At 74.0% G+C, this 108,810-nt stretch carries 85 protein-coding genes and 1 pseudogene; 27 read left to right on the top strand and 59 right to left on the bottom strand.

Features of this window, described 5'->3' with window-relative positions; genetic code table 11:
* Positions 1–285 precede the first annotated feature (285 nt).
* From DE149_RS08155 to DE149_RS08140, 4 genes and pseudogenes are all read right to left on the bottom strand, one after another.
* Positions 286–1,048: pseudogene (locus DE149_RS08155) on the bottom strand (transposase); the annotation flags it as partial.
* 183 nt (positions 1,049–1,231) lie between these two features.
* Complete coding sequence (gene acnA / locus DE149_RS08150) at positions 1,232–3,934, bottom strand: aconitate hydratase AcnA (RefSeq protein ID WP_020625084.1); 2,703 nt, start codon at positions 3,932–3,934, stop codon at positions 1,232–1,234.
* 201 nt (positions 3,935–4,135) lie between these two features.
* Entirely contained in the window at positions 4,136–5,608 is a 1,473-nt protein-coding gene (locus tag DE149_RS08145; RefSeq protein WP_020625083.1) for a class I SAM-dependent RNA methyltransferase, read from the bottom strand.
* Between the two features lie 159 nt (positions 5,609–5,767).
* Positions 5,768–7,720: an APC family permease gene (locus DE149_RS08140; RefSeq protein ID WP_036382845.1), complete on the bottom strand. Its 1,953-nt coding sequence runs from the start codon at positions 7,718–7,720 to the stop codon at positions 5,768–5,770.
* Positions 7,721–7,854: 134 nt separating this feature from the next.
* Here DE149_RS08140 and DE149_RS08135 point away from each other — a divergent pair, with 134 nt between their 5' ends.
* Complete coding sequence (locus DE149_RS08135; protein WP_020625081.1) at positions 7,855–8,556, top strand: TrkA family potassium uptake protein; 702 nt, start codon at positions 7,855–7,857, stop codon at positions 8,554–8,556.
* Positions 8,553–9,266: a TrkA family potassium uptake protein gene (locus DE149_RS08130; protein WP_020625080.1), complete on the top strand. Its 714-nt coding sequence runs from the start codon at positions 8,553–8,555 to the stop codon at positions 9,264–9,266. The genes DE149_RS08135 and DE149_RS08130 overlap by 4 nt, the downstream gene beginning before the upstream one ends.
* Here the strand turns inward: DE149_RS08130 and DE149_RS08125 are convergent.
* From DE149_RS08125 to dut, 4 genes are read right to left on the bottom strand one after another with little or no spacing between them, the layout of a single operon-like run.
* Entirely contained in the window at positions 9,218–9,922 is a 705-nt protein-coding gene (locus DE149_RS08125) for a DUF3159 domain-containing protein (protein WP_020625079.1), read from the bottom strand. The genes DE149_RS08130 and DE149_RS08125 overlap by 49 nt on opposite strands.
* A gap of 23 nt (positions 9,923–9,945) precedes the next feature.
* Entirely contained in the window at positions 9,946–10,263 is a 318-nt protein-coding gene (locus tag DE149_RS08120) for an OB-fold nucleic acid binding domain-containing protein (RefSeq protein ID WP_020625078.1), read from the bottom strand.
* Positions 10,260–11,036, bottom strand: coding sequence for a DUF3710 domain-containing protein (locus tag DE149_RS08115; RefSeq protein ID WP_113914310.1), 777 nt, complete (start codon positions 11,034–11,036; stop codon positions 10,260–10,262). The genes DE149_RS08120 and DE149_RS08115 overlap by 4 nt, the downstream gene beginning before the upstream one ends.
* On the bottom strand, positions 11,033–11,515 hold the full coding sequence (gene dut / locus DE149_RS08110; protein WP_020625076.1) for a dUTP diphosphatase: 483 nt from the start codon (positions 11,513–11,515) through the stop codon (positions 11,033–11,035). The genes DE149_RS08115 and dut overlap by 4 nt, the downstream gene beginning before the upstream one ends.
* A 117-nt stretch (positions 11,516–11,632) precedes the next feature.
* On the opposite strand from dut, the gene DE149_RS08105 reads away from it, so the two are divergent.
* Positions 11,633–12,175, top strand: coding sequence for a DUF3093 domain-containing protein (locus tag DE149_RS08105; protein WP_020625075.1), 543 nt, complete (start codon positions 11,633–11,635; stop codon positions 12,173–12,175).
* A 19-nt stretch (positions 12,176–12,194) separates the two neighbouring features.
* Here the strand turns inward: DE149_RS08105 and DE149_RS08100 are convergent, their stop codons facing one another.
* Complete coding sequence (locus tag DE149_RS08100) at positions 12,195–12,494, bottom strand: DUF4193 domain-containing protein (RefSeq protein WP_002858157.1); 300 nt, start codon at positions 12,492–12,494, stop codon at positions 12,195–12,197.
* 291 nt (positions 12,495–12,785) lie between these two features.
* On the opposite strand from DE149_RS08100, the gene sepH reads away from it, so the two are divergent.
* Complete coding sequence (gene sepH, locus DE149_RS08095) at positions 12,786–14,210, top strand: septation protein SepH (RefSeq protein ID WP_020625074.1); 1,425 nt, start codon at positions 12,786–12,788, stop codon at positions 14,208–14,210.
* Positions 14,211–14,240: 30 nt separating this feature from the next.
* On the opposite strand, the gene DE149_RS08090 is transcribed toward sepH, so the two are convergent.
* From DE149_RS08090 to DE149_RS08080, 3 genes are read right to left on the bottom strand one after another with little or no spacing between them, the layout of a single operon-like run.
* The gene (locus DE149_RS08090; RefSeq protein ID WP_043279609.1) at positions 14,241–15,422 is read right to left on the bottom strand and encodes an alkaline phosphatase family protein; all 1,182 of its coding nucleotides are present in this window, start codon (positions 15,420–15,422) and stop codon (positions 14,241–14,243) included.
* Positions 15,419–16,087 (bottom strand): DUF5998 family protein, encoded by a 669-nt coding sequence (locus tag DE149_RS08085; protein ID WP_036382843.1) that lies wholly within the window; start codon positions 16,085–16,087, stop codon positions 15,419–15,421. Before DE149_RS08085 ends, DE149_RS08090 begins: the two co-directional genes overlap by 4 nt.
* 57 nt (positions 16,088–16,144) lie before the next feature.
* The gene (locus DE149_RS08080; RefSeq protein ID WP_036382814.1) at positions 16,145–18,874 is read right to left on the bottom strand and encodes a GNAT family N-acetyltransferase; all 2,730 of its coding nucleotides are present in this window, start codon (positions 18,872–18,874) and stop codon (positions 16,145–16,147) included.
* Between the two features lie 48 nt (positions 18,875–18,922).
* Here DE149_RS08080 and DE149_RS08075 point away from each other — a divergent pair, with 48 nt between their 5' ends.
* Positions 18,923–21,529, top strand: coding sequence for a DNA topoisomerase (ATP-hydrolyzing) subunit A (locus DE149_RS08075; protein WP_036336994.1), 2,607 nt, complete (start codon positions 18,923–18,925; stop codon positions 21,527–21,529).
* Between the two features lie 10 nt (positions 21,530–21,539).
* On the opposite strand, the gene cydC is transcribed toward DE149_RS08075, so the two are convergent.
* Genes cydC through DE149_RS08060 form a run of 3 tightly spaced genes read right to left on the bottom strand, consistent with a single transcriptional unit; the run spans position 21,540 to position 27,676 of the window.
* The gene (gene cydC / locus DE149_RS11915) at positions 21,540–25,055 is read right to left on the bottom strand and encodes a thiol reductant ABC exporter subunit CydC (RefSeq protein ID WP_113914309.1); all 3,516 of its coding nucleotides are present in this window, start codon (positions 25,053–25,055) and stop codon (positions 21,540–21,542) included.
* A complete protein-coding gene (gene cydB, locus DE149_RS08065) occupies positions 25,052–26,074 on the bottom strand; it encodes a cytochrome d ubiquinol oxidase subunit II (RefSeq protein WP_036314110.1) in 1,023 nt (340 codons plus the stop codon). The genes cydC and cydB overlap by 4 nt, the downstream gene beginning before the upstream one ends.
* Positions 26,075–26,101: 27 nt before the next feature.
* Positions 26,102–27,676 carry a cytochrome ubiquinol oxidase subunit I gene (locus DE149_RS08060; RefSeq protein WP_036314107.1) on the bottom strand — a complete coding sequence of 525 codons (1,575 nt, stop codon included), beginning with the start codon at positions 27,674–27,676 and terminating at the stop codon, positions 26,102–26,104.
* Positions 27,677–27,946: 270 nt separating this feature from the next.
* Here DE149_RS08060 and DE149_RS08055 point away from each other — a divergent pair, with 270 nt between their 5' ends.
* From DE149_RS08055 to DE149_RS08045, 3 genes are read left to right on the top strand one after another with little or no spacing between them, the layout of a single operon-like run.
* The gene (locus DE149_RS08055) at positions 27,947–28,978 is read left to right on the top strand and encodes a 3-oxoacyl-ACP synthase III (protein ID WP_113914308.1); all 1,032 of its coding nucleotides are present in this window, start codon (positions 27,947–27,949) and stop codon (positions 28,976–28,978) included.
* 18 nt (positions 28,979–28,996) lie between these two features.
* Entirely contained in the window at positions 28,997–31,933 is a 2,937-nt protein-coding gene (locus DE149_RS08050; RefSeq protein WP_113914307.1) for an alpha/beta fold hydrolase, read from the top strand.
* Positions 31,930–33,003, top strand: a complete 1,074-nt coding sequence (locus DE149_RS08045; protein ID WP_036336986.1) for an NAD(P)-dependent oxidoreductase — start codon at positions 31,930–31,932, stop codon at positions 33,001–33,003. The genes DE149_RS08050 and DE149_RS08045 overlap by 4 nt, the downstream gene beginning before the upstream one ends.
* A 152-nt stretch (positions 33,004–33,155) precedes the next feature.
* On the opposite strand, the gene DE149_RS08040 is transcribed toward DE149_RS08045, so the two are convergent.
* Positions 33,156–35,261, bottom strand: coding sequence for a type IIA DNA topoisomerase subunit B (locus tag DE149_RS08040; RefSeq protein WP_113914306.1), 2,106 nt, complete (start codon positions 35,259–35,261; stop codon positions 33,156–33,158).
* Positions 35,262–35,512: 251 nt separating this feature from the next.
* Between DE149_RS08040 and DE149_RS08035 the strand changes: the two genes are divergently transcribed.
* On the top strand, positions 35,513–35,722 hold the full coding sequence (locus DE149_RS08035) for a hypothetical protein (protein ID WP_113914305.1): 210 nt from the start codon (positions 35,513–35,515) through the stop codon (positions 35,720–35,722).
* A 65-nt stretch (positions 35,723–35,787) separates the two neighbouring features.
* Here DE149_RS08035 and DE149_RS08030 read toward each other — a convergent pair whose 3' ends face one another.
* The 3 genes from DE149_RS08030 to DE149_RS08020 all read right to left on the bottom strand — a co-directional run bounded on the left by DE149_RS08030 (position 35,788) and on the right by DE149_RS08020 (position 39,565).
* Positions 35,788–37,353, bottom strand: a complete 1,566-nt coding sequence (locus DE149_RS08030; protein ID WP_205805457.1) for an RNA polymerase sigma factor — start codon at positions 37,351–37,353, stop codon at positions 35,788–35,790.
* Positions 37,354–37,513: 160 nt separating this feature from the next.
* Positions 37,514–38,572, bottom strand: coding sequence for a DUF4192 family protein (locus DE149_RS08025; protein WP_113914304.1), 1,059 nt, complete (start codon positions 38,570–38,572; stop codon positions 37,514–37,516).
* A 36-nt stretch (positions 38,573–38,608) separates the two neighbouring features.
* Positions 38,609–39,565 (bottom strand): PAC2 family protein, encoded by a 957-nt coding sequence (locus tag DE149_RS08020; RefSeq protein ID WP_036336980.1) that lies wholly within the window; start codon positions 39,563–39,565, stop codon positions 38,609–38,611.
* Between the two features lie 233 nt (positions 39,566–39,798).
* Here DE149_RS08020 and DE149_RS08015 point away from each other — a divergent pair, with 233 nt between their 5' ends.
* The 4 genes from DE149_RS08015 to DE149_RS08000 all read left to right on the top strand — a co-directional run bounded on the left by DE149_RS08015 (position 39,799) and on the right by DE149_RS08000 (position 45,153).
* On the top strand, positions 39,799–41,331 hold the full coding sequence (locus DE149_RS08015) for a leucyl aminopeptidase (RefSeq protein ID WP_113914303.1): 1,533 nt from the start codon (positions 39,799–39,801) through the stop codon (positions 41,329–41,331).
* Between the two features lie 115 nt (positions 41,332–41,446).
* Positions 41,447–42,826 (top strand): dihydrolipoyl dehydrogenase, encoded by a 1,380-nt coding sequence (gene lpdA, locus DE149_RS08010; RefSeq protein ID WP_036336938.1) that lies wholly within the window; start codon positions 41,447–41,449, stop codon positions 42,824–42,826.
* A 98-nt stretch (positions 42,827–42,924) separates the two neighbouring features.
* On the top strand, positions 42,925–44,790 hold the full coding sequence (gene sucB, locus DE149_RS08005; protein ID WP_036336936.1) for a 2-oxoglutarate dehydrogenase, E2 component, dihydrolipoamide succinyltransferase: 1,866 nt from the start codon (positions 42,925–42,927) through the stop codon (positions 44,788–44,790).
* An 18-nt stretch (positions 44,791–44,808) separates the two neighbouring features.
* Complete coding sequence (locus DE149_RS08000; protein WP_010078527.1) at positions 44,809–45,153, top strand: hypothetical protein; 345 nt, start codon at positions 44,809–44,811, stop codon at positions 45,151–45,153.
* Positions 45,154–45,269: 116 nt separating this feature from the next.
* Here the strand turns inward: DE149_RS08000 and DE149_RS07995 are convergent, their stop codons facing one another.
* The gene (locus tag DE149_RS07995; protein ID WP_113914302.1) at positions 45,270–46,943 is read right to left on the bottom strand and encodes a serine/threonine-protein kinase; all 1,674 of its coding nucleotides are present in this window, start codon (positions 46,941–46,943) and stop codon (positions 45,270–45,272) included.
* A gap of 108 nt (positions 46,944–47,051) precedes the next feature.
* Between DE149_RS07995 and lipB the strand changes: the two genes are divergently transcribed.
* The 3 genes from lipB to DE149_RS07980 are packed head-to-tail and all read left to right on the top strand — an operon-like array spanning position 47,052 to position 49,596.
* Positions 47,052–47,753 carry a lipoyl(octanoyl) transferase LipB gene (lipB, locus tag DE149_RS07990; RefSeq protein WP_113914313.1) on the top strand — a complete coding sequence of 234 codons (702 nt, stop codon included), beginning with the start codon at positions 47,052–47,054 and terminating at the stop codon, positions 47,751–47,753.
* Entirely contained in the window at positions 47,750–48,757 is a 1,008-nt protein-coding gene (lipA, locus tag DE149_RS07985) for a lipoyl synthase (RefSeq protein ID WP_113914301.1), read from the top strand. Before lipB ends, lipA begins: the two co-directional genes overlap by 4 nt.
* Before the next feature lie 26 nt (positions 48,758–48,783).
* On the top strand, positions 48,784–49,596 hold the full coding sequence (locus tag DE149_RS07980; RefSeq protein ID WP_036314203.1) for a DUF4191 domain-containing protein: 813 nt from the start codon (positions 48,784–48,786) through the stop codon (positions 49,594–49,596).
* Positions 49,597–49,667: 71 nt separating this feature from the next.
* Here the strand turns inward: DE149_RS07980 and DE149_RS07975 are convergent, their stop codons facing one another.
* Positions 49,668–50,168: an RDD family protein gene (locus tag DE149_RS07975; protein WP_113914300.1), complete on the bottom strand. Its 501-nt coding sequence runs from the start codon at positions 50,166–50,168 to the stop codon at positions 49,668–49,670.
* A gap of 151 nt (positions 50,169–50,319) precedes the next feature.
* On the opposite strand from DE149_RS07975, the gene glnA (DE149_RS07970) reads away from it, so the two are divergent.
* The gene (gene glnA / locus DE149_RS07970; RefSeq protein WP_010078521.1) at positions 50,320–51,744 is read left to right on the top strand and encodes a type I glutamate--ammonia ligase; all 1,425 of its coding nucleotides are present in this window, start codon (positions 50,320–50,322) and stop codon (positions 51,742–51,744) included.
* 153 nt (positions 51,745–51,897) lie between these two features.
* Positions 51,898–52,902 carry an LLM class flavin-dependent oxidoreductase gene (locus DE149_RS07965; RefSeq protein ID WP_113914299.1) on the top strand — a complete coding sequence of 335 codons (1,005 nt, stop codon included), beginning with the start codon at positions 51,898–51,900 and terminating at the stop codon, positions 52,900–52,902.
* A gap of 66 nt (positions 52,903–52,968) precedes the next feature.
* On the opposite strand, the gene DE149_RS07960 is transcribed toward DE149_RS07965, so the two are convergent.
* Together DE149_RS07960 and glnA (DE149_RS07955) are read right to left on the bottom strand one after the other, a co-directional pair.
* Positions 52,969–56,091 (bottom strand): bifunctional [glutamine synthetase] adenylyltransferase/[glutamine synthetase]-adenylyl-L-tyrosine phosphorylase, encoded by a 3,123-nt coding sequence (locus DE149_RS07960; protein ID WP_113914298.1) that lies wholly within the window; start codon positions 56,089–56,091, stop codon positions 52,969–52,971.
* Between the two features lie 10 nt (positions 56,092–56,101).
* On the bottom strand, positions 56,102–57,442 hold the full coding sequence (gene glnA / locus DE149_RS07955) for a type I glutamate--ammonia ligase (protein ID WP_095694676.1): 1,341 nt from the start codon (positions 57,440–57,442) through the stop codon (positions 56,102–56,104).
* 36 nt (positions 57,443–57,478) lie between these two features.
* Here glnA (DE149_RS07955) and panB point away from each other — a divergent pair, with 36 nt between their 5' ends.
* Complete coding sequence (gene panB / locus DE149_RS07950) at positions 57,479–58,342, top strand: 3-methyl-2-oxobutanoate hydroxymethyltransferase (RefSeq protein WP_036383056.1); 864 nt, start codon at positions 57,479–57,481, stop codon at positions 58,340–58,342.
* 67 nt (positions 58,343–58,409) lie between these two features.
* Here panB and DE149_RS07945 read toward each other — a convergent pair whose 3' ends face one another.
* Entirely contained in the window at positions 58,410–58,622 is a 213-nt protein-coding gene (locus tag DE149_RS07945) for an SPOR domain-containing protein (RefSeq protein ID WP_036314191.1), read from the bottom strand.
* A 36-nt stretch (positions 58,623–58,658) separates the two neighbouring features.
* On the opposite strand from DE149_RS07945, the gene map reads away from it, so the two are divergent.
* Together map and ppgK are read left to right on the top strand one after the other, a co-directional pair.
* Complete coding sequence (gene map / locus DE149_RS07940) at positions 58,659–59,603, top strand: type I methionyl aminopeptidase (RefSeq protein ID WP_113914297.1); 945 nt, start codon at positions 58,659–58,661, stop codon at positions 59,601–59,603.
* A gap of 21 nt (positions 59,604–59,624) precedes the next feature.
* A complete protein-coding gene (gene ppgK / locus DE149_RS07935) occupies positions 59,625–60,449 on the top strand; it encodes a polyphosphate--glucose phosphotransferase (protein ID WP_113914296.1) in 825 nt (274 codons plus the stop codon).
* Positions 60,450–60,607: 158 nt separating this feature from the next.
* Here the strand turns inward: ppgK and nrdR are convergent, their stop codons facing one another.
* From nrdR to dinB, 24 genes are all read right to left on the bottom strand, one after another.
* Positions 60,608–61,102, bottom strand: a complete 495-nt coding sequence (nrdR, locus tag DE149_RS07930) for a transcriptional regulator NrdR (RefSeq protein WP_002855838.1) — start codon at positions 61,100–61,102, stop codon at positions 60,608–60,610.
* Between the two features lie 43 nt (positions 61,103–61,145).
* The gene (dnaE, locus tag DE149_RS07925) at positions 61,146–64,742 is read right to left on the bottom strand and encodes a DNA polymerase III subunit alpha (protein WP_036314184.1); all 3,597 of its coding nucleotides are present in this window, start codon (positions 64,740–64,742) and stop codon (positions 61,146–61,148) included.
* Between the two features lie 107 nt (positions 64,743–64,849).
* Positions 64,850–65,812 carry an RluA family pseudouridine synthase gene (locus DE149_RS07920; RefSeq protein WP_080772536.1) on the bottom strand — a complete coding sequence of 321 codons (963 nt, stop codon included), beginning with the start codon at positions 65,810–65,812 and terminating at the stop codon, positions 64,850–64,852.
* A 4-nt stretch (positions 65,813–65,816) separates the two neighbouring features.
* A complete protein-coding gene (gene lspA, locus DE149_RS07915) occupies positions 65,817–66,287 on the bottom strand; it encodes a signal peptidase II (protein ID WP_036314214.1) in 471 nt (156 codons plus the stop codon).
* 56 nt (positions 66,288–66,343) lie between these two features.
* Positions 66,344–66,931 (bottom strand): DivIVA domain-containing protein, encoded by a 588-nt coding sequence (locus tag DE149_RS07910; RefSeq protein WP_113914295.1) that lies wholly within the window; start codon positions 66,929–66,931, stop codon positions 66,344–66,346.
* Positions 66,932–67,070: 139 nt separating this feature from the next.
* Entirely contained in the window at positions 67,071–67,367 is a 297-nt protein-coding gene (locus DE149_RS07905; RefSeq protein ID WP_113914294.1) for a YggT family protein, read from the bottom strand.
* A gap of 7 nt (positions 67,368–67,374) precedes the next feature.
* Positions 67,375–68,007 carry a cell division protein SepF gene (gene sepF / locus DE149_RS07900; protein ID WP_113914293.1) on the bottom strand — a complete coding sequence of 211 codons (633 nt, stop codon included), beginning with the start codon at positions 68,005–68,007 and terminating at the stop codon, positions 67,375–67,377.
* Positions 68,008–68,118: 111 nt separating this feature from the next.
* The gene (locus tag DE149_RS07895) at positions 68,119–68,907 is read right to left on the bottom strand and encodes a YggS family pyridoxal phosphate-dependent enzyme (protein ID WP_113914292.1); all 789 of its coding nucleotides are present in this window, start codon (positions 68,905–68,907) and stop codon (positions 68,119–68,121) included.
* On the bottom strand, positions 68,904–69,725 hold the full coding sequence (locus DE149_RS07890) for a polyphenol oxidase family protein (RefSeq protein WP_113914291.1): 822 nt from the start codon (positions 69,723–69,725) through the stop codon (positions 68,904–68,906). The genes DE149_RS07895 and DE149_RS07890 overlap by 4 nt, the downstream gene beginning before the upstream one ends.
* The gene (gene ftsZ, locus DE149_RS07885; RefSeq protein WP_036314171.1) at positions 69,722–70,939 is read right to left on the bottom strand and encodes a cell division protein FtsZ; all 1,218 of its coding nucleotides are present in this window, start codon (positions 70,937–70,939) and stop codon (positions 69,722–69,724) included. The genes DE149_RS07890 and ftsZ overlap by 4 nt, the downstream gene beginning before the upstream one ends.
* Positions 70,940–71,256: 317 nt before the next feature.
* Positions 71,257–71,985 (bottom strand): cell division protein FtsQ/DivIB, encoded by a 729-nt coding sequence (locus DE149_RS07880; RefSeq protein WP_199489698.1) that lies wholly within the window; start codon positions 71,983–71,985, stop codon positions 71,257–71,259.
* 53 nt (positions 71,986–72,038) lie between these two features.
* Entirely contained in the window at positions 72,039–73,526 is a 1,488-nt protein-coding gene (gene murC / locus DE149_RS07875) for a UDP-N-acetylmuramate--L-alanine ligase (RefSeq protein ID WP_036314167.1), read from the bottom strand.
* A complete protein-coding gene (gene murG / locus DE149_RS07870; protein WP_113914290.1) occupies positions 73,523–74,653 on the bottom strand; it encodes an undecaprenyldiphospho-muramoylpentapeptide beta-N-acetylglucosaminyltransferase in 1,131 nt (376 codons plus the stop codon). The genes murC and murG overlap by 4 nt, the downstream gene beginning before the upstream one ends.
* Positions 74,650–75,942, bottom strand: coding sequence for a putative lipid II flippase FtsW (ftsW, locus tag DE149_RS07865; RefSeq protein ID WP_113914289.1), 1,293 nt, complete (start codon positions 75,940–75,942; stop codon positions 74,650–74,652). Before ftsW ends, murG begins: the two co-directional genes overlap by 4 nt.
* A gap of 44 nt (positions 75,943–75,986) precedes the next feature.
* The gene (murD, locus tag DE149_RS07860; protein ID WP_199489697.1) at positions 75,987–77,582 is read right to left on the bottom strand and encodes a UDP-N-acetylmuramoyl-L-alanine--D-glutamate ligase; all 1,596 of its coding nucleotides are present in this window, start codon (positions 77,580–77,582) and stop codon (positions 75,987–75,989) included.
* Positions 77,579–78,706, bottom strand: coding sequence for a phospho-N-acetylmuramoyl-pentapeptide-transferase (mraY, locus tag DE149_RS07855; protein WP_036314159.1), 1,128 nt, complete (start codon positions 78,704–78,706; stop codon positions 77,579–77,581). The genes murD and mraY overlap by 4 nt, the downstream gene beginning before the upstream one ends.
* Positions 78,703–80,217, bottom strand: a complete 1,515-nt coding sequence (gene murF / locus DE149_RS07850; RefSeq protein WP_113914288.1) for a UDP-N-acetylmuramoyl-tripeptide--D-alanyl-D-alanine ligase — start codon at positions 80,215–80,217, stop codon at positions 78,703–78,705. The genes mraY and murF overlap by 4 nt, the downstream gene beginning before the upstream one ends.
* Complete coding sequence (locus tag DE149_RS07845) at positions 80,214–81,971, bottom strand: Mur ligase family protein (RefSeq protein ID WP_113914287.1); 1,758 nt, start codon at positions 81,969–81,971, stop codon at positions 80,214–80,216. The genes murF and DE149_RS07845 overlap by 4 nt, the downstream gene beginning before the upstream one ends.
* Before the next feature lie 38 nt (positions 81,972–82,009).
* Positions 82,010–83,764 (bottom strand): penicillin-binding protein 2, encoded by a 1,755-nt coding sequence (locus tag DE149_RS07840; RefSeq protein WP_233490727.1) that lies wholly within the window; start codon positions 83,762–83,764, stop codon positions 82,010–82,012.
* Between the two features lie 68 nt (positions 83,765–83,832).
* The gene (locus tag DE149_RS07835; protein ID WP_230297511.1) at positions 83,833–84,402 is read right to left on the bottom strand and encodes a hypothetical protein; all 570 of its coding nucleotides are present in this window, start codon (positions 84,400–84,402) and stop codon (positions 83,833–83,835) included.
* Between the two features lie 20 nt (positions 84,403–84,422).
* Entirely contained in the window at positions 84,423–85,418 is a 996-nt protein-coding gene (gene rsmH, locus DE149_RS07830; RefSeq protein WP_113914285.1) for a 16S rRNA (cytosine(1402)-N(4))-methyltransferase RsmH, read from the bottom strand.
* Between the two features lie 142 nt (positions 85,419–85,560).
* Positions 85,561–85,992 carry a division/cell wall cluster transcriptional repressor MraZ gene (mraZ, locus tag DE149_RS07825; RefSeq protein WP_002854575.1) on the bottom strand — a complete coding sequence of 144 codons (432 nt, stop codon included), beginning with the start codon at positions 85,990–85,992 and terminating at the stop codon, positions 85,561–85,563.
* Positions 85,993–86,314: 322 nt separating this feature from the next.
* Positions 86,315–86,701 (bottom strand): DUF3040 domain-containing protein, encoded by a 387-nt coding sequence (locus DE149_RS07820; RefSeq protein WP_012750919.1) that lies wholly within the window; start codon positions 86,699–86,701, stop codon positions 86,315–86,317.
* 133 nt (positions 86,702–86,834) lie between these two features.
* Entirely contained in the window at positions 86,835–88,130 is a 1,296-nt protein-coding gene (gene dinB, locus DE149_RS07815; RefSeq protein ID WP_113914284.1) for a DNA polymerase IV, read from the bottom strand.
* Positions 88,131–88,186: 56 nt separating this feature from the next.
* Between dinB and DE149_RS07810 the strand changes: the two genes are divergently transcribed.
* Positions 88,187–89,302, top strand: coding sequence for a polyprenyl synthetase family protein (locus DE149_RS07810; protein WP_113914283.1), 1,116 nt, complete (start codon positions 88,187–88,189; stop codon positions 89,300–89,302).
* A 42-nt stretch (positions 89,303–89,344) separates the two neighbouring features.
* Here the strand turns inward: DE149_RS07810 and DE149_RS07805 are convergent, their stop codons facing one another.
* Positions 89,345–89,743, bottom strand: a complete 399-nt coding sequence (locus DE149_RS07805; RefSeq protein WP_113914282.1) for an Rv2175c family DNA-binding protein — start codon at positions 89,741–89,743, stop codon at positions 89,345–89,347.
* A gap of 210 nt (positions 89,744–89,953) precedes the next feature.
* Here DE149_RS07805 and DE149_RS07800 point away from each other — a divergent pair, with 210 nt between their 5' ends.
* Complete coding sequence (locus tag DE149_RS07800) at positions 89,954–91,126, top strand: LysM peptidoglycan-binding domain-containing protein (protein WP_113914281.1); 1,173 nt, start codon at positions 89,954–89,956, stop codon at positions 91,124–91,126.
* Positions 91,127–91,180: 54 nt separating this feature from the next.
* Positions 91,181–93,118 carry a Stk1 family PASTA domain-containing Ser/Thr kinase gene (pknB, locus tag DE149_RS07795; RefSeq protein ID WP_233490726.1) on the top strand — a complete coding sequence of 646 codons (1,938 nt, stop codon included), beginning with the start codon at positions 91,181–91,183 and terminating at the stop codon, positions 93,116–93,118.
* Between the two features lie 24 nt (positions 93,119–93,142).
* Here the strand turns inward: pknB and DE149_RS07790 are convergent, their stop codons facing one another.
* Positions 93,143–94,555 (bottom strand): class II 3-deoxy-7-phosphoheptulonate synthase, encoded by a 1,413-nt coding sequence (locus DE149_RS07790; RefSeq protein WP_002854593.1) that lies wholly within the window; start codon positions 94,553–94,555, stop codon positions 93,143–93,145.
* Positions 94,556–94,626: 71 nt separating this feature from the next.
* Positions 94,627–95,334, bottom strand: a complete 708-nt coding sequence (locus tag DE149_RS07785; protein ID WP_036316678.1) for a 1-acyl-sn-glycerol-3-phosphate acyltransferase — start codon at positions 95,332–95,334, stop codon at positions 94,627–94,629.
* Between the two features lie 68 nt (positions 95,335–95,402).
* Between DE149_RS07785 and DE149_RS07780 the strand changes: the two genes are divergently transcribed.
* Complete coding sequence (locus DE149_RS07780; RefSeq protein ID WP_036316677.1) at positions 95,403–96,173, top strand: carboxylesterase; 771 nt, start codon at positions 95,403–95,405, stop codon at positions 96,171–96,173.
* 114 nt (positions 96,174–96,287) lie between these two features.
* On the top strand, positions 96,288–98,126 hold the full coding sequence (locus tag DE149_RS07775) for a long-chain fatty acid--CoA ligase (RefSeq protein WP_036340491.1): 1,839 nt from the start codon (positions 96,288–96,290) through the stop codon (positions 98,124–98,126).
* 61 nt (positions 98,127–98,187) lie between these two features.
* Here the strand turns inward: DE149_RS07775 and DE149_RS07770 are convergent, their stop codons facing one another.
* The 8 genes from DE149_RS07770 to DE149_RS07735 form a co-directional block, all read right to left on the bottom strand.
* Positions 98,188–99,651 (bottom strand): mycothione reductase, encoded by a 1,464-nt coding sequence (locus DE149_RS07770; protein ID WP_113914279.1) that lies wholly within the window; start codon positions 99,649–99,651, stop codon positions 98,188–98,190.
* Positions 99,652–99,733: 82 nt separating this feature from the next.
* Entirely contained in the window at positions 99,734–103,252 is a 3,519-nt protein-coding gene (locus DE149_RS07765; RefSeq protein WP_113914278.1) for a pyruvate carboxylase, read from the bottom strand.
* Between the two features lie 158 nt (positions 103,253–103,410).
* The gene (locus DE149_RS07760; RefSeq protein ID WP_113914277.1) at positions 103,411–103,974 is read right to left on the bottom strand and encodes a MerR family transcriptional regulator; all 564 of its coding nucleotides are present in this window, start codon (positions 103,972–103,974) and stop codon (positions 103,411–103,413) included.
* Between the two features lie 212 nt (positions 103,975–104,186).
* Positions 104,187–104,702 (bottom strand): bifunctional nuclease family protein, encoded by a 516-nt coding sequence (locus DE149_RS07755; RefSeq protein ID WP_052007123.1) that lies wholly within the window; start codon positions 104,700–104,702, stop codon positions 104,187–104,189.
* A complete protein-coding gene (locus DE149_RS07750; protein WP_051995300.1) occupies positions 104,695–105,438 on the bottom strand; it encodes a MerR family transcriptional regulator in 744 nt (247 codons plus the stop codon). The genes DE149_RS07755 and DE149_RS07750 overlap by 8 nt, the downstream gene beginning before the upstream one ends.
* Positions 105,439–105,450: 12 nt before the next feature.
* Positions 105,451–105,876 (bottom strand): FHA domain-containing protein, encoded by a 426-nt coding sequence (locus DE149_RS07745; protein ID WP_002854606.1) that lies wholly within the window; start codon positions 105,874–105,876, stop codon positions 105,451–105,453.
* A 101-nt stretch (positions 105,877–105,977) separates the two neighbouring features.
* Complete coding sequence (gene gcvH, locus DE149_RS07740; protein WP_002854607.1) at positions 105,978–106,364, bottom strand: glycine cleavage system protein GcvH; 387 nt, start codon at positions 106,362–106,364, stop codon at positions 105,978–105,980.
* Positions 106,365–106,449: 85 nt separating this feature from the next.
* On the bottom strand, positions 106,450–107,985 hold the full coding sequence (locus tag DE149_RS07735; protein ID WP_036316670.1) for a peptide MFS transporter: 1,536 nt from the start codon (positions 107,983–107,985) through the stop codon (positions 106,450–106,452).
* Positions 107,986–108,085: 100 nt separating this feature from the next.
* Between DE149_RS07735 and DE149_RS07730 the strand changes: the two genes are divergently transcribed.
* Positions 108,086–108,607, top strand: a complete 522-nt coding sequence (locus tag DE149_RS07730) for an adenine phosphoribosyltransferase (RefSeq protein WP_043278777.1) — start codon at positions 108,086–108,088, stop codon at positions 108,605–108,607.
* Positions 108,608–108,810 lie beyond the last annotated feature (203 nt).

Genomic DNA, 108,810 nt, shown 5'->3' with positions numbered 1-108,810 from the left:
TCCCATCCTTGGACTCCCACAGGGTCTCGGCGTCCCGATGTGAGGATTCGCCCGAGAGCCGGCTTCAGAGTCATCGCAGGGCATCACCAGAAAGGGCTGAAGCCTCGTCGACCAATATCAACCAGTGCCAACTGAAGAGCACTACATCGCTCACTCTGTTTCACGATGTGCATTTCGGGGGATCCTCTCTGTCCAGGTCCTCACGCTCATACCTGCCGGTGCTGAGCCTCGCCGAGCTTCTCGAGCACTTGACCTGGATCGTCGATCAGTTCGAACACGCCACTCGGGCGTGTCCGACAATGCCGTCGACCACGCGAGCACAGCATTCAGGACCACGGCAGCCCAGTACACGATCGCGTACTCGTCGTACCTGCTCGCCAGGCCCGGCCATTGCTTCAGGTGCGCGTCCTGGCGCTCGATCACGTTCCGGCCCGTGTAAGCCTCCGAGTCCAGGCCCACGGGTCGGCCGCCGGCCGAGCCGCGGCGTCTGCGGTGGCCCTGCTGGTCAGCCGGTTGGGGAGGACGGCCTTGATGCCACCGGCGCGCAGATGGGTGCCGATCGCCCGCGATGAGTACGCCCTCTCGCCCAGCACCGTCGACCAGCTGATGGGTCTTCGTGCTCAGCCCGCTCCGTGAGCGCCCGAGGCCGTGATCGGCGGGCTCTTCACGCGGATTCCTTGTCGTTCGATCCAGCCCCTCTGAGCCGGGTGGTGTTCCTCGCGTGCTGATGGGCGCGGGCGATCGTGGAGTCGACCGAGACCGACCAATCGATCAGGATTTCGGCATCCGCTGCAGGTGGTCCGTGTTGCCAGCACCGTGTCCCAGGTGCCCTCTTCGGCCATGCGGCCGTGCCAGGTCCACACTACTCAGCCAGGGCCCGGAGACCTCGGGCAGGTCCCGCCACGGGATCGAAGCACCTGTCCCGGTGGATGATGGCTTCGACCCTCGTGCGGTCATCGGCGAACGGCCGCCCCTGCCGGCCCGTGCAGGCGGGGAGCATCTGGAACCGGGACGTGTCTTCGAGGGCGCCAGCCGACCCTGGATTCATTGTCAGACACGCCCTAGGCCCGTCTGGCCCGAGGGTGAGCCGGACTCTGAACTGGGGGATGAAGAGCGGTCGTGCACCGGGGTCGGCCCCAGCGGCCACGACGACGGCGGCCCGCCGCCCTCCGTGCGGAGGGCGGCGGGCCGCCGTCGTCGTGGTGCCCGCGCGCGGGCGGTGTCCCGTGGATCAGGCCTTCGCGGCGATCTGACGGAGCACGTACTGCAGGATGCCGCCGTTGCGGTAGTACTCGGCCTCACCGGGGGTGTCGATGCGGACGACCGCGTCGAACTCGGTGACCCTGCCGTCCTCACCGGTGGCCGTGACCTTCACGGTCTTCGGCGTGGTGCCCTCGTTGAGGGCGGTGATGCCGGAGATGTCGAAGGTCTCGGTGCCGGTCAGGCCCAGCGAGTCGGCGTTCTCACCCTCCGGGAACTGCAGCGGCAGCACGCCCATGCCGATGAGGTTCGAGCGGTGGATGCGCTCGAAGGACTCCGTGATCACGGCCTTGACGCCCAGGAGCGCGGTGCCCTTGGCCGCCCAGTCACGGGAGGAGCCGGAGCCGTACTCCTTGCCGCCCAGGACCACCAGCGGGGTGCCCTGCTCGGCGTAGTTCTGCGCCGCGTCGTACACGTAGGCCTGCGGGGCGCCCTCCTGGGTGAAGTCGCGCGTGAAGCCGCCCTCCACGCCGTCGAGCAGCTGGTTCTTGATGCGGATGTTCGCGAACGTGCCGCGGATCATGACCTCGTGGTTGCCACGACGGGATCCGTAGGAGTTGAAGTCCTTGCGCTGCACGCCGTTCTCCAGCAGGTAGCGGCCCGCCGGGGTGTCCGACTTGAAGGAGCCGGCCGGGGAGATGTGGTCCGTGGTCACGGAGTCACCCAGCTTGAGCAGGACGCGGGCGCCGGAGATGTCCGACACCGGGTCCGGCTGCATGGTCATGCCCTCGAAGTACGGGGGCTTGCGCACGTAGGTGGACTTCTCGTCCCACTCGAAGGTGGAGCCCGAGGGGGTCTCCAGGGACTGCCAGCGCTCGTCGCCGTCGAAGATCGTGGCGTACTGCGAGGTGAACATCTCGGTGTCGATCGACGCGTCGATGATCTGCTGGACCTCGGTCGGGTCCGGCCAGATGTCCTTGAGGAAGACGTCGTTGCCCTCCGTGTCCTGGCCCAGGGCCTCGTTCTCGAAGTCGAAGTCCATGGTGCCGGCCAGGGCGTAGGCGACCACCAGCGGCGGGGAGGCCAGGTAGTTCATCTTCACGTCCGGGTTGATGCGGCCCTCGAAGTTGCGGTTGCCGGAGAGCACCGCGGTCACGGACAGGTCGTTCTCCTGGATGGCCTCGGAGATCTCGGACTCCAGCGGGCCGGAGTTGCCGATGCAGGTGGTGCAGCCGTAGCCGACCACGTTGAAGCCGAGGTCGTTGAGGGACTCGCGCAGCCCGGACTTCTCGTAGTAGTCGGTCACCACGCGGGAGCCCGGGGCCACGGAGGTCTTCACCCACGGCTTGGACTTCAGGCCCTTGGCGACCGCGTTGCGGGCCAGCACGCCGGCCGCCATCATCACGGAGGGGTTTGACGTGTTGGTGCACGAGGTGATCGAGGCGATGGACACGGCACCGTGGTCCAGCTGGAACTGGCGGCCGTCCGGCATGGCCACGTCCACGAGCTTGGACGGGCGGCCCTCGCCGGCCTCGTCCTGCGTGGCGTAGTTGTGCAGGTCCTTGCGGAACTGGTCCTTGGAGTCGGTGAGCTCGATGCGGTCCTGGGGACGCTTCGGGCCGGAGATGGAGGGCACCACGGTGGACAGGTCCAGCTCGAGGTACTCGGAGTAGGCGACCTCGGAGGACGGGTCGTGCCACATCCCCTGCTCCTTGGTGTACGCCTCCACGAGGGCGACCTGCTCCTCGGAGCGGCCGGTCAGGCGCAGGTAGTCGAGGGTGACCTCGTCGATCGGGAAGATCGCGGCGGTGGAGCCGAACTCGGGCGACATGTTGCCGATGGTGGCGCGGTTGGCCAGGGGCACGGAGCCGACGCCCTCGCCGTAGAACTCGACGAACTTGCCGACCACGCCGTGCTGGCGGAGCATCTCGGTGATGGTCAGCACCACGTCGGTCGCGGTGGCGCCGGACGGGATGCTGCCGGTCAGCTTGAAGCCCACGACCCGCGGGATCAGCATGGACACGGGCTGGCCGAGCATCGCGGCCTCGGCCTCGATGCCGCCGACGCCCCAGCCGAGCACGCCCAGGCCGTTGACCATGGTGGTGTGCGAGTCGGTGCCGACGCAGGAGTCCGGGTAGGCGCGCAGCACGCCGTCGACCTCGCGGGTCATCACGGTGCGGGCCAGGTTCTCGATGTTGACCTGGTGGACGATGCCCATGCCCGGGGGGACGACCTTGAAGTCGTCGAAGGCGGTCTGGCCCCAGCGCAGGAACTTGTAGCGCTCGCCGTTGCGCTCGTACTCGATCTCCATGTTCCGCTCGATGGCGGCGTCGTTGCCGAAGGAGTCGATCTGCACGGAGTGGTCGATCACGAGCTCGGCCGGGGAGAGCGGGTTCACGCGCTCCGGGTCGCCGCCCAGGTCCTGGATGGCCTCACGCATGGTGGCCAGGTCCACGACGCAGGGCACGCCGGTGAAGTCCTGCATGATCACGCGCGCCGGCGTGAACTGGATCTCGGTGTCCGGCTGGGCGTTCGGGTCCCAGGCGGCCAGGGCCTTGATCTGGTCGGCGGTCACGTTGGCGCCGTCCTCGGTGCGCAGCAGGTTCTCCAGCAGCACCTTCAAGGAGTAGGGCAGCTTCTGCGCCCCCTCGACCTTGTTCAGACGGAAAATCTCATACTCGGCGCCCTTGACGTCCAGGACGCCCTTGGAGCCGAAGCTGTCGACGGTGGTCACGAGAGGACTCCTCTTCCCGCCCGGTTTCCTCCGGGCGCTCGTCCAGTGGGGGGTGGTCACCCGCGGCCGCGGACCGCGCCCCGTCCGGGACGGGCGTCGTCTGCGTCACAGGTGCCGCACTGCGTCCCAGGGTACCGCGCCGGTCCCGTGTGACGCGGGCATGGCGCGCGGCGGCCCGCAGGCCGCCACGCGGATGCCGGGTCAGATCTCGACGACGGCCGCGGCCGGGGCGCTCTGGGCGGCCGGCACCAGCACGGTCACCGACTCGAGGTGGTGGGTGTCCGGGTAGAGGTCGAACACGCGGGCGCGCTCCACCTCGTAGCCGCCGTCGCGCAGCCACGCCAGGTCGCGGGCGAACGAGGCGGGGTCGCACGAGACGTACACGATGCGGCCCGGCTCGAGCGCGAGGATGCGCTCGATCGCCCGCCGCCCCGCGCCCGCCCGCGGCGGGTCCAGGACGACGGTGTCCAGCGCGGCACCGCCGAGGCCGCCGTCCGCCACGGGACGCTCGGGGTACTTCAGCCAGCTGCCGAGCACCTTGTCCGTGGGGCCGTTGAGCACCGAGGCCTGCGGCTGGTCGTGCAGGTTGCGGCGGGCGTCCTTCGAGGCCTGGCGGGAGGCCTCCACCGAGTACACGCGGCCCTCGGGTCCCACGGCGTCCGCCAGGTACGCGCTGAACAGGCCGGCGCCGCCGTAGAGGTCGGCCACGACCTGGCCCGGCTCGACGCGCGCGTCCTCGAGCACCGCGTCCACGAGGGTGGCCGGGGCGTGCTGGTGGACCTGCCAGAAGCCGTCACCCGTGACGCGGAAGCGCTTGGTGCCGCCGCGCTCGGACTCCACGGTCTCCTCGACCCAGGTCTTGCCGGTGATGCGCTCGACCTTGACCGGCTGGAACTGCTTCGGGCCGGGCAGGGCCAGGCCGGTGGAGACGTCCACGCCGCACGCATTGGCCGCCTGGCGGATCCGGGTGCGCAGCCGGCCGAGCTTGACCTCGTCCGCCCGCGTCTGCGGGGTGGGCGTCACCAGCACGAGGGGGCGGGAGCCGGAGGCCGGCGTCGCGACGTCCACGCGGGCGGCTCCGGTGAAGTCCCAGTCCCACAGGGCGAGCGCATCGAGGGCCGGCACGCCGAGCGGCATGTTGCGCACGGGTAGGAGGGTCGCCGAACGGTAGGCGTGCATCGCGATGTGCCCCTGGGGGGTCACCGCGAACGCGTTCCGGGTCCGCCAGCGCTGGCCGGTGGGCTCGTCCTCGGAGCCGGCGAAGCACACCTCCGGCTCCACCGCGAGGTCGGCGATGCGGTGCACCGTGTCCCGGAAGACCTGGGCCTTGAGCCGGCGCTGGTGCGGGACCACGATGTGGCCGAACTCGGCGCCGCCCACGGGCGGGCGACCCGAGGCGTGGGCGCGCAGCATGTCCGCGAGCTTCCACTGGTGGATGCGGCGGAACTCGGAGGGCCGCAGCACCTCCACGACGTCGCCGCGCCAGAAGCGGGCCCCGTCCTCGGCCTCGGTCAGGGCCACCCGGACCTTCTCGCCGGGCACGGCGTGGCGCACGAAGACGACCCGCCCCTCGTGCCGGGCCACGCAGTGGCCGCCGTGGGCCATGGCCCCGACCTCCACCTCGATGGTCCTCCCGATCCCGGTGACGTCTGTGGACGTGTCGACGACTGCCATGTCTGGCTCCTCTCGCATCGCAGCGCGCTTCAGGTCTTGCCCTGAGCATCGACTGGTCAGATCATCATCATCCTTGCAGACCGATGCGGCTGTGTCGCCTCGATCGTGGGCGCGCCGTCGGACGGCGTCATCCGCCGCTCCCCGGGGGCGCCGGGGCGGTCAAGAGCCCTGGCCCTCGTGGACCTGCCACGGCACCGAGCCCACCATCACGCCCGGCTCCCGCTGCAGTCGCCGCGTCTGGCGGGTGGCGGTCCGGTTGTGCAGGAGCGTGCGCCAGCCCGGCCGGACCACGTACTCCGGGATGAACACCATGGTCAGGTCCCGCGGGGAGCGGCGTCGGTGCTCGCGCACATGCCGCACCAGGGGGGCCACCGTGTCGCGGTAGGGCGAGGCGATCACGGTGAGCGACATCGGCAGGCCGGCACGCTCCCAGGCGTCGATCACCTCCAGGGTGGCGGCGCGCTCGGCGTCCACGACGACGGCCTCGAGGGAGGACGGCCGCGACGCGCGGGCGTAGGCCAGCGCCCGCAGCGCCGGCCGGTCCAGCGTGGTCACGACGACCACCACGTGGACCCGCGAGGGCAGGGCCCGCGCGTCGTCCTGGGGGTCCGGTGCGAGCTCGCGGTCCACGTCCGCGTAGTGGCGGCGGATCCGCCCCATAACCAGCGAGCCGAGCACGATCGCCAGCAGCGCCACCCACGCGCCCTGCGTGAAGCGGGTGACCAGGACGACGACGCCCGCCAGCGCCGTGACCACCCAGGCCACCGCCGTGATGATCAGGCGCAGCCGGACGGCCGCGCGGGCCCGGGCGCCCGGTGTGTGCACGAGCCGGCGGCGCCACAGCCGCAGCATGCCGGCCTGCGCGAGCGTGAAGGCCAGCAGCACGCCGATGACGTAGAGCTGCACGAGCAGGGCGGTCCGGGCCTCGAAGAACAGCACGAGCGAGAGGGCCACGGCCCCCATCCCGAGGACGCTCCACGTGTGCACCAGCCGGTCGCTGCGGACCCTCAGCTGCCGGGGCAGGTAGCCGTCCTCGGCCACGCGCGCGGCCAGGGCGGGGAACGAGCGGAACGCCGACTTGGCCGCGAACAGCAGGAGCAGGGCGGTGGCCGCGATGGTGGCGACGGACAGGATGCTGCCCGGGCCGTACACGGTGTCCGCGAGCTGGGCGAGCACGGGGGCGGGGGCGCGGTCGGGCGTGACCTCGGCACCCGCGGCGTCCCGGAGGTTCTCCAGCTCCAGCCCGACGACGACGCCGGTGCGCTGGGCCAGGTGCATGACGCCCACGGTCAGCGCGCCGAGGGTGAGGGCCATCACGGTGAGCACCCACCGCACCGTGGGCACGGCCGGCCGGGCCATCAGGCGGGTGCTCGAGACCGGCACCTCGACGCCGGTGAGCAGCACCGATCCCGCGCTGAACGCGCGCAGGGCGAGCAGCGCCGTCGCCACGGTGCCGACGGTCCCGCCGACCCCGGCGCCCTCCTGCGTCCAGCCGGCCGTCGGCGCCGCGCCGAGCAGCCCACGGCCCTCCTGCCACAGGCCCGCCAGGACGAGCAGCGCGGTCAGGGCGACGAACACGCTCACGAGCACGGGCAGCACCCACCGGGACAGCCGCACCCCGCGGAGCGCGGCCAGCAGTACGCCCACGAGCGCGGCCGAGGCCACCAGCACGCGGCTGCCGACGGTGAGTCCGGGGGCCAGCGCCGCCACGAAGTGGGCGAAGGCGGCCACGGAGACCGCGGCGGTGAACACGAAGTCCAGCAGGAGCGCGGCCGAGGCGACGACGCCGGCCCTCGGGCCCAGCTTCATGCCGGCCATGTGATAGATGCCGCCGTGCGGAACGGCGGCGACCGCGGCGCGGAAGGACACGACGATGAGCAGCATCACCGCGACGACGGCCCAGCCGACGGCGGGTCCGAGCGCGAGCGCGGACGTGCCGGCCGCGACCAGGGTGAGGATGACCTCGTCCGGGGCGTAGGCGAGGGAGGACAGGGCGTTCGACGACGTCACGGGCAGCGCCCGCCACCGGTTCATGCGGGGCTCGTCGGCGGCGTGCGACGTCACGGGGCGACCGAGGAGGCCGCGGCGCAGGAGGGAGGACAGCGTGGCCACCGCACCACGGTACCCCCGCCGGGCCCGGACGCCGCGGCGACGCGGATGCTCCCGGACGTGCCCGCCGGATGCGAGGATGGAGCGCGCGTCGGCTCCCCGGCGCACGGAGCACCGCACGAGAGGCAGGGACGGGCATGGCCCACTACGTGATCGTCGGCGGCGGACGGGTGGGCACCCGGTTGGCGGCCGCGCTGGACGCGGCCGGTCACGGCGTCGCCCTCGTGGACCGCGACCCGCGGACCGTGGAGGGGCTGGCCCCCGGCTTCTCCGGCGAGCTCGTGGCCGGCGTGGGCTTCGACCGCTCCGCGCTGCTCGCCGCCGGCATCGACCGCGCGCAGGGCCTGGCGGCCGTGACCGCGGACGACAACACGAACATCATCGCCGCCCGCGTGGCCCGCGAGACCTTCCACGTGGACCACGTGGTGGCGCGCATCTACGACGCCGACCGGGCCCGGCTGTACCAGCGCCTCGGCATCCCCACGGTCGCCTCGATCCAGTGGACGGCCGACCAGGTGCTGCACCGGCTGCTGCCGGCCGGCACCGCCGACGCGGAGCACCGCGACGCCTCCGGCCGGCTGCTCGTGACCGAGCTGGTCCCCCACTCTTCGTGGTGGGGCCGTCGGCTGACCGACGTCGAGTCCACGGTGGGGATGCGCATCGCCTACCTCACCCGGCTCGGCGACGGCCAGCTGCCCCGGCCGGGCGACCGCCTGCAGGAGGGCGACGTGCTGCACGCCGTCTACCCGGTGGACCGCCGGGACCAGGTGGAGGCCGCCCTGCAGGGCGAGGCACGCGTGCCGGACGGCACGGACGAGGACGAGGAGGGACGGGCATGAGGGCCGTCATCGCCGGAGCCGGCGCCGTGGGCGCCTCCATCGCGCGGGAGCTGCACGCGCACGGCCACGAGGTGGTCGTCGTCGAGGCGCGCACGGACGCGGCCCGCAAGGCCGACGTCGGCGGCGCACGCCTCGTCCTCGGGGATGCGTGCGACCTGACCGTGCTCGAGCAGTGCGGCGCCCTGGAGGCGGACGTGCTCGTCGCGGCGACCGGCGACGACCGGGTCAACCTCGTGTGCTCCCTGCTGAGCCGCTCGGAGTTCGGCGTCGGCCGCACCGTGGCTCGCGTCAACAACCCGCTCAACGACTGGCTCTTCGACGAGTCGTGGGGCGTGGACGTGGCCGTGTCCACCCCCTCGATCATGACGGCGCTCGTGGAGGAGGCCGTGGAGACCGGGGACCTCGTGCGCCTGCTCAGGCTGGAGGCCGGCGGCGCGGCGCTGTCCGAGTTCCGGGTCCCGGCAAAGCACTGGCTCGAGGGCCGGCGCATCGGCACCGTGTCCTGGCCGCAGGAGGCTCCGCTCGTGGCGGTCGTGCGCGACGGCGCCCCCCGGCAGGCGTCGGCGGACGAGGTCCTGGAGGTGGGCGACGAGCTCTTCTTCCTGGCCGCCGGCTCCGCCGAGCCGGCCCTGCGTCGCCTCCTCGTCGGCGAGGGCCGCGCTCAGGGACGCTCGGAGGCGGCGGAGTCCGCCGGCACGCCGTCGTCCTGACCGGGCGAGCTGACGGACCAGGCGAGCCAGAGCCCCAGGGCATAGAGCGGCAGGCCCATCACCAGGCGGGCCACCCCGAGCGCGGTGACGGCGTCCCCGAGGTAGAGGGGCACCTGCACCGCCAGGCGCAGCGCGAACACGGCCACGAGGATCCAGGTGGCCGCGGCGTAGGCGCGGCGCCGACGCCGGTGGGCCCGCCAGCGGGTGCCCTCGGCGCGCACGAGGCCGAGCACCAGGCCCGCCGCGGGCCAGCCCACGAGGACGGACACCGCGAACGCGAGGCCGTAGGCGGCGTTGGTGACGAAGCCCCACAGGTAGTAGTCGCGGGCCTGGCCGGTGGTCAGGGAGACCACGACGGACAGGACGACGACGGCGAGGCCGGCCAGCACCTGGACCGGCGACTGGCGCTGGACGAGGCGCGCGACGCCCAGCACGAGTGCGACCGCGACGGCCGCCACGCCGGAGGGCCACACCTGCTGGGTGGCGACGTAGCCGACCATGTAGACGAGGGTGGGCAGGGAGGCCTCGACGATGCCGCGCCAGCCACCGACGCTGCCCAGCGCGTCGAGGCGGCCGCGCTCGTCCAGGCGGGCTCGAGACGGCAGGGGGCCGGCCCCGTCCGGGGCGGCGGTGACGGGGCCACGCGGCTCGGTCATGGGCTCTCCTCTCGGGGCCGTGCTCAGCGCGTGGCCTCGGGCGCGTCGACCAGGTCGAACTCGGGGTTGTGCAGGGTGGGCACGCCGTCCATCTGGGTGACGCGGCCGCGGACCGTCAGCCACTCCCCCGGCATGACACCGGGCACGCGGCGCCGCCCGTGCCAGACCAGCTGCAGCGTCTCCGCGGGCGCCATGCTCCCGGGCGCGGGCAGGCGGTCGGCCAAGACCGCGCGGAAGACGGTCGCCTCGTCCGCGCCGGGCAGTGTGACGGAGGCGATGACGCCGCGGCGCTCGATGCGGCCCGCGGCGCCGGTCGGGCGGGCTGCGACGGCGGGGCTCACCGGGTCTCCGTGATCTCCGGACCGCGCTCGGGCAGCGCGGTGGCCCCCGGTGCCGCGCCGTCCCCCGGGCCGGTGGCGGTGTCCGCGAGCACGTCCCGGCCCTCGTCCGGGGCCGGGCGGCGACGCTGCAGCGGGCGCGCGTTGGGAGGCGGACGCAGGGGCAGCAGCTCGCGCGGCGGGAGCGGCTCGTCGCCCCGCACCACGACCAGGTCGGAGAACACCTGTTCCAGCGGCTCGGCGGCCTCCGGCTGGAAGGCGGCCTCGCCGTGGAACACGCCGCGGACGAACCAGCGCGGACCGTCCACGCCCACGAACCGGGCGACGTTCCACCCCGGCGAGCCGTCCGGCAGCGCCGCCGGCACGCGCGTGAGGATCTCGATGCCGAAGCGGCCGGTCTGCTCCTGCACGGTCGCGTGGGCGGTGGTCGACAGGGAGTCGTGCAGCTCGGCGCGCAGGTCGTCCCACAGGCCCGTGCGGCGCGGGGCGCTGAACGCCTGGACCTGCAGCGCCGAGCGGCCGAGGCTGACGGTGGCGGCGACGATCCGCTTCGTCGCGTCCTCGACGTCGAGGCGCAGCTTCATGCCCTGGACCGCCCGCAGGCGCAGCGACCCCAGGTCGATCATGCCGGCGGGATCCGGGCGGGTGGCGACGTCGTGCGGACCGACGTCGGCTGCCTCCGGCGCGGCGGCGATCTCGAGGTCGCGCTCCTCCAGCAGCTCGGCCGGCAGGCTGACCTGCTCGTGGCGCACGGTGCGGTTGCGTCCGAAGATCACGACGTCCTCCCAGGGGTGTTGTCGGCGGTGAAGCCGCCGGTCGAGCCGAAGCCGCCGGCCCCGCGCTCGGAGTCGGGCAGCGCGTCCACGGGCTCGAAGCGGGCCCGCACGACCGGCTGCAGCACGAGCTGGGCGATCCGGTCGCCGCGGCGCAGCACGATCGGCTCCGTCGGGTCCAGGTTGATCAGGGGCACCTTGATCTCGCCGCGGTAGCCGGCGTCGATGGTGCCGGGGGCGTTGACGACGCTCAGGCCGTGGCGGACCGCGAGGCCCGAGCGGGGGTGCACGAACCCCGCGTGGCCCTCCGGGATGGCCAGCGCCACGCCGGTCGGCACGAGGGCGCGCTCTCCCGGGGCCAGGGTCACGTCGACGGCGGTGCGCAGGTCCGCGCCCGCGTCGCCCGGCTGCGCGTAGGCGGGCGGGGCCAGGCCCGGATCGAGGGCGTGCAGGGGCACGGGCAGCTCGGCGGAGTCGGTCACGAGGCCCGACCCTACACGAGCACCCGTCGGCCCGGGGCCGCGTCGAGGCGGCCGGGCGGGCGCCCTCGCCGGTGCCGCGCGGCGGGACCGGAGTCCGGATGTGGGAAGCTGGGACCCATGCGTGATCCCCAGCAGCACCCCGTCGCCGATGCCTCCCGCCGCGCCCCCGGGGGCGCCGCGGCGGGACCCGATCCGGTCCTGTTCGAGGAGCGGTTGACGCCCTCCCCGGGGGTCTGGGCCGTGGCGCTCATGCTGGCGGCGCTGACGATACTCGTGTTCGCGCCGATCGACCTCGGGGTGGGCATCGCGGCCGCCGTCGCGTTCTTCGCCGTCGAGGTCCTGATCCTGGTGGCCACCACCCCGCGCATCGTGGTGCGCGAACGCACCCTCCAGGTGGGCCGCGCCAGCATCGAACGGCACCACGTCGGTCAGGTCACGGGGTATCGCGGCGAGGACGCCCGGGCCCAGCGCGGCCCGCTGCTGCACGGGCTGGCCTTCGTGAACGTGCGCGGCTGGATCGCGCCCGTCGTGCGGATCCAGCTGACCGACGAGCGCGACCGCACACCCTACTGGCTGACCAGCACCCGGCGTCCGGAGGAGCTGGTCGCGGCCCTCGGCGGGACCATGGCCCGGCAGGAGGGGACGGCCGAGGGCCGCTGACCGCCCCGGCGGCGGGGGCTCAGCCCTCGCAGTCGGTGCAGTAGATCAGGCCGTTCTTCTCACGCGCGGCCTGCGAGCGATGGCGGACCAGGAAGCAGGAGGCGCAGGTGAACTCATCCGACTGGGCGGGCAGCACCCGCACCATCAGCTCTTCACCCGAGAGGTCGGCGCCGGGCAGCTCGAACCCCTCGGCGGCCTCCGCTTCGTCCTCGTCCACGACGGCGGACTGGGTGTCCGTGCGCCGTGCCTTCAGCTCCTCGATGGAGTTCTGGCTCAGCTCTTCCTCGTTCTTGCGAGGGGCGTCGTAGTCAGTGGCCATGGGGTTTCACGCTCCGCTGGTGGGGGACGGCACCGGGACCGGTGCCGGCACTGCGCGGGCGGCGTCGTGGGCGGACCACGCGTCACCGGCCTGCGCCGTTGCGCGTAGATTGTGCACCATGCCCGAACCCGTGCCAAATGTTGTCGGGCACGCTCGCCCAGGGCGGATTCGCGCGGGCGCTCGTCCCTCGCCCGGGCCGTGGTCTGCGGCACGGCGGCTAGGATCGGGGCATGCCCGGCCGGGCGTCCGCATGCCCGGTGACCAGAACACGATGTGGGAGGGACCACCGCCATGGCAGAGCTGCGACTGACCGGACCCACCGAGGACGGCGACGCGCTGCGCCTGTCGGGGCCCGAGGGCGAGGAGCACACGCTCCCCCTCTCCCCCTATCTGCGCCGGCTGGTCATCGAGGGCGCCGCGCCCGAGGACGGGCGACCGGCCGAGGACGGCCCCGCGGCCTGGCACGACATGACGGAGATGGACGTCCCCGGGGCGGACGACGAGGACGCCGAGGGACCGGTGGACGCGGCGACGCACGCCGACGATGCCGCGGCGGAGGACGAGCGGGCTCCCGAGGCGCCCTCCGGCCCGGCCCGGCCGGACGAGGACCTCGCGCTCACCCCGCGGATCGACCCGCGGCCCGTGGCCGACGACTCGACCGCGGACGGACCGACCCCGGCGCCGCTGACCGACCAGGAGTCCGTCAAGGCCGCCGCGACCCAGGAGGCCGTGCCCCTCACCCCCCGGGAGATCCAGCAGCGCATCCGTGCGGGCGCCTCCGTGGAGCAGGTGGCCCGGGAGAGCGGGAACGCGTTCTCGCGCATCCGCACCTACGGTCACCCCGTCTTGGCCGAGCGCGACTGGATCGCCCGGCAGGCCCGCGCCGTCGAGGTCTGGGTCGGCGGGCCCGACCTCTACTCGGACCTCGTCCAGGACGGCGGCCCCACCACGCTCGGCGAGCTCGCCGCGCACCGGCTCGCCGAGCTGGGCGTGGACGAGGCGAGCCTCGAGTGGGACGCGTGGCGCGAGGACCAGGCCGGCTGGACCGTGGCCGCCCGGTTCGCCGTGGCCGGTGCGAGGAGTCTGCCCACCCGCGAGGAGCCGCCGGCGCTCTGGACGTTCCGCCCGGCCGGACGCCACCTCGAACCCGAGAACGCCTGGGCCCGCGCCCTGTCCGAGGCGGAGGCCTGGGACCTGGTCCCCCGCGCCCCCGCGGCCGAACCGGTGACGGACGACGTGGACGCCGAGGACGCCGTGACCCCCGCGGGTGCGCACTCCCCGGCCGCCGACCGCGACGCCGATCTGCTGGAGATCCTGCGGGTGCGCCGGGGTCAGCGTGTGGGCGCGGACCTGGAGTCGGACGACGCGCTCGCGCACCTGATCGCTCGCGAGCACCAGGACCGGAGTCGGCGCGAGGCCGCCCAGGCGCCCGAGCGGCTCGCCCCGGTCGACGCCGAGGGGGCCCTGACGACCGCCGACGACGCCCCGGTCGTCGACGCGCCGGAACCGGCCGCCGAGACCGACCGCGCCGAGGACACTGCCGCAGACGTCGCGGACGCGGGTGTCGAGGACGAGGGGGCGGAGCCCGCGCCTCGCGAGCGTGCCGCGCGCCCTGCCATGCCGACCGTCACGCCGCGCCCCCGGGCCCGCTCGGCCGCTCGCCGCGCGTCCGTGCCCAGCTGGGACGAGATCGTCTTCGGCCGCAAGGGCGACTGACCCCGGCCCGGCCCCGGCCGCGGGGCGGGCTCAGCGGTGCCAGGTGAGCAGCGGGACCTCCCGCTCGGCGCGCGTGGGCGCGCCGTGCTGGCCCACCATCTCGAAGGCGTGCGGGGGCACCCGCCGGCCGTCGTAGAGGGCCAGATCCCCGTGCACGGCGACGAGCAGATCCCCGATGCGGGCACGGACCCGGTCCTCGACGACGGCGCCGAACCAGCCGGCGTCGACGGCCTCGTCCCGCGTGAGCACCCACGCGTGCGCCCCGTAGCGCTCGGCCCAGGTGCGCCGCACCCTCGCGCGCACGTCCGGACCCGCGTCGGACCGGAAGTGCAGCTGCACGAGGCGGGGCTCCCCCGCGGTGTGCGCGATCCCCTCGAGCAGCGCGGGGTCGGCGAGCTCCCCGGCCTCGTCCAGGGCGGCGTAGTCCACGCGGCGCGACGGCGGCACGTCGACCATGCCGTGGTCGCCGGTGGCGAGCACCACCGTCCCGGCGGGCACGCGGTCCACCAGGCGCCGCACCGCCGCGTCGATCTCCTCGAGGGCGTGCAGCCACCGTTCCGAGCCCACGCCGTCCCGGTGGCCGGCCTTGTCCAGCTCGTTGACGTAGAAGTAGACGAGCGTGGGCACGCGCGCGTCCTTCATCACGCGTTCGGCGGCCTGGGCGCGGGCGATCAGGGTGCGACCGGCCACGAACCGGCCGCCACGCAGCCCCGCCCGTGTCAGGGCCGAACGCTCGAAGGCGGGCAGCGAGACCGTGACGGCGTCCACGCCGGCCGCGGCGGCGCGCTCGAACACGGTGGGCTTCGGCTGCCACCCCACCGGGTCGGTGGCCTCGTCCCAGCCGCCCAGCTGATTGATCACCACGTCCCGGTCCGGGTCGAGCACGTCGTAGCCGGCCACGCCGTGCTCCCCGACGTCCAGCCCGGTGCCCAGGCTCGTGAGGGAGGCGGCCGTCGTGGTGGGCACGGCCACCTCGAGGACGCGGCCGCCGTCGGCCATCGCCGAGCGCAGCGTGGGGGCGTGGCCGCCGAAGCGCTTCAGCAGGGACCGTCCGAGGCCGTCCACCAGGGCGACGACCACGCGGCGGCCCGCCGGGACCGCGAGCGCGTTCTCACAGCCCGGGACACCGAGGGCGGCCGCGGCGGAGGTCAGGACGGAGCGCAGGGCACGGTCGGCGGGGACCACGCCCGCGGGGAGGGCGGGCCCCGTCACGTGGTGGCCGCCAGGTGGGCGCGGCGCAGGGCCCGGGCGAAGGCCAGGGCGCCGTCGACGGCCCCCTGCCCGTCGGCGTCGGCGGCGACGCGGATCACGAGGTCCTCGCGGGTGGCGGTGCCGGTGTAGCCGTGGTCGAGGTCGCACTGGGGGTCGGCGCAGCCGGCGGGCTGCAGGTCCAGTCGCTGGCCTCCGGCCCACATCAGCCCGAGGGTCATCTCGGCCACGGGGTCGGACGGCCGGAAGCGGGCGGGGTCGGCGTGGCCGGTGGTCAGGACCACGGAGCCGAGGGCGCGGACCGGGACCATCTCGGTGGAGACCTGGGCGAGGACCGCCTGGCCGGCCGGGTCGGCGGCGTGGTCGTCGAGGTGGACGGCCAGCAGGGTGTCCCCGGCGAGCACGAGGGCCGTGATGTGCCGGTGGATCTCCTCGTAGTCGAAGTGCGTGTCCACGTGGACGAGGTGCGCGTCCGGGGTGCGGCCTTCGAGCTCGACGGCGATGGCGTGCGCCACGAGGTCCGGGTAGAAGCCGGCGCGGACGAGCGAGGCGTCGAGGCCGCCGCTGCCGTCCAGGGTGCGGGCCTCGCGCTGCCGGCCCTCGGCCTCGGGGGCGTCGGGGCGGTGGTCGGGACGGCCGGGCTCGTGACTCCTGCGGAACGGGCTCATGTCCCCCATGCTACGGGTCCGGTGCCGGGCCGTCCGGGCCCGCTGTGGACGGCCCGGTCAGCGGCCGCGCAGCGCGCGCCGGGCCGAGTCGGTGCGGCGGGCCGCGTTGGCGACGTGCACCTCGGCCTGCAGCACCGTCACGCCCTCGGGGGCGGCCAGCACGGGCGCGAAGCGCAGGCGGGCGACCTGCGGCAGGTCGTCCTTGAGGACGCTGACGCGGCCCACGAGGTCCTCCAGCGCGGCGAGGTTGACGGAGGGCACCCCGCCGGTGCCGCGCAGCTTCACGGCGGCGCGGGGGGCGCGGACCATGCGGGCCACGTCCCGGTCCGTGAGCGGGGGCACGCGGTGCACCCAGTCCCCCAGCAGGTCCGTGGCGTCGCCGGCGATGCCGAAGGAGACCACGGGGCCCAGCAGCGGGTCCTCGAGCGCCGTGAGCATGCAGGCCTGGCCGGCGGGGGCCATGGCCTGGACCTCGAGCTCGCGCACGCCGAACGGCGCGAGCAGACGGCGCATGTGCTCGACGTTGCGGCGCAGGGAGTCGGCGTCCACCACGTTCAGGCGGACGCCGCCCAGGTCGAGTCGGTGCCGCAGGTGGGGGTCCACGGCCTTGAGCGCCACGGGGAAGCCGAGCCGCTCGGCGGCCGCCACGGCCTCGTCGGCGGTCTCGAACCGGGCCGAGGGCAGCACGGTGATCCCGTAGTGGCCCAGCAGCGTCTCGGTCTCCTCGTCGGAGAGCCGGACGAGTTCGGTGCCCTCGGCACGCGCGGCGGCCGCCTCCACGAGCTCCTCGGCCTCGTGCGGGTGCAGGCCGGTCGGCTCGAGCGGCTCGCCGACCTCCTGGCGGCGCCAGTGGACGTAGTCCGCGAGCGCGCCGAGCACGGTCATGGCCTGCTGCGGCGACGGGTAGAAGGGCAGACCGGGCTGCAGGGAGCCGGGCTCGGCGTCGTCGTCGACGGGACCGGCGGCGCCGAGCGTGGCCCCGCGGTAGCGCGGGGAGACGACGTCGGTCAGGCAGCCGAGCACGGGGATGCGGGCGTCCCGGGTCGCGTCGGCGAGGGCGTGGGCCAGTCGCTCCGGCTCGTCGTCCGCCTGGTGCAGGCCGAGGCGGGCCAGCACCACGACGGCGTCGGCCTGCTCGTGGCGGACGGCGTCCCGGACGGCGGAGACCAGCGTCTCGGCGGGCGGGGCGATGCCCTGCTCGCTGCCGACGAGGCCGACGGTGGCCGTGACCTCCAGCCCGGCCTCGGCCGCGGCGTCGCGGCCCAGCCGGTCCAGGGCGAGGGAGTCGGCCACGAGGACGACGCGGTGGCCCGTGGGCAGCGGCTGGCTGGCCACGGCCATGAGGATGTCGAGCATGGCCTCGTGCGTGTGGGCCTCGAGCACGCCGGTCTGGTCGAGCATCGAGTCCACGGTGCCCTCGGGGGCCTGGGTGGTGCGGGTCTCGTGGCCCGGGGGCAGGAAGCGCCCGGTGACGTCGGAGCGGACCACCACGACGGGCTTGGTGCGGGAGAGCCGCCGGGCGATGCGGGAGAACTTGCGTGGGTTGCCGAACGACTCGAGGTACACACCGACGGCGGCGGTGTGGGGGTCCGCCTCGAAGAACTGCATGGCGTCGTTGCCCGAGACGTCCGCACGGTTGCCGGCGCTGATCGAGGTGGAGATCCCCACCCCGCGGCGCTTGACGCCGGCGGAGACCATGGCGCCGACGGCGCCGGACTGGCTGAACAGCCCGACGGGGCCGCGCTGGGCCAGGCCCGGGGACGGGGAGGCGTTGAGGCGGATCGCGGGGTCGGTGCGGACCAGGCCGGCCGAGGCCGGGCCGATCACGCGCATGCCGTGGGCGCGGGCGAGGGAGACCAGGCGGCGCTGGGCCTCGAGCCCCTCGGCGCCGGCGTCGGCGTAGCCCGAGGTGAGGACCACGAGGCCCTGGGCCCCGGCCGCGGCGGCCTCGGGGATGAGGGCCTCGACCTCGTCGGCGGGCACAGCGACGACGACGAGGTCGACCGGCTCGCCGATGTCGGCCAGGGAGCGGTGGGCGGTGAGGCCCTGGACGTCCTCGGCGGCGCGGTTCACGGCGTGGACGGCTCCCGTGAAGCCCGCCTCGAGGACGTGGCGCAGCACGAGCGAGCCGACGGCCTGCGGATCGCGGGAGGCGCCGACGACGGCCACGGACGCGGGCTCGACCAGCTCGGCGACGCTGCGGGACTCGGCGCGGTGCTCGCGGGACTCGACGACGGCGCGCCACCGGGCGGTGGGGTCGATGGGGAACTCGACAGCCACGACGCCGTCCTCGAAGCGGCGAGTCACCTCGAAGCCGGACTCCTGGAACACCGAGAGCATCTTGCGGTTCTCGGGCAGGACCTCGGCGGTGAAGCGGCGGATGCCGTTCTCGCGGGCGGCCACGGCGAGGTGCTCCATGAGGATGGAGCCCAGTCCGCGGCCCTGCGCGGCGTCGGAGATGTTGAAGGCGACCTCCGCGGCGTCGGAGTCCCCGTAGCGGTCGTAGCGGCCCACGCCGAGCAGTCGGCCGCCGCGGGTGATCACGAACGCCACCCGGTCCCGGTGGTCCACGTGGGTGAACCGGTCCAGGTCCTTGGCGCTCAGCTCGGACTTGTACGTGAAGTAGCGCAGGTAGATGGAGTTCTCGGACTGCCCGGCGTGCATGCGCTGCAGCTCGGCGGCGTCCTCGGGCGAGATGGGCCGCAGGTGCGCCGTGGCACCGTCACGGAGCACCACATCGGCCTCCCAGTGGGAGGGATATCCGCGGACGGCTTCGGTCTCACCCATAGGATCACTGTAGACAATCCCCGACGCCGTGAGGACTCCCCGACCACCATGATGGCCCGTTCATCCCGTTCCCGCCCCGCCGAGCAGGACGCCCCGCGCCCGCTGCCGCTGGAGCAGGAGAACATCGTCGACGTCGACGTCTCCGAGGAGATGGAGGCGTCCTTCCTCGAGTACGCCTACTCGGTGATCTACTCGCGCGCCCTGCCGGACGCGCGCGACGGCCTCAAGCCGGTGCAGCGGCGCATCCTCTACATGATGTCCCGCATGGGCCTGCGCCCGGACCGCGGCCACGTGAAGTCCGCCCGTGTGGTGGGCGAGGTGATGGGCAAGCTGCACCCCCACGGCGACGCCGCGATCTACGACGCGATGGTCCGCCTCGCCCAGCCGTTCTCCCTGCGCCTGCCCGTGGTGGACGGGCACGGCAACTTCGGCTCGCTCGACGACGGCCCCGCGGCCCCGCGCTACACGGAGGCCCGCATGGCCCCGGCCGCCCTGGCGCTCACCGCGGACCTCGACGAGGGCACCGTGGACTTCGTCCCCAACTACGACAACCAGCTCCAGCAGCCGGCCGTGCTGCCCGCCGCCTACCCCAACCTGCTCGTCAACGGCACCACCGGCATCGCCGTCGGCATGGCCACGAACATGGCCCCGCACAACCTGCGCGAGGTCGTGGCGGGCGCGCGCCACCTGCTCGCGGACCCCGAGGCGGACCTCGAGGCGATCATGGCCCACATCCCCGGCCCCGACCTCCCCTCGGGCGGCCGGATCGTGGGGCTCGACGGCGTCCGCGACGCCTACGCGACCGGCCGCGGCACGTTCCGCATGCGGGCCGCCGTCGCCGTGGAGCAGGTCTCCGCGCGGCGCACCGGCCTGGTCGTCACCGAGCTGCCGTACGGCGTGGGCCCCGAGAAGGTCATCGAGCGGATCAAGGCCGGCGTCGACGCGAAGAAGCTCAGCGGCATCGCCGACGTCGTGGACCTGACGGACCGCAAGAACGGGCTGCGCCTGCAGATCGAGCTCAAGTCCGGGTTCAACCCCCAGGCCGTGCTGGCCGCCCTGTACCGGCACACCCCGCTCGAGGAGACGTTCGGGATCAACAACGTCGCGCTCGTCGACGGCCAGCCGCAGACCCTGGGCCTGCTGCCCCTGCTGCGGGTCTACGTGGACCACCGTCTGGACGTGGTGCGGCGCCGCACCGGGCACCGCCTCGGCAAGCACCGCGACCGCCTCCACCTCGTCGAGGGCCTGCTGCTGGCGCTCGTGGACATCGACGAGGTCATCGAGATCATCCGTTCCTCGGACGACACCACGGCCGCGCGCACCCGCCTCATGGGCGTCTTCGACCTCACCCAGGTGCAGGCCGACCACATCCTGGAGCTGCGGCTGCGCCAGCTGACGAGATTCTCCCGCATCGAGCTGGAGGCCGAGCGCGACGAGCTGCAGGCCGCGATCGCCGAGCTCGAGGCGATCCTCGCCTCCGACGCGCGGCTGCGTGAGGTGGTCTCGGCCGAGCTGCAGGCCGTCGCCGACGAGCACGGCGACGACCGGCGCACGGTCCTGCTCGAGGCCGAGACCGCCGCGGCCCCCGCCGCCGGGCCCGCACCGTCCGGGCCCACCCCCGCCGGCGCCGCGGAGGCCGGGGCGGACCTGATGGTCCCGGACACGGCGTGCTGGGCCCTGCTCTCCACCTCCGGACGCCTGCTGCGCACCGCGGACCGCACGCCGATCGCCCCGCAGGGCCGGCGCCGCAAGCACGACGCCTTCGCCTCCGTGGTCCCGACGACGGCCCGCGGTGAGATCGGGGCCCTCACCTCCGCCGGCGCGCTGCACCGCCTCCAGGCGGTCGACCTGCCGGTGGCCGGCGAGCCGTCCGCGGCCCCCGCGATGACCGCGGCCGTCCCCGCCGCGGAGCTGGTGCCCCTGGCCAAGGGCGAGACGCTCGTGGCCCTGGTCCCCCTGGACGCCGTCCTGGCGCTGGGCACCGCCCACGGGGTCGTCAAGCGCGTCCGGCCGGAATGGCCCCTGAACCGCCAGGTCGTCGACGCCGTCGCCCTGAAGGACGGCGATGCGGTGGTCGGCGCCGCCCCCGCCCCGGACGAGGCCGACCAGCTCGTCTTCCTCACCCGCACCGGCCAGCTGCTGCGCTACGCCGCCTCCGCCGTGCGCCCCCAGGGCCCGGCCGGCGGCGGTGTCGCGGGCATCCGGCTGGCCGCCGGGGACACGGTGCTCGCGTTCGGGGTGGCCCCCGCCGCCTCCCTCACCGAGACCGGTGCGGACGCCGCCGCCCACCCACGGCCCGCCGTCGTGGTGACCGTGACGGACGGCGAGGCGGACGTGCTCGGCTCCGCCCCGGGCTCCGTCAAGGTCACGCCGCTCGGGGAGTATCCGGCCAAGGGCCGCGGCACCGGCGGCGTGCGCGCCCACCGGCTGCTCAAGGGCGAGAGCGGCCTCGAGCTCGGCTGGATCGGCGCTGCGCCCGCGCTCGCGGCCTCGCGGGCCGGGGTGGCCCGCGCGCTGCCGATCGAGTACGGGCGTCGGGACGGCTCGGGCGTGCCCGTGGACCAGCGCATCGAGGCCGTCGGTGCCGGCGCCTCCCCCGACCTCGTCTCGGCCCCGCCCGCCGAGGACGACGCCGTGGCCGTGTCCGCGGACTGATCAGGGGGCCTCAGCAACCGACCCGCACAGGGACGTCACCGTCCTCGAGCAGCCTGCCGTCATGGGTGACGATCACGACGATCCTGTCTGCCAGAGCCCGGCGCAGATCCGTGATGAGGGCGCGTGCCTCGTCGGCGTCCACGTGTGCGGTCGGCTCGTCCAGCAGCACGACATCGGCGCGGGCCACGAGAGCCCGGGCCACGGCCAGGCGTTGACGCTGCCCGCCCGAGAGCCGCTGCCCGCCAGGGCCGACGCGCGTGTCCAGGCCCTGCGGTGCCGCGGCCAGCCACGGACCCAGTCCCACCAGCTCGAGCGCGGCGGTGAGCTCTGCGTCGGACGGGGCGTCCGCGACGCCGCGGGCCAGGGCGAGGTTGCCGCGCGCCGTGGAGTCGAAGATCAGGGCGTCCTGCGGGGTCCAGGCGACCCGGGCCAGCGCCGTCGCGTCCGGGCGGACCGGGTCCGGCTGGGGCGTCGGGGGCACGGTCTCGAGCGTGTACCGGCCGGCGGTCAGGGGCAGGAAGCCCAGCAGCACGGCCAGCAGGGTCGACTTCCCGGATCCGGAGGGCCCGGTGACGACGGCGACGTCCCCGGGGGCCAGGTCGAGCTCCAGGTCGGTCCACAGCGGCGGCGCACCGGGGTGGGCGAAGGCGGCCTCGACCAGGCGCAGGCGGCACACCCGTGCCTCCGGCTCTGCGGCCTCCGCCGGCTCAGGCGGCGCCGCGGCAGCTCCGCCCTCCTCCGGGCCGAGCAGCTCGCCGGTCGCCCGCGCCCGATCCGCCAGGGTGCCCCAGTGCTGGGCGGCGGCGGCCAGCGCCCCATAGGGCTCGGCCCAGGAGAGTGCGAGCAGCACCACCAGGGCCGCGACGGGCGCTGAGGTGCCGGTGTGGGCCGCCGCGGCCGCCGCGGCCACCGCGATCCCCCCGGAGGCCGCGACCGCCAGCGCCCGGCCCCCGCCGGCGGCCCACGCGGCCCGACGGCGGGGACGCTGCAGCCGGTCGTCCAGCACCGCCAGTCCCCTCAGCGCAGGCTCGGTCAGCCCCAGCCCGCGCAGGTCCCCGGCCGCGTTCAGCACGGCGGCCACACGGTCGACGAGCGCGCCCTGCCCTCGCACCTGGGCCGCGGTCTGGCGGCGGTCCAGGACGGCGACCAGCGCGGGGATCACCACCAGGGCGACCGCCCCGGGCACCAGGGCCACGACCGCCAGCTCCGGGGCCAACGCCCAGGTCAGGGCGGCGGTGGCCAGCCAGGCGAGCAGGGCCGCCGGGGCAGGCACGAGCACCCGGGGCACCGCGTCCCGAAAGGCGTCCACGTCCGAGACCAACAGGGACAGGGCGCCGTCGGTCCGGCCCACCCGCCCCCACAGCCGGGGTTGACGGCCCAGCGCGTCCCACAGGCGCAGCCGCAGCTCCGTGGCCCAGCCGAACACGGCGTCGTGGGTGGTCAGCCGGTCCAGGTAGCGGAACACGGCCCGGGACAGGCCGAACCCGCGCACCAGCACGATCACGGCCAGCAGGTAGAGCACCGGCGGCCGCGTCGAGGCGGTGACGATCAGCCAGCCGGACAGTGCCGCCAGCAGTGCCGCGGACACGTGGGTCCCGGCGGCCCAGCCGATGCCGGCCCAGAGCTTCGGTTGCCGCCACGGCAGCAGCCGCAGTCCGGCCCGCAGCGAGACCTGTCGCGGGGTGACCGGCTCCGGCCGCGCACGCCCCTGGGCGGCGGCGACCGGCTCCGCCGTGGCCGGGGATCCGGCGGTCGGACCGGCGCCGGGGGCCAGCCGGACGATGGCGTCGGCGGCCGTCAGCAGGGTGGGATCGTGGGAGGCGGCCAGCACGGTGCACTGCGGCGTGCTCAGCCCGGGCACCGCACCGGAGGGCAAGGCCGCGAGGGTCTCGGCGACGACGGCGGCCGCGGCGCCGTCCAGGTGGGCGGTGGGCTCGTCCAGGAGTACGAGCCACGGGCCGGTCCCGTCCGCGGCGTGCAGGCGGGCCAGGAGGCGGGCGACCGCGACCCGCCGGCACTCCCCCGGGCTCAGATCGGCCGGGTCCCGCTCCTGGAGACCCTCGAGCGCCACGGCGGCCAGCACGGCGGAGCGAACGGGACCGGGCAGCGCACCCCCGGCGGCCAGGTCCAGTTCGCCGGCGACCGTGCGCTCGGTCAGCACGGGGTGCTGCCCGAGCCAGAGGGTGCGTTCCGGGTCGACTCCGGCGACCCGGCCGGTGGCCTCGGCGGCGTCCTGGCGCAGCAGGCCGGCCAGCAGACGCAGGACGGTGGACTTGCCGGTGCCGGAGGGCCCGGCCAGGGCGGTCAGATGCCCCGGGGGCGCGGTGAGGTCGAGACCCTCGAGCACCTGCCGTCCGGCCATCCGGACGCTCAGGTCCTGCACCAGGACGCCGCCGTCCCGGTCCGGCCCGGAGGCCGGCCCGAGCGTGTCGAGCACGGGGGCCGGGACGGGGGCGTCGGCCGCGGCCCGGGCGCGGGACTCGGCCTCGCGGCCGTCCTCGGAGGCGTGGAAGGCCGCGCCGACCTCCCGCAGCGGCAGGTAGAGCTCGGCGGCGAGGATGAGGACCACCAGGCCGTCGAGAAGCGCCATCTGCCCGTTCACCAGGCGCAGTCCGATGAACACCGCCATGACGGCCACGGACAGGGAGGCGATCAGCTCGAGGGCGAGACCGGAGAGGAATGCGGTGCGCAGCGTGACCATCGTGGCCGCGTGGTGCCGCTGGGAGACCTCCTGCAGAGCGCGGCGCTGGACGCCGGCCCGGTGGAGTCCGACGAGCACCGGCAGGCCGCGGGCGAGCTCCAGCAGGTGCCCGGCCAGCCGGTCGAGCCCGTCCTGGGCGGCATCGATGCGCTCCTGGGTGTGGCGGCCCACCAGGATCATGAACAGGGGAACCAGGGGCAGGGTGATGGCGGCCACCACGGCGGAGACGAGGTCGTGGGTGAGGATCCACACGCCCAGGGCCGCCGGGACCACGGCGGTGGCGGCCAGCGCGGGCAGGGCTTCGGTGTAGTGGTCGTCCAGGCTCTTGAGGCCGTGGGTGACCAGGACGGCATCGGCGCCGGAACGGGGGCGTCCGCCGTCGGCGGCGGCCAGCCGTTGGGCGACGACGGCGGCCCGCACCTGCTGCTGGGCCCCCAGCGCGGCGCGGCGGCCCACCACGCGCTGCCCCGCCTCCGCCAGGGCACGCAGGGCCACCCCGGCCGCCCCGAGCAGCACGGGGCCGCTCAGGGTCTGCGCGGCGGGCACAGGGCCCACGGGGGCCGGCGGGTGGAACAGCAGGTCGAGCAGCCGGGCGGAGTCCTCGGGGTCCAGGGTCATCGCCAGGCCGGTGATCAGCCGGGCCAGGGATTCGGCGAGCAGGATCCAGCCGAGCGCGCGCAGCACGGCGAGGGCCAGCAGGGCCGGCAGGGCCCGAAGTGCGGCCGGGGTCATCGGGGGCCGGGCCCGACGGGTCGGGCCCGGAGGCGGCCCGGCCGCCGAGGCGGAGCGCTCGACGGCCGGGGCGGCGGGGCGGCTGGGGCTCACAGCGGCTCCACCAGGTGGGCCTCCGGGATGTGGGTGTCGGCCAGACGGCGGCGGAACATCCAGTAGGACCACCCCGTGTAGGCCAGCACGATGGGCACGAAGATCAGGGAGATCACGGCCATCAGGCCCAGGGTGTACGGGCCGGAGGAGGCCAGCTGAGCGGTGAGGCTGAACTGCGGGTCCACCGTGGAGGGCAGCACGACCGGGTACTGGGTGACCATGATCGCCGTCCACGCCAGCACCAGAACCAGCGTCAGGGACGTGAAGGCCAAGCCCTCGCGGCCGGCCCGGGCGGCCACCACCGACGCGGCCACCGCCACGACGGCCAGCACCAGCAGCGCCCAGGTCCACGGGCGGTCGCCGCGGGCCACCACGAGCCCTGCCCAGACCAGCAGCGGCAGCACGGCCAGCGGGGTCCACGTGGACAGGAAGCGGGCGGCCGACCGGCGGGGGGCGCCGTCGGTCTTCAGGCCGATGAACGCCCACGCCTGCGCCAGGGAGAAGCCGACCACGGCCAGACCACCGAGCAGCGCCGGGCCGGTCACCCACACGAAGGGGCCGCCCACCCGGTCCCCGTTGGCGTCCAGCGGCAGGCCGGTCGTCGTCAGCACGAGCAGCACGCCGGCCATGAAGGCCGCCAGGAACGAGCCGATGCCCAGGGTCCAGGTCCAGATCTCCCGGCCGGCGTCGGTGGCGGCCTTGCCGCGGTACTCGATGGACACCGCCCGCAGGATCAGACCGAACAGCATCACGAGCATCGGCAGGTACAGGGTGGAGAACACCGCCGCGTACCAGAACGGGAAGGCCGCGAACATCGCTCCGACGGCGGTGATCAGCCACACCTCGTTGCCCTCCCAGACGGGGCCGATGATGTTCAGCAGCACCCGGCGCCGTGGCTCGTCCCGCGCCCAGAAGCGCACGAGCATGCCGACCCCGAGGTCGAAGCCCTCGAGGGCCAGGTAGCCGAGCCAGAGCACGGCGATGATGACGTACCAGTAGACGGGAAGGACCTCAGCCATGGTCGTGCTGTCCTCTCTGCGAGCGGGTCAGTAGGCGAACGCGAGCACGTCGTCGCGGTCGCGCTTCTGTTCATCGGAGTGCTCGGCGGCGGTGAGCTCCGGCATGGCGGCCGGGACGCCGCCGCGGACGAACCGGGTCAGCAGGAAGACCTCCACGCCCAGCAGCACCGCGTAGATCCCGACCAGGACGATCAGGGACACGAGGACCTCTTCACCCGTGACCCCGGGCGAGACGGCCGCGGCGGTGAACATGTACACCTGATCCACGCCCATCGCCGGGTTCGGGTACACCACGAACGGCTGCCGGCCCATCTCGGTGAACACCCAGCCGGTCATGTTCGCCGCGAACGGCGCCCCGATCGAGGCCACGGCCAGGCGCATCCAGCCACGGGAGGCCGGGACGGTGCCGCGGCGGGAGAACCACAGCGCGCCCAGTGCCGCGAGCGCGCCGAGTCCGCCGAAGAGGATCATGAGCCGGAATCCCCAGTAGGTGACCTCCATCAGCGGCAGATAGGAGATCTCGCTGCCGGCGCGGTCGCCGTAGAGCTCGGAGTCGGGCAGGTGCGTGCCGTACTTCTGCTCGAACTCCGGCAGCAGGGTGTTGATGCCGCGCACCGGCGTGGTGAAGTCCTCGTACGCGAGGTAGGAGAGCAGGCCCGGCACCTCGATCACGCCCTGGACGTCCTCGCAGGTGGTCGCTCCACCCGAGCGCACATCGCCGAGGGTGAGCACGGAGAACGCGGTGCCGTCGTGGCAGGCGGCCTCCGCGGCGGCCATCTTGGTGGGCTGGAAGTGGATCATCTGCTGGGCCTGGGCATGGCCGGAGAATGCGGTGCCGACGAAGCCGATCAGGGCGACGGCCGCCCCGGCGCGCAGCGAGGTGAGCCAGACGCGGTGGTCGGTGCGGTCCCGGGCGGCGGTGCCGGCGTCGCCGACGACGACCCGGCCCGCCTCGTCCACGACGTCGATGCCGTCCCGGCGGCGCTTCCACAGGTGGTACCAGGCGATCCCCACGAGGAAGCCGCCGGCCACGGCCCAGGAACCGAAGATGGTGTGCGGGTAGTGGGTGAGGACGATCGGGTTGGTCAGCACGGCGCCGAGGTCGTTGAGCACCGGGCGGCCGTCGACGACCTCATAGCCCACCGGGTGCTGCATGAAGCCGTTGGCCACCATGATGAAGTAGGCCGAGAGGTTGATCCCCAGCACCGCGCACCACAGGGCGGCCAGGTGGAGTCTGCGCGGGATCCGGTCCCAGCCGAAGATCCAGATGCCCAGGAACACCGATTCCAGGAAGAACGCGATGAGCGCCTCGAGGGCCAGCGGCGCCCCGAAGACGTCCCCGACGAACCGGGAGTACTCCGACCAGGCCATGCCGAACTGGAACTCCTGCACCAGCCCGGTGGCCACGCCCATGATGAAGTTGATCAGGAACAGCTTTCCCCAGAACTTCGTCATCCGCAGGTAGTGGTCCTTGCCCGTGGCGACCCAGAGGGTCTGCAGGACGGCGACGACGAGGCCGAGTCCGATGGTCAGCGGGACCATGAGGAAGTGGTAGACGGTGGTGATGCCGAACTGCCACCGTGCGAGTTCGAGGGGATCCACGAGGCTGCGCTCCTGAGACAGGCGTTCGACCGCGACAACGCGGTCGCTGGATACCACCACCCTAGTCCGTCGGACGTCGTGACATCGCCGGACGGCGCCGGGCCGACGACGCCCTGACCGTGTCCGCGGACTGTCCCGGCCGAGGCGACCCTGTTCGCCTCGGGCCGATCGAGGCCTCCGACGGGCGCCCCGCCCGACCCCTCCGATACAGTGGGCTGTCGTCTCACCGCAGGTGAGCGCCCCCTCCCCGACCCCCGCAGATTGGTCCTGGTGACGAACGTGTCCGGCAACGCCAGCTACGAGTACTCCCGCGCCGCCCTCCTGGCGGTCACCGAGGTGGAGGCCCCCGTCGAAGTCACCTCGCAGGACCTCGACGACCAGCTGGCGGAGGTGCTCACCCGCCTGCGCCTGCCCGGCTCCCTCCTGGAGCGGGTGGCCGGTGTGCGCAGCCGACGGAACTGGGACGAGACCGAGGACTTCCAGGAGGCCGCCGCGCGCGCCGGCATCGCGGCCCTGGAGCAGGCCGGCGTCCCCCGGGAGCGGGTGGGCCTGCTCGTGAACACGTCGGTGACCCGGGCCACGCTCGAGCCCTCCGTGGCCGTGCGGATCCACCACCTCATGGGGCTGCCCACCTCGGCGACCAACTTCGACATCACGAACGCGTGCCTCGGGTTCGTCAACGGCCTCATGCTCGCCTCCACCCTGGTGGACGCCGGCCAGATCGACTACGCGGTCGTGGTCGCCGCCGAGGACGCCTCGAAGGTGCAGGCCGCCACCGTGGCCAACCTGCACGCCGAGACCACGCACCGCGGCAACTTCATGGAGCAGTTCGCGTCCCTGACGTTGGGCTCCGGGGCCGCCGCCGCCGTCGTCGGCCGCATCGAGGACCACCCGGACGCCCATCGGATCGTCCGCGGGATCACCCGCGCCGGCACCGACCACCACGGCCTGTGCGTGGGCGACCACCACGGCATGTACACCGACTCCACCGCCCTGCTCAAGGACGGTCTCGAGCTCGTGATGGACGCGTGGCACGACGTCCCGGCGGAGTGGGCGTGGCCGCAGGCCGACCGGTTCATCACCCACCAGGTCTCGCAGATGCACACCGACGCGATCGCGGAGTCCGCCCACCTGGACCCGGCGCGCATCCCGACGACGTTCCCCACGCTGGGCAACGTCGGCCCGGCGTCGCTGCCCATCACCCTCGTGCGGGAGATGGACGCCCTGGAGGACGGGGACACGGTGGTCTGCCTGGGCGTGGGCTCGGGCCTGAACACCGCGATGCTCGAGATCGAATGGTGAGCTGAAGGAGCCAGAGCCATGCCCCAGATCCCCGCCGCCCCCGCCGCCCTGCCGCCGGCCGACCGACTGCCCGGCTGGGACCCGGCGTGGTCCCGCCTCGTGGAGATCCGCTCCGCCGCGGACCCGGAGGGGACCGTGCGGACGCTGCACGTGGCGGACACCGGACCCGTGCTCGCGGCGGCCGGGGCGGAGATCGTCGGCACGATCGTGGCGGTGCACGGCAACCCGACGTGGTCCTGGCTGTGGCGGTCCCTGCTCGCGGAGACCGTGCGCCGGGCACGCCGGGGCATGGCCGCGTGGCGCGTCGTGGCGCCGGACCAGCTGGACATGGGCTTCTCCGAGCGCCTCGCGCACGCGGGCTACCCGTCCGCCGCGTCGATGGGCCGTGCCGGCGACACCTACCGCACGCTGGGCGGCCGCATCGCCGACCTGGACGCGCTGCTGGCGGCTCTCGGGCTGCGCGACCTGGCAGCCACCGGCCACCCGCTGATCACGCTCGGCCACGACTGGGGCGGCGTCGTGTCCCTCGGCTGGGCGGCGCGTCATCCGGAGCTGGTGGCCGGCGTCGCGACCCTGAACACCGCGGTCCACCAGCCCGAGGGGGCGCCGATCCCCGCCCCGCTGCAGGCCGCCCTCGCCGGGCCCGTCCTGCCGGCCTCCACCGTCACCACGGACGCCTTCCTCTCCGTGACGACCTCCCTCGCCACCCCGGCCCTCGACCGCGAGACCCGGGCCGCCTACCACCTGCCCTACGACACGGCGGCCCGACGCGGCGGCGTCGGCGGCTTCGTCGCGGACATCCCGGCCGACCCCGGCCACGGCAGCCATCCCGAACTGCAGCGGGTGGGCGAGGACCTCGCCGCCCTGGGCCGCACCGATGTGCCCGCCCTGATCCTGTGGGGCGCCGACGACCCGGTCTTCCTGGACCGCTACCTCGACGACCTCCGCGACCGCCTGCCCCACGCGCGCGTGCACCGCTACGAGGGGGCGGGGCACCTGCTCGTGGATGACCGCGACATCACCGCGCCCCTGCTGCAGTGGGCCCAGCTGCTGCGCGGCGGCCAGCTCTCCGACCCCGCCTCGGGGCTGCCGGGCCCCGTCCCGCACGCCACCGCCGACGCGGCCGCCGACCCGGGCCTGGACGTGGACCTCGGGGAGGAGCCCGGAGCCCGCGAGCCCGGCGCGGTCCGGCTCTGGGACCACCTGCGCGACTGGGGTGCCCCCGGCTCGGACCACCGCGAGTACACCGCGCTGGTGGACATGGCCGGCGCCCAGGCCGGCCGCTCGCTCGTGGGCACCGCCCGCCGACCCGTGGCCGTCACCTGGGGCGAGCTGCAGGAGATGGTCTCGGCCATCGCCACCGGGCTGTGGGCCGCGGGCATGCGGCCGGGCGACCGGGTCGCCATGCTCGTGCCGCCGGGTCGCGACCTGTCGGCGGCCCTGTACGCCGTGCTGCGCGTGGGCGCCGTCGCCGTGGTGGCGGACCAGGGCCTCGGGGTCAAGGGCATGACCCGGGCGATGAAGTCGGCCCGCCCCCGGTGGATCATCGGCCGCACCCCCGGTCTGACGCTGGCCCGCGCCCAGTCCTGGCCGGGCACCCGGATCTCCGTGACCGAGCCGGGCGCCGCCCAGCGCCGCCTGCTCGACGTCTCCGACTCGCTCTACGCGATGGTGGACCGCCACCGCGACCCGGCTGCGGGCGACGCCGTCGACGAGTACGGCACCGTGCTGCCCGAGCCCGCCCTGGACGCGGACGCCGCGGTGCTGTTCACGTCCGGCTCCACGGGCCCGGCCAAGGGCGTCGTGTACACGCACGAGCGGCTGGGCCGCCTCGTGGCGCTGATCTCCCGCACCCTGGGCATCCGCCCGGGCGGCTCCCTGCTGGCCGGCTTCGCCCCGTTCGCGCTGCTCGGACCCGCCCTCGGCGCCGCGTCCGTCTCCCCGGACATGGATGTCACCCAGCCGGCCACCCTCACCGCGCAGAAGCTGGCCGACGCCGCGATCGCCGGGCAGTCGAGTGTGCTGTTCGCCTCCCCCGCCGCCCTGGCGAACGTGGTCGCGACCGCCGACGGCCTCGACGCGCCCCGGCGCGAGGCGCTCGACGCCGTGCGTCTCGTGCTCTCGGCCGGCGCCCCCGTGCACCCGCAGCTGATGCGTCAGGTCTCGGACCTCATGCCGAACGCCCGGGTCCACACGCCGTGGGGCATGACCGAGGGGCTGCTGCTCACGGACATCGACGGCGCCGAGGTGCAGCGCCTGCGCACCGCCGACGACGAGGGCGTCTGCGTGGGCTCCGCGCTGCCCACGGTGTCCCTGGCCATCGCGCCGCTGCTCGAGGACGGCAGCGCCGAGGACGTCATCCTCGACCCCGCGCGGGGCCACGGCGTCCTCGGCGAGATCGTGGTCAGCGCCCCCCACCTGAAGGACCGCTACGACGCGCTCTGGCACACCGACCAGCAGAGCAAGCGCGACGGGCTGTGGCGGCGGGACGGCCGGGTGTGGCACCGCACCGCCGACGTCGGCCACTTCGACGCCGAGGGCCGCGTCTGGCTCGAGGGTCGGCTCCAGCACGTGATCACCACGCCCGACGGGCCGGTCGGTCCGGGTGGGCCCGAGAAGACCGTCGACGCGCTCGGGCCGGTGCGACGCAGCGCCGTCGTCGGCGTCGGGCCCCGGGGCACGCAGGCCGTGGTCGTCGTCGTGGAGGCGGCCGTGCCGGCCACGCGCCCGGCGCGGCGCCCAGGTCACCACCGCGACGGCCGGCCCAAGCAGGGCCTCGCCCCGACCGCGCTGGCCTCCGCCGTGCGCGCGGCCCTCGAGCCGCTGCCGGTGGCCGCGGTGCTCGTGGCCGATGAGATCCCCACGGACATCCGGCACAACTCCAAGATCGACCGCGCCCGGGTGGCCGACTGGGCGGAGGCCGTGCTCGCCGGCGGGAAGGTGGGTGCGCTGTGAGCGGCTTCGGCTACGACGTCGGCCTCGACGCCGCCGGGATGCCCGACCTCGTCGAGCGCCTCGCGTCGCGCCGCGTCCTGGTGACCGGCGCCTCGGGGCTGCTGGGTGCGGGCGTCGCCCGGGTGCTCGCCGATGCCGGCAACGACGTGACCACCCTGCAGCGGCGTCCGTCGGGCGTGCCCGGTGCGCGGGACGTGCGCGGGTCCGTGACCGACCCGGCCGCCGTCGAGGAGGCCCTGACCGGCGCGGACACCGTGGTGCACGTGGCCGCGAAGGTGTCCGTGTCCGGCCCCGAGCACGAGTACGAGGCCGTGAACGTGGAGGGCACGCGCATCCTGTTGCACGCCGCACAGCGCCACGGCGTGCGACGCTTCGTCCACGTCTCCTCCCCCTCCGTGGCGCACGCCGGCGACTCCATCGTCGGCGAGGGCGCCGGAGCCGCCAGCCCCGAGCACGCGCGCGGACCCTACGCGCGCACGAAGGCGGCCGGCGAGCGACTGGCCCTGGCCGCCGACCGCGACGACTTCCGCGTCCTGGTGCTGCGCCCCCACCTGATGTGGGGGCCCGGGGACCTGCAGCTCACCGACCGGATCGTGCAGCGCGCGCGGGCCGGGCGAATGCCCGTGCTCGGCACGGGCGCTCCCCTGGTCGACACGCTGTACACGGCCAACGCCGTCGAGGCCGTGGTGGCGGCTGTGTCCGCGGCCGACGTGCACCACGGCGAGGCCCTCGTGGTCACCAACGGCGAGCCGCGACCGGTCGGCGAGCTGATCCGCCAGATCGCGCTGGCGGGCGGCGCCGCGGAGCCCGAACGCCGCGTCCCGGCGGGCCTGGCCCGGCGCGCCGGCGCCCTGATCGAGCGGGCGTGGGAGCGGGATCTGTTCGGGCTGCGGTCCCGGGGCGTCGGCTCCGACGACGGCGAGCCGCCGCTGACCGAGTTCCTCGCCGAGCAGCTCTCGACCGCCCACTGGTTCGACCAGCGTCGCACCCGTGAGGTCCTCGCGTGGACGCCGACCGTGAGCATCGACGAGGGCCTGCACCGCGTCGCGGCGTACTACCGCGACCGCTGACGTCCGCCCAGGGCTTTCGTTCGGGAAACGGCGCGGGTCACGCCGCTTTCGTTCGGGAAACGGCGGCGACTGCGCCGCCGTCGCCTCGGTGCCCGCCGTTTCCCGAACGACGACGCTCCTGGGGCCGCCGTTTCCCGAACGAAAGTGGGGGGTCAGGCGTCGATGCGCTCGCGGTCCAGCTCGTCGGCGTGGGAGACGATGAAGTCCTTGCGCGGGGCCACCGCGGAGCCCATGAGCAGGTCGAAGACGCGCTCGGCGGCCTCCACCTCGGCGATGTTCACGCGGCGGAGCATGCGGTGGCGCGGGTCCATGGTGGTCTCGGCCAGCTGGTCCGCGTCCATCTCGCCCAGGCCCTTGTAGCGCTGGATCGGCTCGCGGTACGAGCGGCCCTCCCGCTCCAGGCGGGCGAGCGTCGCGTGGAGCTCCTGCTCCGAGTACGTGTAGATGACCTCGCGTTCCTTGACGCCGCGGGTCACCGCCTCGATCCGGTGCAGCGGCGGGACGGCCGCGTACACGCGCCCGGCCTCGACCATGGGCCGCATGTAGCGGAAGAAGAGCGTCAGCAGGAGGGTGCGGATGTGGGCACCGTCCACGTCCGCGTCTGTCATCAGCACGACCTTGCCGTAGCGGGCCGCATCCAGGTCGAAGCTGCGCCCCGCGCCGCCCCCGACGACCTGGATCAGCGCCGCGCACTCGGCGTTGGCCAGGATGTCCGAGACGGAGGCCTTCTGCACGTTCAGGATCTTGCCCCGGATCGGCAGCAGGGCCTGGAAGTCGGAGGACCGGGCCAGCTTGGCGGTGCCGAGCGCCGAGTCGCCCTCGACGATGAACAGCTCGGAGGAGGCGACGTCGTTGCTGCGGCAGTCCGCCAGCTTGGCCGGCATCGTCGAGGTCTCCAGGGCGTTCTTGCGCCGCTGGTTCTCCTTGTGGGTGCGCGCGGAGATGCGCGACTTCATCTCCGCGACGACCTTCTCCAGCAGCGTGTGCACCTGCTGCTTCTGGGCACGGGCCGTGGAGGTGAAGCGGGCGGTCAGCTGCTTCTCCACCACCTGGGAGACGATCCGCCGCACCGCGGAGGTGCCGAGGATCTCCTTGGTCTGTCCCTCGAACTGCGGCTCGGCGAGCCGGACCGTCAGGACGGCGGTCATGCCGGCCAGCACGTCGTCCTTCTCCACCTTGTCCGACCCGGCCTTGAGCCGGCGCGCGTTGGCCTCCACCTGGGCGCGGAACGCCTTCAGCAGGGCCGCCTCGAACCCGGACTGGTGGGTGCCGCCCTTGGGTGTGGCGATGATGTTCACGAAGGACCGGAACACGGTGTCGTAGCCGACGTCCCAGCGCAGGGCGACGTCCACCTCGCACGTGCGCTGCACATCCTGCATGGAGGTGCGCCCGTCCTCTCCGAGCACCGGGACCCGCTCCTTGAAGGTGCCGGAGCCCTGGATCCGCCACACGTCCGTCACCGGGGTGGCGGGCGTGAGGTGCTCCACGAACTCGGAGATGCCGCCGTCGTACTGGAAGACCTCCTCGACAGGGCCGTCGGCGCCGGGCGTGCCGGGTCGGCGGCGCAGGTCCTTGACCGTGATCCGCAGGCCCGGGATCAGGTAGGCGGTCTGGCGCGCCCGCGCCTGGAGCTCCTCGGCGGAGAACGTCGCATCCTTCACGAAGATCTGCTCGTCCGCCCAGTAGCGCACGCGCGTGCCGGTCTGCCCGCGCTTGGCCTTCCCGACGACGTCCAGCGGCGAGGCGTCCGTGGACGGCTCGAACGGGGCGTCCGGCGACGGGCGCGACCCGTCCTGGAAGCGGCCCGGCTCGCCGCGCCGGAACGACATCTGATGGACCTTGCCGCCGCGCAGCACCTGCACGTCCAGGCGCGAGGACAGGGCGTTGACCACCGACGCGCCCACGCCGTGCAGACCACCCGAGGCGGCGTAGGAACCGCCGCCGAACTTGCCGCCGGCGTGGAGCTTGGTGAACACCACCTCGACGCCGGACAGGCCGGTGCGCGGCTCCACATCCACGGGGATGCCGCGCCCGTTGTCCTCGACCTCGACGGAGCCGTCCGGATGCAGGGTGATCTCGATCGACTGCCCGAAGCCGGCCAGGGCCTCGTCCACCGAGTTGTCGATGATCTCCCAGAGGCAGTGCATGAGGCCGCGGGAATCGGTGGAGCCGATGTACATGCCCGGCCGCTTGCGGACGGCCTCGAGCCCCTCCAGCACGGAGAGGTGGCGGGCGTTGTACTCGGTGTTCGCGGGCACGGGGCGGGCCTTTCGGTGGACGACGGCGGCCGGTCCAGCCTACTCCGCGGGCCGGACACGCCAGGATCCGAGCCGGACCTCCCGGGCCGCCCGGCCCGGGCGCTTGCGTACGCGGGTGGCGAAACGCGGGTGCGGGGCGGGCGCGCGGGGAAGTTCCCTGCCATCCTTGCTGTTCCATGGGACAAGAGGAGGACCGGCCCGCCCCACCGGCGTCGTCGCCCTCCAGCCCCGAGAGACCCGAGGAGGACACCATGTCCATCACCGCCGTGGCCGAGCCGGCCGCCCTCACCCGTTCCGACCGCTGCGACCGCTGCGGCGCGCAGGCCTACGTCCGCGCCGTGCTGCACTCCGGCGGTGCCCTCCAGTTCTGCGCCCACCACGCCCGCGCCGTCGAGGACGCGCTGCGTCCCCAGACCGCACTGTGGCAGGACGAGACGGACCGCCTCACCGCCGGCGCCTGAGGCGCCCGGCATGACGAAGGGCCGGACCCCCGCGGGGGTCCGGCCCTTCGTCATGCCGCTCCGACTCAGTCCAGGTAGTCCCGGAGCACCTGCGAGCGGGAGGGGTGACGCAGCTTGGACATGGTCTTCGACTCGATCTGGCGGATCCGCTCGCGCGTCACTCCATAGACCTTGCCGATCTCATCCAGCGTCTTGGGCTGTCCGTCGGTCAGGCCGAAGCGCATGGCGACGACACCGGCCTCGCGCTCGGAGAGCGTGTCGAGCACCGAGTGCAGCTGCTCCTGGAGCAGCGTGAAGGAGACGGCGTCCGCGGGCACGACGGCCTCGGAGTCCTCGATCAGGTCGCCGAACTCGGAGTCGCCGTCCTCGCCGAGCGGGGTGTGCAGGGAGATGGGCTCGCGGCCGTACTTCTGCACCTCCACGACCTTCTCCGGGGTCATGTCCAGCTCCTTGGCCAGCTCCTCCGGGGTGGGCTCGCGGCCGAGGTCCTGGAGCATCTGCCGCTGCACGCGGGCCAGCTTGTTGATGACCTCCACCATGTGCACCGGGATGCGGATGGTGCGGGCCTGGTCCGCCATGGCGCGGGTGATGGCCTGACGGATCCACCACGTGGCATACGTGGAGAACTTGAAGCCCTTGGTGTAGTCGAACTTCTCGACGGCGCGGATCAGGCCGAGGTTGCCCTCCTGGATGAGGTCCAGGAACAGCATGCCGCGACCGGTGTAGCGCTTGGCCAGGGAGACCACCAGACGCAGGTTGGCCTCGAGCAGGTGGTTCTTGGCCTTGCGCCCGTCCGCGATGATCAGCTGGATGTCCCGGCGCTCGCGGTAGTCGTCGGAGGCCTCGTGCTGCACGACGTGCTCGGCGTAGAGGCCGGCCTCGATGCGCATGGCCAGGTCCACCTCCTGCTCGGCGTTGAGCAGGGCGACCTTGCCGATCTGCTTCAGGTAGTCCTTCACCGGGTCCGCCGTGGCGCCCGCCACGACCACCTGCTGCACCGGGGCGTCGTCCTCGGAGTCGTCCATGACGAACGCGCCCTTGGACTGGGCCACCTTCTGGCCTGTGGCGGCCGTCGTGCCGGTCACGGCCTCCGCGTCCATCGCCGGACGCTCCGGAGCGTCCGAGCCGTCCGCGTCCTCATCATCAGAGTCTTCGGTGGCGGTCTCGTCCGCCACCACGTCCTCCTCGACGGCGTCCGCGGCCTCGGTGCGCTCGCGCGCCTGGACGAGCTCCTCGTCGTCCTCGGCCTGCTCGGCGGAGGCGGCGGACGCGGTGGCCTTCTTGCCCCCGGTCGTGGCGGTCTTCTTCGCGGCGGTGGTCTTGGCCGTGGCGGTGGTCTTGGCCGCGGTGGGCTTCCGGGTCGCCTTCTTCTTGGCCGTCGGCGTGGCAGCGGTCTTGGTCGCCGCCGACTTCGTCGCGGTCGTCCGCGTCGTGGCGCCCTTGGTCGTGGCGCTCTTCGTGGCTGCCGACTTCTTGGCTGCCGACTTCTTGGCTGCCGTGGAGCGGGTGCGCGTGGTCGTGGCCTCGGAGGCAGTGGTCTCCTTGCCGTCCTGCACACCGCTGGTCGTCGAAGTGGTCACTCGAGGCCTTTCCGTCTCGTCCGCGGCCACCCGCGGATCCTTGCAGTCCATAGACACGTGACCCTGTCAAGTCGCGGCCTCGGACGACCGACGTCGTCCGGGCCCGCCGACTGCAGGGTCCGTGAGTGCCAACGACGGCTGAGACCGATCTATTCCGAACCCGGGAAACGGGCTGCGGTCGGCCGTGCCGTCGTGAAGCCGCATCATTCTCTCATGGGCGGCCACCGTCGGGCCGCCACGCGGTGGCCGGGTCGGTCGCCCAGCCTGCGACGCACCCCGCGGCCACGATGCGTCGCAGGACGGAGACGAACGGGTCGCCGGGACTCAGCGCCGCCGCCGCGGTCAGGTGGGCGTCCGCGTCGGAGCCGTGGCCGCGGGCCCAGCCGACCCACCCGGCCAGCGCCAGGGCCTGAGCCGCCACGGCCGGCGTCGCGACGGGCACGAGCGCGCGCAGCCCCGCCCGCAGGGCGTCCAGCCGATCCCAGGCCGGCGCCCGGCCCGAGGCCGCGGTGAGGATCCGTTCCTCGTCCCCCGGATCCCCCGTGGCCGCGCCGGACGGCGCGGCGGCATGGAGCAGCAGGCCGTCGCGCCAGGCCGGACGCGTCAGCGGCGAGCCCAGCACGGCCGGTGCGGGCGCGCCGCGGTCACGAGCCGCGCCGGTCAGCACCGACTCCCACTGCGCCAGCCACGCGCGGCGTGCCGGGGGCGCGTCCTGCTCGGGCGGCCGCCACCGCGCGTCGTCGGGCCGGGCCGCGGCGGGACCACGACGCGGGACCGGGTCGGACACCGCCGCGCGGTCCCAGACCGAACCGCGGGTCATCAGGTGCAGGGACAGCGGCGCGGCTCGGGGGTCGAGGGTGCCCTCCTCGGCGATGCTGCTCCCCCACCAGGGGCGCGCCCGTCCGTGCGCGCACGTCCAGGCCGCGGCCAGGGGGCGACCCGCGGACGCCAGGGCGTCGTCGAGCGCCGCGGCCCAGCCGGGACGGGCGAGCGTGGCCCGGGCGCCGTCCGGCAGCGCGAGGCAGAGCGTCGCGTCCGCGGCTGCGTCCCGCCGGCACACCTCGGCCACGGCGCAGGCCCAGGCGCCGACGTCGACCTCCTCGGGAGGCAGGTCGACCCGCACCACGGCGCGCAGGCGCCCGTCGCGCAGGGTGAGGAGGACCAGGCTGCCCTCGGGCAACCGCCCGAGGGCGTGGCCGACGTAGGCGAGCAGGTCCTCCGGGCCGCGGGCCGGCAGGACGGGGACGTCGAGTGAGGTGGGGGCTTCCATGCCGCCACCCTGGCCGACCGGGCGCCCGCGGTGGGATCAGTCCCCGTCGCCGGTGGACGGACGGCCGGGTCCGTCCTCCTGTGCAGGAGCGGACCCGCCGCCGGCGTCCCGCGCGGCGAGGTACGCCTCGACGGCGGAGGCGAGTTCGTCCCCGTCGGGCAGGCCCTGCTCGGTCTCCAGCAGCGACCGCTCCTGGTCCTCGGCGTTCTGGTCGTAGTTGCGCTCCAGGCCGGCGATCATCTGCTGGATCTCCCCGGACCCGGAGACCTGGCGCTCCAGCTCGGCCTCGATGTCCCGCGAGGCGTCTCGCAGGTCGTCCGAGGGCAGCATGAGCCCCATGGCGGCCCCCGCGTACTCGAGCGCGGCCACGGCCGCCTGGGGGAAGGACGCCTCGGCCACGTAGTGCGGCACATGGACGGTGTAGCCCGCCGTCGGCAGGTCCGCCTCCTCGGCGCGCAGCTCGAGCATCTGCAGCAGCCCCGCGACGATGTCCGCCTGCGGGCTCCAGGTGGACAGCCCCTCGACGGCATCGGCGCGGGACCCGTGCGTCGTGACCCCGAGCCGCCGCGTGTGCGGCACGGGCAGCGGGGCCGCGTCGAGGAAGGTGAGCGAGTCCACCTCCCACTCCTGCGCGAGGCCGAGCACGGCCTCCGTCACCGCCTGCCACCGGAAGTCCGGCTCGGGGCCGGACAGCAGCAGGAAGGGGTGGCCGAGCAGGTCCTCGACCAGCTGCACCTCGAGCGCGGGCAGGCGCAGATCACGGTAGCGGTCCCGGTCGAACCGGAGCCGGGGACGCCGGGCGCGGTAGTCGAACATCGAGTCGACGTCGAAGGAGACGACGGTCCGATGGGTCAGGTGCTCGTGCAGCGCGGCCCGCACCTGCCGAGCGACCCGGCCCGCGTCCATGTGCCCGGTCAGGGCCACGAGCATGCCCAGGCCGGGGGGCACGGGCGCCCCCTCATGACGGGTGTACAGCGGCGCGGCGTCCTGCACGTCTCGTTCCCCTTCCGGTGGTCCGTCTGCGGGAGAGCCGTCCCCGCCGCCCGGATGGCGGCGGACGCGGATCCCTCCCTGTCCTCTGGCGTCAGTCAACCACGGCACGGCACCCTCCTATTCCGCGCCCGCGCGCCCTGGACGGGCGCGCGAGCCCTCTGGCTAGGATGACGCGGGACGGCCCGGCCCACCCCGCCGGGCGCATCCCCCACCCCCGGAAGAGAGGCCCGTCCGTGATCACCCTGGACCGCCCGACCCTGACCGCCCGCGCCCTGGAGGACTTGACCGCCTCCGCCCTCGTGGTGGGGGTGGGCACCGGCCCGGACGGCCCCGTGCTCCTGACGGACGCGCTGCCGGCCGAGGCGGCCACCGCCCTCGAGGCCTCGTTCGAGCTGCTGGGCGTGCGGGGCGCCGAGGACGAGGTCCATCGCCTGCCGGGCCTGGGCGGCGTGCCAGTGCCGCTGCTGGTCCTGGCCGGCGTCGGCGGTCTGGACGACGACGGCGAGGCCGCGGACGAGTCCCTGCGCCGCGCCGCCGGGGCTGCCGTGCGCTCCCTGGCCGGCACCGACGCCGTGGCCCTGGCCCTGCCGGCCGACACCCCGGCCCGACTGGCCGCCGTCGCCGAGGGCGCCGTCCTGGGCGCGTACGCCTTCACCGCCCAGAAGTCCGAGCGCGCCCGCGCCGAGACGGACACGTCCCGTCCCGTCCGCGAGGTCGAGGTCGTCACCCCGCTCGCCGCCGCGGACGCCGACCCCGTGCTGCGCCGGGCCGCCGTCGTGGGCGACTCGGTCTGCGCCGTGCGCGACCTGGTGAACACGGCCCCCTCGCACCTCTACCCGGCCACGTTCGCGGACGCCGTCGCGGAGGACCTCGCGGACTCGTCCGTGAGCGTGGACGTGTGGGACGAGGACCGCCTGCGCGCCGAGGGCTTCGGCGGCATCCTCGCGATCGGCCAGGGCTCCTCCCGCCCGCCGCGGCTCGTGCGCATCGAGCACGCGCCGGCCGACGCCGCCGCGCACATCGCGCTGGTGGGCAAGGGCATCACCTTCGACACGGGCGGCATCTCGCTGAAGCCCGCCGCCTCGATGATGACGATGAAGTCGGACATGGCCGGCGCCGCCACCGTCTTCGCCGTCGTGCGCGCCGCCGCGGCCCTGGACGTCCCTGTGAAGGTGACCGGCTGGCTGGCGCTGGCCGAGAACATGCCCTCGGGCACCGCCATCCGCCCGTCCGACGTCATCACGATGTACGGCGGCAAGACCGTGGAGGTCATGAACACGGACGCCGAGGGCCGCGTCGTCATGGCCGACGCCCTCGTGGCGGCCACCGACGAGCGACCCGACGCGGTGCTCGACGTGGCCACCCTCACCGGTGCCCAGCTGGTCGCCCTCGGCGTGCGCCACACGGGCGTCATGGGTGACGACGCGCTGCGCGACGAGGTCGTCGCCGCGGCCGACGCGGCCGGGGAGCTCGCGTGGGGCATGCCCCTGCCGGAGCAGCTGCGCGCCTCGCTCACTTCGCGCGTCGCGGACATCTCCAACATGGGCGATCGCTTCGGCGGCATGATGACCGCCGCCACCTTCCTGCGCGAATTCGTCGACGCCGGACGGTCGGAGGGCGACGCCGCCGCACGGACCCCCTGGGCCCACCTCGACATCGCCGGCCCCTCCTTCAACGAGTCGGCCGCGTACGGCTACACCCCGCAGGACGCCACCGGCGTGATGGTGCGGACCCTGGTGGGTCTCATCGAGGGGCGTGCCCGGTAAGGTTGGTCCCGATGTCCACCGCGTCCCCGGCCGCGCGGCCCGCCGCCGACGGCCGGGGGTGGCGGTGACGCACCACCACCACGATCCACCGACCCCAGCACCAAGGAGCAACACCGTGGCCGACAAGGCAACCGCTCAGGAATTCGACGTCCTCGTCCTCGGCGGTGGCTCCGCCGGGTACGCCGCAGCCCTGCGTTCCGTGCAGTACGGCAAGTCCGTCGCCCTCGTGGAGAAGTCCAAGGTCGGCGGCACCTGCCTGCACTGGGGCTGCATCCCCACGAAGGCCTACCTGCACGCCGCCGAGGTGGCCGATGAGACCCGCAACGCCGCCAAGTTCGGCGTCAACGCGACCCTCGAGTCCGTGGACATGGCGAAGGTGCGCGACTACAAGGACGGCATCGTCGCCGGCAAGCACAAGGGCCTGGCCGGCCTGCTGAAGATGCGCAAGGTCCAGGTCATCGAGGGCGAGGGCAAGCTCGTCTCGAAGAACGAGGTCGAGGTTGACGGCACCCGTTACACGGCGGAGAACATCGTGCTGGCCTCCGGCTCCGTGGCCAAGACCATGGGCCTGCCCATCTCCAAGAAGATCATGACCTCCACGGAGGCCCTCGAGCTGGACTACACCCCGAAGTCGGCCATCGTGCTCGGCGGCGGTGTCATCGGCTCCGAGTTCGCGTCCCTGTGGAACTCCTTCGGCGTCGACGTCACCATCATCGAGGGCCTGAAGACCCTGGTCCCCAACGAGGACCCGGCGATCATCAAGGTCCTCGAGCGCGAGTTCAAGAAGAAGGGCATCAAGACCAACCTGGGCACGTTCTTCGACAAGGTCGAGGAGACCGACTCGGGCGTCAAGGTGACCCTCGCGGACGGCAAGGAGTTCGAGGCCGAGGTCTGCCTCGTCGCCGTCGGCCGCGGCCCGAACACCGAGGGCCTCGGCTACGAGGAGCAGGGCGTCAAGATGGACCGCGGCTTCGTCCTCACCGACGAGCGTCTGCACACCGGCGTCGGCAACATCTACGCCGTGGGCGACATCGTTCCCGGTCTGCAGCTGGCGCACCGCGGCTTCCAGCAGGGCATCTTCGTGGCCGAGGAGATCGCCGGCAACAAGCCGATGGTCGTCGAGGACATCAACATCCCGAAGGTCACCTTCACCGAGCCGGAGATCATGTCCGTGGGCTACACCCAGCCCAAGGCGGAGGAGAAGTTCGGCAAGGACAACGTCGAGGTCGCCGAGTACAACCTGGCCGGCAACGGCAAGTCCTCGATCCTCGGCACCGGCGGCATCATCAAGATGATCCGCCAGAAGAACGGCCCGATCGTGGGCGTGCACGGCATCGGCAAGCGCATCGGCGAGCAGATCGGCGAGGCGCAGCTCATCGTGAACTGGGAGGCCTACCCCGAGGACGTCGCCCAGTTCGTGCACGCGCACCCCACGCAGAACGAGGCCCTGGGCGAGGCCGCCATGGCCCTGTTCGGCCACCCGCTGCACAGCTGACCCACCGCACTGACCATCCCGGGTCCGTGCGTCGGGCCCACCTCGCAACCCCGGGTGGGCGCCCCCGGCGCCCACCCCTCATGAGGAGCATCGGAACCATGTCTGAAACCGTGAACCTGCCCGCCCTGGGCGAATCCGTCACCGAGGGCACCGTGACCCGCTGGCTCAAGGCCGTCGGCGACGAGGTCGCCGTCGACGAGCCCCTGGTGGAGGTCTCCACCGACAAGGTCGACACCGAGATCCCGTCCCCCGTGGCCGGCGTGCTCGAGGAGATCCTGGTCGAGGAGGACGACACGGTCGAGGTCGGCGCCCCGCTGGCCACGATCGGCGACGGCTCCGGCGGCGGCTCCGCCGACGCGTCGGAGGACGACGCCGCGGCCGAGGAGCCCGCCGTCGAGGAGGCGCAGCAGGACGACGCCCAGCAGGAGCCCGCAGGCGAGCCGGCTCCGGAGGAGCGCGCCTCCACCGACCAGGGCTCGGACGGGGCCCCGTCGGCCGGCGGCGAGGCCTCCGAGGTCACCCTGCCCGCGCTGGGCGAGTCCGTGACCGAGGGCACCGTGACCCGCTGGCTGAAGTCCGTCGGCGACGAGGTCGAGGTCGACGAGCCGCTGCTCGAGGTCTCCACCGACAAGGTCGACACCGAGATCCCCTCCCCCGTGGCGGGCACCCTCCTGGAGATCCGTGCGGAGGAGGACGACACCGTCGAGGTGGGCGCCGTCCTCGCACTCGTCGGCTCCGGCTCCGCCGGCGGCGGCTCCGCCCCGTCGGAGGGCTCCTCCGGTCAGGACGAGGCGTCCGCCGAGGAGATCGAGGACAAGGCGACCGAGGCCGAGGCCCCCGAGGAGACCGAGGAGGCCGCCGAGGCCGCCGGCGCCGAGAAGTCGGAGAAGACGCCGGAGGCGTCTCCGTCCGAGGAGGCCTCCCGGCGCGAGTCCGCTGAGCGCGACTCCGCGCAGGCCGAGTCCGCCGAGGCGCCCTCCGCCACCGAGCCCGGCCAGGGCTACGTGACCCCGCTGGTGCGCCGCCTGGCCCACCAGAACAACGTGGACCTGTCCACGGTCCGCGGCACGGGCGTCGGCGGCCGCATCCGCAAGCAGGACGTGCTCGCCGCCGCGCTGGCCTCGCAGGCCGCCGCGGGCGGGTCCGAGGCTCCGGCCGAGCAGGCCTCCGAGGCTGCCGCCCCGTCGTCCGCCCCGGCCGCTGCGTCCGCCCCGGCCGCGAGCTCCTCCGTGGACCCCTCGGTCCGCGGCGAGGTGGAGAAGGCGCCGCGCATCCGCCAGGTCATCGCCCAGCGCATGCGCGAGTCCCTCGACCTGTCCGCCCAGCTGACCCAGGTGCACGAGGTGGACGTCACCCGCATCGTGCAGCTGCGCAAGAAGGCCAAGGCCTCCTTCCAGCAGCAGGCCGGCGTGAACCTGACGTACCTGCCGTTCATCACCAAGGCGGTCGCCGAGGCCCTCAAGCAGCACCCCAAGCTGAACGCGTCGTTCTCCGAGGACAACAAGGAGATCACGTACCACGCGTCCGAGGACATCGCGATCGCCGTGGACACGGAGAAGGGGCTGCTGGTGCCCGTCATCAAGGACGCCGGCTCCCTGAACCTGACGGGCCTCGCCCAGAAGATCGCCGACGTGGCCGAGCGCACCCGCACGAACAAGATCTCGCCGGACGAGCTCTCGGGCGGCACGTTCTCGATCACGAACATCGGCTCCGTGGGCGCGCTGTTCGACACGCCGATCATCAACCAGCCGCAGGTCGCGATCCTGGGCACCGGTGCGATCGTGAAGCGCCCCATGGTGGTGACCGACGCGGACGGCAACGACTCGATCGCCATCCGCCACATGATGTACCTGTCCCTGACCTACGACCACCGCCTGGTGGACGGGGCCGACGCGGGCCGCTTCCTGACGACGCTGCGTCAGCGTCTCGAGGGCGGCGAGTTCGCCAACGAGCTGGGTCTCTGACGGAAAGGGAGAAGGACTGTGGATATCCTGCACAGCATCCTGGTGGCCGTGCACATCGTGTCCGCCGCAGCGATCGTGGGCGGTTGGTTCGCGCACTTCCGCAACCCGACCGTCACCACCTCGCAGTGGTGGGGCTCCGTGGGCATGATCGTCTCCGGCGTGGTGCTTTTCGGCCTCGCCATGAGCGGGGAGCCGAACCACATGAAGCTGGGCGTCAAGTTCCTGATCGGCGTCATCGTCTTCGTGGCCGCCCTGATCGGCCGCCGCAAGTCCAACCGCGGGGAGGTCGTGCCCACGGGCCTGGCCCACGCGGTGGGCGGTCTGGGCCTGGTGAACATCCTGGTCGCCGTCCTCTGGCAGTGATCAGCCCAGGCGGCTGACGCCGCACCACGCCGCGGGCCCCGGGGAGCTTCTCCCCGGGGCCCGCGGCGTCCCCCCGTCTGGACCGCCGGCCTCCGGCGCTGGATCCGGGCCCGGGGTCAGCGCGGATCGACGGTCTCGACCCGCCACGTCCGACCCGCCGCGCCGCCGTCCCGCCCCTCGGGGCCCTCTCCGTGGCCGCTGCGCAGGACCAGCACGACCTCCTCGGCCGTCGCCTCCCGATGCGCCGCCACGCGTCCCGCGCGGTCCAGCACGGTGTGGGCCGACGTCCGGAGCACGGCGTCGACACGCAGCGCGTCGTCCCCGGCCCGCCGGGCGGGTCCGGCCTGCTCCACCGTCACCTCGAGGCCGGAGAAGGCGAACCCCTCGTCCGTCAGCCGGCGCAGCAGATCCCGGTCGTTCTCCCACGCTGGTCCCCCGGGCACGGCGTAGGCGTCCAGTCGCGCAGGCTCCGGGTCGATGAGCGCGGCAGTCCGGGCGTGGCCGACCGCGGCCAGCGCCTCGCCCACGTCGACGGCGTCCTCCCCGGCGGCGTCCTCCCCGGGGGCACCCGCGTCCGGCACCCTCGCCGGCGTCCCGCTCTCCGGCGTCCCGTCCGCCGGGCGCGCCGCGTCCACCGAGGTGCCGGCCGGCACCGCGCCCGCCGGCTCCGGCGCCCCCTCCGTCGCGTCGCCCAGGGACGCCGGCCACCACAGCCCCACGGTGCCGCCGCCGACGGCCAGCGCGGTGGCCAGCCCGGCGGCCACGAGGACGCCCCGGCGTGGCGCCGCCCCCCGTCGGCGCGCGAGCGCGCGCCGTCTCGGAGCCGCGCGTCGTCCCCGGCGTCGCCGCGTGGGCCCGGAGCCCGGCAGCACCGTGGGCAGCAGGTGCGCCACCTCGGCGGGGGCGGCCTCTCCCAGCGGGACCGGCTCGGGCCGGGCCGTCGCGTATACGGCTGCGGCGGCCTCCTCCGCGCTCGGCCGCGCCGCCGGGTCCGGGGAGAGCGCCGCATCGAGCAGCAGCGCGAGCTCGGGGGACGCTTCGGGGACCAGGACGGGCAGCGGCGCCCGATGCCCGGCGGCGCCCGGCGCCCGACCGGTGAGCGCGTACCAGCCCAGGGCGGCCCACGCATGGACGTCACTCGGCGCCCCCACCGCCGGAGACGCCCCCGGTTCCGCCCCGGCCCCCTCCACCGCGGCGAGCGCCTCGGGGGCCGCGAAGCCCGGCGTCGCCCCGGCCCCCGACGCCCCGCCGACCACCCGGGCGACGCCGAGGTCGGCGAGGGCCGGGCTGCCGTCGACGCCGAACAGGACGTTCGCCGGGGACACGTCGCCGTGCACCACCCCCTCGCGGTGCAGGCACGCGAGAGCCTGGGCGATCGGGACGAGCACGGTGACGGCCTGCCCCGGGCTCAGGGGTCCGACCCGCTGCACCATGTCCTGCAGCGTGCCGGCCGCGCGGTGCTCGGTGAGGACCCCGAGGCCCCGGTCCGTCTCCACCACGCCGAGCACGCGCAGCAGATGGGGATGCGCGACCCGTCCGGCCTGCGCCTCCGCCGCCAGCGCATCCGGCGCCGCGCCGGCACGGGGCACCTTCAGGGCGGCCCGGACGCCCCGACCGTCCTCGACGAGCCAGACCTCCGCCTGGGCGCCCGCGCCGAGCAGCCGGACGGGTTCCCAGCCCGGGGCGCGCGGCGCAGCCGTGCCCGGCTCCGACGACCTCTCCGGTTCGGTCTCCGGCCCGCCGCCGACGCGTCCGGCCGCGCCGCCGTCCGCCTCGTCCCAGTCCCGCATCGGTCTCCCCTCTCCGCCGCGCCGTCCGTTCCAGCCCAGGGTGCCGCATGTCCCCGAGCGTCACGGCGGTTGTCCACAGGTCCGGGCCCGAGGACTACAGTGGACGTCATGCCCGAGACACCCCTGCCGCCCCTGCGCGTGCTCGGCCTGGCGCCCGACCTGGTGGACTACCACGCCGCCTGGGACGCCCAGCGCGCCCTGCACGCGGACGTCGTCGCCGGCCGCTCCGACGGCGAATTCCTCCTCCTGGAGCACGAAGCCGTCTACACGGCCGGTCGCCGCACCGAGGACGCCGAGCGCCCCACGGACGGCGCCCCCGTCGTGGACGTGGACCGCGGCGGCAAGATCACATGGCACGGGCCGGGCCAGCTGGTCGGCTACCCCGTGGTCCGGCTGCGCGACCGTGCCCACGTCAAGGACTACGTCTGGTTCCTCGAGGAGCTGCTGATCCGCACCGCCGCCGAGTTCGGCGTCACGGCCGTCCGCGTGGACGGGCGGGCAGGCATCTGGGTCCTCGCGGACCGGGACGACGACGGCACGGCCCGCCCGGACCGCAAGGTCGGTGCCATCGGCCTGTCCATCCACGACGGCGTCTCGATGCACGGCTTCGCGCTGAACTGCTCCAACTCCCTGGCCCCCTACGAGGGCATCATCGCGTGCGGCATCACGGACGCCGCCACCACCACCCTGTCGGTTGAGACGGGTCGGACCATCACCCCGGCCGACGTCGTTCCGGTGCTCATCCGTCATCTGGACGAGCTCGGGCCCGCGTACATCGCCGTCACCCCCACGGAAGGAATCCCCGCATGAGCCTCGCCCCCGAAGGACGCCGCCTGCTGCGCGTGGAGGCGCGCAACGCCGAGGTGCCCGTCGAGCGCAAGCCCGAGTGGATCAAGGCCAAGGTCCACATGGGCCCCGAGTACATCGGCCTGAAGAACAAGGTCAAGTCCGCCGGCCTGCACACCGTGTGCGAGGAGGCCGGCTGCCCCAACATCTTCGAGTGCTGGGAGGACCGCGAGGCCACGTTCCTCATCGGCGGGGACATCTGCACCCGCCGGTGTGACTTCTGCGACATCACCTCCGGCAAGCCGCGTCCCCTGGACATGGAGGAGCCGCAGAAGGTCGCCGAGAACATCCGCGAGATGGACCTGCGGTACGCCACCGTCACGGGCGTGGCCCGTGACGACCAGAAGGACGGCGCGGCGTGGCTCTATGCGGAGACCATCCGCCGCATCCACGCGCTCAACCCGGGGACCGGCGTCGAGATCCTGCCGCCGGACTTCGGCGCGGTGCCGGAGCTCGTCCAGCAGGTGTTCGACGCGCGGCCCGAGGTGTTCGCGCACAACCTGGAGACGGTGCCGCGCATCTTCAAGCGCATCCGCCCGGCCTTCACGTACGAGAAGTCCCTCCGGGTGCTCACGATGGCCAAGGCCGACGGGCTCGTGACCAAGTCCAACCTCATCCTCGGCATGGGCGAGGAGGACCACGAGATGGACCAGGCCCTGGTGGACCTGCACGAGGCCGGCTGCGACATCATCACCATCACGCAGTACGTGCGGCCCTCGAAGCTGCATCACCCCATCGACCGCTGGGTGAAGCCGCAGGAGTTCGTCCAGTGGTCCCAGCGCGCCGAGGAGATCGGCTTCCAGGGCGTCATGGCGGGCCCGCTGGTGCGCTCGTCGTACCGCGCGGGCAAGCTCTATGCGCAGGCCATGCAGCGCCTCGGCCGGACCCTGCCGGAGAACCTGGCGCACCTGGCCGGGGAGAAGACCGCCCGCCAGGAGGCCTCCGCCGTCGTCGCCCAGATGTCCTGAGCCGCCCGACTAGACTGGACCCCGTCATGACGAAGAACAGCCAGCCCCCCGCGTCCTCCTCCGGCTCCACCTCCGCCACGCTCAAGGAGGTCAAGGCCATGCAGCGCGAGCGTCGCCTCCGCGAGAAGGAGCAGGCGAAGGCCCAGCGCCGGGACAAGCGCGCCACGAAGGGCCCGGGCGTGATCTCCCAGCTCAAGCAGGCCTACGCCATGACCAAGGCGCACGACCCCAAGGTCGGACTGTGGATGCTGCTGGCCTTCCTGGGCGCCCTGGTCGTCGGCCTCGTCATCGGCCTCCTGCTGGACAACTGGATCACGTGGCTGCTCATCGCGATCCCGTTCGGTGTGCTCGCCGCCGTCGTCATCCTGAACCGGAAGGCGCGCCGCGCCGGGTTCGCCCAGCTCGAGGGCCGCCCCGGCGCCGCCGGCGCCGCGCTCTCCACGCTGGGCCGCGGCTGGATCGTGTCCGAGCAGCCGGCCGCCGTGAACCCGAAGACCCAGGACCTCGTCTACCGCGCCGTGGGCCGGCCGGGCGTCGTGCTGGTGACGGAGGGCCCCTCCCCCCGCGTCGCCGCGCTGGTGGTCAAGGAGGAGAAGGCCATGCGCCGCTTCCTGCCCGGCGTGCCCGTCACCGTGGTGGAGTCCGGCAACGGCCAGGGCCAGGTCCCGCTGCACGAGCTGCCCGGCACGCTCAAGGGCATGAAGAAGGCCCTCACGGCGCAGGAGGTCCAGGCCGTGGACAAGCGTCTGACCGCGCTCAACACCAACCGGCTGCCCATCCCCAAGGGCGTCGACCCGAACAAGGTGCGCCCGAGCCGCCGCGCGATGCGCGGCCGCTGAACCGCCCGCAGACGACAGGGGCGCCCCGCCGACGCACGGCGGGGCGCCCCTGTCGTGTGCGGGCGGGACGGTCACATGCGGATCTCGACGGTGTCTGCGAGCTTGTCGTGCATGCCGCGCCCGTCCGGCCCGACGACGACGGCCGGCAGCACGAGGCACAGCAGCGCCGTGCGCAGCAGGATCCGGGGCAGGCCGGCCGGGCGGCCGCCGACGCGGACGACCTGGATGCGGCACACGGCCTTGCCCACCGTGGTGGCCAGCAGGGTGAGCCCGAGGACATGCATCGCCGCGAACACGAGGAGGGTGGCGATCGCGTCGCCGTCGAAGGCCAGCCACGAGATGCCCAGGGCCAGGAACCAGTCGATCACGAGGGCGACGGCGCGGCGGGCCGCAGTGGCCATCGAGGTCGGGCCGTGCTCGGGCAGGCCCAGCAGGTCCCCCGGCCAGCGGCCGCCGGCCAGGCCGCCGCCCGGACCGTCCACCCAGCCGGCGAGGTCGCGCCGGGTGATCAGCGGCTCGTCGCGGCGGGTCGGTTCGGGCTCTCGCGCGGGGTCGGGTGCTCTGCGTGCCACCGGCCCAGCCTACCGGTGCGGGACCGCGAGGCTCGCCGTGGGGCGTCACCGACGCCCACGGAGGCCGCCGGGCAAGTAGGGTGATGACACCCGCCACGCCAGCGCCGCCGTGCCGGACATGCCACCATCGTCACGACCACAGGAGCGCACCATGTTCACCTCCCCCGCGGACGTCCTCGCGTACATCAAGGATGAGGGGATCGAGTTCGTCGACATCCGCTTCACCGACCTCCCCGGCATGCAGCACCACTTCAACGTGCCCGCGTCCACGGTCGACGAGGACTTCTTCACCACGGGCCAGCTGTTCGACGGCTCCTCCATCCGGGGCTTCGCCGGCATCGCCGAGTCCGACATGCAGCTCATCCCGGACGTCGCGACGGCCTTCGTGGACCCCTTCCGGGTCCGCAAGACCCTCACGATGAACTTCTCCATCGTGAACCCCCGCACCGGCGAGCCCTACCTGCGCGACCCGCGCGGCGTGGCCCAGCGCGCGGAGGCCTACCTGAGCTCCTCCGGCATCGCCGACACGGCGTTCTTCGCCCCCGAGGCCGAGTTCTTCATCTTCGAGGACGTCCGCTACGAGTCCTCCCCCCGCGGCTCGTTCTACGCCGTGGACTCGGACGAGGCCTGGTGGAACGCCTCCCGCGAGGACGAGGGCGGCAACCTGAGCCACAAGACCGGCCTCAAGGGCGGCTACTTCCCCGTCTCCCCCACGGACAAGCAGGCCGACCTGCGCGACGAGATCTGCTCGGTCCTGGCCGAGGTCGGCCTCGAGGTAGAGCGCTCCCACCACGAGGTGGCCGCCGCGGGCCAGGCGGAGATCAACTACCGCTTCAACACGCTGACCCACTCGGCGGACGACCTGCAGAAGTTCAAGTACGTCGTCAAGAACGTCGCCAACATGTTCGGCAAGTCCGCGACCTTCATGCCCAAGCCCGTCTTCGGCGACAACGGCTCCGGCATGCACTGCCACCAGTCCCTGTGGAACGGCGGCGAGCCGCTGTTCTTCGACGAGAAGGGCTACGCGAACCTCTCGGACACCGCCCGCTGGTACATCGGCGGCCTGCTGAAGCACGCCTCCGCGGTCCTGGCCTTCACCAACCCCACGGTGAACTCCTACCGCCGCCTGGTGCCGGGCTTCGAGGCCCCCGTGAACATGGTTTACTCGCAGGGCAACCGCTCGGCGGGCATCCGCATCCCGATCACCGGCTCCAACCCGAAGGCCAAGCGCATCGAGTTCCGCGCCCCGGACGCCTCGGGCAACCCGTACCTCGCGTTCGCCGCGCAGCTGATGGCCGGCCTGGACGGCATCCGCAACCGCATCGAGCCGGCCGAGCCGATCGACAAGGACCTCTACGAGCTGCCGGCCGAGGAGGCCGCCGACATCCAGAAGGCACCCGCCACCCTGGACGAGGCCCTGAACGCCCTCGAGGAGGACCACGAGTTCCTCCTGGCCGGCGACGTGTTCACCGAGGAGCTGATCGAGACCTGGATCGCGTACAAGCGCGAGATGGAGATCGCCCCGCTGGCCCTGCGCCCGAACCCCTACGAGTTCGAGCTGTACTACTCGGTCTGATCCGCCCGCCGCGGCCCCGACGACGGCCGTTCGTCTCCCACGCCGGAGGCGGGCGGCCGTCGTCGTGCCCGGCCGCGGAATAGTCCGGGGCCGGTGGGCGCTGGATCTGTGGAGACCTCCGCCCGGCCGGGCGGCCCGCAGACCAGGAGCACCATGACCGAGCACACCGCCCCCACCCCCCTGCCGCTGTCCCTGCTGGACCTCGCCCTCGTCCGCGACGGCGCCCCGATGGGCGAAGCCTTCGCCGAATCCGTGGAGCAGGCCCGCGTCGCCGAGGCCGCCGGCTTCCGGCGCGTCTGGTACGCGGAGCACCACAACATGCCCTCCATCGCCTCCTCGGCCACGGCCGTACTCATCGCGCACGTGGCCGCCCACACCGACTCGATCCGCCTCGGCTCCGGCGGCGTCATGCTGCCCAACCACTCGCCGCTGGTGATCGCCGAGCAGTTCGGCACCCTGGCCGAGCTGCACCCCGGCCGCATCGACCTGGGCCTGGGTCGCGCCCCCGGCACCGACCAGCGGACGCTGCAGGCGCTGCGCCGGGATCCGTCGGCGGCCGAGCGCTTCCCGCAGGACGTGCTCGAGCTGCAGGGCTACCTCACCGGCCAGAGCCTGATCCCCGGCATCGACGCCTACCCCGGCAAGGGCACCAACGTGCCGCTGTACATCCTCGGCTCCTCGGCGTTCGGCGCCCAGCTGGCCGCGCAGCTCGGCCTGGGCTACGCGTTCGCGAGCCACTTCGCACCGCAGATGCTCGAGCATGCGGCGCGCCTGTACCGGGAGCACTTCGAGCCCTCCGAGGCCCTCGCGGAGCCGCACTTCATCGCGGCGGCCAACGTGATCGCCGCGGACACCGAGGAGGTGGCCGAGCGGGAGTGGCAGGCCGCGCAGCGGGCGCGCATCCGGATGATGCTCGGCCGGGGCCGCACCCTCACCGACGACGAGGTCGAGATGCTGCTGCACTCCCCCGCCGGTCAGCAGGTGCTCGGGATGCTCGAGTGCACGGCCGTGGGCATCGGCCCGACGACGGCGGCGTGGCTGCACGACTTCGCGGCGCGGGTCCAGGCGGACGAGCTGATCGTGACCACGGCCGCGCCGGACCCCGACGTGCGGCGACGCACCCTGGAGCTGCTCGGGGAGCACGTCGTGCGCGCCTGAGCCGGCGCTCGCGACACCGGAGCACGGCCGGCCCGCCACCCCGTCGAGGTGGCGGGCCGGCGTCGTTCAGAGCCCGTAGAACCGGGTCTCGAACACCTGACGGGCCAGGCGGGTCACCCGCAGGTAGCGCTCCTCGAGCTCCCCGCCGGCCGTGCCCACCCCGCTGAGGCGGGCCACGGCCTCGAGGTCGCGCATGTTCGTGGGCAGCACGTCCGAGACCTTGCCCGTCCACAGCAGCAGGGCGGCGCGGATCCGGGTGGCCAACAGCCAGGCCTCCTCGAGGACGGCGACCTCGGACTCGGGCAGCAGGTCGTGCCGGGCGATCGCCCGCAGCGCCGGCAGCGTGCCGGTCACGCGCAGGTCCTCGATCTGACCGGCGTGCTTGAGCTGCATTGACTGCACGAGCCACTCGACGTCCGAGAGCCCCCCGCGCCCGAGCTTGACATGGCGCGCCGGATCCGCCCCGCGGGGCAGCCGCTCGGCCTCCACGCGGGCCTTGATCCGGCGGATCTCCCGGGCATCGGCGGCCGAGAGGTCCTGCGCGTAGCGGACGCCGTCGGCCCAGCGGCGGAAGTCGGTGGCCAGGTCGTCGTCGCCGGCCAGGGGGCGGGCGCGCAGCAGCGCCTGCCGCTCCCACACCTCGGCCCAGCGACCGTAGTACTCCCGGTACGAGTCCAGGGTGCGCACCAGGGGCCCCTGGCGTCCCTCGGGGCGCAGGTCGGCGTCCACCTCGAGCCGCCGCTCCCCGGGCAGCGGCGGCGCGACGGGCTTCTGCAGGAGGGCCATGAGCGTGCGGACGACCTCCTCGGCCTGCTCGCGCGCCCGCCCCTCGTCGACGCCGGGGCGTGGCCGGTGCACGAACAGGGCGTCGAGGTCCGAGCCGTAGGTGATCTCCCGGCCGCCCTGGCGGCCCATGGCCACCACGAGCACGTCGGTGAGCGGGTCGGCGTCCCCGACGACGGCGCGCGAGGCCACGCGCAGGGCGCCGACGACGGTGATCTGGTCGATGTCCGACAGGGCCCCGGTGACGGCCTCGAGGTCCAGCAGCCCCGAGATGTCCGCCAGGGCCACGCGCAGGGTCTCGCTGCGGCGCACCTGCCGCACGTGGCGGACGGCGGCCGGGGCCTCCTGCGCGGCCACGCGGCGGTCGAGCCGCGCGTCGACCTGGCGCCAGAGCTGGATGGCGCCCCGGGGGTCGAGCTCCCGGTCGTCCCCCACCCAGGCCACGGCCTCGGGCGAGTGCTCGAGCAGGTCCCCCACGAACCGGGAGCCGGACAGGACCAGGCACAGCCGCCGGGCGGCGTCCGAGGAGTCGCGGAGCATCCGCAGATACCAGGCCGTGCCGCCGAGCGACTCGGAGAGCCGGCGGAAGGCGAGCAGGCCGCCGTCGGGGTCGGCGCCCCGCGCGAACCACCCGAGCATGGCCGGCAGCAGCTGCCGCTGGACCGCGGCCCGGCGCGAGACGCCCTGCGTGAGGGCCTCGATGTGCCGCAGGGCGCCCTGCGGGTCGCGGTAGCCCAGCGCCGCCAGGCGGTCGCGGACGGCCTCCGCGGACAGCCGCACGTCCTCGGCGGACAGGGCGGCCGTCGTCGACAGCAGCGGCCGGTAGAACACGGTCTCGTGGAGACCGCGCACGGCGCGGCGCACGCGCGTGAACTCGGCCTGGAGGTCCTCGCCGGTGGCGGGGCCCCGGTCGGCGGCGCCGCGCATCGACCGGGCGACGACGCGGCGGGCCTCCTCCTTGACCGGCATCAGGTGGGTGCGCCGCAGGTGCACGAGCTGGATGCGGTGCTCGAGGGTGCGCAGCCACCGGTAGTGCTCGTCGAACGCCCGCGCGTCTCGCGTGGTGACGTAGGAGGCGGCGTGCAGCGCCCGCACCGCGTCGAGCGTGCCGCGCACCCGCAGCGACTCGTCCGCACGGCCGTGCACGAGCTGGAGCAGCTGGGCCGTGAACTCGACGTCGCGCAGACCGCCGGGCCCGAGCTTGATCTCCCGCTCGCGCTCCGCGGGGGCGAGGGTGTCCAGGACCCGGGCGCGCATGGCCCGGACGGACTCGACGAACCCGTCGCGCGCGGAGGACTCCCACACCCGGGGCCAGATCTCCGCGATGTAGCGCTCGCCGAGCTGTGGCGAGCCCGCGATGGGGCGGGCCTTGAGCAGGGCCTGGAACTCCCAGCCGTGGGCCCAGCGGCGGTAGTACTCGGCGTGGGACTCCACGGTGCGGCTCAGGGCGCCGTCCTTGCCCTCGGGACGCAGGTTGGCGTCGACTTCCCACAGTCCCGGCTCGGGGGCCGCACCCTGGATCACGCGGCCGATGCCCGCGGCCAGCTCGGCCGCGAGCGCGGCGGCGCGCGGCCCGTCCGGGACCTGGGCGTCGGGGTCCGCGCCGTCCGCGGCCTCGCGGACGGCGTGGGCGAACACGACGTCCACGTCTGAGACGTAGTTGAGTTCGCCGGCGCCGCACTTGCCCATGCCGATCACGGCGAGGTCCACGCGGTCCACCACGGGGCCCTCCCGCTCGGTGAGGACGGCCCGTGAGACGGCGAGCGCCGCGTCCACGGTGGCGCCGGCCAGATCCGCGAGCCAGCGGCCCACCGAGGGCATGGCCGCCGTGGGCTCGGCGGAGTCGAGGTCGCGCAGGGCGATCGCGGCCAGCTGGCGGCGGTAGGCGCGGCGCAAGGCGACGGCGGCGTCCTTGCCGGTGACGGCCGCGAGGGGGCGGTCGGCATCCGGGTCGGCGCCCACCGAGTCCAGGAGCAGGCGGCGCAGGGCGGCGGACGCATCACCCCAGGGCTCGCCGGCGGTCGGGTCGGGCTGGGCGAGGGCGGGCGCGGTGGCGGCGGCCGCGTCCGGGTCGAGGACGAGGTCCAGGTGCTCGGGACGGCGGATGAGGAACTCGCCGAGGGCCTCGGAGGCGCCGAGCAGCCGCAGCAGGCGGGCCGTCGTCTCGGGGTCCCGGAGGGCGTGGTGGACGCGGGGCTCGCGCTCGGCCAGGCGCACCCACAGCAGCAGGGCCCGGTCGGGATCGGCGGCGTGGCCGAGGAGCTCGACGAGGGGACGCACGTCCACGCCCTCGAACTCGGGCGAGGTGAGCAGCGTCTGCACGCGGCCGGCGTCGGCGACGCCGGCGTGCGCGAGGGTGCGGCGGTCCGGGGCGTCGGCGGTCGCCGCGTCGGGCAGGGCGGACACGGCCGGCGCCTCAGAGGCCGGAGAGGTAGCGCCGCAGCTCGTACGGCGTGACCTCCACCCGGTAGTCGTCCCATTCCTGCCGCTTGTTGCGCAGCAGGGCGTCGAAGACGTGCTCGCCCAGCACGGACGCCACGAACTCGGACTCCTCGGCGGCGCGCAGGGCGTCGTGCAGGGTGCCGGGCAGGGGGACATGGCCGAGCACGCGCCGCTCGTGGGTGGTCAACGCGCTGATGTCCTCGGCGGCGGCCTCGGGCACCTCGTAGCCCTCCTCGATGCCCTTGAGTCCGGCCGCGATCAGCAGGGCGTAGGCGAGGTACGGGTTGGCCGAGGCGTCGATGCCGCGGTACTCGATGCGGGCCGAGCCGGCCTTGTCCGGCTTGTACAGGGGAACGCGCACGAGGGCGGAACGGTTGTTGTGCCCCCACGAGGTGTACGACGGGGCCTCTCCCCCGCCCCAGAGACGCTTGTAGGAGTTGACGAACTGGTGGGTCACCGCGGTGATCTCCACGGAGTGGCGCAGCAGGCCCGCGATGAACCGGCGGCCCGTGACGGAGAGCCGGAACTCGTCCGCGGGGTCGTAGAACGCGTTCGCGTCGCCCTCGAAGAGGGAGAAGTGGGTGTGCATGCCGGAGCCCGGGTGGTGGGAGAACGGCTTGGGCATGAACGTGGCGTAGGTGCCCTGGGCGGCGGCGACCTCCTTGACGACGGTCCGGAACGTCATCACGTTGTCCGCCGTCGTGAGCGCGTCCGCCGCGCGCAGGTCGATCTCGTTCTGGCCGGGGCCGTTCTCGTGGTGGCTGAACTCGACGGAGATGCCCATGCCCTCGAGGAGGCTGACGGCGTCGCGGCGGAAGTCGGCCGCGTCGGAGCCGGGCACGTTGTCGAAGTAGCCCGCGCGGTCCACGGGCACCGGCTCCCCGTCCGGGCCGGGCTGGTCCGACTGCAGGAGGTAGAACTCGATCTCCGGGTGGGTAAAGCACGTGAAGCCCTGGTCCGCGGCCCGGTCCAGCACGCGGCGCAGCACGTGCCGCGGGTCGGCGGGGGCGGGGCGGCCGTCCGGGGTGAGCACGTCGCAGAACATCCGGGAGCTCTGTCCCTGGTCGCCGCGCCAGGGCAGGATCTGGAAGGTCGAGGGATCGGGCTGCAGCAGCATGTCCGACTCCGAGATGCGGGTGTATCCGTCGATCGAGGAGCCGTCGAAGCCCAGGCCCTCCGTGAAGGCGTTCTCCACCTCGGCCGGAGACAGGGCCACCGACTTCAGCGTACCGATCACGTCCGTGAACCAGAGCCTGACGAACCTGACGTCCCGGTCCTCGATGGTGCGGAGCACGTAGTCCTGCTGTCGATCCATGCCGCCACTCTAGACGCGCCGCGTAGACTCCGGCCCATGTCCGCTCCCCAGTCCCCCCGGCAGCCTGACGACACCGCCCCCTACGGGCCGCCCGCCCCGTCCCGGTACCGGACGGTCCACCTGCAGCGGGCCAAGGACGAGGGCCGGCGCTTCGCGATGCTCACCACCTACGACGCGATGACGGCGGCCCTGTTCGACGAGGCCGGCGTCGAGGTGCTGCTCGTGGGCGACTCGGTGGGCAACACCGTGCTGGGCCATCCCACCACCCTGCCGGTCACCCTGGACCAGATGATCCTGTTCACCCAGGCCGTGGTGCGCGGTGCCGAGCGTGCCCTCGTGGTCGCGGACCTGCCCTTCGGCTCGTACGAGGCCTCCCCGCGGCAGGCCGTCGAGTCGGCCGTGCGCCTCGTGAAGGAGTCCGGCGCGCACGCCGTCAAGGTGGAGGGCGACGAGCGCTTCGCCGAGCACGTGGCCGCGATGACGGCAGCCGGCGTCGCGGTCATGGCCCACATCGGCTTCACCCCGCAGTCCGAGCACGTGCTCGGCGGCTACCGGGTGCAGGGCCGCGGCGCGGGGGCGGCCGAGCGGATGACGGCGTCGGCCCGGGCCCTCGAGGCCGCGGGGGCGTTCGCCGTCCTGATGGAGATGGTCCCCTCGGACGTCGCCGCCGCCGTCGACGCCGCGCTGCGGGTGCCCACCGTGGGCATCGGCGCGGGCCCGGGCACCACGGGCCAGGTGCTCGTGTGGCAGGACATGCTCGGCCTGCGCGAGGGACGGGTGCCCCGGTTCGTCCGTCAGTACGCCCGCCTGCACGAGGTCGTGGGCGACGCGGTCCGGGCCTATCGCGCGGACGTGCTCGACGGCGCGTTCCCGGCCCCGGAGCACGGCTTCGAGGGCTGAACCCGCCCCGTGAGACGACCGGGCCCCCGTCCGAGGGACGGGGGCCCGGCGTCGTCCGGCGCCGCGGTCAGGAGGCGTCGTCGACGGGACGGCTGTCCCAGTCGTCGTCGCGCTCGTCCCAGGCGTCGGCGGTCTCGTTGTTCGCCCGCACGCGGTCCATCGCGGCCTGGGCCTCCTCACGGGTGCCGAACGGGCCCAGCAGCTGGGACCAGTCCGACTGGGCGCCCACCTCCACCTGATGCGTGTTGACGTTGTACCAGAACTCGCTCGTCTCGGTCATGGGGGCCACAGTAGCCGGGCCGATAGGCTGGAGGACATGTCCCAGCGTCAGAACCCCGTCGCCCCGTCCAGCCACAACGGTCCCCGCCCTGCGGGCCCCACCGCGCCGGAGCCCGGGTCGCTCGCCCCCGTCGGCACTCTGACGCCCGGGGCCCCGTCCCCCGCCCCGCCCGTGCCGGCCGCGATCCCGCGCCCCGAGTACGTCGGCAAGGCCACCCCGGACGAGGGCAACGCCTCGGACGTCTACGACGCCGCCGGCATCGAGCGGATCCGCGCCGCCGGCCGCCTGGCCGCGCAGGCCATGGAGCACACCGCCGCCCACATCCGCCCGGGCGTCACCACGGACGAGCTGGACCGGATCGCGCACGCCTTCCTCGTGGAGCGCGGCGCCTACCCGTCCTGCCTGGGCTACCGCGGCTTCCCGCGGTCCATCTGCACCTCGATCAACGAGGTCATCTGCCACGGCATCCCGGACGGCACCGTCCTGGAGGACGGGGACATCGTCAACCTGGACATCACCGCGTACCTGGACGGCGTCCACGGGGACCACAACCGCACCTACCTGGTCGGCGACGTGGACGAGGAGTCCCGGCTGCTCGTCGAGCGCACCGAGGAGGCCCTGCGCCGCGGCATCCGCGCCGTGAAGCCCGGCCGTCAGGTCAACGTGATCGGCCGCGCCATCGAGTCCTACGCCAAGCGCTTCGGCTACGGCGTGGTGCGCGACTTCATCGGCCACGGCGTGGGCGTGGACTTCCACTCCGGCCTCGTGATCCCCCACTACGACGCGGCCCCGGCCCACGACCGCCTGCTCGTGCCCGGCATGGTGTTCACTATCGAGCCGATGCTCACCCTCGGCACGATCGAGTGGGACCAGTGGGACGACGGCTGGACCGTGGTGACCCGCGACCGCCGTCGCACCGCGCAGTTCGAGCACACGATCGTGGTCACGGACGACGGCGCGGAGATTCTCACGCTGCCGTGACCCGGCACTAAGCTGGGGGCCGTGACGACGCACACCAGCACCGCCCAGCGCTCCTCCAAATACCCCACGACGATCGGCATCGACGTCGGGGGGACCGGCATGAAGGGCGGCCTGGTCCGCCTCGGGTCGGGGCCGAAGGCGGGCACCCTGCGCGGGGACCGCTTCCGCATCCCCACGCCGCAGCCGGCCATGCCCGAGCCCGTGGCGGCGACCCTGGCGGCCATCACCGCCGAGCTCGACGGGCGCGAGAAGGCGCCGAAGCCCTCCGCCCCGCTGGGTGTGTGCTTCCCCTCGATCGTCAAGGACGGGGTGTGCCTGTCCGCGAACAACATCGACCAGTCGTGGATCGGCACGGACCTGCGCGGCAGGTTCGAGGAGCACCTGCGCCGCCCCGTGACCGTGGTCAACGACGCCGACGCGGCCGGCCTCGCGGAGGCCCGCTACGGAGCCGGGCGGGGCGTGCGCGGCCTGGTGCACGTGATCACCCTCGGGACCGGCATCGGCGGCGCGATGATCCACGACGGCGTGCTCGTCCCGAACTTCGAGGTCGGCTCCCTGGAGCTCGACGGCGTGATGGCCGAGTCGCGGGCCTCCGCGAAGGCCCGGGAGCGCGATCAGCTCAGCTGGGCCGAGTACGCCGAGCGACTGCAGCGCTTCTTCTCCCACGTGGAGCGGATCTTCTCGCCCGACCTGTTCATCGTCGGCGGCGGCATCTCCAAGCGGCCGGACGACTACCTGCCGCTGCTGCGCCTGCGCACCCCGATCGTCCCGGCCCAGCTGCAGAACAACGCGGGCATCGTGGGCGCCGCCCTGGCCGCGCACGGCTCGCTCGCCGACGGCAACTGAGGGCGAAGACACCGAGGGCGGTTCCGGCTTCCCCTCCGGAACCGCCCTCGGCAGTCGGTTCGGGCCGACTGAGGTCGGCCCGGGGATCACTGTAGCGCCTGGAGGCCGTGTGCACCACTGCACCGTCGATCCCGGCGGCGGCGTCGCATCGGCCCGGGTCAGCGGGTGAACAGCCGCGGCTGCACGGCGGGACGGCCGCGGTCGTCCCCGTCACCGGCCCGGAGCTCCGCGATGGCCTCCTCGAAGTCGTCGAGGGACTCGAAGTCCCGGTAGACGGAGGCGAAGCGCAGGAAGGCCACCTGGTCGAGACGGCGCAGCGGATCGAGGATGGCCAGGCCGACGTCGTGGGCGTCCACCTCGGCGTTGCCCGTGGCACGGACCGTCTCCTCGACCTCCTGGGCGAGCATGGCCAGGTCGTCGCTCGTCACCGGCCGCCCCTGGCACGCCTTCCGGACGCCGTTGATCACCTTGGAGCGGTCGAACGGCTCCGCCACCCCGGAGCGCTTGACGACGGTCAGGGCGGTGGTCTCCATGGTCGTGAACCGCTTGCCGCAGGCCTGACACTGCCGACGCCGACGGATGGCGGAGCCGTCGTCGAGGGAGCGTGAGTCGACCACGCGCGAGTCCTCATGGCGGCAGAACGGGCAGTGCATCAGCTCTCTCCTCCTGGGCGGGGCACTCCCATGCTACGTCCGCTCAGCCGAGGCAGGCCGGACCCAGCAGGATCTTGAGGTCGCCGAACAGCGCCGGGTTCGGGCTCACCCGGAACTGCGGGCCCAGCTGGAACTCCTGCGTGGCACGCTGGCCCACCAGGGACAGCCGCACCTCCGAGGAGCCCTCATGGGTGCGCAGCACGTCCGCCAGCTGGCCCATGACCTGCTCCGTGGCCTTGAACGCCGGCAGCGTGATCCGCACGGGGCCGCCGGGGCCGTCCGAGAGCTCCGGGATGGTCAGCTCCATCGCCGACAGGGACACCGACCCGTCGTCGCGGCGCTGGACCCTGCCCTTGACGGCGACGACGAGGTCTTCGGCCAGCATCATCGCAATGGGCGCGTACACCTGGCCGAAGAACATGACGTCCATCGAGCCGCCGAGGTCCTCGATCTCGCAGCGCGCGTACGCGTTGCCCGAGGACTTGGCGATGCGGCGCTCGAGCGTGGTGATCAGGCCCGCGATGGTGACGATCGCGCCGTCGGCGGGCCCGTCGTCGTCGAGGACGCGGGTGATCTGGACGTCGGCGTGCTGGGCCAGGACGCCGTCGAGGCCCTGCAGCGGATGGTCGGACACGTACAGGCCCAGCATCTCGCGCTCGAACGCGAGCTTCTCCTTCTTGGCCCACTCCGGCAGGTCCGGGACGGCGACGCCGTCCGCGGCGTCGGAGTCGTCCTCGTCGCCGCCGCCGAGCGCGAACAGGTCGAAGGTGAACTCGCCGTGGTCCTCCTTGCGCTTCTGCGCCACGGTGGCGTCCACGGCCTCCTCGTGCACGGCCAGCAGGGCGCGGCGGGCGTAGCCGAGGGAGTCGAAGGCGCCGGCCTTGATCATGGACTCGATGGTGCGCTTGTTGCACACCACGAGCGGCACCTTCGCCAGGAAGTCGCCGAAGCCCGTGTACGAGCCCTTCTCCTCGCGCCCCTGGACCATGCCCTTGACCACGTTGGCGCCCACGTTGCGGACGGCGCCCATGCCGAAGCGGATGTCCCGGCCGACGGGGGTGAAGGTCAGGTGGGACTCGTTCACGTCCGGGGGCAGCACGGTGATGCCCATGTGGCGGCACTCGTTGAGGTACATGGCCAGCTTGTCCTTGTCGTCGCCCACCGAGGTGAGCAGCGCGGCCATGTACTCCGCCGGGTAGTGCGCCTTGAGGTAGGCCGTCCAGTAGGAGACCAGGCCGTAGGCGGCCGAGTGCGCCTTGTTGAACGCGTAGTCCGAGAAGGGCAGCAGGATGTCCCACAGGGCCTTCACCGCGGCCTCCGAGTAGCCGCGGTCCAGCATCCCCTGGTGGAACGCCTCGTACTGCTTGTCCAGCTCCGACTTCTTCTTCTTGCCCATCGCACGGCGCAGGATGTCGGCCTGGCCGAGCGAGTAGCCCGCCACCTTCTGGGCGATCGCCATGACCTGCTCCTGATACACGATCAGGCCGTAGGTGGTGTCCAGGATCTCCCGCAGCGGCTCCTCCAGCTCCGGGTGGATCGGGGTGATCTCCTGCTGCCCGTTCTTGCGCAGCGCGTAGTTGGTGTGCGAGTTCGCGCCCATGGGGCCGGGGCGGTACAGGGCGATGGTCGCCGAGATGTCCTCGAAGTTGTCCGGGCGCATCATCTTCAGCAGCGAGCGCATGGGCCCGCCGTCGAGCTGGAACACGCCGAGGGTGTCACCGCGGGCCAGCAGCTCGTAGGCCGCCGGGTCGTCCACGTCGAGGGTCTCCAGGTCCAGGTCCACGCCCTGGTTCGCCTTCACGTTCTCGAGCGCGTCCGAGATGATCGTGAGGTTGCGCAGCCCCAGGAAGTCCATCTTGATCAGGCCCAGGGACTCCGCCATCGGGTAGTCGAACTGCGTGATGACCTGGCCGTCCTGCAGGCGGCGCATGATCGGGATGACGTCGATCACCGGCACCGAGGACATGATCACGCCGGCCGCGTGCACGCCCCACTGCCGCTTCAGGCCCTCGAGGCCCTTGGCGGTCTCGAAGACCTCCTTCGCCACCGGGTCCGTGGCGATCAGCTCGCGGAAGGGCGCGGCCTCCCCGTAGCGCGGGGCCGCGGGGTCCTCGATGTCCTTGAGCGGGATGTCCTTGGCCATCACCGCCGGCGGCAGCGCCTTGGTGAGGGACTCACCCATCGAGAAGGGCTGGTCCATCACGCGGGCCGAGTCCTTCAGGGCCTGCTTGGTCTTGATGGTGCCGTACGTGACGATCATGGTGACGCGCTCGTCGCCGTACTTGCGGGTGACGTAGTCGATCACCTCGGAGCGACGGCGGTCGTCGAAGTCGACGTCGAAGTCGGGCATGGACACGCGGTCCGGGTTGAGGAACCGCTCGAAGATCAGCCCGTGCTTGAGCGGGTCCAGGTCCGTGATGCGCAGCGCGTACGCCACCATCGATCCGGCGCCCGAGCCGCGGCCCGGGCCCACCCGGATGCCGTTCTCCTTGGCCCAGTTGATGAAGTCGGCCACGACGAGGAAGTACCCGGGGAAGCCCATCGAGATGATGACGTCCAGCTCGTAGTCCGCCTGCTTGCGCACGTGGTCCGGCACGCCGTCCGGGTAGCGGTAGGCCAGACCGGAGGCGACCTCCTTGATGAGCCAGCTGGTCTCGTCCTCGCCCTCCGGCGTGGGGAAGACCGGCATGTAGTTGGCCTTCGTGTCGAACTCGACCTCGCACCGCTCGGCGATGAGCAGCGTGTTGTCGCAGGCCTCGGGCAGCTCCGCGAAGAGCTCGCGCATCTGCCGCGGGGACTTCAGGTAGTACTCGGTGCCGGAGAACGCGAAGCGGGAGCCGCCCTGGTCGTAGCTGGGCTCGTTGAGCTTCGAGCCCGACTGCAGGGCCAGCAGCGCCTCGTGCGCCTTGGCGTCGTGCTCGTGGGTGTAGTGCAGGTCGTTCGTGGCCACGAACGGCAGGCCCAGGTCCTTGGCGAGCCGGCGCAGGTCCGTCATCACCCGGCGCTCGATGTCGAGGCCGTGGTGCATGATCTCGCAGTAGTAGTTGTCCTTGCCGAAGATGTCCCGGAAGTCCGAGGCCGCCTGCATCGCCTCCCGGTACTGGCCCAGGCGCAGGCGCGTCTGCACCTCGCCGGAGGGGCAGCCCGTGGTGGCGATCAGGCCCTTCGAGTACTGGCTCAGCAGCTCCCGGTCCAGCCGCGGCCACTTGGCGTACACCGAGTCCAGCGAGGCGATCGAGCCCATCCGGAACAGGTTGTGCATCCCCTCGGTGGTCTCGCTCAGCAGCGTCATGTGCGTGTACGCACCGCCGCCGGACACGTCGTCCCCCCGCTGGTGGGGCTCGCCCCAGCGGGTCTTCTCCTTGTCCGTGCGGTGCTGCTGCCCGGGGGCCACGTAGGCCTCGAGCCCGATGATCGGCTTGACGCCCGCCGCCGTCGCCTTGGACCAGAAGTCGTAGGCGCCGAAGAGGTAGCCGTGGTCCGTGATGGCCAGCGAGTCCATGCCCAGCCGCTGGGCCTCGGCGAACAGGTCGTCCAGCTTCGCGGCGCCGTCGAGCATGGAGTACTCGGTGTGCGTGTGCAGGTGGACGAAGCCGCCGTCCTTCACGGCGTCGGGGCGGGCGTCGGCGGACACGGTCATGCGGGGTGGGCCTTTCGACGGGGAGGACGGCAGGGCCGCACCAGCCTACTCGTGGTGCCCGGGCGGCGGGGCCGGACCGGGACGGGGGTCACATCGACGGTGCAGGCTCAGTCCTCGTCGCCGCGCAGCGCCGCCAGGGCGTGGGCGAGGTCGTCCGGATACGGGGAGGTGATCGTCACCGGCTCCCCCGTGACCGGGTGCGGGAACGCCAGGCGGTGGGCGTGCAGCCACTGGCGGGTCAGCCCGAGCTCGGCCGCCAGGCGCGGATCCGCCCCGTACGTGAGGTCGCCGACGCACGGGTGGCGCAGCGCCGAGGTGTGCACGCGGATCTGGTGGGTGCGCCCGGTCTCCAGGTGGACCTCGAGCAGGGTGGCCCGGCCGAACACCTCGAGCGTCTCGTAGTGGGTCACGGACGGCCGGCCGTCCTCGAGCACCGCGAACTTCCAGTGGTGGCCGGGATGCCGCCCGATGGGCGCGTCCACGGTGCCGCTCAGCGGGTCCGGGATGCCCTGGACCACGGCGTGGTAGACCTTCTCCGGCACGCGCTCGCGGAACTGGTCCTTCATGGCCGTGTAGGCGCGCTCGGTCTTGGCCACGACCATGACCCCGGTGGTGCCGACGTCGAGCCGGTGCACGATCCCCTGGCGCTCAGGGGCGCCCGAGGTGGTGATGTCGTAGCCGAGGGCGGCCAGGGCGCCCACCACGGTGGGCCCGACCCAGCCCGGCGAGGGGTGCGCGGCCACGCCGGTGGGCTTGTCCACGGCCACCAGGTCCTCGTCCTCGTACAGGATGCTCAGCGCGTCCACGCGCTCTGCCCTCACTTCCAGGGGGTCGGGGTCGTCGGGGACGTCGACGGCGAGGGTCTCCCCCACCACGGCCTTCGCGGACTTGGCCAGGACGCGGTCCCGGCGGCCGGAGCGCGACTCGGCCCGCACCAGGCCCCGGGAGAACCAGTCCGCCAGCAGCGAGCGGGAGACGCCGAACGCGTCGGCGAGCACCGCGTCGACCCTCCGGCCCGCCTCGGCCTCGGTGACCTCGAGCCGCTCGGTCAGTCCCGGTCTCATGCCCATGTCCTCACGCCTCCCGTGTGCCGTCCAGGCGGCGGCCGGTCATCACGAGCAGGGCGACGCCGATGACGGAGCAGACGATGAACGAGTCCGCCACGTTGAAGATCGCGAAGTGCGGCACGGAGATCATGTCGACCACGTGGCCGCGCCCGAACGCCGGGGGCCGGAACAGCCGGTCCGTGAGGTTGCCGAGCACGCCGCCGGCGAGCCCGCCCAGCGCCAGGGCCCACGGCGTCGAGCGCACGCGGGCGATCCCGACGAGGGCGGCGACCGCCACCACGGCTTGGATGATGGTGAACACCCAGGTGTGGTCCTCGCCGATGGAGAAGGCCGCGCCCGGGTTCAGGATGTAGTGCCAGCGCAGCACCCCGGGGATCACCGCGACGGAGTCCCCCAGCTGCATCGTGCTCTCGACCGCGTACTTGGTCAGCTGGTCGAGGGCGTAGGCCAGCACCGCCACGATGAGGGCGGTGAGCACGGCTCGCCGGCCCGCGCGAGGGGATCGCGGGGCCGGCGCGGCGTCGACGGCACGACTCACGCCGTGGGCGTGGGGGGCTCGACGCGCTTCTGGGCGCGGATCTCCCGCAGCTGGCCCTCGATGTAGGAGGTGAGGCGGCTGCGGTAGTCGGTCTCGAAGCTGCGCAGCTGTTCGACCTCGCCCTCCAGGCCGGCCTTCTCCACGGCCAGGGCCTCGAGGGTGCGGGCCTTCTGTTCCTCGGCGTCGCTGACGAGCCGGGCCGCGGTGGCCTCGGCCTCGGCGACGAGCTCGGTGCTGCGCTGCTCGCCCGCGGCGACGTGCTCGTCATGCAGCCGCTGGGCCATGGCCAGGACGCCGGCGGCGGAGGTCGCGGCCGCGTCGGCGGCGGCCGGGGCCGCCTCCTCGACGGAGGCCGGCGTCGCGGCGGCCTCCGGGGTGTCCGCAGCGGGGCCGGCGGCCGGGGCGGCGCCGCCGGCGCGCAGCTCCGCGTTCTCGGACTCGAGCTGCTCGTTGAGGGCGATCAGGCGCTTGAACTCCGCCACGATCTCGTCGAGGAAGTCATCCACCTCGGTCTGGTCGTAGCCCTCGCGGAACTTCGTGGGCTGGAACTGCTTGTTGACCACGTCTTCCCAGGACAGCGCCATGGAACCGTCTCGCTCTCTGCTCGGTGCTCGGGGACGGCCGGGCGGCCCGGCGCGTCGGCGGTCGGCGCGCCGGTGAGGGGCGGCGCCGACCCTGCCGCGAAGACTACCACCGGGGCCGACAGCCGCCCCGGGCCGCGGGTCAGGCCACGCCGGCCAGGCTCAGCACCAGGACCCGCAGCAGGACGACGCCGAGGAACACGATGAGGAAGGCCACGTCCAGGCCGATGCCACCCAGATTCACCGGCGGCACGGCACGACGCACGGGGCGCAGCAACGGATCGGTGGCCCCGTACACGCCGCTGGCCAGCATGAGGGCCGCCCCGGTGGGGCGCCAATGGCGGGCGAACGACTGCGTGACGTCCAGGACGATCCGCACGGTCAGTGCCGCGAGCACCACCGTCAGGGCGATGTAGGCGAGGGCGAGGAGCAGCTGCATGGGCGCCTCAGTCGCCGTCGAACGGGGAGTCGGTCTCGCCGGGCTCGCCCTGCTCGGCGCCGACGACGTCCACGGTGGCCGGGGTCAGCAGGAACACCTTGCTGGTGATGCGGGAGATCGAGCCGTGCAGGCCGAAGACGAGGCCGGCCGCGAAGTCCACGAGGCGCTTGGCCTCGTTCTCACCGAGGTCGGTCACGTTCATGATCACGGGGACGCCGGAGCGGAAGGCCTCGCCGATCGCCTTCGCATCGTTGTAGGAGCGGGGGTGGACGGTGGAGAGGGTGTGCACGGAGGCTCCTTCGGCAGACGACGCTGCGGCTCGCTTGATGGGGGTCACCGGGGCCCGGTAGCCCGGGTCGACCGGCTCGGGACGCGCCGGACGCCGGGGTTCGACGTGATCGGCCGCGGTGGAGCCGGACGGGGTCACGGGCTCCGGCCGCTCGGCCGGCTCGGGGTCGCGGACCGCAGCCGGGCGGACGCCCTCCATGTGGGGGTCGGTGTCCGGCTCCGCGGGGCGGCGCGCCTCGACGACCTCGTGTCGGGGCGCGGCCTCCCGCTCGGCCGCACGCGGCTGCTCGTCGTACTCGTCGCCGTCGGCCAGGCCGAGGTAGATCATCGTCTTCTTCAGGGCGCCAGCCATGAGTCTTCCTTCACCACGTCCTCCGGCCCCGGGGGGCCGCCGTCGTTCGTCGTCGGTGCGCGTTCGTCCGCACGGTCCTGTCGCGTCCCGCCGGGACGCGCGGGGTCAACGTTAGCCCACCGCGTCCCGGGCCCCCAGAACGTCGGAGCCGATGCGCACCTGTGTCGCCCCGGCGCGCACGGCCGCCTCGAGGTCCGCGCTCATCCCCATGGACAGTGCGGTGGCCTCCGGATGCGTCTGCCGCAGGCGCGCGCCGAGTGCGGCAAGGCGGCGGAACGCGTGCTCCGGGTCCAGGCCGCGCGGTGCCACGCACATCAGCCCGCCCAGCCGCAGGCCCGGCAGGCCTGCGATGACGTCCGCGAGGGCGGGGACGTCCTCGGGACGGGCGCCGCCGCGCGGGCCGATCCCCTCGGGACGGTCCTCGTCGGCGCGGTCGTCGACGTCCACCTGCACGAGGCACTCCAGGTCGGGGATCGCGGCCTCGGGCTCGCGCTCGCGCCGCAGCAGGAGCGCCCGCGAGAGCGCCTCGGCCAGTTCGGGTCGGTCCACCGACTCCACCACGGACGCGTAGCGCACCACGTACTTGGCCTTGTTGGTCTGCAGCTGGCCCACGAAGTGCCAGCGCGGGGCGTCCGCCCCCAGGGCCGCGGCGACGGCCTCGGCCTTGGGCCGGGCCTCCTGGTCGCGGTTCTCCCCCACGTCGGTCACGCCGAGCGCGGCGAGGCGCACGACGTCGTCGGCGGGGTGGGTCTTGGTCACGACGACGAGCGCGGGCTCCGCCTCGCGCCCGGCGTCCCGCGCGGCGTCGGCGATGCGGGCGCGCACCGCGGCGAGCGCGTCGGCGATCTCCCGGGCGCGGGGGTCCGTGGGGGTCGGCCCGGCGGTGGCGGGGGCGGTCATGCCTCTCCTCTCGGGGTGGTGGCGTCGGGGTCGGTGCGCCAGACGAGGCCGGCGAACCGGCCCTCACCGGGCGCCCGGCGGTGCGAGAACAGGCGTTCGTCCTCGCGCGTGCACGCGTCGATCGTCGCGGTGGTCACCCCGCGGGCGCGGAGGACCTGTGCGGCGCCGGCGGGCAGGTCGAGGGCGGGGGTGCCCCAGGACGTGGTGGCCGCGGTCGCCGGGAGGCGGGCGGCGGCCTCGGCGCGCAGGGCGGCGGGCACCTCATAGCAGCGGCCGCACACGCCGGGGCCGATCCAGGCGCGCAGGCCGGGACCGGTCCGGTCGGTCTCCGGGCGCAAGGAGAGCAGCCGATCGACGGTCGCCTCCAGGACGCCGTCCAGCAGCCCGCGCCGCCCGGCGTGGGCCACGGCGGTCGCGCCGGTCGTCTCGTCGACGAAGACCACGGGGAGGCAGTCGGCCACCATGACGGCCAGCGGACGGGACCCGTCACGGCTCACGGCGGCGTCGGCCACGGGGGCCGAGGCACCGCCGCGCCCGGGTCCGTCCGCCCACACGACGTCGGCCGAGTGCACCTGGTCCAGATAGAGCGTGGCGTCCTCGGGGACCCCCATCACGCGCTCCAGGGCGCGACGGGCGGCGCTGACACGCGCGAGTCGCTCGGCCTCGTCCGGCGGGACCACGTGCAGCGCGAGGTTGCCGGCGGCCACGGACGTCCAGGCCACGTGCACGGCGCCCGTCGCGGTGCGGACGGTCTCGCGGTGCACGAAGGGGCCGGCGGGGACCCGTGCGGTCCCGGCCGGCCCCTCCGCGGCCGTCACTTGAGGAAGTCCGGGACGTCCAGGTCCGAGGACCCGGCGCCGAGGTCCGGCTCCACCACGGTGGGCAGGTCCTGCTGGCGGCGCGGCTGCTGCTCCTGCGGGGCCAGCGGCACGGTGCCGCGCACGGCGGGGCGCTCGGCCTGCTGCGGCTGGGCCGGGGCGGCGGGCTGCGGCTGGGCGGCGGGCTGCGGCTGCGCGGGGGCCGCGGCCCGCTGCGGGGCCGCCTGCTGCTGCACGGCCTGCGGGGCGGCCGGGGCGGAGGTGACGTCCACCTTGTCGAAGCCCGCGGCGATCACGGTCACGCGCACCTCGTCGCCGAGGGCGTCGTCGATGACCGCGCCGAAGATGATGTTGGCCTCCGGGTGGGCGACCTCCTGGACCAGTCGCGCGGCCTCGTTGATCTCGAAGAGGCCGAGGTCGGAGCCGCCCTGGATGGAGAGCAGCACACCGTACGCGCCGTCGATGGAGGCCTCGAGCAGCGGCGAGGCGATCGCCAGCTCGGCCGCCTTGACGGCGCGGTCCTCGCCCTGCGCGTGGCCGATGCCCATGAGCGCGGAGCCCGCGCCCTGCATCACGGACTTCACGTCCGCGAAGTCGAGGTTGATCAGGCCCGGGGTGGTGATCAGGTCGGTGATGCCCTGGACGCCGGAGAGGAGCACCTGGTCCGCCTGACGGAAGGCGTCCATGACCGAGACGTTGCGGTCCGAGATGGACAGCAGCCGGTCGTTCGGGATCACGATGAGGGTGTCGACCTCGTCCCGCAGGGCGTCGATGCCCGCCTCGGCGGAGCCGGCGCGACGGCGGCCCTCGAACGTAAACGGACGGGTCACGACGCCGATGGTCAGGGCGCCGAGCGAGCGCGCGATGCGGGCCACGACGGGCGCCCCGCCGGTGCCGGTGCCGCCGCCCTCGCCCGCGGTCACGAACACCATGTCCGCGCCCCGCAGGACCTCCTCGATCTCCTCCGCGTGGTCCTCGGCGGCCTGGCGGCCCACCTCGGGGTTCGCGCCCGCGCCGAGTCCACGGGTGAGCTCGCGGCCCACGTCCAGCTTCACGTCCGCGTCCGACATCAACAGCGCCTGGGCGTCCGTGTTGATGGCGATGAACTCCACGCCGCGGAGCCCCACCTCGATCATGCGGTTCACGGCGTTCACGCCGCCGCCGCCGATGCCGACGACCTTGATGACGGCCAGGTAGTTCTGGGGTGCAGCCACGGTGTTGGTTCCCTTTGTTCGAGATCTCGAGAGGTCCGCGCGAGGCACATCGCCCCGATGATCGGCGGCCACCCGGGGTGGACACCTTCAAGCACAGCGTGAAGCGAGCCTCGCGCGCGTTCGGGTCCACCGTACTGGGAGGCCCGCGTCACGTGCAAAAGAAAACGGCGTGTCCACGCGGAAAAGACGGCTCCCGCATCAACTTTCACGTGAGACTCGAAGGAGCAGCCGCCGCGGTGAGGACACCCCGACTCGCACGAGACCAGGCGCCCCGACCTTCACCTTCACGTTCTACTGGAGACTCCTGTGGCCCCGGTTCAGCGCGTGATCGGCCGCGTGGGCACGGAGACGTCGATCTCGGCGACGCCGCCCGCCGCGGACCCGTGCCGCTCGTCCGCCAGGAACGCCTCGGCCACGGACCCCTTGAGGCCGGCGTCCTGCGCGTCGCCCCAGACCAGGATCACCCCGCCCTCGAGCGCCAGATAGACCTGGCCCGGGCCCCGGGAGTCGGCGGTCTCGACACGATCGGCCACGGCCTCCGGCAGGGCGGCCAGCACCTCGGCCACCTCGGCACGCTCCTCCTGCGCCCGCTGCGCCAGCTCCTCCGAGAACGCGGGGAGGTCCTCGCCCTCGAGCCGCTCCTCCGGCACTCTCGTCAGGACGGTGCCGTCCGCGAGCAGCAGCTGCGCGCCGTCGTCACCGTCCCGCCGGGCCCGCGTCTCATGCTCCCGGACCACGACCTCCAGGCCGGTGGGCAGGCGGGGCGCGGTCTCGACCTCGGCCACCCCGGGCAGACCGCCGACCAGCTCGCGCACGCGGCCGGCGCCGACGCGGGACAGCGGCACGCCGGACACGGGTTCCAGGCGCTCCTGGACGTCGGTGGCGGAGACATGGCGGGTGCCGGTGACCTCGACGCGGTCCACCGCGAGCACGGGCGAGAAGAACACGACCCAGCCCAGGGCGCCCAGCACCGCGAGCACCGCGGCCGCCACACCCCAGCGGGTGGCGCGGCGCCGGCGCGCGGTGCGGCCCGGGAATCGGACCACGGTGGAGGCGTCGGCCCCGGCTGGTGCGACCGGCGGCGTCCCGCGGCCGAGCCTCACGGGTGGGCGACGCCGGGCGCCGCGTCCCGACCGAGCTCGGCCAGCAGGTCCGCACCCAAGGCGGTGACGTCCCCCGCGCCCATCGTCAGGACGACGTCGCCGGCCGTGGCGCCCGCCGCGAGCGAGCGCACCGCCTCGGCGCGGTCCTCGGCGACGACACGGTCCTCGGCGGCGCCCGTGGTGAGGCGGGAGGCGATGAGGGACGAGTCGACGCCGGGCATCGGCTCCTCCCGAGCCGCGTACACGGGCAGCACGCGCACCGCGTCCGCCCCGGAGAGGGCGGCGGCGAACTCGGCGGCGAAGTCCCGGGTGCGGGAGAACAGGTGGGGCTGGAACAGGACGTGCACGCGGGCGTCGCCGGCCACGGCACGGCCGGCGGAGACCGCGGCGGCCACCTCCGTGGGATGGTGCGCGTAGTCGTCGAAGACCCGCACGCCGCGCGCGGCGCCGCGGAACTCGAAGCGGCGGGCCGTGCCCCGGAAGGCCTCCACGCCCCGCACGGCGGCCTCGAAGGCCATGCCCGCCCGGACGGCGGCCAGGACCACGGCGGCGGCGTTCAGCGCGTTGTGCCGGCCGGGCACCTGCAGATGCAGGGTGCGCTCCGGGCCGCCCGCCATCCGGAACGTGGCGCGCTGGCCCACTCCGGTCTCGCCCGGCTCCACCGCGAGGTCGGTGACCAGCAGGTCCGGCGCCACGCCGTCACGGGGCGCCGAGCCGTAGGTCACGACGTCGGCGGCCGCGTGCTCCCGTGCCCAGGCGGCCAGGTCCGCCGCGCCGGCGTCGTCGAGGCAGGCCACGAGGACCCCGCCCTGGGCGGCGGCCGGCAGCCCGCCCGCGAAGTCCCGGAAGACCTGGTGCACCGCCTCCTCGGTCCCGTAGTGGTCCAGGTGGTCGGCCTCCACGGTCGTGACGATCCCGATCGTGCTCGGGTAGTTCACCAGGGTGCCGTCGGACTCGTCGGCCTCCGCGATGAACCACTCGCCCCGGCCCGCCCGGGCGTTGGTGCCGAGCCCGGCGACGGCGGCGCCGACCGCGAACGTGGGGTCCCAGCCGGCGTCGGAGAAGGCCATGGCGGCCATGGAGGACGTGGTGGTCTTCCCGTGCGTGCCGGCGACGGCCAGCACCCGGTGGCCGCGCATGGCCAGGGCGAGGCCCTCGGAACGGTGCAGCACGCGCAGTCCGCGCGCCACGGCGGCGTCGTGCTCCGGGTTGCCCGGCCCGGCGATCGAGGAGGCGATCACCGTGGTGACGTCCCGGCCGAGATGCGCGGCATCGTAGCCGACCGTGATCCGGGCACCGCCCGCGGCGAGCTCGCGCATCACGGGCAGGTCCTTCGCGTCGGAGCCGGACACCGCGACGCCTTGCTCCTGCAGGATGCGGGCGACCCCCGACACGCCGACACCGCCGATCCCCAGCAGGTGCACGCGGCCCAGGTCGGCGAAGCGGCCCTCGGCCGCGGGACGGGTGCTCTCGTCGCGGCTCATCGCCGGGCTCCTTCCTGGGCGGCCGAGCGCACGAGGCCGGCCATGGTGACGTCCGCATCCCGGACGCCGAAGCGGGCGGCCGCCTCCCCCATGCGCGCGAGACGCTCGGGGTCGGTCGCCAACGGGATCAGCTGACGCTGCACCCACGCGCGCCCGAAGGCGTCGTCTCGGACGAGCAGCGCGCCCTCCGCCTCCACCACGGGGCGGGCGTTGAGCGCCTGCTCGCCGTTGCCGATGGGCAGGGGGACGTAGACGGCGGGCAGGCCGACCGCGGACACCTCGCAGACCGTGCCGGCGCCCGAGCGGGCCACGATCAGGTCGGCGGCGGCGTAGGCCTGCTCCATGCCCGCCAAGTACTCCCGCTGGACGTAGCCGTCCCGGACCAGCAGGCTGCCGTCGTCCTCGGTGAGGGCCTTGTCCCGCCCGGTCAGGTGGAACACCTGCAGACCGGCGTCCAGGAGGTCGCCCAGCGCGGCGCGCACGGTGCGGTTCACGGCCAGCGCACCCGAGCTGCCGCCGGTCACCACGACGGTGGTCCGGTCCGGGTCCAGGCCGAGGGCCTCACGGGCGGCACGGCGGGCGGCCGCCCGGTCCAGGCCGGAGATCTCGGGGCGCATCGGCATGCCCACCCAGCGGGCGCCGCGGAGGCGGGTGTCCGGCAGGGCGGTGCCGACGTGCGTGGCCCGCAGGGCGCCGATGCGGTTGGCCAGGCCGGGGCGGGCGTTGGCCTCGTGGACCACCACGGGCACACCGGCCCGGAACGCGGCGAGGTACACGGGGGTGGCGACGTAGCCGCCCACGCCCACGACGACGTCGGCGCGCCGGTCCCGCAGGATCCGGGCCGCCGTGGCGACCGCGGCGCGCAAGCGGGCCGGGAAGCGGACGACGTCCATCGACGGGCGGCGCGGCATCGGGACCCGGTCGATCAGGTCGAGCTCGTAGCCCGCCTCGGGGACGAGACGCGTCTCCATGCCGGAGGCGGTGCCGACCATGGTGCACTCGACGGGGCCGCCGCCGTCGTCCTCCAGGGCGCGGGCGATCGCGAGCATCGGGGAGATGTGGCCGGCGGTGCCGCCGCCGGCCAGCACCACCCGCAGGGGTCCGGAGGGATGAGAGGTCTGCGTCATCGGGGCTCCTGGAGGGCGGGGGTGGGGATCACGGGGAGGGGGTCGGTGTCCGGCTCGTCCGCCTGCGGGCGGGCGTCCGGCTGCGCGGCACGGCGGCGCTCGTGACGGGCGAAGGCCAGCACGATGCCGACCGCGCTCAAGGACAGGGTGAGCGCGGAACCACCATAGGAGATGAAGGGCAGGGGGACGCCCACCACGGGGATGATCCCGGAGACCATCGCGATGTTGACGGCCGCCTGGCCCACCAGCCAGGCCAGGATCCCCCACGTGGACAGGCGGATGAACGTGGACGTGGTCCCGGCGGCGACGCGGTAGATGCCGATCGCCAGGCCGAGGTAGGCCAGCAGCACCACCAGCGTGCCCACGAGCCCGAGCTCTTCGCCGAGGATGGTGAAGATGAAGTCGTTCTCGGCCTCCGGGATGTAGCTCCACTTCTGGCGGGACTGGCCGAGGCCCGCGCCCCACCAGCCGCCCGAGGCCAGGGCGTACATCCCGTGCGCCGGCTGGAAGCAGGGGTCGGTGGCGTCGGAGCAGTCCCCCATCCAGGCCTGCACCCGGACCATGCGGTGCGGGGCGAGGAGGGTCAGGGCCAGGATGCCCAGCATGCTCAGCGCCAGGAAGGTGAGGAAGACCCCCCAGTGGGTGCCGGCCACGTACAGCACCGTGGCCAGCACGAGCGCGAGGATGATCGCGGTCCCGAGGTCGCTGCCCGCCATCACCAGGACCAGCAGCAACAGGCCGCCGGGCAGCACCGGGATCAGCGCGTGCCGCACCTGGGTGACGAGGCGGTGCTTGCGCTCCAGGACCGCCGCCGCCCACAGGGCCAGGGCGAGCTTGGCGGCCTCGGAGGGCTGCATCCGGAACCCGCCGATGCCGAGCCAGTTGCGATTGCCACCCACGGTGACGCCGAGCGGGGAGAACGCGACCAGCGCGAGCAGGATCACGGCCACGCCGAACGCCGGCCAGGCGAGCGCCTTGAAGACGCGCACCGGCAGGCGCGAGAACACGAGCAGGGCCGCCACGCCCGCCACCGCCCAGGCGGTCTGGCGCAGGAACAGGGCGTACGAGCCGCCGCCGGTGCCGATCGCCTCGACGGAGGACGAGGAGAGCACCATCACGAGGCCCAGCACCGTGAGCAGGGCGGTGCAGCCGCTGATGAGCAGGACCGACAGGTCGAGGGCGCGGCGACCCTCGAGGACCCGCCACATCCGGCGCAGGAGCCGCTCCCGATGCTCGGGGGCGTCGTCGTCCGCGCGGGGGCGGACCGGGCGGAGCTCGATCGGGGACATGGCCCTCCTCACGGGGGAAGCGAGACGGTCGGGTGGGCGGCGGGTCAGTCGGCGTCGGGCGCGGCGTCGTCGTGCACGTCCCAGCCGTGCTCGCGCATCAGCCCGGCGACGGCCTCGATGAACGCCTCGCCGCGGGCCGCGTAGGAGCGGAACTGGTCCATCGACGCCGCGGCGGGCGCCATGAGCACGGTGTCGCCGGGGCGGGCCAGGCCGTCGGCCACGCGCACCGCCTCGGCCATCACGGCCGCACCGTCGGCGGGGCCGGTGCCGTCGGCCGCGGTGAGGGGGGCGTGGACGGGGACCTCGGGGGCGTGCGCGGCCAGGGCCGCGCGCAGGGCCGAGGTGTCCCTGCCCAGGAGCACCACCGCGCGGAGCCGGTCGGCGTGCGCGGCCACCAGCTCGTGATAGGTCACGCCCTTGGGTAGGCCGCCGGCCAGCCACACCACGGAGCTGAACGCCGCCAGCGACGCGTCCGCGGCGTGCGGGTTCGTCGCCTTGGAGTCGTTGACCCACATGACGTCGCGGGAGGTGGCCACGAGCTGGATGCGGTGCTCGCCGCGGTCGTAGACGCGCAGGCCCTCGGCCACGGCCGCGGGGCTCACCCCGACGGCCCGGGTCAGCGCCGCCGCGGCGGCCGCGTTGGCCATGGTGTGGCGCGGCGCCACCGGGCCCAGGTCGGCGCGCTCGGCCAGGGCGATCGCCTCGTGACGCCGGTTGTCCAGGAACGCACGGTCCACGAGGATCCCGTCCACGACGCCGATGTCGGACAGGCCCGGGGTGTCCGTGGTGAAGCCGATCGCGCGGCAGCCCTCCTGGACGTCCGCGCGTTCCACGAGGGTGCGGGTCAGCGGGTCCTGCTCGTTGAACACGCAGGCCACCCGCGTGTTCGCATACACCTTGCCCTTGGCGGCGGCGTACTCGTCCATCGAGCCGTGCCAGTCCACGTGGTCCTCGGCGAGGTTCAGCACCGCGGACGAGGCCGGGGCCAGGCCGTGCGTCCAGTGCAGCTGGAAGCTGGAGAGCTCGAGGGCGAGCACGTCGAAGCCCTCCGGGTCGCGGATCGCGTCGAGCACGGGGGTGCCGACGTTGCCGCAGGCCACCGCCCGACGGCCGTCCGCCCGCAGGATGGCCTCGACCATCGTCACGGTGGTCGTCTTGCCGTTCGTGCCCGTCAGGCACACCCAGTCGGCGGTCTTCCGCCCGGCGCGCTCGCGCAGCCGCCAGGCCAGTTCGACGTCGGACCAGATCGGCAGGCCCGCCGCGTGGGCGGCCATCAGCAGCGGCTGGTCCGGCCGCCAGCCCGGGGAGGTCACGACGAGGTCCGCGGCGGCGCCGTCGACCTCGGGCAGCGCCTGCGTGGCCGCCCGGTCGAGCAGGACCTCGCGGACCCCCACGATCCGCAGGGTCTCGGCGCGCGCCCGGTTCTCCGGGCCGTCGTCGCCGTCCACCACCACGACGGCGGCGCCCAGCTCGGCCAGGGTGTCGGCCACGGAGAAGCCGGTGACGCCCAGGCCCGTGACGACGACGCGCAGGCCGGCCCACCCCGGGGCGTCCCAGGACGTGAGGTCGGCGGTGCGGGCGGTGTCGGCGCGGGGCCGGCGCACCGGTGCGGGCGCGGCGTCGGACGCGGGGCCGGTCACGGGGTCACCCCCGCGAGGCCGCCCTGGCGGATGAGCCAGTCGCCGTAGAAGATCGCGAGCCCCACGGTGACGCACATCAGGGACAGCAGCCAGAAGCGGACCACGACGGTCACCTCGGCCCAGCCCTTGAGCTCGAAGTGGTGCTGCAGCGGCGCCATGAGGAACACGCGCTTGCCGCCGGAGACCTTGAACCAGCCCACCTGGATGATGACGGAGAGGGTGATCGCGACCATGAGGCCGGCCAGCACGGCCACCAGGATCTCGGTGCGCGTGAAGATCGCGAAGCCGGCCAGGGCGCCGCCCAGGCCCAGGGAGCCGGTGTCCCCCATGAAGATCTTGGCCGGGGAGGTGTTCCACCAGAGGAAGCCCAGCAGGCTGCCCGTGAGGATCGCCGCGAGCAGGGCGAGGTCCATGGGGTCGCGGACCTCGTAGCAGCCGCGGGTGCCCTCGAGCGCGCAGGACTGGCTCGACTGGAAGAGCGATATCAGGACGTAGGCGCCCGTGATCATGGCGGTGGCGCCCGTGGCTAGCCCGTCGAGGCCATCCGTGAGGTTCACGGCGTTCGTGGTGGCGGTGGTGATGAGGTTCGACCAGATCACGAACAGGATGACGCCGATCGCGGGTCCGGCGAAGGCCAGGTCGAGCCACGGGATGTCCCGGGCGAAGGAGATCGCCGTCGAGGCGGGGGTCAGGCCCCGCTCGTCCGGGAAGTTCAGGGCGAGGACCGCGAAGGCGGTGCCGATCAGGGCCTGGAGGATGATCTTGCCGCGCGGCGTCAGGCCGAGCGAGCGCTGCTTCGTGATCTTCGTGAAGTCGTCCACGAAACCGACGAAGGCCATGCCCACCGTGAGCAGCAGCAGGATCAGGCCGGAGGCCGTGGGCCCGCCGAAGTCGACGCCGAACACCGCGAGCAGCCCGTGGGTGATCAGGTACGCCAGCACCATGGAGCCGATGATGACCGCGCCGCCCATCGTGGGCGTGCCGCGCTTGGTCTTGTGGGTGGTCGGGCCGTCGTCGCGGACGAACTGGCCGTATCCGCGCTTGACGAGGAACCTGATGAACAGCGGGGTGCCGACGGCCGAGAGGACCAGGCCGAGCACGCCGCCGATGAGCAGTCCGATCACGGTCGGGACTCCTTCGGGGAGGCGGAGGGGGCGGCGACGGCGTCGGCCGTGGCGAGGCGCTCGCCGAGGGCCGCGAGCCCGACGCCGTTGGAGGACTTGACGAGGACGAGGTCGCCGGGGCGCAGGTGCTCGGCGAGGAACGCCTCGGCCTGCGCGGCGTCGTCGACGAAGTGCGCCTCCTCGCCCCAGCTGCCCTCGTTGAGGGCGCCGATGTAGAGCGGCCGGGCTCCGGCGCCCACCACCAGCAGCTGGGCGATGTTCAGGCGCACCACGGACTCGCCCACGAGGGTGTGCTCACGGACGCGGGCATCGCCGAGCTCGAGCATCTCCCCCAGGACGGCCCAGGTGCGGCGGCCGCTGGAGCGGCCGAGGGTGGCCAGCGTCCGCAGCGCGGCGCGCATGGACTCGGGGTTGGCGTTGTACGCGTCGTTGATGATCGTGACGCCGTCCGCGCGGTCGGTGCGCTCCATCCGGAAGCGGCTGGCGGGCCCGAGCCCGTCGAGACCACGGGCGATCTCGGCCGGGTCCATGCCGGCGGCGTGGGCGGCCGCGGCGGCGGCCAGCACGTTGTGCACGTGGTGCAGGCCGGTCAGTCCGGAGGCGACCGGGTGCCGCACGGCGGCCTCATCCGTCCCGACCTGCAGGTCGAAGACGGGGCGCTCCTGGTCGTCGGCGCGCACGTCCCGTGCGGCGACGAGGTCCGACGCGCGGCCGGCGGCCACGTCCTCGGCCGCGCGGGCGACGCCCCGCTCGTCCGCGGTGATCCAGGTGATCGGGGCGGCGGCCCGCGCCGCCATGCCGGCGACACGCTCGTCGTCGAGGTTGAGGACGGCGACGCCGTCGGGGCCGAGGGCCTCCACGAGCTCGCCCTTGGTGCGCGCGATGTTCGCCACGCCGCCGAAGCTGCCCGCGTGGGCGGTGCCCACCATGAGCACGACGCCGATGTCCGGGCGCACGATGTCGCAGAGGTACGCGATGTTGCCGACGTGGTCCGCGCCCATCTCGACCACGAGGAAGCGCGTGTCCAGCTCCGCCCGGAACACCGTGAGCGGCACGCCGACCTCGCCGTTGTACGAGCCGACCGGTGCGACGGTGGGGCCCTGGGTGGCCAGCAGCGCGGCGAGCAGGTCCTTCGTGGTGGTCTTGCCGGCCGAGCCGGTGATGCCGATGACGGTGGTCGGGGAGTGCTCCCGGACGCGGCGCACGACCTCCCGGGCGAGCGCGCCCATCGCGAGCACGGCGTCCGGAACGAGGATCGCCGGGTGCGCGGCGCCGTCGGGGGCGTGCGTGGCGCGCTCGGCGAGCACAGCGGCGGCGCCGGCGCCCAGCGCGGCGTCGATGAAGTCGTGGCCGTCGGCGCGCTCCCCCGGCTTCGCCACGTAGAGCGTGCCCTCGGCGGTGACCTCCCGCGAGTCGGGGGTGACGTGCACCAGCACGGTGGCGGGGTCGAGGGTGGCCGAGAGCGTGCCGGACACGGCCTCGGCGATCTGGGCTGCGGTGAGAGCGATCATGACTCGATGACCTTACCCTCGCGGGCGGGGCCGGAGCCCGAGGCGGAGGCCGCCGCGACACGGGCGGCCAGGGCCTCGCGCAGGGCCACCCGGTCGTCCAGCGGGACGAGCTCGCCGTCGTAGTCCATCGTGGTCTCGTGCCCGCGGCCGGCCAGGAGGATGCCGTCCTGCGGCCCCGCCAGCTCCACGGCGCGGCGGATGGCCGCCGCACGGTCGGCCACCTCCTCGATCACGACCGTGCGGCCCTCCTCCCGCGCGATGCGGTCGGCCTCGGCGCGGGCGCCGGCGAGGATGTGGGCGCGGATCGGGGCCGGATCCTCCGAGTGGGGGGTGTCGTCGGTGACGATCACCACATCCGCCGCCCGGGCCGCGATCGCGCCCATCACGGGCCGCTTGTCACGGTCGCGGTCGCCGGCGGAGCCGAACACGATCAGGGTGCGGCCGCGCGTCCCCGCCGACGCCCGGGCGTCGGCGAGGGAGCGCAGCGCCTGGACCATGCCGTCCGGGTTGTGCGCGAAGTCGACGACGGCGTCCGGCTCGCGGCCCACGACCTCCATCCGCCCCGGGACGGCGGCGGCCAGAGGGCCCTCGCCCGCGGGCACGTCCAGGACGGCGGCGAGCGCGTCCAGGTGCTCCTCCCCAACGGCGTGCAGCACGAGCAGGACCGCGAGGGCCGCGTTGGCCACGTTGAAGCGGCCCGGCAGACCGACGGAGGCCCGCAGCTCCCGGCCCGTGGCCGCGTGGCGCAGCGTGAAGCGGTGGCCGAGGCCGTCCGGCGCGAGCTCGGCGACCTCCCAGTCCGCCCGGAGGCCGGGGTCATGTTCGGCCAGGGCGCCCGGCGTCGGCGCGGCCGGCCCGAGGGCGAGCGTGGTGACGGGAACGCCGGCGGCCCGGGCCATGGCGACGCCCCAGCGGGGTCCCTCGCCGCCGTCGAGCGTGATGACGGCGTGGTCGGTGCGGGCGGGGTCGAACAGACCGGCCTTGGCCGCGAAGTACTCCTGCATCGAGCCGTGCATGTCCAGGTGGTCCTGGGTCAGGTTGGTGAACCCGGCCACCGCGTAGCGCAGGCCGGCGATCCGCTGGTACGCCACGGCGTGGGAGGAGACCTCCATGACGGCGGTGTCCACCTCCTCCTCGCGCATGAGCGCCATGAGGGCGTGCAGCTGGGTGGCCTCGGGCGTGGTGAGCGTGGAGGGGACCTCCCGCTCCCCCGCGCGGATCAGGATCGTGCCCACGATGCCCGACCGGCGCCCCAGGGCCTCGAGCAGGGCGGCGGCGAGGAAGCTCGTGGTGGTCTTGCCGTTGGTGCCGGTCACGCCGAGCAGGCGCGGGCCGGCGTCGCCCCCGCCGCCGTAGACGCGGGCCGCCACGGTGCCAGCGGCGGTGCGCACGGCGTCGACCTCGAGCACCGGGACGTCGGCCAGGCCCTGCTCCGCCAGGAGCGCGCGGCCCGCCGCGTCCGTCAGGACGCCGACGGCGCCGGCCTCCAGCGCCGTGGCCGCGAACGCCGCGCCGTGGGCGCGCGCCCCCGGGACGGCGACGTAGAGGTCGCCCGGGCGCACGACACGCGAGTCGAGGCTGACCCCCGTGACGCCGTCGGCCGGGGCCGCGCCGTGGACGTGGGCCGCGATCCCCGCCCCGGCCAGCGCCTGTGCGAGGGCGGGCCAGGGCGTGGCGGGGGTGTGGGAGGGCCGGAAGGCGGCGTCCTGCTGGGCCGGGGTCAGCGGAGCAGGGGGGTCACTCGGGGTGGTCATGGGGGTGCTCCTGGGGTGCTCGGGGCCGGAGGCGTGGGTCACCACGGCCGGTCCTGTGGATCGTCCACGAAGACGCGGTAGTCGTTCGGCTCGGCTCCGGTGGCGGGCACGTCCGCCTGGCGGAGCATGTACTCCATGATCGTGGCGGCCGCGATGGACACGTCCCGGGAGCCCTGCTTCGACGGCGGCCGATGCATGGACACGGACACCACGAAGCGGGGGTCGTCGAGCGGGGCGACGGCGGTGAAGCCGAAGTTGTAGCCGTCGTACGTGCCGGTGTCGCTCGCGGCCTCGGCGGTGGAGGACTTGCCGCCCACGCGATACCCGGGGATCGCGGCGGCCTTGCTGGTGCCCTGCGTCACGACGGTCTCCATCATGCGGAGCATCTGCGCCGCCGTCTCCTCGGAGACCACGCGGTGGGGCTCCGCGGACGACTCCCAGCGCTTCTCCGCGCCGTCGCCGTCCACCGTGGCGTCGATCAGCCGGGCCGGGATCAGCACGCCGCCGTTGGCGAGGGCCTGGTACATCTGGGCGGTGTGCAGGGTGGTCTGGGTGTAGCCCTGACCGAAGGCCGTGGTCAGGCGCTGGCGGCCGTCCCACTGCTCGGGCGGGACGAGCACGCTGCCCGCCTGCTGCGGCAGGCCGAGGTCGATGGGCTGGCCGACCCCGAAGGAGCGCATGTACTCGTAACGCTGCTCGTCCGTGATCTTCTCGGCGATCTGCACCGTTCCCGTGTTGTAGGAGCGCGCGTAGATGCCTGCGACGGTCATGTCGAACGTCGGGTGCGGGGAGAAGTCCCGAATGGTCTGCCCGTCGAAGTCCTGGCTGCTGGGGACGGTGAAGCCGTCCGTGGCGGTGACCTTCCCGGCGTCGACGGCCGCCGCGATCGGCAGCGCCTTGCCCGTGGAGCCCGGCTCGTACGGCGTGCTCATCACGGTGGAGGTGCGGAAGTTCCCCTCGGTGGCGTCGGGGTCGGCGGGGTCCACCGTGGTGGAGTCCGCCATGACGATCACGTCGCCCGTCTTCACGTCCATCACGACGGCGTTCGCCCACTCCGCCTCGTACTCGGCGGCGAGGGCGCCGAGGGTCTCCTGCGCGAACCACTGGGCGTCCTTGTCCACGGTCAGGCGCAGGTCGGCGCCGTCCACGGCCGGAACCTCCTCGAGCGGGGCGTTGGGGATGCGGATGCCGTCTGCGCCCACCTCGAACGTGCGGGTGCCCGGGGTGCCGGTCATGACGTCGTCCTGGCTGAGCTCGAGGCCCTCGAGGGCGGTGCCGTCACCGCCCATGAAGCCGATGATGCTGCCGGCGACCGACCCGTTCGGGTAGGTGCGGCGGTCCACCGCCTCGGAGAGCAGGCCCGGCACGTTGAGCGCCATGGCCTTGTCCCGCACCTCCGGGGTCACGGAGCGACGCACCACGGCGTACGGGCTGGAGCCGATGGTGGCCTCGCGCACCTCCTCCTCCGACATGCCGAGCACCTCGGCCAGGCTGGCCAGGCGGGAGTCCACGTCCACCAGCACGGTCTCCCGGGCCTCGCGGTCCCATTCGTTGAAGTCCTTGACGAGGCGCTGGTCCACGACGATGTCGTAGCGGCGCACGCTGGCGGCCAGCACGTCGCCGTCGCGGTCCAGGATGGACCCGCGCTGCGGCAGGGTCTCCTGGTGTGTCAGGCGCTGGTCCATGGCCGCCGCGGCCTGCCCCGTGGGGTCGATGCCCTGCACGTAGACGAGCCGCAGTGCGAGCCCGCCGAGCAGGACGAAGACGAGCAGGAGAAGGATGCGGGTGCGCACGGCGGGGTGCCCGGGAGCGGGCCCGACCGTCGATCCGCCGCGGGGAAGGTGCGAGGCGGGACGGTCGATCAACGGTCGGCGGCGTCCTGGTCGGGGGCGGCGGAGGCGTCCTCGCCGCCGAGGGTGCGCGGTCCCTCGATCTCGTCCTGGCCGTCGCCGGCCGTCCCCTGGCGGACCGCGTCCGCGTCCGCCGGCGGCGCGACGTAGGTGGCGGAGATGTCGCCGTCCTGGGCCGCCTGGGCCTCGCCGCTGAACTGGCCCGTGCCCGCGTCCACGGAGGCGGTGCCGGCGGGGGCGACCATCCCGAGGGCGTCGGCGCGCGCGGCCAGGTTCTGCGGCGCCTCGAGGTGGCCCACCTGTTCGGCCAGCCGCTCATTGGTCTCGGTGACGGCCTGCTGCTCCTGGCGCAGGTCCAGGAGGGCGTACTGCCGGTTGGACATCGTGATGTTCATGACGAGCACCGCCGCGAGCGCGGCGAGCACCACGAGGACGCACAGCACGGTCACCCCGGAGCGGGATCGGGGCAGCGGGGCGGGCACCACCGAGAGCGGCGTGCGCTCCTGCGGAGTCGGCCGCGCAGGGGCGACGGGGGTCGACCCGGGGCGCAGCGACTCTGCGATCCGTGCGTGTGCGGCCATGCTCATCTCCTCGTGCAGCGTCATGCCGTGGTCCTGGACGTCCTGATCTTCTCAACCGCACGCACTCTCGCGGAGGAGGCGCGACGGTTCTCGGAGATTTCTTCTTCGGTGGGCTTCTCGGTGCCGCGGGTGAGCACCCGCACCACGGGTTCGTGCTCCTCCAGCACCACTGGGAACCCCGGGGGCGCCGTGGACGTGGCCCACGCGCTCAGGTGCCGCTTCGTGATGCGGTCTTCGAGGGAGTGGTAGCTCATCACCACGAGGCGCCCGCCCACGTGGAGGGCGTCGAGGATGGCGGGCACGGCGGCGTCGAGGATGTCGAGCTCCTCGTTCACGGCGATGCGCAGGGCCTGGAAGGTGCGCTTGGCCGGGTGCCCGCCGGTGGCCCCCGCGGCGATGGGGACGGCCGAGCGGATCACCTCGACGAGGCGGCCGGTGGTCTCGATGGGGGCCTCGTCGCGGGCCCGGACGATGGCCCGTGCGATGGGGCCGGCGAAGCGCTCCTCGCCGTCGCGACGGATGATGCGGCGCAGCTCCTGCTCGTCCAGCTCCGCCACGAGCGTCGCGGCGGAGCGCTCGGCGGTGTCGTCCATGCGCATGTCCAGCGGAGCGTCGTAGGAGTAGGCGAAGCCGCGCTCCCGGTCGTCCAGCTGGTAGGAGGACACGCCGAGGTCGTAGAGCGCGGCGTCGACCTTCGTGACGCCCGCGGCGGCCATGGCCTCGGGCACCCGGTCGTAGGTGCCGTGGAAGGGGATCAGGCGCTCGGCGAGGGGGCCGAGGCGCTCGACGGCCATGGCCTGGGCGTGGACGTCGCGGTCGATGCCGATGACGCGCAGGTGGGGGAACCGGGTCAGCAGGGCCTCGGTGTGCCCGCCCATGCCCAGCGTGCCGTCGACGGCGACGGGCGTGCGGCCGGCCTCGAGCGCGGCCTGGACGGCGGGGGCGAGGAGGTCGACGACGCGGTCCCGCATCACGGGCAGGTGGCGGTCCTCGGGGCGCGGCTGGCCTGCGTCCACTCTCGACCTCCTGCTCACATCGCGGTCCTGGCGGACCTCGGGCGGGATCCCCATCCGTCCGCCGCCGCGCCTGGCCCAGGGGAAGACGGGTCAGGTGCGGCGGCGTCGGCTGGAGGTCTCGCTCGAGGTCGGGTGGTCATGGTCAGAAGACGCCGGGCAGGACGTCCTCGTCGGTCTCGGAGAAGGCGGCTTCCTGCTCGGCGAGGTAGGTGTTCCAGGACTCCGAGTCCCAGATCTCCACTCGCGTCCCCGCGCCGATCACGGTCACGTCCCGGTCCAGCCCCGCGTACTGTCGCAGCGGCGCCGGCACGGTCACCCGACCCTGCTTGTCCGGGACCTCGTCCGACGCCCCCGAGAGGAAGACGCGGATGTAGTCACGGGCCTGGCGGGAGGACAGTGGAGCCGACCTCATCTGCTCGTGGACCCGCTCGAACTCACGAGCGCTGAACACGTAGATGCAGCGCTCCTGACCCCGGGTCAGGACCAGCCCCTCCGCCAGCTCCTCGCGGAACTTGGCGGGGAGGATCAGCCGGGACTTCTCGTCGAGCCGGGGGGTGTACGTGCCCAAGAACACGGCAGACCCCCTGGCTCGTCAAGCGGTCCCTCCCGACCAAGGTCGGGACCCATGCTCTCTCCTTCCCTCCACATTACCCCACTTCCCTCCACCATCAACCCCGGACGCGGGTCCCGGCGCCACGGGCGTGTCGAGGCCCCCCGAGTCCGGCGCGCCATCCCGCGGGTCCCGGGGCCGGCGTCGCCGTGGAGGGACGTGGAGGACCGGTGGGCCCCGGTGGAGGGCCGCGGCGACGACGGAGCCTCGGGCAGCGGAAAGGCCCCGATCCGGAGCGGATCGGGGCCTGGAGTGGAGGATAGTGGGGGCACGGCGGGCCAGGCGCTCAGTCGCCTCCGGCGCGCCGCTCGTCCCAGCGCCGCTCGAGGCGGCCCATGAAGTCGCCGCCTCCCTGCCGTCGCGGTGCGCCCGACCGGCGGGCCTCCGGGCCCGAGGCCCCGGAGGCGACAGCGCGCGGCCGCGTGGTCAGCAGGAAGATGCCGGCCCCGATGACGACGACGCCGAGCACGCCCAGGAGGATCGCGTGGTTGGCGACCCCGAGGACCACGACGAGCAGCCCGACCACGGCGAGGACGGCCCCGGCCACGACGCGACCCACGGGCAGCCGATGCCGCCCCGTGTCCGCCATCTGGGTGGCCAGCCGGGGGTCCTCGGTGCGCAGCTGCTGCTCCAGCTGGTCCAGCATCCGCTGCTCATGCTCTGAGAGGGGCATGGCGACTCCTTCGAACGCGGCCTCCGACACCTCCGGGACCGGGAGGGGACGCCCGCGCGTCCGACTTGCCCTCCAGGATAGGACCTGCCGCCCCACCCTAGCCAGGTGGCGACGTCGCCGGCCCCGGAACCCCTCACTCCCGGTCCGGGCCTCCGGGGCCCGGCCGCGGCGCGTCCCGGCGGGCGTCGGCGCGGGCCTCGCGGCGACCCAGCAGCGACGCCGGCCGCACGGCCGCCGTCGGGAAGCGCCGGGCGACGGCGTCCAGGGCGGCCTCGGCACCGGCCCAGTCGCCCGCCTCCGACGCCTCGCCCTCCGTCCCCCAGGCGGGACCGCCGAAGAGCGCCTCCTGGGCCGGAGGCTGATCGGCCTCGCCCCCGAGGCGCTCGGCGCGCACGCCCACGAGCCGGATCGGATGCGGCCGTTCGGCGTGCAGCTCGCGGACGAGCCGCCGCGCCGGGCCGAGGAGGTCGTGGCCCGTGGCGGTCGGCCGGGCGAGGCGGGCGGTGCGGCTGCGGACCGACCCGTCCGGCGCCTTGAGGCGGACCGTGACCGCGCCGGCGGTGACCCCCTCCGCGCGCAGCCGGGCCGCGACCCGGTGACACAGGCGCAGGACCTCCGGGTCGACGCCCGCGACGTCGACGGGGTCGACGTCGAAGGTGTGGTCCGCGCCGATGCTGCGGGCCGCCGGGCGCGGGGCGACGGGGCGCGGGTCGATGCCCCGGGCGAGCGACGCCCACTCCCGGCCGGCGGCCCCGAACGACGCCTCCAGCCGCGCGGGGTCCACCCGGGCGAGGTCGCCGATGGTCGCCACCCCCCGCCGGGCGAGCCGCTCGGCCGCCTTGGGGCCCACGCCCCACAGCCGGCCCACGGGCAGCGGATGGAGGAAGTCCAGGGTGCGCTCCGGCGGCACGATCAGCAGGCCGTCTGGCTTGGCCGCGGTGGACGCCGTCTTGGCCACGAACTTCACGGCCGAGCCGCCCACGGTGCACGGCAGCCCCAGCTCGGAGCGGACGCGCTCCCGGATCAGGTGGCCGATGTGCTTGGGCGGGCCGAGCCGGCGGCGGGCGCCGGCGACGTCGAGGAACGCCTCGTCCACGCTGAGCTGCTCCATCACGGGGGTCACGTCCGCGAGCACGGCCATCACCTCGGCGGAGACGGCCCGGTAGAGCTGCTGGCGCGGCGGGATGACCACGAGGGGCGGGCACAGGGCGCGGGCGTGCGCCAGGGGCATCGCCGAGCGGACCCCGTAGGCCCGCGCCGCGTACGAGGCGGAGAGCACCACGGACCGGCCGCTCGGGGCGGCGACGGCGGCGGGACGCCCCTCGAGGTCGGGCTGTTCGCGCAGCTCGACGGACAGGAAGAACGCGTCCATGTCCACGTGCAGGATCGTCGCCTCATCGCGGGGTGCAGCGGGCGCGGTCTCGGACATGGACCGAGCCTATCCGGGACCGGCGAGCCGCCGCGCGGCGCGGCTAGGGTGGGGCCATGCCCGCCGACGTCGCCGTCCCCCGCCCCCGTCCCGCCGACCAGGACCGCTTCCGCGCCGCCGTCGCCGACGCCCTCGACCGCCTGCTGGCGGAGCACCGCGAACGCGCCCGGGACGTCCACCCGCTGACGGCGCCCCTCGTGGACGCGATCGCGGACCTGACCGCGGGCGGCAAGCGCCTGCGCGCCGTCCTGGCCTGGCTCGGCTGGCGGGCGGCCGGCGGCGAGGCGGAGGACCCCCGCATCGCCGAGGCGGGCGCGGCGTTCGAGCTGTTCCAGGCCGCGGCGCTGATCCACGACGACATCCTGGACCGCTCGGACACCCGCCGGGGGATGCCCAGCGTGCACCGCCGCTTCGAGTCCCTCCACCGGGAGGCGGGCTGGCGCCACGCCGCGGAGCACTTCGGCGTCTCCGCCGCGATCCTCGCCGGCGACGTCGCCCTGGGGATGAGCGAGACGGCCTTCGCGCGCGTCCTCGCCGGCACGCCCCGGGAGGATCGGGCGCGGGCCGAGCTCGAGCGGATGCGCTTCGGCGTGATGGCGGGTCAGTACCTCGACGTGGTGGCCGAGATGGCCCCGGCGGCGCGCGATGCCCGCGAGGCCGAGGCGGCCGCCGAGGCGGTGGTGGAGCACAAGTCGGCCCGCTATTCGGCGGTGCACCCGCTGGCCCTGGGCGGGCTGCTGGCGGGGGCGGACGACGGGCTGGTGACCGCGTTCGCCCGGGTGTCGCTGCCGTTCGGCATGGCGTTCCAGTACCGGGACGACCTGCTCGGCGTGTTCGGCGATCCGGCGACCACGGGCAAGCCCGCGGGCGACGACCTGCGGGAGGGGAAACAGACGGTGCTCATCGCCCGCGCCGTCGAGCTGCTCGCCCCGGACGAGGTCGCCGCGCTCGACGCGGACCTCGGCGATCCCGACCTCGGCGCGGACCGGGTGGCCCACTGGCAGGCCGTCCTCGAGGCGTGCGGTGCGCGCCAGGCCGTCGAAGAGCGGGTCGCGGTGCTCTCGCACGAGGCGGCCGGCGCCGTGGCGGGCCTGCTCGCGCACGGCGTCCCCGAGGATGTGAGCGCCGAGCTCACGCAGCTGATCGACGCCTACACGTCGCGCCGCCACTGAGCCGCACGGACCCCGCGGGCGGATGGCCGCCCGCGGGTCGGCTCACCAGGCCAGGGCCTGGGCGCGGCGCCGGATCTCGGTCTTCCGACCGTCCCGGAGCGCGTCGATGGGCCGGCCGGGCAACGACTTGTCCTCGGTGAACAGCCAACGGAGGGCCTCCTCGTCGGAGAAGCCGGCGTCGGCCAGCAGCACGAGCGTGCCCTGCAGGGAATCGAGCACGCCGGTCTCGGTGAGGAACAGCGCCGGCACGGACCGCACCGCGGGCTCGGGGCGACGCACGGCCAGCAGGCGGCGATCATGCACGAGGTTGTGGACGCGGGTCACACGCTGGTCGAGGCGCTCCGCCACGTCGGGCACGGAGAGCCACTCGCCCACGAGGGCGTCGAGCTCGGCGGGGATCGCGTCAGCGGGGACCGGGGTGTCGGAGGAAGTGGTGCTCACAGGCGCCAGCCTACGTGGCCGCCGACGGGCCCGGCCCATCGCGCCCCGGACGGCATGGATCTCAGTATGGTCACGAAGATCACATTCCGATAACATCGCCGAGGCTCCATGGCCGGGCGCCGACGTCGTCGGTCGACCGCGGGGGCCACGGGTCCCACCCGTCACTTCCCCGTCGTGTTCCATCCGTCCGATCCGATGCCGAGGTCTGCCGTGTCCCACACCCCCGTCCGCTCCCGCCGCCTGCGCTCCGTCCTGACCGGCGGTGCGGTGCCCCTGCTGCTGCTCACCGGTCTGCCCGCCCAGGCCCACGCCCAGGAGGCGGCGGTGCACACCGTGCGCCCGGGCGACTCCCTCACCCGGATCTCGGCCGCCCGCGGCGTCTCCGTCGCCGACCTGCTGCGGTTCAACGGCCTGGGCCTGGAGACCGTGCTCTACCCGGGTGACGAGCTCCGCCTGACCGGCGCGGCGGCCCCGGCCCCGGCCGCGGGGACCTACACGGTGCAGCCGAACGACGGGTGGTGGGTCATCGCCCGCCGCACCGGCGTCTCCGCCGCGCAGCTGCAGCGGCTCAACGGCATGAGCGCGTCGAGCATGCTCCACCCGGGCATGGTCCTGACCACGCAGCGCACGGCCGCCGCACCGAAGGCCCCCGCGTCGCCCGCCCCGACCACGACCCCCGCCACCGCGCCGGCATCGAAGACCCCGACGGCGGCCGGCGGGACGGTCCGGTACACCGTGGTCTCCGGCGACTCCCTCTGGGGGATCTCCCAGCGGTTCGAGGTCTCCATCCCCCGTCTGCGCGAGCTCAACGGCCTGACGCGGGCCTCGACGCTGCACCCCGGCGACGTGCTCGTGATCTCCGACGGCACCCTCGAGGTGGAGCCGGTCTCCGCCGTCCAGGCGGTCGGCGACACCTTCCTCGGGCGCACCTACGCGCCGCACGTGACGGCCTCGGCGAACGAGAACCTGCGCCTGCTGCGCTCCGTCCCGCAGCCCACCCCCGAGCAGATGCAGCAGATCGTCCGCGAGACCGCCGAGCGGATGGGCGTGGACCCTCGCCTGGCCCTGGGCCACGCGTACACCGAGTCCCGCTTCCGCATGGCCTCGGTCTCCCCCGGCAACGCCGTGGGGGCGATGCAGGTCATCCCGATCACGGGCGAGTTCGCCTCGGAGCTGGTGGGCCGCGAGCTGAACCTGCTGGACCCCCACGACAACGCGGTGGCCGGCGTCGCGTTCATCAAGTACGTGCAGGACCGCACCCCCACCCTCGATGAGGGCATCGGGGCCTACTACCAGGGCCTCGGCGGGGTGCTGGACAGCGGCCTGAACCCGGAGGCACGGGACTACGTGGCCAAGGTGCGCGCCGCGATGGCGATGTTCTGATCCGCCGGCGGCGGACCGCCCCGAGGGGTCCGCCGCCTGTCCTACCCTGGGACGATGAGCAGCGCACGCCGCGACCCCCTCGTGGGGGGCATCGTCGACGGCCGCTACCGGGTCGTCGAGCGGCTGGCCCGGGGCGGCATGTCCACCGTCTACCTGGCCGTGGACGAGCGTCTCGACCGCCAGGTGGCGCTCAAGGTCATGCACCCGCACCTGGCGGAGGACCCCGTCCTCGTCGGCCGGTTCGAGCAGGAGGCCAAGACGACGGCGCGGCTGTCCCATCCGCACGTCGTCGCGGTCCTGGACCAGGGCCACACCGAGGCCGAGGACGGCGACGTGCTGGCCTACCTCGTGATGGAGCACGTGCCCGGCCGCACGCTGCGCACCGTCATCCGGGACCGGGCCCCGCTCTCGCCCCGGGAGGCGCTGCGGTTCCTGCGTCCGCTCGTCGACGGCCTGGCCGCCGCGCACCGCGCCGGGCTGGTGCACCGGGACGTGAAGCCCGAGAACGTGCTCGTCCGCGACGACGGCCGGGTGACGGTCGCGGACTTCGGCCTGTCCCGCGCCGCCACGGCCCACACCATGGCCGGGCAGGCCGTCGTGGGCACGCCCGCCTACCTCGCCCCCGAGCACATCGCCGGGGCGCCCGCCGACGCCCGCTCCGACGTGTACGCCGTGGGCATCATCCTGTTCGAGCTGCTCACGGGCCGCCAGCCGTACACCGCGGCGACCGCGCTGCAGGTCGCCTACCGACACGTCCACGAGCGGGTCCCCGTGCCGTCCACGCTGCACCCCGGGCTCCCCGAGGACCTCGACGACCTCGTGCTGTGGTGCACCGAGCCGGACCCGGCCGACCGGCCCGCCGGTGCCGGCGAGCTCCTGCACCGCATCGACGCCGTGGCGGCGGGCCTGGACGCCGACGAACCGGACCGCCACCCCGCCGAGGGCCCGGATGCGGAGCCGGCGGTGGGCGCCCCCGCCGCCGATGGCCCCGAGGACGCAGCCCCGGACGGGAACCTGGAGACCCGGGCCCTCGACGCCGGCGACCACCACGCGACGCGCCTGCTCCCCGCCCTGGCCGAGTCCGACCTCGACGAGGACATGACCGACGTCATCGACACCCGTGTGGCGACGCACGGGGGCGACCCGCGGCCCGCCGCGCACCCGGCGGAGCCGATCGGCCCGCTCGGGCTCGACCCCGCTCCGGCGGACCGGCATCCGGGGCGCAGCTCCCAGCGGCGGCTGCGTCGGGCGGCCCGCCGTCCCGCGCTCGACCTCGGCCAGGGCACCGGCCGGGCCGCCGCGATCGGCGCGGCCGTGACCCTGCTGCTCACCGGCGTCGCCCTGCTGCTGGGCTGGACGCTGGGCTCCGGCGGCCTCGGAGTCGGCGGCGTGGCGGTGGTCCCCGACCTCGACGGGCTGGCCCGGGAGGCGGCGGAGGAACGGCTGACCGCCGCGGGCTTCACCGCGGCGGTCACGGCCCGGCACGACGAACTCCGCACGGAGGGCACGGTCGTCGCCAGCTCGCCCGCGGCCGGGGAGCCGGCGGGGCGCGGCACCCCCGTCGAGCTCACCGTCTCCGCCGGCCCCGCGCCGGTGCCGGTGCCGGACCTGACCGGCGTCGTGATCCGGCGGGCCCACGGCGTGGCCCGGGGCGCCCGATTCACCGTGGAGGTCGCGGAGCGCCGCACCGATCCCGCGGTGCCGGCCGGGGCCGTGCTCGAGCAGCACCCGGCCCCCGGCGAGCAGGCGACGCCGGGCACCGCGGTCCGCGTGGTGCTCTCCGAAGGCCGCGCCGTGCGCCCGGTGCCGGACGCGACCGGGCAGGATCCGGAGATGGCGGGCACGACGCTGGCGGACGACGGCTGGGACGCCCGCGTGCATCGCCTGCCGCTGCCGCTCTCCGGCCGGGGCGAGTCCCGGGTCCTGCACCAGTCCCCCGCCGCCGGGACCGCCCTGCCCGAGGGCACCGCGGTCCACGTCTGGGTCGGCTGAGCCGGGGCGTGCCCGGCCGCGCGGTCAGGCCCGCGGCGCGCGGCGCTCGGGGTGGGAGAGGGCCTCGGTGACCTTGAACGCCATCTCCAGGGACTGCTGGTGGTTCAGCCGCGGGTCGCACAGCGTCTCGTAGCGGGCGTCGAAGTCGGCCTCGTTGATCGGGTCGGAGCCGCCCAGGCACTCGGCGACGTCGTCGCCGGTCAGCTCGACGTGCATGCCGCCCGGGTGCGTGCCGAGCTCGCGGTGCACCTCGAAGAAGCCGCTGACCTCGTCCATCACGTCCTCGAACCGGCGGGTCTTGTAGCCGTTGGCCGCGGTCACGGTGTTGCCGTGCATGGGGTCGGTGACCCACACCGGCTCCAGCCCCGCGTCCCGGACGCCCTCGACGATGCCGGGGAGCACGTCCCGGATCCGCTCCGCGCCCATGCGGGTGATGAAGGTCAGGCGGCCCGGCTCGCGCTCCGGGTCCAGCCGCTCCGCGAGCTCGAGGGCATCCGCGGTCGTGGTGGTCGGGCCGAGCTTCACGCCGATCGGGTTGCGGACCCGGGAGAGGAAGTCGACGTGGGCGCCATCCACCTGGCGGGTGCGCTCGCCGATCCACAGGAAGTGGGCGCTCGTGGCGTAGGGGTCGCCGCTGCGTGAGTCCACGCGGGTCAGGGCGCGCTCGTAGTCGAGCAGGAGCGCCTCGTGGGCCGAGTAGAACTCGGTGCGGCGCATGGCCTCGAAGTCCACGCCCGCGGCGTTCATGAAGCGGACCGCGCGGTCGATCTCGGCGGCCATCTCCTCGTACTGGGCGTAGGCCGGGTTGGCCATGAAGCCCTGGTTCCACTGGTGCACGCTGCGCAGATCGGCGAAGCCGCCCTGGGTGAAGGCGCGGACCAGGTTCAGGGTGGAGGCGGAGGTGTGGTAGGCCTGCACCATCCGTCGGGCGTCGTGCCGGCGTGCCTGCTCGGTGAACTCGTAGCCGTTCACGATCTCGCCGCGGAAGCTGGGCAGCGTGACGCCGTCGCGGGTCTCCGTGTCCGAGGACCGCGGCTTGGCGAACTGGCCGGCGATCCGGCCCATCTTCACGACCGGCATGGAGGCGCCGTAGGTCAGCACCGCGGCCATCTGCAGGATGGTCTTCACCCGGGCGCTGATCCGGTTGGCGGTGGACCCGGCGAACGTCTCGGCGCAGTCGCCGCCCTGCAGGAGGAACGCGCGGCCCTGGGCGACGTCGGCCAGACGGGCGCGCAGCAGGTCGACCTCGCCCGCGAAGACGAGCGGGGGCAGGGCGCTCAGCTCGGCGACGGCGGCGCGGTGATCGGCCTCGTCCGCCCAGGACGGCGCCTGCGCGATCGGCAGCGAGCGCCAGTGGTCCAGGCCGGGGATGTCGGCGGCGCCCTCCGAGATGGCGGTGCCGAAGGCCAGGATCTTCTCGCGGGGGTCTTCAGTCATGTGCACCAGGCTAGGGGCCGCGTGCCGCGCCCCGGTCTGAGCGTCCCCGGATGACGACGCGCGGGCCCCGCTCAGTCGCGGGCGCGTGGCGGAGCGGCCGTACGGCCCGCCTTCACGTCCGCCGCGTAGGTGTCCACGTACTCCTGGCCCGACAGGCGCCGGATGGCCTCCATGATCTCGTCCGTCACCTCCCGCAGCACCCGGGGGTCGCCGGCGGCCTCGGCACGGTCGGAGAAGTCCAGCGGCTCGCCGAAGATCATGCCCAGGCGCCGGATCCGCGGCAGCACGTGGCCGATCGGCTGCACCCGGTCCGTGCCGATCATCGCGATGGGCACCACGGGCGCGCCCGAGGCCAGCGCGAGCTTGGCCACGCCGATCTTGCCGCGGTGCAGCCGCCCGTCCGGGCTGCGGGTGCCCTCCGGGTAGATCCCGAGCAGCCGGCCCTCCCGCAGCGCCTCGAGGCCCGCGTCCAGCGAGCGCAGGGACGCCTCTCCGCCGGAGCGGTCCATGGGCAGCTGGTTCGCCGCCTCGAAGAACCGGCGGGTGACCCAGCCCTTCACGCCCGGGCCGGTGAAGTACTCGTGCTTGGCCAGGAAGTGCACCTGGCGGTCGAGCATGGCCGGCATGAACACCGAGTCCGAGACGGACAGGTGGTTGCTGGCCAGGATCGCCGGGCCCTCGGCCGGCACGTTCCCGAGGCCCTTCACCCAGGGGCGGAACAGCAGGCGGGTGGCCGGAGCCACGGCGAACGTCTTGGCGGACCAGTAGAACGTGGACACGAGGGCCTTCCGGTCGGGGCGGTCGGGTGCCTGCCCATCGTATGGTCCGCCTGCCTTACCCTGGCACCATGCCCCGCCCCGTCGCCGTCGCCCCCGAAGACCTCCCCCTGCGCCTCATGCCCGCCGCTCCCGCCCGGCGCGACCACTGCGTCGTGCTCCTGCACGGGTTCACCTCGACTCCGGCCTCCGTCCGCGCCTGGGCCGAGGGGCTCGCGGCAGGCGGCTCCCCCGTGAGCGTGCCCCTGCTGCCGGGGCACGGCACCCGGTGGGAGGACCTCGCCGCCACCGGTGCGGACGAGATCCGCGCCGCCGTCCGGGCCGTCGTGGACCTCGAGCTCGCCCGACACGGCCGCGTGGTCATGGCGGGCATCTCGATGGGCGGCGCCCTCGCGCTCGACGCCGCCGCCCACCGACCCGTGGCCGGGGTGCTCGTGGTGAACCCCGCGCTGCGCTTCGCCAGCCCGCTCGCCCCCTTCGCCCCGCTGCTGGCCCCGTTCGTCCCCACGGTCGCCCCGATCGCGGACGACATCGCGGACCCGACGGCGCGCGAGCGCGCCTACCCCCGCACGCCGGTGGCCGGCGTCGCCGCCCTCGGCCGCATCCAGCGGGCCGCCCGCCGCGCCCTGCCGCGGATCACCGCTCCCGTGACGGTCTACCGGTCCGCCCGCGACGCCGTCGTGCCCGCCTCGAGCCACCGGACCCTGGTGCGGGGCCTGCGCCAGGCCCCCGTGGAGGTGGTGGGACTGCCCCGCAGCCGCCACGTCGCCACGCTCGACTACGACCTGCCGCTGCTGATCGACCACGGCCGGAGCGCGGTCGCCGCCATGACGACGCACTGAGTCGCGCCCGGACCCTGCCGCTGCCGGTTGTAGAGTGTGCGTGACACGACTCACACATACTTCCGTTCCGCCGACCATCGGTCGGCGGGACCGACCCGACGCCCGAGGAGTCCCATGCACGAGATCAGCGAGCCGTACCACCACCCCCGCCTGTCCCCGGAGGCGAACATCACGGACTTCCTGGAACGCCAGGCCACGGAGCGTCCCGACCACGGCCTCTTCGCGGTGCCCGACGCGCAGGACCAGTGGACGGACGTCTCCGCCCGGGACGCCCGCGAACGCGTGCGGGCCCTGGCCAAGGGGCTCATCGCCGCCGGGATCCAGCCCGGGGAGACGGTCGGTCTCCTGGCCTCCACCCGCCTGGAGTGGACACTGGTCGACTTCGCCATCTGGTATGCCGGCGCGGTCACCGTGCCGGTGTACGAGACCTCCTCCGTCAGCCAGGTGTCCTGGATCATCGAGGACTCGGACGTGCGCGCCGTCGTGACCGGGAACGAGGACCTCGCCAAGACGGTGCGGGACGCGGTGCAGCGCGAGGGCCTGCCGGAGCTGATCGGCCTGTGGACGATGGACCCGGCCGACGGCGCCCCCGGCTCCGGCCTCGAGGCGCTCGTCGCCCTGGGCGCGGACGTCACCGATGAGGAGCTCGAGACGCGCCGGTCCTCCGCCGGCCTGGCCGACCTGGCGACCATCATCTACACCTCCGGCACCACGGGCCGGCCCAAGGGCTGCGAGCTCACGCACGAGAACTTCGCGGAGCTCGTCAACCAGACCCTGTCCTCCTCGCTCGGCGACGTCGTCCGCGAGGACACCTCCACCGTGCTGTTCATCCCCCTGGCGCACGTGTTCGCGCGCTTCGTCTCTGTGCTCACCGTCGCCGCGGGCGCACGCTGCGGGCACGTCTCGGACATCAAGCGGCTCTCGGTCTCGTTGCAGACCTTCCAGCCGAGCTTCGTGCTGGCCGTGCCGCGCGTGTTCGAGAAGATCTACAACGCGGCGCTGCTCAACGCGCAGAGCGGCGGCAAGGAGAAGATCTTCCGCCGTGGCGCGGACGTGGCGATCCGCTGGTCCCGGGCGCTGGACTCGGGCCAGATGACGGCGCCCCTGCGGCTGCAGCGCGCGTTCTACTCCGCGCTCGTCTACCGCCGGATCCGGACGGCCATGGGCGGCCGGCTCGCGTACGCGGTCTCCGGCGGCGGCCCCCTCTCCACCGACCTGGCGCACTTCTTCCGCGGCGTGGGCGTGACCATCCTCGAGGGCTACGGCCTCACCGAGACGACGGCCCCCATCACCGTGGGCCGGCCGGACCGGCTGAAGATCGGCACGGTCGGACACCCCCTCGGCGGCAACCAGGTGCGGATCGCCGAGGACGGCGAGATCCTCACGCGCGGCACGTCGCTGATGCGCGGCTACCACAACCGGCCGGAGGCGAACGAGGAGGCCTTCGAAGACGGCTGGTTCCGCACCGGCGACCTCGGGGCCCTGGACGACGACGGCTTCCTCACGATCACCGGCCGCAAGAAGGAGCTGCTGGTGACGGCCGGCGGCAAGAACGTGGCACCGGCGATGCTCGAGGACGCGATCCGCAGCGACGCGCTCGTCTCCCAGGTGATGGTGGTCGGCGACGGCAAGCCCTTCATCGCGGCGATCGTCACCCTCGACACCGACACCCTGCCCGCGTGGCTCGCCGCGAACGGGCTGCCGAAGGACCTCGACGTCGCTGCGGCCGCACGCGAGGACGCGGTGCGCCGTCACATCCAGGAGGCCGTGGACAAGGCCAACAGCCTGGTCTCGCGCGCCGAGGGGATCCGGGAGTTCCGCATCCTCGACCGCGACTTCTCCCTGGAGGAGGGCCATGTGACCCCGTCCCTGAAGATGCGCCGGTCGGCGATCATGAAGGACTTCGCCGCGCAGATCGCGGACATCTACGGGGAGCCCGCCCCGCAGAACTGAACGCCCCTCGACGACGGCGCCCGGCCCCCGCGGCCGGGCGTCGTCGTCCCCGCGGGTCCGGTCAGAGCAGACCGGAGTCCGGCACGTCCAGGCCCAGCAGCGCGTTCTCGACGACCTCGGTGAGGGCCGGGTGGGGCCAGTACTGGCCCCGCGCGAGCCGGTGGGCGTCGATGCCGAACGCCATGCCGGTCACGAGCGGCTGGATGAGGTTCGCGGCCTCGTGCCCCAGGATGTGCCCGCCCAGGATCCGTCCCGTGGCCTTCTCCGCGACGACGGTGCACACGCCCTCGGTGTCCTCCATGGCCCAGCCGTAGGCGACGTCCCCGAAGGACTGGGTCTTCACCGTGATCGCGTCCGCGCCGTAGTCGGCGAGCGCCTGTTCCACCGTGAGCCCGACGGAGGCCGCCTGCGGATGGGTGAACACGGCCGCCGGCACGGGGCCGAGCGTGTTGGTGCGGAGGTCGTCCGGATGCTCCAGGTTGTGCGCGATGACGCGGGCCTCATGATTGGCCACGTGCTTGAGCTGCCACGTGTTGGCGACATCCCCGAGCACGTAGACCCCCTCCACCGGAGCACCGTCGGAGAGTGCGCGCTGGTGCTCGTCGCTGGCCAGGATGCCGTCGTCGGTGACGTCCAGTCCCGCGGCGGCGGGGTCGAGGCGGTCCGTGTTCGGCGTCCGGCCGACCGCGATCAGCACCGCGTCCGCCTCGATGGCCTCCTCCACGATGCCGGTCTGCTCCTGGCCCTCCGCGCGATCCAGGCGCACCCGGACCCAGCCGTCCGCGGCCCGCTCGGCGTCCTCGACCGGTTCGATCCCGGCCGGGGTCCACCCCGTGCGCAGGTCCCACCGCCGGGCCGCGATCTTCGTGAACGTCGTGGACACGGACATGTCGTGCTGCTTGAGCAGCCGGTGGCCGCGGTTGACCTGGACGACCTCGGTGCCCAGCCCGGCGAAGACGGACGCGAACTCGCAGGCGATGAACCCGCCGCCCACCACGAGCAGCCGCCGCGGCAGCCGATCCATCCGCATCACGGTGTCCGAGGTGTGCACCGACGGCAGGTCCAGGCCCGGGATCGCCGGGAGGGTGGGCCGCGACCCCGCGGCGACCACCACCTGGTCCGCCGTGATCTCCCGGCCCGAGGCGGTGCGCACGCGGCGGGGGCCGACGAAGCGGACCTCCTCCTGGATCACGCTCGTGTAGTCCAGATCGTCCCGGCGGTAGCGGAGCCCGTCGCGGCTGATGCCGTCGATGCGCGTGAAGATGCGGTCCCGGATGGCCGGGAAGTCGGCGCCCGTGAACTCCAGCCCCACCCCGAGGCTCCGGGCCTCGGGCGGCAGCGCCGCCAGGCTGGCCGGGTAGGCGTACATCTTGGTGGGGATGCAGCCGACGTTCATGCAGGTGCCGCCGAACGGGCCGGAGTCGGCGATCACGACGCTCCGGCCCTTCCAGTGTTCGCTGACCAGGGAGTTCCCCGATCCGGAGCCGATGATGAGCAGGTCGTGGTGTTCCGCAGTGGTGGCCATGCCTCCCAGGATAGGCACGGGCCCGGACGCGGTGGCGTCCGGGCCCGTGGGGCGGCCCGCCGGCGGCGGGCTCACGCGGGGCTCACTCGATCACGAGCAGCAGGTCTCCGCCGTTGACGGGCGTGATGCCCTCCGTGACCACGCGGCGCACGGTGCCCGCGACCTGGGCCGTGATCGCGGCCTCCATCTTCATCGCCTCGATCGTGGCCACCGCCTGGCCGACCTCGACGGCGTCGCCCTCGGCCACCTGGACGGTGACCGAGCCCGCGAACGGGGCGGCGACGTGGCCGGGGGTGCCGGGGTCCGCCTTCTCCGCGGTCCGCACGGTGGACTCGATCGAGCGGTCGCGGACGGTCATCTGGCGCAGCTGGCCGTTCAGGGTGACCATCACGGTGCGCATGCCCTTCTCGTCCGGCTCGGAGACGGACATGAGGGTGGCGAGCAGCCGCACACCGCGTCCGAGCGAGATGACGTGCTCGCGCCCGGGGACGAGGCCGTAGAGGAAGTCGCGGGTGTGCAGGGTGACGGTGTCCCCGAACTCCTCGCGGTGCGCCTCGAACTCCTTCGTGGGGCCGGGGAAGAGCAGGCGGTTCAGCACCCCGCGGCGGGTCTGTCCGGCCTCGCCGAGGGCGCTCGAGTCCTCCGCGGAGATCTCCACCATGCCCGCGCCCTCGCGGCGACCCTGGAGGGCCTTGGTCCGGAAGGGCTCCGGCCAGCCGCCGGGCGGGTCGCCGAGCTCGCCGCGCAGGAAGCCGATCACGGAGTCCGGGATGTCGAACTCCTGCGGACGCTCCGCGAACTCCTTCGGGTCCACGCCGGAGCCGACCAGCTGCAGCGCCAGATCGCCCACCACCTTGGAGGACGGGGTGACCTTGACGAGGTGGCCGAGCAGGTCGTCGGCCGCGGCGTACATCGACTCGATGGCCTCGAACCGCTCCCCCAGGCCGAGCGCGATCGCCTGCGTGCGCAGGTTGGACAGCTGGCCGCCCGGGATCTCGTGGTGGTACACGCGGCCGGTCGGGGCGGGCAGCCCCGCCTCGAAGGGCGCGTACGCCGAGCGGACGGACTCCCAGTAGGGCTCCATCGCGGTGGCGGCCTCGAGGCCGAGACCGGTGTCCCGCTCCGTGTGCTCGAGCGCCGCCACCAGGGCGGACAGCGGCACCTGGCTGGTGGTGCCCGCCATGGACGCGGTGGCCGCGTCGACGGCGTCCACGCCGGCCTCCGCCGCTGCGAGCAGGGTGGCCAGCTGACCGCCGGCGGTGTCGTGCGTGTGCAGGTGCACGGGCAGGTCGAACTCGGCGCGCAGGGCGGTGACCAGCTCGCGCGCCGCGGCGGGCCGCAGCAGGCCCGCCATGTCCTTGATCGCCAGGACGTGGGCGCCGGCGTCGACCATCCGGCGGGCGAGGCCCAGGTAGTAGTCGAGCGTGTAGAGCGTCTCCTTCGGGTCCGTCATGTTGCCCGTGTAGCACAGGGCCGCCTCGGCCACGGCGGTGCCCGTGGCACGCACCGCCTCGATGGCCGGGGTGATCTGCTCGACGTCGTTGAGGGCGTCGAAGATGCGGAACACGTCGACGCCGGACGCCGCGGCCTCGGCCACGAACGCGTCCGTCACCTCGGTGGGGTACGGCGTGTAGCCCACCGTGTTGCGGCCGCGCAGCAGCATCTGGATCGGGATGTTCGGCAGCTCCGCGCGCAGCAGCTCGAGGCGCTGCCACGGGTCCTCGTGGAGGAAGCGCAGCGCGACGTCGTACGTCGCCCCGCCCCAGGCCTCCACCGAGAGCAGCCCCGGCAGGGTGTGCGCGACGGCGGGGGCGGCGGCCAGCAGGTCGCGCGTGCGGACGCGGGTGGCCAGCAGGGACTGGTGGGCGTCGCGGAACGTGGTGTCCGTGACGGCCAGCGCGGTCTGCTCGCGCAGGGTGCGGGCGAAGCCCTCGGGGCCCTGCTCCAGCAGCACCTGACGCCAGCCGCGCGGGGGCACCGCGTCCTCGTTCCGGCTCGGGCCGTCGAAGGGCGAGCGGTCCGGCTCCTGGTGCTTGTCGCCCGGGTGCTCGGGGAGGCGGTCGCGAGGGTCGATGCCCTCGACGCGCGGGCCGTGCGGCTGGTTGACGGTGACGTCCACGAGATACTGCAGGGCCTTGGATCCGCGGTCCTGGGAGCGGTTCACCGTGGCCAGCTCGGGGTGCTTGTCGATGAAGTCCGTGGCGACGTCGCCGCTGAGGAACTGCGGGTCGTCCATCACGTTCATCAGGAACGGGATGTTGGTGGCCACGCCGCGCACGCGGAACTCTGCCAGGGCGCGGCGCACGCGGCGCACCGCCGTGGCGTAGTCGCGTCCGCGGCAGGTGAGCTTGACCAGCATGGAGTCGAAGTGGGGGCTGATCTCCGCACCGGCGTAGATGGTGCCGCCGTCGAGGCGCACACCGGAGCCGCCGGCCGAGCGGTAGGCGGTGATGGTGCCGGTGTCCGGGCGGAAGCCGTTGGCCGGGTCCTCGGTGGTGATGCGGCACTGGATGGCGAAGCCGCGGACCTGGAGGGCGTCCTGGGTGATGCCCAGCTCGGGCAGGGTGGCGCCGGCGGCGATGCGCAGCTGCGCGCCCACCAGGTCGACGTCCGTGACCTCCTCGGTCACGGTGTGCTCCACCTGGATGCGGGGGTTCATCTCGATGAACACGTGCTGGCCCGCACGCTCGCCCGCCGTGTCCACGAGGAACTCGACGGTGCCCGCGTTGACGTACCCCATCTCCTTGGCGAAGGCGACGGCGTCCCGGTGCAGGGCCTGCCGGATCTCCTCGTCCAGGTTCGGGGCCGGGGCCATCTCGATGACCTTCTGGTGGCGGCGCTGGAGCGAGCAGTCCCGCTCGAAGAGGTGCACGACGTTGCCCTCGCCGTCGGCGAGGATCTGCACCTCGATGTGCCGCGGCCGCAGGACGGCCTGCTCGAGGAACACGGTGGGGTCGCCGAAGGCGGTGTCCGCCTCGCGCATCGCGGCCTCGAGGGAGCCGCGCAGGTCCTCGCGGCGCTCGACGCGGCGCATGCCGCGGCCGCCGCCGCCGGCGACGGCCTTGACGAAGATGGGGAAGCCGATCTCCTCGGCCTGCTCCAGGAGCCACTCGACGTCGGCGCTCGGGTCCGAGGAGGCCAGGGTGGGGATGCCCGCGCGCTTGGCCGCGCGCAGGGCCTCGACCTTGTTGCCGGTCAGCTCGAGGACGTCGGCGGGCGGGCCGACGAAGGTGATCCCGTTCTCGGCCGCGGCGCGGGCCAGGCCGGCGTTCTCCGACAGGAAGCCGTAGCCCGGGTAGATCGCGTCGGCCCCGGCGTCCTTGGCCACGCGGATGATCTCGTCCACGTCGAGGTAGGCGCGCACGGGGTGGCCCTCCTCGCCGATGCGGTAGGCCTCGTCCGCCTTCTGGCGGTGGATCGAATTGCGGTCCTCGTAGGGGAAGACGGCGACGGTGCGGGCGCCCAGCTCGTAGCAGGCGCGGAAGGCGCGGACGGCGATCTCGCCGCGGTTGGCCACCAAGACCTTGGAGAAGACGGCGCCGGCTCCGGTCGACCCGGCCGCGTCCTCTGGAGGGGTGAAGTTCTCGACAGGTGCGGTCATGGTTGGGAGTGTGTCACACCGCGCCGGAGTTCCGCCTCATGTCGCGCACAGTCACCGCTGCGAGACGAAAGATGACTGGTTCGGCGCTGTGGGGCGCCGACGCCGGCCCGGCCTCGTGCCGGGGCCGGCGTCGGCCGCGGGCGCCCCGCGGAGGAGGGTCAGGCGGAGCGGCGGGCCCGACGCCGCCCGGCCAGCTCGTCCCCCGGCTCGGGGGCCCCGACCACGCTCTCGCGGGGCAGCTCGGCGAGGCTGCCCTCGACCTCGCGCCACACGCGGCCGACGGCGATCCCGAAGACGCCCTGGCCGCCCTGGACGAGGTCCACGACCTCGTCCGCCGAGGTGCACTCGTACACCGAGGCGCCGTCGCTCATCAGGGTGATCTGCGCCAGGTCCTCGACACCCCGCTCGCGCAGGTGGCCCACGGCGGTGCGGATCTGCTGGAGCGAGACGCCGGTGTCCAGGAGGCGCTTGACCACCTTGAGGACGAGGATGTCGCGGAACGAGTAGAGCCGCTGGGAGCCGGAGCCGGAGGCGCTGCGGACCGTGGGGACCACGAGATCCGTGCGGGCCCAGTAGTCGAGCTGGCGATAGGTGATGCCGGCGGCCTTGCACGCGGTGGGACCGCGGAAGCCGACGTCGTCGCCCCGGGTCGCGCCCTCGTCGAAGAGCGTGCCCTGGGCGCCGAGCGCGGGGGGCCGGCCAGGACCTGCAGTGGGTGTCACGGGGAACCTCCTGGTGCGGGGCCCCCGGTGCGGGGAGGGGGACGCGACCGTCGTGTGCCGCCGGTGACCGTGGCGGCGCTCCCCGGTGACCGTGGGGAGGGCGACGGAGGCGCCCCGGGTGGCGGGGCCCTCTTCCCCTCGAAGGTACGCGCGGGTCCGGGGACGGTCAACGAAGCCGGCGGCGAGACCGCGCCGTGTCGCGCCGGCTCCGCTCAGGCGAAGTCCTCGGGGCGCACCGTGTCCAGGAAGTCGCGGAAGTCCTCGACGGCGCGCTCCTGGCCGGCGTCCTCCTCCCCCGTCCGCGCCGGCATGCCGGCGTCCGCGAGCACGGCAGGGCTGCCGAGCACGGGGGCGTCGGCGCGCAGGGCGACCACGACGGCGTCCGACGCGCGCGCGTCGACCCGGGCGCCCGTGGAGAGCACGAGCTCGGCGTGCACGACCTCGCCCCGGACCTCGGTGAGCCGCACCCGCACGACCTCGGCGCCCAGGGCGTCGACGGCGGCCAGGAGCAGCTCATGGGTGAGGGGCCGGGGCGCGCGGACGCCCTCAAGCGCGAGCGCGGCGGCGGCGGCCTCGGGCGCGCCCACCCACAGCGGGACCATCGTGCGGCCGGGCGGGTCCACCAGCAGTATCACGTGGTGCTGTTCGGGCAGCTCGACGCGCACGCCGAGCACGGAGAGCGGCACGTCGCCGGCGTCGTCGGCGGGCACGGGGCGCGGCTCAGTCATCCCACTGCTCCAGCCCCACGGCCACGAGGGCCGCATGCAGCCGCAGGCTGGCCTGCGCGATCTCGCGTGCCGAGCGGGCCACGCGGGGGCGGGTGCCGGCGTCGCGGCGGGCCTGCAGCGGGGCGACGGCGCGCTCCACCAGGCCCAGTTCGCGGTCGGCCGCGGCCCGCAGCGGGCGCAGGTGCCGGGGCTCCAGGCCGTGGCCCGCGAGCACGACGGCGGCCCGGGCCACGTCCATCGCGTGGCTCGGGTAGCCGCCGTCGGGATCGACGGGCAGGAGCGAGTACTGATCCAGCTCGGCCAGCAGCTCCTCGCCCGCCCCGGATTCGGCGGCGAGCTCGGCACGGGTCCACGACCGGCGGCCCCCGGCGACCTCGCGGCCGAGCCGCTCCGCGTCCGAGGACGCCGGGGCCGCCGCGGTTCCGGGCAGGCCGGTGGGGCGTTCACCGCGGTCCAGCGCGGCCAGGTGGTCGGCGATCACCTTGAGCGGCAGGAAGTGGTCGCGCTGCAGGGCGAGGACGAACCGGAGCCGGTCCACGTCCTCGGGCCGGAAGCGCCGGTAGCCGGCGCTGGTCCGCTCGGGCAGCACGAGGCCGCGGTCCTCCAGGAAGCGCACCTTGGACGCGGTGACGCCGGGGAATTCGACTTCGAGGGAGGCTACGACCTCGCCGATGCCCAGCCGGCCCGCAGGGCGGGCGGTGGGGACGGCGTCGGGGCGCGGGCGCGGATCGGTCACGAGGATGACGGCTCAGCCCCGCGCCGGCCCGGCGTAGTACGTGAGCCGGTACTTGCCGATCTGCACGTGCATCCCGGAGCGCAGCAGGATCTCGTCCACCCGGTCGTGGTTCACGAAGGTGCCGTTGAGGGAGTTCAGGTCCACGAGCCGGTGGCCGCCGTCCTCGGCCCGGAACTCCGCGTGACGACGGGAGACGGTGACGTCGTCGAGGAAGATGTCCGCGTCCGGGTGGCGCCCCACGGAGACCACGTCCTCGTCCAGCAGGAAGCGGGCCGACTGGTCCGGGCCCTCGTGGGCGAGCAGCAGCGCGGAACCGGCCGGGAGGGCGCGGATCGCGTCCGACTCCTCACGGGTGAGGTCCGCCGAGACCAGCGGCGCCAGCTCGGTGAGGTTGATGGCGGAGGTGGACAGGTCCGGTTCACGTCCGGGCTGGTTCATGGGGTGCTCCTGTGCGGGGGCCGGCGCCGCGGCGCCGGAGGGAGAGACGAAGGGGACGCCGTCGCCCCGCCGGCCGGCGGCGGGGCGACGGCGGACGGGGCTCAGCTGGTGTGCGAGGCGTAGCCCTCGGCGTCCATGAGGCCCTCGAGCTGGGCCTCGTCCGCGAGGGTGATCTCGAACAGCCAGCCGCCCTCGTAGGGGGCGGAGTTGACCAGGCCGGGCTCGCCGTCGAGCTCGTCGTTGACGGCGGCCACGGTGCCGGAGACCGGGGCGTAGATGTCCGAGACGGACTTCGTGGACTCGACCTCGCCCACCGCGGTGCCCGCGGTGACCTCGGTGCCGACCTCCGGCAGGTCCACGTACACGACGTCACCCAGCGCATCCTGGGCGAAGTCGGTGATGCCCACGCGGACCGTGCCGGCGGCACCGGCCTCGGCGATCCACTCGTGCTCGGCGGAGTACTTCAGGCCTTCGGGGATGGAGCTCATGGAGTGCGCGTCCTTTGTGTGGTCGGGAGGGATGACGTCGTCTCGCAGACTACCGAGCGGCGCGTGATTCGCGCCACTGGCGTGCTCAGAGCACGCCGCGCATGCCGCGACGCACCGGCTTGGCGATGGCCAGCACGATCAGGCCCACGCCGAGGGTGACCGCACCGATCGTGCCGAAGTAGCCCACCTCGTTCTGCTCCGAGTAGGAGCCGGCCAGGGAGCCGGCCAGGGCCGTGCCCAGGGCGACGGACAGGTTGTACAGCGACACCATCATCACCGGGAAGCTGCGCGGGGCGACCTTGGTGGCCAGGGAGAGGCCCACCGGGGAGACGAGCAGCTCGCCCATGGTGCAGACGAAGAGGATCAGCGTCAGCCACAGCAGCGGCACGGCGGCGACGTCGGCCACCGGGATGAACAGCAGGAAGGCGATGCCGATCAGGACGATGCCGATGCCGAACTTCACCGGGGTGGCGGGCTGGCGGGTGCCCAGCTTGGTCCACAGCGCGGCGAACACCGGGGCGAACACGATGATGAAGATCGGGTTGATGGAGTTGACCCACTCCATGGGCATGAGCCAGCCGAACAGGTTCCGGTCGAGGCGGTGCTCGGAGTACAGCGCGATCACGGTGAACTGCTGCTGGAAGAGGGCGAAGAACACGGACGTGCCGATGAACAGCGGGATGAACGCCTTCACGCGCGAGCGCTCCTCCTCCGAGACCTTCGTCGAGGTCAGCAGGACCGCGAAGATCGCGATGGCCGCGACGGCGGCGAGCACGACGACGGCGTCGGAGAGGTTGTCCAGGGTGATGACGTCCGTGAGGAACAGGGCCACGACGACGGCGACCATCCCCAGGCCGATCAGGCCCCAGCGGCCGTACTGCGACCGCGGCAGCGGATCCGGGACCCGGTGCACGTCCGTGGGCAGGTTCTTGCGGGTCAGGGCGTACTGCGTCAGGCCGATGGCCATGCCGGCGGCGGCGAGGCCGAAGCCCACGTGGAAGCCCATCGTGTCGCGCGCCAGGCCGGTGAGCAGCGGGCCGAAGAGGGCGCCGATGTTCACGCCCATGTAGAAGATGGAGAAGCCGGCATCGCGCTTGGGGTCCTCGCGGGAGTACAGGGAGCCGACGAGGTTCGTGGCGTTGGCCTTGAGGCCGCCCGAACCGACGGCGACGAGCACGAGGCCCAGGGTCAGGCCCGGGACGCCCGGGACGAGGGCCAGCGCGATGTGGCCCAACATGATCCCGACGGCGCTGACGAACATGGTGCGCTCGGAACCGAGCAGGCGGTCGGCGACCCAGCCGCCGAGGATGCAGAACACGTACACCATGCCGCCGTAGGCGCCGACGATGCCCGTGGCCACGGCCGGGTCGATCCCGAGGCCGCCCTCCGCGGCGGTCCAGGACATGTAGTACACGAGCATCGCCTGCATGCCGTAGAAGGAGAAGCGCTCCCACAGCTCCACGGAGAACAGGTTCGCCAGCGGGCCGGGCTGGCCGAGGAACGGGCGGCCGCGCCAGTCGGGGGTGGCGTCGTCGGGACGGGTGGCCGTCGACGCCGCCACGCGGGCGGACGGCTCGACGTCGGGCACGCGGCCCGCGAGAGGATTCTGGGGATTTTCCACCGATCTACTGTCCTCCCCTGAGGGAGCCAGAGCAAACTCCCCGCCCGATGACGCCGATCACATCCGCGGCCCGGGCGGCGTACGTCCTAGAGTGGAGGCCGTGTCCGTCACCTCCGAGATCGCCCGTGCCCGCTCGCTCATCCGTGTGGTCCCCGACCATCCCAGCCCGGGCGTGGCCTTCCAGGACATCACGCCCCTGCTCGCCGACGCCCGCGCCCTGAGGGAGTGTGTTGAGGCCCTGGTGGCGCCGTTCGAGGGGCGGTTCGACCTCGTGGCCGGCCTCGAGGCCCGCGGGTTCCTGCTCGCCGGGGCGGCCGCCGTCCTGACAGGCACCGGCCTCGTGCCGCTGCGCAAGGCCGGGCGCCTCCCGGCGCCCGCAGCCCGCGCGGACTACACGCTGGAGTACGGGACCGCGAGCATCGAGGTCTCCGAGGACCTGCGGGCCGGGTCACGGGTGCTCCTGCTCGACGACGTCCTCGCCACGGGCGGCACCCTCGCCGCCGGCCGACGGCTCATCGAGGCACGGGGTGCGGAGGTGGTGGGCGCGGCCTGCCTGCTGGAACTCAGGGCCCTCGGCGGCCGGGCCGTCGTGCCGGACACGCACGTGCTGTTCGCAGCCTGAACCGCCCGCCCGACCGACGGGGAGTGGCGGCAAAGGTGGCCCGGCCCCGGGTACGACGAAGCCGGAGCCCTGCGCTGCAGGACTCCGGCCTCGTGAATGTGGTCGGGCTGCTGCGAAACTACTGCCAACAAGCGCGGAGAACCGCGGAACTGGCCGAGCTCCTGGCCACGGCACGCGAGTCGACGCGGAGCCCGGGCGACCGC

It is taken from the genome of Micrococcus sp. KT16, from assembly GCF_003315015.1.
In the GTDB taxonomy this organism is placed as follows: domain Bacteria; phylum Actinomycetota; class Actinomycetes; order Actinomycetales; family Micrococcaceae; genus Micrococcus; species Micrococcus luteus.
Note: the sequence above shows the minus strand (reverse complement) of the source record. Positions and strands in the feature narration are given on the sequence as shown.

What these genes read in the sequence shown, in the direction of transcription:
- sepH (WP_020625074.1), top strand. Translation starts at nt 12,786, where the DNA reads ATGGCAGAGCTGCGACTGACCGGACCCACCGAGGACGGCGACGCGCTG.
- DE149_RS08030 (WP_205805457.1), bottom strand. Translation starts at nt 37,353, where the DNA reads ATGGACTGCAAGGATCCGCGGGTGGCCGCGGACGAGACGGAAAGGCCT.
- DE149_RS07845 (WP_113914287.1), bottom strand. Translation starts at nt 81,971, where the DNA reads ATGACCACCCCGAGTGACCCCCCTGCTCCGCTGACCCCGGCCCAGCAG.
- gcvH (WP_002854607.1), bottom strand. Translation starts at nt 106,364, where the DNA reads ATGAGCTCCATCCCCGAAGGCCTGAAGTACTCCGCCGAGCACGAGTGG.
- murF (WP_113914288.1), bottom strand. Translation starts at nt 80,217, where the DNA reads ATGATCGCTCTCACCGCAGCCCAGATCGCCGAGGCCGTGTCCGGCACG.
- map (WP_113914297.1), top strand. Translation starts at nt 58,659, where the DNA reads ATGTCCCAGCGTCAGAACCCCGTCGCCCCGTCCAGCCACAACGGTCCC.
- cydB (WP_036314110.1), bottom strand. Translation starts at nt 26,074, where the DNA reads ATGGCTGAGGTCCTTCCCGTCTACTGGTACGTCATCATCGCCGTGCTC.
- DE149_RS07995 (WP_113914302.1), bottom strand. Translation starts at nt 46,943, where the DNA reads ATGCGGGACTGGGACGAGGCGGACGGCGGCGCGGCCGGACGCGTCGGC.
- DE149_RS07780 (WP_036316677.1), top strand. Translation starts at nt 95,403, where the DNA reads ATGCCCCGCCCCGTCGCCGTCGCCCCCGAAGACCTCCCCCTGCGCCTC.
- DE149_RS07775 (WP_036340491.1), top strand. Translation starts at nt 96,288, where the DNA reads ATGCACGAGATCAGCGAGCCGTACCACCACCCCCGCCTGTCCCCGGAG.
- nrdR (WP_002855838.1), bottom strand. Translation starts at nt 61,102, where the DNA reads ATGCACTGCCCGTTCTGCCGCCATGAGGACTCGCGCGTGGTCGACTCA.
- DE149_RS07965 (WP_113914299.1), top strand. Translation starts at nt 51,898, where the DNA reads ATGACCGAGCACACCGCCCCCACCCCCCTGCCGCTGTCCCTGCTGGAC.
- DE149_RS08025 (WP_113914304.1), bottom strand. Translation starts at nt 38,572, where the DNA reads ATGGAAGCCCCCACCTCACTCGACGTCCCCGTCCTGCCGGCCCGCGGC.
- dinB (WP_113914284.1), bottom strand. Translation starts at nt 88,130, where the DNA reads ATGTCCGAGACCGCGCCCGCTGCACCCCGCGATGAGGCGACGATCCTG.
- DE149_RS08105 (WP_020625075.1), top strand. Translation starts at nt 11,633, where the DNA reads ATGCGTGATCCCCAGCAGCACCCCGTCGCCGATGCCTCCCGCCGCGCC.
- sepF (WP_113914293.1), bottom strand. Translation starts at nt 68,007, where the DNA reads ATGGCTGGCGCCCTGAAGAAGACGATGATCTACCTCGGCCTGGCCGAC.
- DE149_RS08130 (WP_020625080.1), top strand. Translation starts at nt 8,553, where the DNA reads ATGAGGGCCGTCATCGCCGGAGCCGGCGCCGTGGGCGCCTCCATCGCG.
- DE149_RS08135 (WP_020625081.1), top strand. Translation starts at nt 7,855, where the DNA reads ATGGCCCACTACGTGATCGTCGGCGGCGGACGGGTGGGCACCCGGTTG.
- murG (WP_113914290.1), bottom strand. Translation starts at nt 74,653, where the DNA reads ATGACGCAGACCTCTCATCCCTCCGGACCCCTGCGGGTGGTGCTGGCC.
- DE149_RS07980 (WP_036314203.1), top strand. Translation starts at nt 48,784, where the DNA reads ATGACGAAGAACAGCCAGCCCCCCGCGTCCTCCTCCGGCTCCACCTCC.
- lipA (WP_113914301.1), top strand. Translation starts at nt 47,750, where the DNA reads ATGAGCCTCGCCCCCGAAGGACGCCGCCTGCTGCGCGTGGAGGCGCGC.
- DE149_RS07910 (WP_113914295.1), bottom strand. Translation starts at nt 66,931, where the DNA reads ATGGCGCTGTCCTGGGAAGACGTGGTCAACAAGCAGTTCCAGCCCACG.
- DE149_RS07835 (WP_230297511.1), bottom strand. Translation starts at nt 84,402, where the DNA reads ATGGCCGCACACGCACGGATCGCAGAGTCGCTGCGCCCCGGGTCGACC.
- DE149_RS07945 (WP_036314191.1), bottom strand. Translation starts at nt 58,622, where the DNA reads ATGACCGAGACGAGCGAGTTCTGGTACAACGTCAACACGCATCAGGTG.
- DE149_RS07905 (WP_113914294.1), bottom strand. Translation starts at nt 67,367, where the DNA reads ATGCAGCTGCTCCTCGCCCTCGCCTACATCGCCCTGACGGTGGTGCTC.
- DE149_RS07920 (WP_080772536.1), bottom strand. Translation starts at nt 65,812, where the DNA reads ATGGGCATGAGACCGGGACTGACCGAGCGGCTCGAGGTCACCGAGGCC.
- DE149_RS08035 (WP_113914305.1), top strand. Translation starts at nt 35,513, where the DNA reads ATGTCCATCACCGCCGTGGCCGAGCCGGCCGCCCTCACCCGTTCCGAC.
- lipB (WP_113914313.1), top strand. Translation starts at nt 47,052, where the DNA reads ATGCCCGAGACACCCCTGCCGCCCCTGCGCGTGCTCGGCCTGGCGCCC.
- DE149_RS08100 (WP_002858157.1), bottom strand. Translation starts at nt 12,494, where the DNA reads ATGGCCACTGACTACGACGCCCCTCGCAAGAACGAGGAAGAGCTGAGC.
- DE149_RS08080 (WP_036382814.1), bottom strand. Translation starts at nt 18,874, where the DNA reads ATGGGTGAGACCGAAGCCGTCCGCGGATATCCCTCCCACTGGGAGGCC.
- DE149_RS08085 (WP_036382843.1), bottom strand. Translation starts at nt 16,087, where the DNA reads ATGAGCCCGTTCCGCAGGAGTCACGAGCCCGGCCGTCCCGACCACCGC.
- DE149_RS07755 (WP_052007123.1), bottom strand. Translation starts at nt 104,702, where the DNA reads ATGACTGAGCCGCGCCCCGTGCCCGCCGACGACGCCGGCGACGTGCCG.
- DE149_RS07770 (WP_113914279.1), bottom strand. Translation starts at nt 99,651, where the DNA reads ATGGCCACCACTGCGGAACACCACGACCTGCTCATCATCGGCTCCGGA.
- glnA (WP_010078521.1), top strand. Translation starts at nt 50,320, where the DNA reads ATGTTCACCTCCCCCGCGGACGTCCTCGCGTACATCAAGGATGAGGGG.
- DE149_RS08145 (WP_020625083.1), bottom strand. Translation starts at nt 5,608, where the DNA reads ATGGCAGTCGTCGACACGTCCACAGACGTCACCGGGATCGGGAGGACC.
- ftsW (WP_113914289.1), bottom strand. Translation starts at nt 75,942, where the DNA reads ATGTCCCCGATCGAGCTCCGCCCGGTCCGCCCCCGCGCGGACGACGAC.
- DE149_RS07810 (WP_113914283.1), top strand. Translation starts at nt 88,187, where the DNA reads ATGCCCGCCGACGTCGCCGTCCCCCGCCCCCGTCCCGCCGACCAGGAC.
- DE149_RS08075 (WP_036336994.1), top strand. Translation starts at nt 18,923, where the DNA reads ATGATGGCCCGTTCATCCCGTTCCCGCCCCGCCGAGCAGGACGCCCCG.
- DE149_RS07745 (WP_002854606.1), bottom strand. Translation starts at nt 105,876, where the DNA reads ATGAACCAGCCCGGACGTGAACCGGACCTGTCCACCTCCGCCATCAAC.
- sucB (WP_036336936.1), top strand. Translation starts at nt 42,925, where the DNA reads ATGTCTGAAACCGTGAACCTGCCCGCCCTGGGCGAATCCGTCACCGAG.
- murC (WP_036314167.1), bottom strand. Translation starts at nt 73,526, where the DNA reads ATGAGCCGCGACGAGAGCACCCGTCCCGCGGCCGAGGGCCGCTTCGCC.
- DE149_RS08050 (WP_113914307.1), top strand. Translation starts at nt 28,997, where the DNA reads ATGCCCCAGATCCCCGCCGCCCCCGCCGCCCTGCCGCCGGCCGACCGA.
- panB (WP_036383056.1), top strand. Translation starts at nt 57,479, where the DNA reads ATGTCCGCTCCCCAGTCCCCCCGGCAGCCTGACGACACCGCCCCCTAC.
- DE149_RS07765 (WP_113914278.1), bottom strand. Translation starts at nt 103,252, where the DNA reads ATGACCGCACCTGTCGAGAACTTCACCCCTCCAGAGGACGCGGCCGGG.
- dnaE (WP_036314184.1), bottom strand. Translation starts at nt 64,742, where the DNA reads ATGACCGTGTCCGCCGACGCCCGCCCCGACGCCGTGAAGGACGGCGGC.
- DE149_RS07895 (WP_113914292.1), bottom strand. Translation starts at nt 68,907, where the DNA reads ATGACCGCCCCCGCCACCGCCGGGCCGACCCCCACGGACCCCCGCGCC.
- glnA (WP_095694676.1), bottom strand. Translation starts at nt 57,442, where the DNA reads ATGGATCGACAGCAGGACTACGTGCTCCGCACCATCGAGGACCGGGAC.
- pknB (WP_233490726.1), top strand. Translation starts at nt 91,181, where the DNA reads ATGAGCAGCGCACGCCGCGACCCCCTCGTGGGGGGCATCGTCGACGGC.
- DE149_RS07820 (WP_012750919.1), bottom strand. Translation starts at nt 86,701, where the DNA reads ATGCCCCTCTCAGAGCATGAGCAGCGGATGCTGGACCAGCTGGAGCAG.
- DE149_RS08125 (WP_020625079.1), bottom strand. Translation starts at nt 9,922, where the DNA reads ATGACCGAGCCGCGTGGCCCCGTCACCGCCGCCCCGGACGGGGCCGGC.
- DE149_RS07790 (WP_002854593.1), bottom strand. Translation starts at nt 94,555, where the DNA reads ATGACTGAAGACCCCCGCGAGAAGATCCTGGCCTTCGGCACCGCCATC.